Origin of the sequence: Pseudomonas bharatica (genome assembly GCF_048586865.1) — a bacterium.
GTDB classification, from domain to species: domain Bacteria; phylum Pseudomonadota; class Gammaproteobacteria; order Pseudomonadales; family Pseudomonadaceae; genus Aquipseudomonas; species Aquipseudomonas bharatica.
Window position 1 is genome coordinate 57,672 of the sequence record NZ_JBMAWR010000016.1, and the last position, 82,490, is coordinate 140,161.

82 protein-coding genes (1 of these 82 only partly in view) are annotated in these 82,490 nt (G+C 64.0%); 54 read left to right on the plus strand and 28 right to left on the minus strand.

Annotated features, from left to right (window positions below; translation table 11 throughout):
- The 32 genes from fliE to ACKLLE_RS18220 all read left to right on the plus strand — a co-directional run.
- Positions 1-12, plus strand: the 3' end of a protein-coding gene (gene fliE, locus ACKLLE_RS18065; RefSeq protein ID WP_009402338.1) for a flagellar hook-basal body complex protein FliE. It extends 318 nt beyond the left edge of the window; only the last 12 of its 330 coding nucleotides appear in the window; its start codon lies beyond the left edge, outside the window; the stop codon is at positions 10-12.
- A 15-nt stretch (positions 13-27) separates the two neighbouring features.
- The gene (gene fliF / locus ACKLLE_RS18070; RefSeq protein ID WP_420058677.1) at positions 28-1,809 is read left to right on the plus strand and encodes a flagellar basal-body MS-ring/collar protein FliF; all 1,782 of its coding nucleotides are present in this window, start codon (positions 28-30) and stop codon (positions 1,807-1,809) included.
- Positions 1,802-2,821 carry a flagellar motor switch protein FliG gene (gene fliG / locus ACKLLE_RS18075; protein WP_009400046.1) on the plus strand — a complete coding sequence of 340 codons (1,020 nt, stop codon included), beginning with the start codon at positions 1,802-1,804 and terminating at the stop codon, positions 2,819-2,821. Before fliF ends, fliG begins: the two co-directional genes overlap by 8 nt.
- Positions 2,822-2,941: 120 nt before the next feature.
- Positions 2,942-3,733, plus strand: a complete 792-nt coding sequence (fliH, locus tag ACKLLE_RS18080; RefSeq protein WP_064302525.1) for a flagellar assembly protein FliH — start codon at positions 2,942-2,944, stop codon at positions 3,731-3,733.
- Positions 3,723-5,081, plus strand: coding sequence for a flagellar protein export ATPase FliI (fliI, locus tag ACKLLE_RS18085; RefSeq protein WP_420058678.1), 1,359 nt, complete (start codon positions 3,723-3,725; stop codon positions 5,079-5,081). The genes fliH and fliI overlap by 11 nt, the downstream gene beginning before the upstream one ends.
- A 6-nt stretch (positions 5,082-5,087) precedes the next feature.
- Positions 5,088-5,540, plus strand: coding sequence for a flagellar export protein FliJ (gene fliJ / locus ACKLLE_RS18090; protein ID WP_009400041.1), 453 nt, complete (start codon positions 5,088-5,090; stop codon positions 5,538-5,540).
- A gap of 94 nt (positions 5,541-5,634) precedes the next feature.
- Positions 5,635-5,940, plus strand: coding sequence for an STAS domain-containing protein (locus tag ACKLLE_RS18095; RefSeq protein WP_009400039.1), 306 nt, complete (start codon positions 5,635-5,637; stop codon positions 5,938-5,940).
- An 8-nt stretch (positions 5,941-5,948) separates the two neighbouring features.
- Positions 5,949-7,652 (plus strand): ATP-binding SpoIIE family protein phosphatase, encoded by a 1,704-nt coding sequence (locus ACKLLE_RS18100; protein WP_420058679.1) that lies wholly within the window; start codon positions 5,949-5,951, stop codon positions 7,650-7,652.
- A gap of 27 nt (positions 7,653-7,679) precedes the next feature.
- Positions 7,680-8,027, plus strand: a complete 348-nt coding sequence (locus tag ACKLLE_RS18105) for an Hpt domain-containing protein (protein WP_420058680.1) — start codon at positions 7,680-7,682, stop codon at positions 8,025-8,027.
- Positions 8,028-8,125: 98 nt separating this feature from the next.
- A complete protein-coding gene (locus tag ACKLLE_RS18110; protein WP_420058681.1) occupies positions 8,126-9,433 on the plus strand; it encodes a flagellar hook-length control protein FliK in 1,308 nt (435 codons plus the stop codon).
- A 185-nt stretch (positions 9,434-9,618) separates the two neighbouring features.
- The gene (gene fliL, locus ACKLLE_RS18115) at positions 9,619-10,119 is read left to right on the plus strand and encodes a flagellar basal body-associated protein FliL (RefSeq protein WP_420058682.1); all 501 of its coding nucleotides are present in this window, start codon (positions 9,619-9,621) and stop codon (positions 10,117-10,119) included.
- A gap of 9 nt (positions 10,120-10,128) precedes the next feature.
- Positions 10,129-11,097, plus strand: a complete 969-nt coding sequence (gene fliM / locus ACKLLE_RS18120) for a flagellar motor switch protein FliM (RefSeq protein WP_009400032.1) — start codon at positions 10,129-10,131, stop codon at positions 11,095-11,097.
- Between the two features lie 45 nt (positions 11,098-11,142).
- Positions 11,143-11,610, plus strand: coding sequence for a flagellar motor switch protein FliN (gene fliN / locus ACKLLE_RS18125; RefSeq protein WP_064302530.1), 468 nt, complete (start codon positions 11,143-11,145; stop codon positions 11,608-11,610).
- Positions 11,611-12,072 carry a flagellar biosynthetic protein FliO gene (gene fliO, locus ACKLLE_RS18130; RefSeq protein ID WP_064302531.1) on the plus strand — a complete coding sequence of 154 codons (462 nt, stop codon included), beginning with the start codon at positions 11,611-11,613 and terminating at the stop codon, positions 12,070-12,072.
- Positions 12,072-12,824 (plus strand): flagellar type III secretion system pore protein FliP, encoded by a 753-nt coding sequence (fliP, locus tag ACKLLE_RS18135; protein ID WP_009400028.1) that lies wholly within the window; start codon positions 12,072-12,074, stop codon positions 12,822-12,824. The genes fliO and fliP overlap by 1 nt, the downstream gene beginning before the upstream one ends.
- Positions 12,825-12,840: 16 nt before the next feature.
- The gene (gene fliQ, locus ACKLLE_RS18140; RefSeq protein WP_009400027.1) at positions 12,841-13,110 is read left to right on the plus strand and encodes a flagellar biosynthesis protein FliQ; all 270 of its coding nucleotides are present in this window, start codon (positions 12,841-12,843) and stop codon (positions 13,108-13,110) included.
- A 7-nt stretch (positions 13,111-13,117) separates the two neighbouring features.
- A complete protein-coding gene (fliR, locus tag ACKLLE_RS18145; RefSeq protein ID WP_064302532.1) occupies positions 13,118-13,894 on the plus strand; it encodes a flagellar biosynthetic protein FliR in 777 nt (258 codons plus the stop codon).
- Positions 13,895-13,896: 2 nt separating this feature from the next.
- A complete protein-coding gene (gene flhB / locus ACKLLE_RS18150) occupies positions 13,897-15,033 on the plus strand; it encodes a flagellar biosynthesis protein FlhB (RefSeq protein ID WP_420058683.1) in 1,137 nt (378 codons plus the stop codon).
- A gap of 220 nt (positions 15,034-15,253) precedes the next feature.
- Positions 15,254-17,383 carry a flagellar biosynthesis protein FlhA gene (flhA, locus tag ACKLLE_RS18155; RefSeq protein ID WP_009400024.1) on the plus strand — a complete coding sequence of 710 codons (2,130 nt, stop codon included), beginning with the start codon at positions 15,254-15,256 and terminating at the stop codon, positions 17,381-17,383.
- Positions 17,384-17,394: 11 nt separating this feature from the next.
- Positions 17,395-18,708: a flagellar biosynthesis GTPase FlhF gene (gene flhF, locus ACKLLE_RS18160; protein ID WP_009399967.1), complete on the plus strand. Its 1,314-nt coding sequence runs from the start codon at positions 17,395-17,397 to the stop codon at positions 18,706-18,708.
- Positions 18,709-18,829: 121 nt separating this feature from the next.
- Entirely contained in the window at positions 18,830-19,663 is an 834-nt protein-coding gene (gene fleN / locus ACKLLE_RS18165) for a flagellar synthesis regulator FleN (RefSeq protein WP_009399964.1), read from the plus strand.
- Positions 19,660-20,400, plus strand: a complete 741-nt coding sequence (gene fliA, locus ACKLLE_RS18170; RefSeq protein WP_420058684.1) for an RNA polymerase sigma factor FliA — start codon at positions 19,660-19,662, stop codon at positions 20,398-20,400. Before fleN ends, fliA begins: the two co-directional genes overlap by 4 nt.
- Before the next feature lie 105 nt (positions 20,401-20,505).
- The gene (locus ACKLLE_RS18175) at positions 20,506-20,880 is read left to right on the plus strand and encodes a chemotaxis response regulator CheY (protein WP_205884592.1); all 375 of its coding nucleotides are present in this window, start codon (positions 20,506-20,508) and stop codon (positions 20,878-20,880) included.
- Positions 20,881-20,898: 18 nt separating this feature from the next.
- Positions 20,899-21,687 carry a protein phosphatase CheZ gene (locus ACKLLE_RS18180; protein WP_064302535.1) on the plus strand — a complete coding sequence of 263 codons (789 nt, stop codon included), beginning with the start codon at positions 20,899-20,901 and terminating at the stop codon, positions 21,685-21,687.
- A 12-nt stretch (positions 21,688-21,699) separates the two neighbouring features.
- The gene (locus ACKLLE_RS18185; RefSeq protein WP_420058685.1) at positions 21,700-23,940 is read left to right on the plus strand and encodes a chemotaxis protein CheA; all 2,241 of its coding nucleotides are present in this window, start codon (positions 21,700-21,702) and stop codon (positions 23,938-23,940) included.
- Between the two features lie 45 nt (positions 23,941-23,985).
- On the plus strand, positions 23,986-25,110 hold the full coding sequence (locus tag ACKLLE_RS18190) for a protein-glutamate methylesterase/protein-glutamine glutaminase (protein ID WP_420058686.1): 1,125 nt from the start codon (positions 23,986-23,988) through the stop codon (positions 25,108-25,110).
- Complete coding sequence (locus ACKLLE_RS18195; protein WP_009399953.1) at positions 25,110-25,850, plus strand: flagellar motor protein; 741 nt, start codon at positions 25,110-25,112, stop codon at positions 25,848-25,850. Before ACKLLE_RS18190 ends, ACKLLE_RS18195 begins: the two co-directional genes overlap by 1 nt.
- 2 nt (positions 25,851-25,852) lie before the next feature.
- The gene (motD, locus tag ACKLLE_RS18200) at positions 25,853-26,743 is read left to right on the plus strand and encodes a flagellar motor protein MotD (RefSeq protein WP_009399951.1); all 891 of its coding nucleotides are present in this window, start codon (positions 25,853-25,855) and stop codon (positions 26,741-26,743) included.
- 42 nt (positions 26,744-26,785) lie between these two features.
- Positions 26,786-27,577, plus strand: a complete 792-nt coding sequence (locus tag ACKLLE_RS18205) for a ParA family protein (protein ID WP_064302538.1) — start codon at positions 26,786-26,788, stop codon at positions 27,575-27,577.
- Positions 27,577-28,485 (plus strand): CheW domain-containing protein, encoded by a 909-nt coding sequence (locus ACKLLE_RS18210; protein ID WP_420058687.1) that lies wholly within the window; start codon positions 27,577-27,579, stop codon positions 28,483-28,485. Before ACKLLE_RS18205 ends, ACKLLE_RS18210 begins: the two co-directional genes overlap by 1 nt.
- A 65-nt stretch (positions 28,486-28,550) precedes the next feature.
- A complete protein-coding gene (locus ACKLLE_RS18215; protein ID WP_009399945.1) occupies positions 28,551-29,030 on the plus strand; it encodes a chemotaxis protein CheW in 480 nt (159 codons plus the stop codon).
- A gap of 1 nt (position 29,031) precedes the next feature.
- Entirely contained in the window at positions 29,032-29,424 is a 393-nt protein-coding gene (locus ACKLLE_RS18220; protein ID WP_064302540.1) for a DUF2802 domain-containing protein, read from the plus strand.
- Positions 29,425-29,529: 105 nt separating this feature from the next.
- Here ACKLLE_RS18220 and ACKLLE_RS18225 read toward each other — a convergent pair whose 3' ends face one another.
- The 3 genes from ACKLLE_RS18225 to fliK all read right to left on the minus strand — a co-directional run bounded on the left by ACKLLE_RS18225 (position 29,530) and on the right by fliK (position 34,375).
- Entirely contained in the window at positions 29,530-32,229 is a 2,700-nt protein-coding gene (locus ACKLLE_RS18225) for a dermonecrotic toxin domain-containing protein (protein WP_420058688.1), read from the minus strand.
- Positions 32,230-32,474: 245 nt separating this feature from the next.
- Positions 32,475-32,810: an EscU/YscU/HrcU family type III secretion system export apparatus switch protein gene (locus ACKLLE_RS18230; RefSeq protein ID WP_064302542.1), complete on the minus strand. Its 336-nt coding sequence runs from the start codon at positions 32,808-32,810 to the stop codon at positions 32,475-32,477.
- Positions 32,807-34,375 (minus strand): flagellar hook-length control protein FliK, encoded by a 1,569-nt coding sequence (gene fliK / locus ACKLLE_RS18235; protein WP_420058689.1) that lies wholly within the window; start codon positions 34,373-34,375, stop codon positions 32,807-32,809. The genes ACKLLE_RS18230 and fliK overlap by 4 nt, the downstream gene beginning before the upstream one ends.
- A 188-nt stretch (positions 34,376-34,563) precedes the next feature.
- Here fliK and ccmA point away from each other — a divergent pair, with 188 nt between their 5' ends.
- The 15 genes from ccmA (at position 34,564) to ACKLLE_RS18310 (ending at position 45,243) form a co-directional block, all read left to right on the plus strand.
- A complete protein-coding gene (ccmA, locus tag ACKLLE_RS18240) occupies positions 34,564-35,196 on the plus strand; it encodes a cytochrome c biogenesis heme-transporting ATPase CcmA (RefSeq protein WP_064302544.1) in 633 nt (210 codons plus the stop codon).
- Positions 35,193-35,861 carry a heme exporter protein CcmB gene (gene ccmB / locus ACKLLE_RS18245; RefSeq protein WP_009399927.1) on the plus strand — a complete coding sequence of 223 codons (669 nt, stop codon included), beginning with the start codon at positions 35,193-35,195 and terminating at the stop codon, positions 35,859-35,861. The genes ccmA and ccmB overlap by 4 nt, the downstream gene beginning before the upstream one ends.
- 43 nt (positions 35,862-35,904) lie before the next feature.
- The gene (locus ACKLLE_RS18250) at positions 35,905-36,675 is read left to right on the plus strand and encodes a heme ABC transporter permease (protein WP_009399926.1); all 771 of its coding nucleotides are present in this window, start codon (positions 35,905-35,907) and stop codon (positions 36,673-36,675) included.
- A complete protein-coding gene (gene ccmD, locus ACKLLE_RS18255) occupies positions 36,672-36,848 on the plus strand; it encodes a heme exporter protein CcmD (RefSeq protein ID WP_009399925.1) in 177 nt (58 codons plus the stop codon). Before ACKLLE_RS18250 ends, ccmD begins: the two co-directional genes overlap by 4 nt.
- Entirely contained in the window at positions 36,845-37,297 is a 453-nt protein-coding gene (gene ccmE / locus ACKLLE_RS18260; protein ID WP_009399924.1) for a cytochrome c maturation protein CcmE, read from the plus strand. The genes ccmD and ccmE overlap by 4 nt, the downstream gene beginning before the upstream one ends.
- An 11-nt stretch (positions 37,298-37,308) precedes the next feature.
- Positions 37,309-39,282: a heme lyase CcmF/NrfE family subunit gene (locus ACKLLE_RS18265; protein WP_205884595.1), complete on the plus strand. Its 1,974-nt coding sequence runs from the start codon at positions 37,309-37,311 to the stop codon at positions 39,280-39,282.
- Positions 39,279-39,815, plus strand: coding sequence for a DsbE family thiol:disulfide interchange protein (locus tag ACKLLE_RS18270; protein WP_420058690.1), 537 nt, complete (start codon positions 39,279-39,281; stop codon positions 39,813-39,815). The genes ACKLLE_RS18265 and ACKLLE_RS18270 overlap by 4 nt, the downstream gene beginning before the upstream one ends.
- Positions 39,812-40,288, plus strand: a complete 477-nt coding sequence (locus ACKLLE_RS18275) for a cytochrome c-type biogenesis protein (protein WP_009399920.1) — start codon at positions 39,812-39,814, stop codon at positions 40,286-40,288. The genes ACKLLE_RS18270 and ACKLLE_RS18275 overlap by 4 nt, the downstream gene beginning before the upstream one ends.
- Positions 40,281-41,492: a c-type cytochrome biogenesis protein CcmI gene (gene ccmI, locus ACKLLE_RS18280; RefSeq protein ID WP_420058691.1), complete on the plus strand. Its 1,212-nt coding sequence runs from the start codon at positions 40,281-40,283 to the stop codon at positions 41,490-41,492. Before ACKLLE_RS18275 ends, ccmI begins: the two co-directional genes overlap by 8 nt.
- 14 nt (positions 41,493-41,506) lie before the next feature.
- A complete protein-coding gene (locus ACKLLE_RS18285; RefSeq protein WP_009399916.1) occupies positions 41,507-41,920 on the plus strand; it encodes a hypothetical protein in 414 nt (137 codons plus the stop codon).
- A gap of 42 nt (positions 41,921-41,962) precedes the next feature.
- Positions 41,963-42,898, plus strand: a complete 936-nt coding sequence (locus ACKLLE_RS18290) for a 2-hydroxyacid dehydrogenase (RefSeq protein ID WP_420058692.1) — start codon at positions 41,963-41,965, stop codon at positions 42,896-42,898.
- A 199-nt stretch (positions 42,899-43,097) separates the two neighbouring features.
- Positions 43,098-43,508, plus strand: coding sequence for a GFA family protein (locus tag ACKLLE_RS18295; protein ID WP_420058693.1), 411 nt, complete (start codon positions 43,098-43,100; stop codon positions 43,506-43,508).
- An 85-nt stretch (positions 43,509-43,593) separates the two neighbouring features.
- Complete coding sequence (locus tag ACKLLE_RS18300; protein ID WP_420058694.1) at positions 43,594-43,932, plus strand: FKBP-type peptidyl-prolyl cis-trans isomerase; 339 nt, start codon at positions 43,594-43,596, stop codon at positions 43,930-43,932.
- Between the two features lie 15 nt (positions 43,933-43,947).
- Positions 43,948-44,364, plus strand: coding sequence for a hypothetical protein (locus tag ACKLLE_RS18305; RefSeq protein ID WP_420058695.1), 417 nt, complete (start codon positions 43,948-43,950; stop codon positions 44,362-44,364).
- 207 nt (positions 44,365-44,571) lie between these two features.
- Complete coding sequence (locus ACKLLE_RS18310) at positions 44,572-45,243, plus strand: histidine phosphatase family protein (protein ID WP_420058696.1); 672 nt, start codon at positions 44,572-44,574, stop codon at positions 45,241-45,243.
- Between the two features lie 56 nt (positions 45,244-45,299).
- Here the strand turns inward: ACKLLE_RS18310 and ACKLLE_RS18315 are convergent, their stop codons facing one another.
- From ACKLLE_RS18315 to ACKLLE_RS18335, 5 genes are all read right to left on the minus strand, one after another.
- Positions 45,300-45,884, minus strand: coding sequence for a hypothetical protein (locus ACKLLE_RS18315; protein WP_064302551.1), 585 nt, complete (start codon positions 45,882-45,884; stop codon positions 45,300-45,302).
- Positions 45,885-45,899: 15 nt separating this feature from the next.
- Positions 45,900-46,514 (minus strand): hypothetical protein, encoded by a 615-nt coding sequence (locus tag ACKLLE_RS18320; RefSeq protein WP_420058697.1) that lies wholly within the window; start codon positions 46,512-46,514, stop codon positions 45,900-45,902.
- A 183-nt stretch (positions 46,515-46,697) separates the two neighbouring features.
- The gene (locus ACKLLE_RS18325) at positions 46,698-47,426 is read right to left on the minus strand and encodes an aspartate/glutamate racemase family protein (RefSeq protein WP_064302553.1); all 729 of its coding nucleotides are present in this window, start codon (positions 47,424-47,426) and stop codon (positions 46,698-46,700) included.
- A 55-nt stretch (positions 47,427-47,481) separates the two neighbouring features.
- Positions 47,482-49,011 (minus strand): NCS1 family nucleobase:cation symporter-1, encoded by a 1,530-nt coding sequence (locus ACKLLE_RS18330; RefSeq protein ID WP_420058698.1) that lies wholly within the window; start codon positions 49,009-49,011, stop codon positions 47,482-47,484.
- Positions 49,012-49,566: 555 nt separating this feature from the next.
- Complete coding sequence (locus tag ACKLLE_RS18335; RefSeq protein WP_009408720.1) at positions 49,567-50,004, minus strand: Lrp/AsnC family transcriptional regulator; 438 nt, start codon at positions 50,002-50,004, stop codon at positions 49,567-49,569.
- Between the two features lie 135 nt (positions 50,005-50,139).
- Between ACKLLE_RS18335 and ACKLLE_RS18340 the strand changes: the two genes are divergently transcribed.
- A complete protein-coding gene (locus tag ACKLLE_RS18340) occupies positions 50,140-51,042 on the plus strand; it encodes a DMT family transporter (RefSeq protein ID WP_064302555.1) in 903 nt (300 codons plus the stop codon).
- 32 nt (positions 51,043-51,074) lie between these two features.
- Positions 51,075-51,992 carry a class I SAM-dependent methyltransferase gene (locus tag ACKLLE_RS18345; protein ID WP_420058699.1) on the plus strand — a complete coding sequence of 306 codons (918 nt, stop codon included), beginning with the start codon at positions 51,075-51,077 and terminating at the stop codon, positions 51,990-51,992.
- 64 nt (positions 51,993-52,056) lie between these two features.
- Here ACKLLE_RS18345 and ACKLLE_RS18350 read toward each other — a convergent pair whose 3' ends face one another.
- The 9 genes from ACKLLE_RS18350 to gcl form a co-directional block, all read right to left on the minus strand.
- Positions 52,057-54,090: a mechanosensitive ion channel family protein gene (locus ACKLLE_RS18350; RefSeq protein ID WP_420058700.1), complete on the minus strand. Its 2,034-nt coding sequence runs from the start codon at positions 54,088-54,090 to the stop codon at positions 52,057-52,059.
- A gap of 204 nt (positions 54,091-54,294) precedes the next feature.
- Entirely contained in the window at positions 54,295-55,296 is a 1,002-nt protein-coding gene (locus ACKLLE_RS18355; RefSeq protein ID WP_009397646.1) for a sulfate ABC transporter substrate-binding protein, read from the minus strand.
- 96 nt (positions 55,297-55,392) lie between these two features.
- A complete protein-coding gene (locus ACKLLE_RS18360) occupies positions 55,393-56,217 on the minus strand; it encodes an ion transporter (protein ID WP_420058701.1) in 825 nt (274 codons plus the stop codon).
- Between the two features lie 173 nt (positions 56,218-56,390).
- Positions 56,391-57,248: an urea transporter gene (locus ACKLLE_RS18365; RefSeq protein WP_420058702.1), complete on the minus strand. Its 858-nt coding sequence runs from the start codon at positions 57,246-57,248 to the stop codon at positions 56,391-56,393.
- 132 nt (positions 57,249-57,380) lie between these two features.
- Positions 57,381-58,796, minus strand: coding sequence for a pyruvate kinase (gene pyk / locus ACKLLE_RS18370; protein WP_064302560.1), 1,416 nt, complete (start codon positions 58,794-58,796; stop codon positions 57,381-57,383).
- Positions 58,786-60,066, minus strand: coding sequence for a glycerate kinase type-2 family protein (locus ACKLLE_RS18375; protein ID WP_064302561.1), 1,281 nt, complete (start codon positions 60,064-60,066; stop codon positions 58,786-58,788). The genes pyk and ACKLLE_RS18375 overlap by 11 nt, the downstream gene beginning before the upstream one ends.
- Positions 60,067-60,229: 163 nt before the next feature.
- Positions 60,230-61,123: a 2-hydroxy-3-oxopropionate reductase gene (locus ACKLLE_RS18380; RefSeq protein WP_009397636.1), complete on the minus strand. Its 894-nt coding sequence runs from the start codon at positions 61,121-61,123 to the stop codon at positions 60,230-60,232.
- Between the two features lie 171 nt (positions 61,124-61,294).
- Positions 61,295-62,077 (minus strand): hydroxypyruvate isomerase, encoded by a 783-nt coding sequence (hyi, locus tag ACKLLE_RS18385; RefSeq protein WP_420058703.1) that lies wholly within the window; start codon positions 62,075-62,077, stop codon positions 61,295-61,297.
- Between the two features lie 57 nt (positions 62,078-62,134).
- A complete protein-coding gene (gcl, locus tag ACKLLE_RS18390) occupies positions 62,135-63,910 on the minus strand; it encodes a glyoxylate carboligase (protein WP_009397628.1) in 1,776 nt (591 codons plus the stop codon).
- A 255-nt stretch (positions 63,911-64,165) separates the two neighbouring features.
- Between gcl and ACKLLE_RS18395 the strand changes: the two genes are divergently transcribed.
- The gene (locus tag ACKLLE_RS18395; protein WP_064302564.1) at positions 64,166-64,606 is read left to right on the plus strand and encodes a GlcG/HbpS family heme-binding protein; all 441 of its coding nucleotides are present in this window, start codon (positions 64,166-64,168) and stop codon (positions 64,604-64,606) included.
- 103 nt (positions 64,607-64,709) lie between these two features.
- On the opposite strand, the gene ACKLLE_RS18400 is transcribed toward ACKLLE_RS18395, so the two are convergent.
- Together ACKLLE_RS18400 and ACKLLE_RS18405 are read right to left on the minus strand one after the other, a co-directional pair.
- A complete protein-coding gene (locus ACKLLE_RS18400) occupies positions 64,710-66,050 on the minus strand; it encodes a Fic family protein (RefSeq protein ID WP_420058704.1) in 1,341 nt (446 codons plus the stop codon).
- A gap of 86 nt (positions 66,051-66,136) precedes the next feature.
- Positions 66,137-66,745, minus strand: coding sequence for a TetR/AcrR family transcriptional regulator (locus ACKLLE_RS18405; RefSeq protein ID WP_064302566.1), 609 nt, complete (start codon positions 66,743-66,745; stop codon positions 66,137-66,139).
- A 179-nt stretch (positions 66,746-66,924) separates the two neighbouring features.
- On the opposite strand from ACKLLE_RS18405, the gene ACKLLE_RS18410 reads away from it, so the two are divergent.
- Complete coding sequence (locus ACKLLE_RS18410) at positions 66,925-67,836, plus strand: DUF808 domain-containing protein (RefSeq protein WP_420058705.1); 912 nt, start codon at positions 66,925-66,927, stop codon at positions 67,834-67,836.
- 139 nt (positions 67,837-67,975) lie between these two features.
- Here the strand turns inward: ACKLLE_RS18410 and ACKLLE_RS18415 are convergent, their stop codons facing one another.
- Positions 67,976-69,934, minus strand: coding sequence for an LTA synthase family protein (locus ACKLLE_RS18415; protein ID WP_420058706.1), 1,959 nt, complete (start codon positions 69,932-69,934; stop codon positions 67,976-67,978).
- A gap of 388 nt (positions 69,935-70,322) precedes the next feature.
- On the opposite strand from ACKLLE_RS18415, the gene ACKLLE_RS18420 reads away from it, so the two are divergent.
- Positions 70,323-72,005, plus strand: coding sequence for a phosphoethanolamine transferase (locus tag ACKLLE_RS18420; protein ID WP_420058707.1), 1,683 nt, complete (start codon positions 70,323-70,325; stop codon positions 72,003-72,005).
- Here ACKLLE_RS18420 and ACKLLE_RS18425 read toward each other — a convergent pair.
- From ACKLLE_RS18425 to puuE, 7 genes are all read right to left on the minus strand, one after another.
- Positions 71,989-72,771, minus strand: a complete 783-nt coding sequence (locus ACKLLE_RS18425; protein WP_064302569.1) for an outer membrane protein OmpK — start codon at positions 72,769-72,771, stop codon at positions 71,989-71,991. The two genes, ACKLLE_RS18420 and ACKLLE_RS18425, sit on opposite strands and share 17 nt — an antisense overlap.
- Before the next feature lie 350 nt (positions 72,772-73,121).
- The gene (locus tag ACKLLE_RS18430; RefSeq protein WP_064302570.1) at positions 73,122-73,910 is read right to left on the minus strand and encodes an outer membrane protein OmpK; all 789 of its coding nucleotides are present in this window, start codon (positions 73,908-73,910) and stop codon (positions 73,122-73,124) included.
- Positions 73,911-74,048: 138 nt separating this feature from the next.
- Positions 74,049-75,404: a nucleobase:cation symporter-2 family protein gene (locus ACKLLE_RS18435; protein ID WP_009396146.1), complete on the minus strand. Its 1,356-nt coding sequence runs from the start codon at positions 75,402-75,404 to the stop codon at positions 74,049-74,051.
- A 128-nt stretch (positions 75,405-75,532) separates the two neighbouring features.
- Positions 75,533-76,894, minus strand: a complete 1,362-nt coding sequence (locus ACKLLE_RS18440; RefSeq protein ID WP_009396148.1) for a urate hydroxylase PuuD — start codon at positions 76,892-76,894, stop codon at positions 75,533-75,535.
- 48 nt (positions 76,895-76,942) lie between these two features.
- Positions 76,943-77,446: an ureidoglycolate lyase gene (locus ACKLLE_RS18445; RefSeq protein WP_009396150.1), complete on the minus strand. Its 504-nt coding sequence runs from the start codon at positions 77,444-77,446 to the stop codon at positions 76,943-76,945.
- A gap of 54 nt (positions 77,447-77,500) precedes the next feature.
- Positions 77,501-78,016, minus strand: coding sequence for a 2-oxo-4-hydroxy-4-carboxy-5-ureidoimidazoline decarboxylase (gene uraD, locus ACKLLE_RS18450; protein ID WP_064302572.1), 516 nt, complete (start codon positions 78,014-78,016; stop codon positions 77,501-77,503).
- A complete protein-coding gene (gene puuE / locus ACKLLE_RS18455; protein ID WP_009396154.1) occupies positions 78,013-78,942 on the minus strand; it encodes an allantoinase PuuE in 930 nt (309 codons plus the stop codon). The genes uraD and puuE overlap by 4 nt, the downstream gene beginning before the upstream one ends.
- A gap of 389 nt (positions 78,943-79,331) precedes the next feature.
- On the opposite strand from puuE, the gene uraH reads away from it, so the two are divergent.
- Positions 79,332-79,685, plus strand: a complete 354-nt coding sequence (gene uraH, locus ACKLLE_RS18460) for a hydroxyisourate hydrolase (protein ID WP_009396156.1) — start codon at positions 79,332-79,334, stop codon at positions 79,683-79,685.
- Between the two features lie 224 nt (positions 79,686-79,909).
- Here uraH and ACKLLE_RS18465 read toward each other — a convergent pair whose 3' ends face one another.
- Complete coding sequence (locus ACKLLE_RS18465; RefSeq protein ID WP_240160561.1) at positions 79,910-81,145, minus strand: NCS2 family permease; 1,236 nt, start codon at positions 81,143-81,145, stop codon at positions 79,910-79,912.
- 467 nt (positions 81,146-81,612) lie between these two features.
- Here ACKLLE_RS18465 and ACKLLE_RS18470 point away from each other — a divergent pair, with 467 nt between their 5' ends.
- A complete protein-coding gene (locus ACKLLE_RS18470) occupies positions 81,613-82,383 on the plus strand; it encodes a GntR family transcriptional regulator (RefSeq protein ID WP_009396159.1) in 771 nt (256 codons plus the stop codon).
- Positions 82,384-82,490: the final 107 nt, after the last annotated feature.

The following is an 82,490-nucleotide window of genomic DNA, read 5'->3' on the forward strand; positions in this document are numbered from 1 at the left end:
ATGCCGGTTTAAGGCGGGATTTGATTCATGGCCGATGCAGTCGTCGATAACGTGCCCGCCAAGGGCAGCCCGCCAGCGCCCAAGCCGCCGCTGTTCGGCATGTCGTTCCTGGAAAACATTTCGCAGATGCCCATGCTGCGGCAGATCGGCCTGCTGGTCGGCCTGGCTGCCAGCGTGGCCATCGGTTTCGCCGTGGTCCTCTGGTCGCAGCAGCCGGACTACCGTCCGCTGTATGGCAGCCTGTCCGGCATGGACACCAAGCAGGTCATGGAAACCCTGGCTGCCGCAGACATCCCCTACAACGTCGAGCCCAATTCCGGTGCATTGCTGGTCAAGGCCGATGACATTTCCCGTGCCCGCCTGAAGCTTGCCGCTGCCGGCGTGGCGCCGAGCGACGGCAACGTCGGCTTTGAGATCCTCGACAAGGAACAGGGCCTCGGCACCAGCCAGTTCATGGAAGCCACCCGCTACCGTCGCGGCCTGGAAGGCGAGCTGGCGCGGACCATCTCGGCCCTGAGCAATGTCAAGGCGGCCCGCGTGCACCTGGCGATCCCGAAAAGCTCGGTGTTCGTCCGTGACGAGCGCAAGCCAAGCGCATCGGTACTGGTCGAGCTGTATCCGGGGCGTTCCCTGGAAGCCGGGCAGGTGATGGCCATCGTCAACCTGGTGGCGACCAGCGTTCCGGAGCTGGACAAGTCCCAGGTCACCGTGGTCGACCAGAAGGGCAACCTGCTCTCCAGCCAGCTGGAAAACACCGAGCTCACCGTGGCCGGCAAGCAGTTCGACTACACCCGGCGGATGGAAGGGCTGATGACCCAGCGGGTGCACAACATCCTGCAGCCTGTCCTGGGTAACGATCGCTACAAGGCCGAGGTCTCCGCCGACGTCGATTTCAGTGCCGTCGAGTCCACCGCTGAACAGTTCAACCCCGACCAGCCTGCCTTGCGCAGCGAGCAGTCGGTCAACGAGCAGCGTTCCAGCAGTTCCGGTCCGCAGGGCGTGCCCGGCGCGTTGAGCAACCAGCCTCCCGGGCCGGCTTCGGCGCCGCAGACCACCGGTGGCGCTGCTGCCGGTGCCGCCGCGGCGATCCAGCCGGGCCAGCCGCTGCTCGATGCCAACGGCCAGCAGGTCATGGACCCGGCCACCGGGCAGCCGATGCTGGCGCCGTATCCTTCGGACAAGCGCATCCAGTCGACCAAGAACTTCGAGCTGGACCGTTCCATCAGCCACACCCGCCAGCAGCAGGGTCGCCTGACCCGCCTGTCGGTCGCGGTGGTGGTCGATGACCAGGTCAAGATCGACCCGGCCAACGGCAATGCCACCACGGTGCCATGGAGCGCCGAGGACCTGGCGCGCTTTACCCGCCTGGTCCAGGACGCGGTAGGCTTCGATGCCAGCCGCGGCGACAGCGTCAGCGTGATCAACGTGCCGTTCGCCGCCGACCGTGGCGAGGCCATCGCCGAGATCCCGTTCTATTCGCAGCCGTGGTTCTGGGACATCGTCAAGCAAGTGCTGGGCGTGCTGTTCATCCTCGTGCTGGTGTTCGGGGTCCTGCGGCCGGTGCTCAACAACATCACCGGCGGCGGCAAGCAGTCCGGCAGCGACAGCGACATGGAACTGGGCGGCATGATCGGGCTGGACGGCGATATGCCGAGCGACCGTGTCAGCCTGGGTGGTCCGCAAAGCATCCTCTTGCCTAGTCCGAGCGAGGGCTATGACGCCCAGCTCAACGCTATCAAGAGTCTGGTGGCAGAAGACCCGGGTCGCGTGGCCCAGGTCGTGAAAGAGTGGATCAACGCCGATGAGTGACAATCGAGCCCTGACTTCCAAGCTGACCCGTGTCGACAAGGCAGCCATCCTGCTGTTGTCGCTGGGCGAGACCGACGCTGCGCAGGTACTTCGGCACATGGGGCCGAAAGAGGTCCAGCGCGTGGGCGTGGCCATGGCGCAGATGGGCAACGTCCATCGCGAGCAGGTCGAGCAGGTGATGAGCGAGTTCGTCGAGATCGTCGGCGACCAGACCAGCCTGGGCGTCGGCTCCGACGGCTATATCCGCAAGATGCTGACCCAGGCCCTTGGCGAGGACAAGGCCAACGGCCTGATCGACCGCATCCTGCTGGGCGGCAATACCAGTGGTCTGGACAGCCTGAAATGGATGGAACCTCGCGCCGTCGCCGACGTCATTCGCTACGAACACCCGCAGATCCAGGCGATCGTCGTGGCCTATCTCGATCCGGACCAGGCCGGGGAAGTCCTCGGCAACTTCGACCATAAGGTGCGCCTGGACATCATCCTGCGCGTCTCGTCGTTGAACACCGTGCAGCCGGCGGCGTTGAAGGAACTGAACCAGATCCTCGAGAAGCAGTTCTCCGGCAACTCGAATGCCGCCCGTACCACCCTGGGTGGTATCAAGCGTGCCGCGGACATCATGAACTTCCTCGACAGTTCGGTCGAAGGGCAGCTCATGGACGCGATCCGCGAGATCGACGGCGATCTTTCCGAGCAGATCGAAGACCTCATGTTCGTCTTCAACAACCTGGCCGATGTCGACGACCGCGGTATCCAGGCCCTGTTGCGCGAAGTCTCCTCCGATGTGCTGGTGGTGTCGCTCAAGGGCGCGGACGAAAAGGTCAAGGACAAGATCTTCAAGAACATGTCCAAGCGTGCCTCCGAGCTGCTGCGCGACGACCTGGAAGCCAAGGGGCCGGTGCGCGTCAGCGACGTCGAGACGGCGCAGAAGGAAATCCTCACCATCGCCCGTCGCATGGCCGAAGCCGGCGAGATCGTGCTGGGCGGCAAAGGTGCCGAAGAGATGATCTGACGCGTCGGCGCCGGGCCTGCGGGGCGGCGCCGATTGCCAGGCAGCCTGGGTTTGGACGTTAAGCCCGGGCCGTGCCTGGGCTTCTGTCATCCGTAACCCGACTTGAGAGCGCATGGAATCATGTCGACCAACGAACATCTGAGTGAACTGATCCGCGCCCGCGACGTCGAGGGTTTCGACCGCTGGGCACTGCCCAGTTTCGACCCGCAGCCGGAGCCGGAACCCGAGCCTGAGCCCGAGGAGGTCGCCGAGGAGGTCGAGGAAGTGCCGCTGGAGGAAGTCCAGCCGCTGACCCTCGAAGAGCTCGAGAGCATTCGCCAGGAGGCCTACAACGAGGGCTTCGCCACGGGCGAGCGCGAAGGTTTCCATAGCACCCAGCTCAAGGTTCGCCAGGAGGCCGAAGTGGCCCTGAATGCACGCCTGGAAAGCCTTGAGCAACTGATGGGCCATTTGCTCGACCCCATCGCCGAGCAGGACGCGCAGATCGAAAAGCATCTCGTGCACCTGGTCAGCCATATTGCCCGCGAGGTCGTCGGCCGCGAGCTGAAGACCGATTCCAGCCAGATCACCCATGTCCTGCGCGAAGCCCTGAAGCTGTTGCCGATGGGCGCCGAGAACATTCGCATTCACCTCAATCCCCAGGATTTCGAGCTGGCCAAGGCCCTGCGCGCGCGGCATGAGGAAAACTGGCGTCTGCTCGAAGACGACTCGCTGCAGCCTGGCGGCTGCTGGATCGAGACCGCCCACAGCCGTATCGACGCGACCATGGAAACCCGCCTCGAGAAAGCGCTCAAGCAACTGTTCGACCAATTGCACGACCAGGGGCTGCATCCGGCTGCGCCGGACCTGCATTTCCAGCTGCAGGACAAGAAAGCGCCGGTCGAGGAAACGGAAGCCAGCGATGCGCCTTGACCGCACCAGCTTCGCCAGGCGCCTGGGTACCTACGCCGACGCCATCAGCCTGCCCCACCAGCCGGTCGTGGAAGGACGCCTGCTGCGCATGGTCGGCCTGACCCTTGAGGCCGAAGGCCTGCGCGCTGCCGTCGGTAGCCGCTGCAAGGTCATCAATGACGACAGCTATCACCCGGTGGAGGTCGAGGCCGAGGTCATGGGCTTTGCCGGAGGCAAGGTGTTCCTAATGCCGGTGGGCAGCGTCGCCGGTATCGCCCCGGGGGCGCGGGTGGTGCCGCTCGACGACAGCGGCCGCCTGCCGATGGGCATGAGCATGCTCGGCCGTGTCCTCGACGGCGCCGGTCGCGCCCTCGACGGCAAGGGCGGGATGAAGGCCGAGGACTGGGTGCCGATGGATGGCCCGACCATCAATCCGCTTAACCGCGACCCCATCAGCCAGCCCCTGGACGTCGGCATTCGCAGCATCAATGGCCTGCTCACCGTCGGCCGCGGCCAGCGCCTGGGCCTGTTTGCCGGCACCGGCGTGGGTAAATCGGTGTTGCTGGGAATGATGACCCGCTTCACCGAGGCCGACATCATCGTGGTCGGCCTGATCGGCGAACGCGGACGCGAGGTGAAGGAGTTCATCGAGCATATCCTCGGCACCGAGGGCCTCAAGCGCTCGGTGGTGGTGGCGTCGCCAGCGGACGACGCACCGATGATGCGCCTGCGCGCAGCCATGTATTGCACGCGCATCGCCGAGTATTTTCGCGACAAGGGCAAGAACGTCCTGCTGCTGATGGACTCCCTGACCCGTTTCGCCCAGGCCCAGCGCGAAATCGCCCTGGCCATTGGCGAGCCGCCGGCGACCAAGGGCTACCCGCCTTCGGTATTCGCCAAACTGCCCAAGCTGGTGGAGCGGGCCGGTAACGGCGAGGCCGGCGGCGGTTCGATCACCGCCTTCTATACCGTGCTTTCCGAAGGCGACGACCAGCAGGATCCGATCGCCGACTCGGCGCGCGGCGTGCTCGACGGCCACATCGTGCTGTCGCGGCGCCTGGCGGAGGAGGGGCATTACCCGGCCATCGATATCGAGGCCTCCATCAGCCGGGTCATGCCGCAGGTGGTCACGCCCGAGCAGATGACCCAGGCCCAGCAGTTCAAGCAGCTGTGGTCACGGCTGTCGCAAAGTCGCGACCTGATCAGCGTCGGTGCCTACGTGGCCGGCGGCGATAAGGAAACCGACCTGGCCATATCCCTGCAACCGCGGCTGGTGCACTTCCTGCGCCAGGGGCTGGACGAGAACGTCAGCCAGGAGCAGAGCCGCGAACAGCTGGAAGCGGTATTCACGCCGCTCACGGCAGGCTGATAGGCCATGGCCCAGCCCAGTCGTGCCGCGCGCCTGGCCCCGGTGGTGGAGATGGCCGAGGATGCCGAGCGCAAGGCCGCGCAGCGTCTCGGGCACTTCCAGCAGCAGGTGGCCCAGGCCCAGGCCAAGCTGGCAGAGCTCGACCAGTTCCGCAGCGACTACCAGCAGCAATGGATGCAGCGCGGCAGCCAGGGGGTATCGGGCAAATGGCTGGTGGGCTTCCAGCGTTTCCTCGGCCAGCTCGACACGGCGGTGGCGCAGCAGCACCAGAGCCTGGTCTGGCACCAGAACAACCTCAATAGCGCCCGCGGCACCTGGCAGGAGGCCTACGCCCGGGTCGAGGGGCTGCGCAAGCTGGTCCAGCGCTACATCGAGGAAGCCCGGCTGCTGGAGGACAAGCGTGAGCAGAAGCTTCTCGACGAACTGTCGCAACGCCTGCCGCGGCACGATCGATTCTGACACCACGCGCTGGTCGGCCTGCCTTGCCGGGCTCCGGGCGGGCTGCTAAACCTTCTAGAGGACCGCACTCGCCACCTCCGAAGGAAGCGCCAACATGGCTGTTGAAACCGAGTTGTCCCAGGACGGGAAAAAGCTGACGATCCGCATCAAGGGTCGTTTCGATTTCGGCAGGCACCAGGAATTTCGCGACTCCTACGAGCGCACGCCGGTGCGCCCCGACAGCTTCGATGTCGACCTCAAGGACGCCACCTACCTGGATAGCTCCGCCCTGGGCATGCTCCTGCTGCTGCGTGATCACGCCGGTGGCGACAATTCGAATATCCGGGTGATCAACACCAACTCCGATGTGCGCAAGATCCTTGCGATCTCCAACTTCGAAAAACTCTTCGATATCACTTGAGCGCCAGCATGAGCGACGGGCATACCCTGACTGTCCTGATCGCCGAGGATGGCGCGACCGACCGGCTGTTGCTGGCTACTATCGTGCGCAAGCAGGGGCACAGGGTGCTGACCGCGGAGAACGGCAAGCTGGCGGTCGCCCTGTTCGCCGAACAGCGCCCGCAATTGGTGTTGCTGGACGCGGTCATGCCGGTGATGGACGGCTTCGAAGCGGCGCGGCAGATCAAGGCGTTGGCCGGCGAGGAGCTTGTGCCGATCATCTTCCTCACCTCCCTGACCGAGGACGATGCCCTGGTGCGCTGCCTGGAGGCCGGCGGCGACGATTTCCTCGCCAAGCCCTACAGCCCGGCGGTGCTGGCAGCCAAGATCAAGGCCATGGATCGCCTGCGCCGCCTGCAGGCCACGGTAGTGGAACAGCGCGACCAGATTGCCCTGCATCACAACCACCTGCTCAACGAACAGCGCGTGGCCAAGGCGGTGTTCGACCAGATCGCCCATGCCGGTTGCCTCGGTGCGCCAAACATCCGCTACCTGCAATCACCCTATGCACTGTTCAACGGCGACTTGCTGCTGGCAGCGTTCACGCCCACCGGTGACATGCACGTGCTGCTCGGCGACTTCACCGGCCATGGCCTGCCGGCCGCGGTGGGTGCCATGCCCCTGGCCGAAGTCTTCCATGGCATGACGGCGAAGGGCTACGGCCTGGCGGAAACCCTGCGCGAGATGAATGCCAAGCTCAAGCGCATCCTGCCGGTGGACATGTTCTGCTGCGCGTTGCTGCTGAACCTCAGCTTCGAGCGGCGCGTGGTGGAAGTCTGGAACGGTGGCATGCCTGACGGCTATCTATTGCCGGCTTCCGGCGACCAGGCCACGCCGCTGGTGTCGCGACACCTGCCGCTGGGGGTGTTGTCGCCTGAACGCTTCGACGAACGTACCGATGTGCTGCCGCTGGCCCTGGGTGACCGCCTGTTTCTGCTCACCGATGGCGTGGTGGAAACCTGCGATGAAAGTGACGAGCCTTTCGGCGTCGAGCGCCTGCTGCGGGTGTTCAGTGAAAATCGCCACCCCGAGCATCTGTTCGACGACGTCCTGCTGGCCCTGGAAGCGTTCCGTGGTCGCGCGCGGGACGATGCCAGCCTGCTGGAAATCACCGTAGTGGCCCCGGAGCGGCTGATGCCGGCGCCGTTGATGTACTCCGACAGCGGCCAGTCGAGCCCGCTGGACTGGTCGCTGTCCTTCGAGTTCCGTGCCCGGACCCTCAAGCGTTTCAACCCGCTGCCCTGGTTGATGCAGGTGCTGCAGGAGGTGCACGGCCTGCGCAAGCAGAGCGGTGCCCTGTACAGCGTGCTCAACGAGCTGTATTCCAACGCCCTGGAGCATGGCGTGCTGGGCCTGGACTCCGCGCTCAAGCGCGACGCCCAGGGCTTCACCACCTACTACCAGGAGCGCGACCGACGCCTGCAGGGCCTGGACAGCGGCCATATCCGTGTAAGCCTGCGCGTGGAACCCTGGAAGGGAGGAGGGCGTCTCATTATTGAAGTCGAGGACAGCGGCGACGGCTTCGACATGGGTAAAGTGAGCGCCTTGCCTGCTGTCGAGCAGCGTCTGAGCGGACGTGGCCTGAATCTGGTCCGCCGGCTGGGCCGGCATGCCGAATGGAGCGATGGCGGGCGCCGGGCGCGCGTGGAGTTCGCCTGGGACGCTCTGGCATAATCGCAGTCTTGATCAAGGAGTGAACAAGTGTCCGATTCTCATGTTGACCGCAAGGTATTGAGCGACCTCCAGGACGTCATGGGGGACGACTACCTCAAGCTGCTGGAAACCTTCCTCTACGACTCCGAGCGGCGTCTGAACGACCTCTTTCGCGCCCGCAATGCCGATGAGTTGCGGTTGGCGGCGCATAGCTTCAAGGGCAGTGCCAGCAACATGGGGGCGCATGAGCTGGCAGAACTTTGCCGCCAGGTGGAAGAGCGGGTGCAGCAGCACTTGCTGTTCGACATCGAGCACCTTATCAACCAGATCCGGCGGGAGTTTGTCGAGGTCCGCGACATCTTCCGTGACGAGTGCAAGCGGGTGCAGGTCAGCTGAGCCTGCGCTCTTCGATGTCGCGTCAGGCACAACCTGGCGCGACTTTTGCGTAACCTTCGCTATTCGTGATGCCAAGCTTCTGTAGCGGAGACCTTTTCATGCCCGTCGCATCAAACCCATTGCTGCAATCCAGCGTTGCCGCCAAGAGCGCACGGTCCCAGAACGCTACCCTGGACAAAGCCACGCAGAGCTTGAACGACAAGGGTTCGGACTTTTCCCGTGTCTATTCGCAGCAGGCCAAGGAGCCGGTTGCCGGCAAGAGCGAGGTGCCCGCGCAAGGCCGTGGAGGCGTCGACAAATCGGCGGCAAACAGCGGCAAGGCGCAAGAGCCCGAAGCCGGCAAGGTTGCCGATGGCGGCAAGGAATTGCCTGACGAACATGAAGTCCAGGCCAGCGCGACCGGGCAGGGCGATAGCGGCGATGCGAGCGATGTCGATGCCAATGCCAATGCCCAGCCACCCCTCGACGCCAACCTGGTTGCCGGCCAGTTGACCGATGCTGCACAGGGTGCGCAATTGCTCCAGGCCCAGGCCGAAGCGGTGGCGCCGGTGATCCAGGCGGCCGGCCAGCAGCCGGCGGCGGCGGTCACCCCTGCGGTCACCGATGATCAGGCCTTCGACCCGGAGGCGGATGCCCTGGCCGATCTGCCGGTACTGCGCCTGGCGCTGGAACAGAACGCCCAGGCCCAGGGCACCACCTCGGCCCACGCCAGCAAGACCCCGGGGCAGGAGGGTGCCCAGGCCCAGCAACCGGCTGTCAATACACTGGCGCAGATGCTCCAGCCGGGTGACGCCGATGCTGGCCAGACCGAAAGCGGCGACAAGGCCTTCGCCGGCCTGATCGACGACGGCCTCAAGGACCTCAAGGGCGCCAGCAGCGATACCCGGGTCGACGATTTCGCCAACCGCCTGGCCAGCCTGACCCAGGCCGTCACACCGAAGACCGCCAATGCCGTGGCACCTGCGCCGCTGCACCAGCCCCTGGCCATGAACCAGGGTGGCTGGACCGAGGGCCTGGTCAACCGGGTCATGTACCTGTCCAGCCAGAACCTCAAGTCTGCCGATATCCAGCTGGAGCCGAGGGAGCTCGGGCGCCTGGACATCAAGGTGAACATGGCCGTCGATCAACCGACCCAGATCACCTTCGCCAGCGGTCACGCCGGGGTGCGCGATGCCCTCGAGGGCCAGGTGCACCGCCTGCGCGAACTGTTCAGCCAGCAAGGCATGGCCCAGCCGGACGTCAACGTCGCCGACCAGCAGCGCCAGCAGCACAGCGCCAGCCAGGACGATTCGCCGAAGATGAGTGGTGTGGCGGCGCGGCGCAATGCCGAGGCGGCCGAAGGTGATGTGGCGGCCGTGGAACCGCAGACCGTCATCGGCTCCAGTACCGTCGACTACGTTGTCTGAGAGCTGTATGGATCCTGTGGGAGCGGGTTCACCCGCGATGACGGTAGTGAGACCACTATTGCAATCGCGGGTGAACCCGCTCCCACAGGATCCGCGTCGATAATTATTATCCGCAAACTGGCATAACACTTGCTCGGCCACACGCCATAGTGGAACAAACCTCCTGTGAGTGACGGATTATTGGCATGGCGAAGAGCGAAGCAGTCAAAGACCCCGCCGTTAAAGGCAAACTCAAACTGATCCTGCTGCTGGTCCTGGCCCTGTTGCTGGCCATCGGCCTGTCGGTTGGCGCTACCTGGTTCTTCCTGCACAAGTCCGAAAGCAAGCCTGCCGCCGAACCTGCTGCGGCTGCGGCCAACGTCAAGCAACCGGCCATCTACGAATCCATGTCGCCGGCCTTCGTGGTCAACTTCAACCAGAACGGCCGCCAGCGCTACATGCAGGTGAGCATCACCATGCAGGCCCGCGACCAGGCCGCCCTCGATGCGCTCAAGGTGCATATGCCGGTGATCCGCAACAACCTGGTCATGCTCTTCTCGGGGCAGTCCTTCGAGTCGCTGGCGACCCCGGTCGGCCAGGAAATGCTGCGCCAGAAGGCCACCGCCAGCGTCCAGGAAGTGGCGCAGAAGGAAGTCGGCAAGCTGGTCATCGACCAGTTGCTGTTCACCAATTTCGTATTGCAGTAGGAGCCGAAGATGGCCGTGCAGGACCTGCTGTCCCAGGATGAGATCGATGCCCTCTTGCATGGCGTCGACGATGGCCTGGTGCAAACCGAATCAAGCGCCGATCCCGGCAGCGTCAAAAGCTATGACCTGACCAGCCAGGATCGCATCGTCCGCGGTCGCATGCCGACCCTGGAAATGATCAACGAGCGTTTCGCCCGCTATACCCGCGTCAGCATGTTCAACCTGCTGCGGCGCTCCGCCGACGTGGCGGTGGGCGGCGTGCAGGTGATGAAGTTCGGCGAATACGTGCACTCGCTGTACGTACCGACCAGCCTCAACCTGGTGAAGATCAAGCCGCTGCGCGGCACCTCGCTGTTCATCCTCGACGCCAAGCTGGTGTTCAAGCTGGTGGACAACTTCTTCGGCGGCGACGGCCGTCACGCCAAGATCGAGGGGCGCGAGTTCACCCCGACCGAGCTTCGTGTCGTGCGCATGGTCCTCGACCAGTGCTTCGTCGACCTCAAGGAAGCCTGGCAGGCGATCATGCCGGTCAACTTCGAGTACATAAACTCCGAGGTCAACCCGGCCATGGCCAACATCGTCGGCCCGAGCGAGGCGGTGGTGGTCTCGACCTTCCATATCGAACTCGACGGCGGCGGCGGCGACCTGCACGTGACCATGCCGTATTCGATGATCGAACCGGTGCGCGAAATGCTCGACGCCGGCTTCCAGTCCGACCTGGACGACCAGGACGAGCGCTGGGTCAAGGCCCTGCGCGAAGACGTGCTGGACGTCAGCGTGCCGCTCAGTGCCACCGTGGCCCGGCGCCAGTTGAAGCTGCGCGACATCCTGCACATGCAGCCAGGCGACGTGATTCCCGTGGAACTGCCCGAGGACCTGGTCGTGCGCGCCAACGGCGTGCCGTCGTTCAAGGCCAGCCTGGGCTCGCACAAGGGCACCCTGGCCCTGCAGATCAAGGCGCCGATCGAGCGACGCTGAGCGCCTGACCCTCATTAACCGATTTGATTGCTTGTCGAGGACAAGATGGCTAACGAAAACGACATTACTTCGATGGAAGAGCAGGCGCTGGCCGACGAGTGGGCCGCTGCCCTTAACGAAAGCGGCGACGGCCAGGCCGATATCGATGCGCTGATGGCCGGCGACAGCGGTGCCTCCAGCGGCGGCCCCAGCCGTCTGCCGATGGAAGAATTCGGCAGCTCGCCACGCCCTAGCGAAGTGGTCAGCCTGGACGGGCCTAACCTGGACGTGATCCTGGATATCCCGGTGAACATCTCCATGGAAGTGGGCAGCACCGAAATCAGCATCCGCAACCTGCTGCAGCTCAACCAGGGTTCGGTGATCGAGCTTGATCGCCTGGCCGGCGAGCCGCTGGACGTGCTGGTCAACGGCACGCTGATCGCCCATGGCGAGGTGGTGGTGGTCAACGAGAAGTTCGGCATCCGCCTGACCGACGTGATCAGCCCGAGCGAACGCATCAAGAAGCTGCGCTGAGTGAAGCGTTTTCTCCTCCTGCTGGCGCTCGCCGCCGGCCTGTGCTGGATGCCCGTGGGCCTGGCGGCGCAGGTTGGCGCCACGCCGGCCGTGGCGACGGTGGCACCGGCAACGTCCGGCAGCGTCGCTGGCCAGTTGACCCAACTGGTTCTTGGCCTGTTGCTGGTGCTGGGGCTGATCTTCTTTCTCGCCTGGCTGCTGCGCCGGGTGCAGAACGCTGCGCCCAACGCCAACCAGCTGATCCAGGTGGTCGGCAGTCGCCAGGTGGGCCCGCGTGACCGGCTGTTGCTGGTGCAGGTCGGCGACGAGCAGATCCTCATCGGCCATACCCCGGGCAGCCTGACCGCCCTGCATGTCATGAACACACCCGTCGAAGCGCCGGCCAGCGCCCGCCCGGCCACGCCGGAATTCGCCCAGCGCCTGATGGAGCTGCTGGGCAAGGATCAGAAGGACAAGCCGTGATGGCCGCATTGCGAACGATATTGACGCTGCTGGTGCTGCTGGCCGCACCTGCGGCGCTGGCCGCCGACCCGCTGTCGATCCCGGCGATCACCCTGTCCAGCGGGGCGGATGGCCAGCAGGAGTACTCGGTCAGCCTGCAGATCCTGCTGATCATGACCGCGCTGAGCTTTATCCCGGCGTTCGTCATCCTGATGACCAGCTTCACCCGGATCATCATCGTCTTCTCGATCCTGCGCCAGGCCCTGGGCCTGCAGCAGACCCCGTCGAACCAGATCCTCATCGGCCTGGCGCTGTTCCTGACCCTGTTCATCATGGGCCCGGTATTCGACCGGGTGAACCGCGACGCCCTCCAGCCCTACCTGTCCGAGACCCTGACCGCGCCGCAGGCGCTGGAAAAGGCCCAGGTGCCGCTGAAGGACTTCATGCTGGCGCAGACCCGGCAGAGCGACCTCGACCTGTTCATGCGCCTGTCCAAGCGCACCGACATCGCCGGCCCCGACCAGGTGCCGCTGACCATCCTGGTCCCGGCGTTCGTGACCTCGGAATTGAAGACCGCGTTCCAGATCGGCTTCATGATCTTCATCCCGTTCCTGATCATCGACCTGGTGGTGGCGAGCGTGCTGATGGCCATGGGCATGATGATGCTGTCGCCGTTGATCATTTCCCTGCCGTTCAAGATCATGCTGTTCGTCCTGGTGGATGGCTGGGCCTTGATCATCGGCACCCTTGCCGGCAGTTTCGGCGGCGTTTGACGCGCAGGAGAGCAGCATGACCCCTGAAGTCGCAGTCGACCTGTTTCGCGATGCCCTGTGGCTGACCACCCTCATGGTGGCGGTGCTGGTGGTGCCGAGCCTGCTGGTGGGGTTGCTGGTGGCGATGTTCCAGGCGGCCACCCAGATCAACGAACAGACCCTGAGCTTCCTCCCGCGCCTGCTGGTGATGCTGGTCACCCTGATCGTCGCCGGGCCCTGGCTGGTGCAGAAGTTCATGGAGTACATCCTGAACCTGTACGGCAGCATTCCACAGCTAATCGGCTGATCGCGCCGTGCTCGAACTGACCGACACGCAGATTTCCACCTGGGTGGCCAGTTTCATCCTGCCGCTGTTCCGCGTGCTGGCCGTGCTGATGACCATGCCGGTATTCGGTACCTCGCTGCTGCCGCAGCGGATCCGCCTGTATTTCGGCGTGGCCATTACCGTGGTGATCGTCCCGGCGCTGCCGCCGATGCCGCCGGTCGAGGCGCTGGACATGAGCGCCCTGCTGCTGGTCGGCGAACAGATCCTCATCGGCGCGCTGTTCGGCCTGTCCCTGCAACTGTTCTTCCAGGCCTTCGTGATTGCCGGGCAGATCGTCGCGATCCAGATGGGTCTGGCCTTTGCCTCCATGGTCGACCCGGCCAACGGCGTCAACACCACGGTGATCAGCCAGTTCCTGACCATGCTGGTGACCTTGCTGTTCCTGTCGATGAACGGCCATCTGGTGGTCTTCGAAGTCCTTGTCGAAAGCTTCACCACCCTGCCGGTGGGCGGCGGGCTGATGGTCAACCATTTCTGGGAGCTGGCCGGACGCATGGGCTGGGTGCTGGGCGCCTCGCTGCTGCTGGTGCTGCCGGTGATCACCTCGTTGCTGGTGATCAACATCGCCTTTGGCGTGATGACCCGGGCGGCGCCACAATTGAACATCTTCGCCATCGGCTTCCCGCTGACCCTGGTGATCGGCATGGGGCTGTTCTGGGTCGGCCTGGCGGACATTCTTTCCCATTACCAGTCGTTGGCGTCCGAGGCGCTGCAATGGCTGCGTGAACTGGCACGGGCGCGCTGAGCATGGCAGAGAGCGAAAGCGGTCAGGACAAGACAGAAGACCCCACGGACAAACGCCGTAATGACGCCCGCGAAAAGGGCGAGATCGCCCGCTCCAAGGAGCTCAACACCGTTGCCGTGATGATTGCCGGGGCGGGTGGCCTGCTGACCTTCGGCGGCTATCTGGCCGAAGCGCTGATGGAGATCATGCGCAGCAACTTCAGCCTGTCGCGCGAGGTGCTGATGGATGAGCGCTACATGGGCATCTTCCTGCTGACCTCGGGCAAGCTGGCGATCCTTGCCACCCAGCCGGTGCTGCTGGTGCTGTTGCTGGCCGCCTTGCTCGGCCCGATTGCCCTGGGTGGGTGGCTGTTCGCCACCGGTACCCTGGCGCCGAAGTTCAGCCGGATGAACCCGCTCGCGGGGATCAAGCGGATGTTCTCGGTGCATTCCCTGGCCGAGTTGCTCAAGGCCATCGCCAAGTTCACCGTGATCCTGGTGGTGGCCCTGGCGGTGCTGTCCGCCGACCGTGACGACCTCCTGGCGATCGCCAACGAGCCGCTGGACCAGGCCATCATCCACAGCGTCCAGGTGGTCGGCTGGAGCGCCATGTGGATGGCCTGCGGGTTGCTGCTGATCGCCGCGGTGGACGTGCCGATCCAGCTCTGGCAGGCCAAGCAGAAGCTGATGATGACCAAGCAGGAAGTGCGCGACGAATACAAGGACACCGAGGGCAAGCCGGAGGTCAAGCAGCGGATCCGCCAGGTGCAGCGCGAGATTTCCCAGCGGCGGATGATGGCGGCGGTGCCCGAGGCCGACGTCATCATCACCAACCCGACCCACTATGCGGTGGCGCTCAAGTACGACCCGGAGAAGGGCTCGGCGCCCTTGCTGCTGGCCAAGGGTACCGATTTCATCGCCCTGAAGATCCGCGAGATCGCCGTGCAGCACAACATCCAGCTACTGGAGTCGCCGGCGCTGGCGCGCTCCATCTACCACTCCACGGAGCTGGAGGAAGAGATTCCCGCCGGGCTGTACCTCGCCGTAGCCCAGGTGCTGGCCTACGTCTACCAGATCCGCCAGTACCAGGCGGGCAAGGGCAAGCCCCCCGAGCCGCTCAAGGATCTGCCGATTCCGCCGGACCTGCGGCGCGATTCCTGATTTCCAGTTGTTCGCGGACCTTGTGGGAGCGGGTTTATCGGAACGCCGAACCGCCGCGATTGCGGTAGTGGGCTCACTGACGCAATCGCGGGTGAACCCGCTCCCACAGGGTTCGCGTTGTACTCCGAGTTTTCCATTTGAAAAAAGTTGGAAAGCTTCTTGCAAAGAGCAGCGCCAAGCGCCCCCGTGGCGTCAAAGTTTTGCTTGAAGAGGAAGACCGGTGGATCGCTCTCAGTTAATCAACAGCGCGCGCAGCAACCTCGGCAGCCTGGGCCGGGGCAATATCGGGGTGCCGGTATTACTGCTGATCATGCTGGCCATGATGATGTTGCCGATCCCGCCGTTCCTGCTGGACGTCTTCTTCACCTTCAACATCGCCCTGTCCATCGTGGTCCTGCTGGTCTGCGTGTACGCGCTGCGGCCGCTGGATTTCGCCGCGTTCCCGACCATCCTGCTGGTGGCGACCCTGCTGCGCCTGGCGCTGAACGTGGCCTCGACGCGGGTAGTGCTGCTCCACGGCCACGATGGCCACGGTGCCGCCGGTAAAGTGATCCAGGCCTTCGGTGACGTGGTCATCGGTGGCAACTACGTGGTCGGTATCGTGGTCTTCGCCATCCTGATGATCATCAACTTCGTGGTGGTGACCAAGGGTGCCGGGCGGATCTCCGAGGTGAGCGCACGCTTCACCCTCGACGCCATGCCCGGCAAGCAGATGGCCATCGACGCCGACCTCAACGCCGGCCTGATCAACCAGGACCAGGCCAAGGCACGCCGTGCCGAAGTGGCCCAGGAAGCCGAGTTCTACGGGTCCATGGACGGTGCCAGCAAGTTCGTGCGGGGCGACGCCATTGCCGGCCTGCTGATCCTGTTCATCAACCTGATCGGCGGCATGGCCATCGGCATGGTCCAGCACGGCATGACCTTCGGCGATGCCGGCCGGGTCTACGCCCTGCTGACCATCGGTGACGGTTTGGTGGCGCAGCTGCCGTCCCTGTTGCTGTCCACCGCCGCCGCGATCATGGTGACCCGTGCTTCCGGCTCGGAAGACATGGGCAAGCAGATCAATCGGCAGATGTTCGACTCGCCGAAGGCCCTGGCGGTCTCGGCGGCACTGATGATCGTCATGGGCCTGGTCCCGGGCATGCCGCACATCGCCTTCATCAGCCTCGGCCTGCTGGCCGGCGGCGGCGCCTACCTGGTGTGGAAGAAGCAGAACCAGGTCAAGGTCAAGGCTGCCCAGGAACTGCAGCGCCAGCAGGAAGCCCTGCCGTCGCCCTCGCGTGCTGCCGAGACCAAGGAGCTGGGCTGGGACGATGTCACTCCGATCGACATGATCGGCCTGGAAGTGGGCTACCGCCTGATCCCGCTGGTGGACCGCAACCAGGGTGGCCAGTTGCTGGCGCGGATCAAGGGCGTGCGCAAGAAGCTGTCCCAGGACCTCGGCTTCCTGATGCCCACGGTGCATATCCGCGACAACCTCGACCTGGCTCCGAGCACCTATCGCCTGACCCTGATGGGGGTGATCCTGGCCGAGGCGGAAATCTTCCCCGAGCGGGAAATGGCCATCAATCCGGGCCAGGTATTCGGTACGCTCAACGGTATTTCCGCGCGGGACCCGGCCTTCGGCCTGGAAGCGGTGTGGATCGATGTCGCCCAGCGTAGTCAGGCGCAGTCCCTGGGCTACACGGTGGTCGATGCCAGTACCGTGGTCGCCACCCACCTCAACCAGATTCTCTACAAGCATTGCCATGAGTTGATCGGCCATGAAGAGGTCCAGCAACTGCTGGCGGTGCTGGCCAAGGGCTCGCCGAAGCTGGCAGAGGAAATCGTCCCCGGGGTGTTGTCCCTGTCCGGTTTGTTGAAAGTGCTCCAGGCCCTGCTGGCGGAGCAGGTTCCCGTCAGGGATATCCGTAGCATTGCCGAGGCGATCGCCAACAATGCCAGCAAGAGTCAAGATACCGCCGCGCTGGTCGCCGCGGTCCGCGTCGGATTGTGTCGCGCTATCGTGCAAAGCATTGTCGGCACTGAGTCCGAGCTGCCTGTGATCACCCTTGAGCCAAGGTTGGAACAGATCTTGCTCAATAGTCTGCAAAGGGCCGGGCAAGGTCAGGAAGACGGTGTTCTTCTTGAACCGAGCATGGCGGAAAAGCTTCAGCGTTCGCTGATCGAGGCTGCCCAGCGTCAGGAGATGCAAGGTCAGCCGGCCATCCTGCTGGTAGCAGGACCGATCCGGCAAATGCTCTCGCGTTTCGGTCGCCTGGCCGTACCGAATTTGCATGTTTTGGCGTATCAGGAAATACCTGACAACAAGCAAGTCACCATCGTTGCCACAGTGGGCCCCAACGGCTGAGGTAGTGGGTTATGCAAGTTAAGCGTTTTTTCGCCGCCGATATGCGTCAGGCCATGAAGCTGGTTCGCGATGAGCTGGGGGCCGATGCCGCCATCATCGGCAACCGACGGATTGCTGGCGGTGTCGAGCTGACGGCGGCGCTGGACTACAAGCTGTCCGCCCTTGCGCCTCGGGTGCCCAACGCCGAGCTTGAAGACGAGCTGCGCAAGACCCAATCGCGCATCGCCACTGCCCAGGCCGAACTGAGCGCCCGCGACGACAGCGACAGCGGCAACCGCCAGCTGTTCGCCGGCCTGCCGCTGACGGCCTCCGAGCCGCTGGTCGAGCCACGTCATGAAGAGCCGGCGCCTGCGCCGGCCGCCCCGGCGCCATCGGCCATCGACCGGCGTATGTTCGATTCCATGCGTTCCGAGCTTTCCGGCCTGCGCGAGCTGCTGGAAGTCCAGCTCGGCTCCCTGGCCTGGAACCAGTTGCAGGGCGCCAAGCCGCACCAGGCCAATCTCTGGCGCCGCCTGCAGCGCATCGGCCTGTCCGGCCCGCTGGCCCGCGACCTGCTCGACCTGACCCAGGAAATCGTCGACCCGCGCCACGGCTGGCGCATGCTCCTGGCCCATCTGGCGCGGATGATCCATGTGCCGGATGTCGAGCCGATCGAGGAGGGCGGGGTGATCGCCATGGTCGGCCCGGCCGGCATGGGCAAGACCACCACCCTGGCCAAGCTGGCCGCGCGCTATGTGCTCAAGTACGGCGCGCAGAACCTGGCCCTGGTGAGCATGGACAGTTTCCGTATCGGTGCCCAGGAGCAGCTCAAGACCCTCGGGCGCATCCTCAACGTCCCGGTGACCCACGTCGATCCCGGCCAGTCCCTGGCCCAGGCGCTGGAGCCGCTGCTGCGCAAGCGCGTGGTGCTGATCGACACCGCCGGCCTGCAGGCCAGCGACCCGGCGCTGCGCATGCAGCTGGAAACCCTTGCCGGGCGTGGCATCCAGGCGAAGAATTACCTGGTCCTGGCCACCACCAGCCAGAAACAGGTGCTGACCGCCGCCTACCACAGCTACAAGCGCTGCGGCCTGGCCGGTTGCATCCTGACCAAGCTCGATGAAACCGCCAGCCTGGGCGAGGTTCTCAGCCTGGCGATCAGTCACGAACTGCCCGTGGCCTATCTTACCGATGGCCCGCGCATTCCTGACGACCTGCACCTGCCGCGGCGGCACCAGTTGGTAAGCCGCGCGGTCAGTGTGCAGATGCAGGACGATCCGAGCGAGGAGGCCATGGCCGATATGTTCGCCGACCTGTACCACAGTGACGGCAAGCGTGTCGGCTGAGGTGGATATGTATCAGTTGCAAAGTACCTACATCACACGGATCGCGTGGCAAGTCATGGCTGTAGCCAGCGCGGCCCCGTCATGTGGCCTCGGTCTAAGCAAGACAAGGTAAAGAACAAATATGGGTAGCATGCATCCCGTACAGGTGATCGCCGTGACCGGCGGCAAAGGTGGCGTTGGCAAGACCAACGTGTCGGTGAATCTGTCACTGGCACTGGCCGAGCTCGGTCGTCGCGTCATGCTGCTGGACGCCGACCTTGGCCTGGCCAATGTCGACGTACTGCTCGGGCTCACCCCCAAGCGCACCCTGGCCGACGTCATCGAAGGCCGTTGCGAGCTGCGCGACGTCCTGCTCCAGGGCCCTGGCGGTGTACGCATCGTTCCGGCGGCCTCGGGCACCCAGAGCATGGTGCACCTGGCCCCGGCCCAGCACGCCGGCCTGATCCAGGCCTTCAGCGAGATCGGCGACAACCTCGACGTGCTGGTGATCGACACCGCTGCGGGGATCGGTGACTCGGTAGTCAGTTTCGTTCGCGCGGCCCAGGAAGTGCTGCTGGTGGTGTGCGACGAGCCGACCTCGATCACCGACGCCTACGCGCTGATCAAGTTGCTCAACCGTGACTACGGCATGAGCCGTTTCCGCGTCCTCGCCAACATGGCGCAGAGCCCCCAGGAAGGGCGCAACCTGTTCGCCAAGTTGACCAAGGTCACGGATCGCTTCCTCGATGTCGCCCTACAATACGTCGGTGCCGTGCCGTACGACGAATGCGTGCGCAAGGCCGTGCAGAAGCAGCGAGCGGTCTACGAAGCCTTCCCGCGTTCCAAGTGCGCGCTGGCGTTCAAGGCGATCGCCCAGAAGGTCGATAGCTGGCCGCTGCCGGCCAACCCGCGCGGCCACCTGGAATTCTTCGTCGAACGTCTGGTGCAGCCGACCAGTGCGGGACCCGTGCTATGAACGCCAGCGGCTACCGGATGTACAGCAAGTCCTCGCGTGACGCCCAGTACGAGCTGATCGAGCGCTATGCGCCGCTGGTCAAGCGCATCGCCTACCACCTGCTGGCGCGGCTGCCGGCCAGCGTGCAGGTGGAAGACCTGATCCAGGCGGGGATGATCGGCCTGCTCGAAGTCGCCAACAAGTACGACTCGAGCAAGGGCGCCAGTTTCGAGACCTACGTCGGCATCCGTATCCGTGGCGCCATGCTCGATGAAGTGCGCAAGGGCGACTGGGCACCGCGCTCGGTGCACCGCAATACCCGCATGGTCAGCGACGCAATTCGGGCAATCGAAGCAAAAACCGGCCGTGACGCTAAAGATCACGAGGTTGCTGCCGAACTCCAATTGAGTCTCGATGATTACTACGGGATTTTGAACGATACCTTGGGCAGCCGCCTGTTCAGCTTCGACGACCTGCTGCAGGACGGCGAGCATGAAGGGCTGCACGAGGACGGCGCCAGTGCCCAGCTCGAGCCTTCGCGCGATCTGGAGGACGAACGCTTCCAGGCAGCCCTGGCCGATGCCATCGCCAACCTGCCGGAACGCGAACGCCTGGTCCTGGCGCTGTACTACGACGAAGAGCTGAACCTCAAGGAAATCGGTGAGGTCCTGGGGGTCAGCGAATCGCGCGTCAGCCAGTTGCATAGCCAGTGCGCGGCCCGCCTGCGCAGCCGGTTGGGGGAATGGCGGGCGCGTTGAACCCGGGTTCGATGCAGTCGTTACAACGTGGTAGCCGGAATGATTGAACGCGCGCTCAGCGCTGGGCGCGTTAAAGACTGCTTGGAGGTCTAATTGAACAAAGAAATGAAAATCCTCATCGTCGACGACTTTTCGACGATGCGGCGGATCATCAAGAACCTGCTGCGTGACCTGGGCTTCACCAACACGCACGAGGCCGACGACGGCACCACCGCGCTGCCCATGCTGGAAACCGGTAACTTCGACTTCCTCGTCACCGACTGGAACATGCCCGGCATGACCGGTATCGACCTGCTGCGCAAAGTGCGCGCGGAAGAGCGCCTGAAGCACCTGCCGGTGCTTATGGTGACCGCCGAAGCCAAGCGCGAGCAGATCATCGAAGCCGCCCAGGCCGGGGTCAACGGCTACGTCGTGAAGCCTTTCACCGCCCAGGTGCTGAAAGAGAAAATCGAAAAGATCTTCGAACGCGTCAACGCTTGATGCGTCAACGGGGGCGCTATGGACCATAAAGAATCATCTCTGGGCGATTTCGAAATCACCCTGAAGAAACATGCCCAGGAGCTGGTCGAGAGCCTCGAACGAGGCCAGTTCGGCGACGCGGTGCAACTGATCCATCAGCTGAACCAGACCCGTGACCGCGGCCTGTACCAGGAAGTCGGCAAGCTCACGCGCGAGCTGCACAGTGCGATCGTCAGTTTCCAGATCGACACGCACATGCCGCAGGCCGAGGAAATTTCCCAGATCACCGACGCCACCGAGCGCCTGGCCTATGTGGTCAAGCTCACCGAGGCGGCGGCGAACCGCACCATGGACCTGGTCGAGCAAGGCGCGCCCGTCGTCAACGAACTGGGGGACGAGGCCCGTGCACTGCATGCCGACTGGCAGCGCTTCATGCGCCGGGAAGTGGCCGCCTCGGAGTTTCGCGAGCTGGTCCAGCGTGTCGACAGGTTCCTGGCGCGCAGCGCCGAGGATAGCCAGAAAGTCAGTGGCTACCTCAACGACATTCTCCTGGCCCAGGACTATCAGGACCTGACCGGCCAGGTGATCAAGCGGGTGACCTCGCTGGTCACCGAAGTCGAGAAGAATCTCCTCAAGCTGGTGTTGATGGCCAGCCAGGTCGACCGCTTTGCCGGTATCGAGCATGACCGCCGTGAGCTGCATGCGGAAAAAGACGAAAGTAAACATCCGACTCGGGGTGAAGGACCGCAGATTCATGCCGATAAACGTGAAGATGTCGTGTCCGGTCAGGACGATGTCGATGATCTGCTGTCCAGCCTGGGTTTTTAGGGAGCACGTTTGATGAGCTTCGGCGCCGATGAAGAAATCCTCCAGGATTTCCTGGTAGAGGCCGGCGAAATTCTTGAGCAACTGTCCGAGCAACTGGTCGAGCTGGAAAGCCGCCCGGACGATGCGGACCTGCTCAATGCGATCTTTCGCGGTTTTCACACTGTAAAAGGGGGCGCCGGCTTCCTCCAGCTCAATGAGCTGGTGGAGTGCTGCCATATCGCCGAGAACGTCTTCGACATCCTGCGCAAGGGAGAGCGCCGGGTCGATGCCGAACTGATGGACGTGGTCCTGGAGGCCCTGGATACGGTCAACAGCATGTTCGGCCAGGTGCGCGAGCGTACCGACATCACCCCGGCCACCCCGGAACTGCTCGGCGCCCTGGCGCGCCTGGCCGAGCCGGTCGGTGCCGAGCCCGCCGCACCGGTGGTTGCCGCCGAGCCGGTGGTCGCTGCCGAACCGGAGCCGGTGGCGGCGTCGGGCGACATTACCGACAGCGAGTTCGAGCAGTTGCTCGACTCGCTGGGTGCCATGCCTGACGACGTACCGGCGACCGAGGCCGGCGGCGATGAAATCACCGACGCCGAATTCGAATCCCTGCTCGACCAGTTGCATGGCAAGGGCCAGTTCGCCGCCGACAACCTGCAGGGCGCCAGCGCGCCTGCGCCGGTTGCCGAAGCCGGGGCCGAACCGAGCGATGAAATCACCGATGCCGAGTTCGAAGCGCTGCTGGACCAATTGCATGGCAAGGGTTCCTTCGCCGTGGATTCGCTGCCCGGTGTGGCGGCTGCCGCGCCTGCCGCTACGGCCGTCGAAGCGGCGCCTGCTGCCGCAGGCAGTGACGAAATCACCGAACACGAATTCGAAGCGCTGCTCGATCAACTGCACGGCAAGGGCAAGTTCGCCGCCGATGCCGTGGGCGCTGCCGCCACCGCTGCACCGGCTGCCGCCGCTGCGCCGGCCGCTGCAGTCGCCAAGCCGGCCGCACGTCCTGCTCCAGCGGCCAAGCCGGCCGCGGCCGCGCCTGCCCGCCAGGCCGCCGCGCCAGCCGCTGCCGCTGGCGACAAGCATCCGCCGGCCAGCGAAGCGGAAACCACCGTGCGCGTCGATACCGCACGCCTGGACGAGATCATGAACATGGTGGGCGAACTGGTGCTGGTGCGTAACCGCCTGGTCCGCCTGGGCCTGAACAGCGGCGACGAGGCCATGTCCAAGGCCGTGTCCAACCTCGATGTGGTCACTGCCGACCTGCAGACCGCGGTCATGAAGACCCGCATGCAGCCGATCAAGAAGGTCTTCGGGCGCTTCCCGCGCCTGGTTCGCGACCTGGCCCGGCAACTGAAGAAAGAGATCAACCTGGAACTGGTGGGCGAGGAAACCGACCTCGACAAGAACCTGGTCGAGGCCCTGGCCGACCCGCTGGTCCACCTGGTGCGCAATGCCGTCGACCACGGCGTGGAAACCCCGGAAGAACGCGAAGCGGCAGGCAAGTCCCGCGGTGGCAAGGTGGTGCTGGCGGCGGAGCAGGAGGGCGATCACATCCTTCTGTCGATTTCCGACGACGGCAAGGGCATGGACCCGGCGGTGCTGCGTGCCAAGGCCGTGGAAAAAGGCCTGATGGACAAGGACGCCGCCGACCGCCTGAGCGAGTCGGACTGCTACAACCTGATCTTCGCCCCGGGCTTCTCGACCAAGACCGAGATTTCCGATGTGTCCGGCCGCGGCGTCGGCATGGACGTGGTGAAGACCAAGATTTCCCAGCTCAACGGCTCGATCAATATCTACTCGGCCAAGGGCCAGGGCTCGAAGATCGTCATCAAGGTGCCATTGACCCTGGCGATCATGCCGACCCTGATGGTGATGCTGGGCAACCAGGCCTTCGCCTTCCCGCTGGTCAACGTCAACGAGATCTTCCACCTCGACCTGTCGCGCACCAACGTGGTGGACGGGCAGGAAGTGGTGATCGTGCGCGACAAGGCGCTGCCGTTGTTCTACCTCAAGCGCTGGCTGGTCAGTTCTGCCGCCCATGAAGAGCAGCATGAAGGCCACGTGGTGATCCTTTCGGTCGGCACCCAGCGCATCGGCTTCGTCGTCGATCAGCTGGTGGGCCAGGAAGAGGTGGTCATCAAGCCGCTGGGCAAGATGCTCCAGGGCACCCCGGGCATGTCGGGCGCCACCATTACCGGTGACGGGCGCATCGCGCTGATCCTCGACGTACCGAGCATGCTCAAGCGTTACGCCGCGCGGCGAATCTGATCCCGACGGCGCGGCCTCGCGGTTGCGCCGTCTAATGGAGTGTTTATGTCAGTCAAGGTCCTGGTGGTGGATGATTCCGGTTTCTTCCGCCGCCGTGTCTCGGAAATTCTCTCGGCGGACCCGACCATCCAGGTGGTCGGTACCGCCACCAACGGCAAGGAAGCGATCGACCAGGCCCTGGCGCTCAAGCCCGATGTCATCACCATGGACTACGAGATGCCGACCATGGACGGCATCACCGCGGTCCGCCACATCATGCAGCGCTGCCCGACGCCGGTGCTGATGTTCTCCTCGCTCACCCACGAAGGCGCCCGGGTCACCCTGGACGCCCTGGATGCCGGCGCGGTGGACTACCTGCCGAAGAACTTCGAGGACATCTCGCGCAACCCGGACAAGGTCAAGCAACTGCTGTGCGAGAAGGTCCATACCATCTCCCGCAGCAACCGGCGCTTCAGCAGCTACTCCAGCCCGTTGCCCGCGGTGAGCAGTAGCTCGTCGAGCCCGGTTGCGTCACTCGGCACGGCCCGCGCGCCATCCTCGCTGCCCGGGCGCACCACCGCTGCGGCACCTGCGCCAGCTGCAAACCACTCGCCTGCGCCCAAGCGCAAGGCCTACAAACTGCTCGCCATCGGTACGTCCACCGGTGGTCCGGTCGCCCTGCAGCGGGTCCTGACCCAGTTGCCGGCCGGCTTCCCGGCGCCCATCGTGCTGATCCAGCACATGCCGGCGGCGTTCACCAAGGCGTTCGCCGAGCGCCTCGACAAGCTGTGCAAGATCAGCGTCAAGGAAGCCGAGGACGGCGACATGCTGCGCCCCGGCCTGGCCCTGCTGGCCCCGGGCGGCAAGCAGATGATGGTCGACGCCCGCGGCATGGTGAAGATCCTGCCGGGTGACGAGCGTCTGAACTACAAGCCCTGCGTGGACATCACTTTCGGTTCGGCGGCCAAGTCCTTCGGCGACAAGGTGCTGGCCGTGGTGCTCACCGGCATGGGGGCCGATGGTCGTGAGGGCGCGCGCCTGCTCAAGCAGGGCGGCAGCCAGGTCTGGGCGCAGGATGAAGCGAGCTGCGTGATCTATGGCATGCCCATGGCGATCGTCAAGGCCAACCTGGCCGACGCGGTCTACGGCCTCGATGACATTGGCCGCCACCTGGTCGAGGCGTGCGTCTGATGGATGTCCTCAGCCTTCTCGGCATCATCCTCGCGTTCGTCGCGATCATCGGCGGCAACCTGATCGAAGGTGGTCACGTCGGTGCGCTGATCAACGGCCCGGCGGCCCTGATCGTGCTCGGTGGCACCCTGGCGGCGGCCCTGCTGCAGTCGCCGCTGAGTTCGTTCAAGCGCGCCCTGCAGATCTTCGGCTGGATCCTGTTCCCGCCGCGGGTCGATCTGGCCGGCGGCATCGACCGGGTGGTCAACTGGAGCCTGACCGCACGCAAGGAAGGCCTGCTGGGCCTGGAGGGCGTGGCCGATGCCGAACCCGATCCGTACGCGCGCAAGGGCCTGCAACTGCTGGTCGACGGCTCCGAGCCGGAGGCCATCCGCAGCATCCTCGAGGTCGATTTCCTGACCCAGGAGGCCCGGGATATCCAGGCCGCCAAGGTCTTTGAAAGCATGGGCGGCTATGCGCCGACCATCGGCATCATCGGTGCGGTGATGGGCCTGATCCACGTGATGGGCAACCTGGCCGATCCGTCGCAACTGGGTAACGGCATTGCCGTGGCGTTCGTCGCCACCATCTACGGCGTGGCCAGTGCCAACCTGATCCTGCTGCCGGTGGCCAACAAGCTCAAGGCACAGGTGATGCGCCAGTCGCGCTACCGGGAAATGCTCCTGGAAGGGCTGCTGTCCATCGCCGAAGGCGAGAACCCGCGCTCGATCGAACTGAAGCTGCAAGGCTTCATGGAGTAGGCATGGCCCGTCGTCGCAAGGTCGAGGAACACGAGAATCACGAACGCTGGCTGGTGTCCTACGCGGACTTCATCACCCTGCTGTTCGCCTTTTTCGTAGTGATGTACTCGATTTCCTCGATCAACGAGGGCAAGTACAAGATCATGTCCCAGGCCCTGATCGGCGTGTTCAGCGAGTCCGAGCGCAGCACCCGGCCGATCCCCATCGGCGAGGAGCGCCCGCTCAGCACCCGCCCGGCGCAGCCGCTGGTGCAGGACAGCGAGCAGACCGACGCCGGCCTGGCCCAGTCCAGCGCCGATCCGCTAAAGACCATTACCGACCAGGTGATGGAAGCCTTCGGCGATCTGATCAAGAGCGACCAGATGACGGTGCGCGGCAACGAGCTGTGGATCGAGATCGAGCTCAATTCCTCGCTGCTGTTCGGCAGCGGCGACGCGATGCCCAGCGATATCGCGTTCAACCTGATCGAGAAGGTGGCGAACATCATCAAGCCCTTCGCCAATCCGGTGCATGTCGAGGGCTTCACCGACGACCAGCCGATCCGCACGGCGCAGTACCCGACCAACTGGGAGCTGTCTTCGGCGCGGGCGGCGAGCATTGTCCGCCTGCTGGCCATGGAAGGGGTGAACCCGGCGCGCCTGGCGTCGGTGGGCTACGGCGAGTTCCAGCCGATCGCCAGCAACACCACCGCCGATGGCCGGGCGAAGAACCGCCGGGTCGTCCTGGTGATTTCGCGCAACCTGGACGTGCGCCGCAGCCTGACCGGAACCGGCACTGCCAACGCGCAGCCGGATGCGGCACTGAGGCGTGCTGGCACACAAACTGCACCGCCAGCGGTATCACCGACGTCGGGTAACAACAGCGTCAAAACCCCGTCGTCGTCGACCTTTTAATCGATCCCGGCTGGCCACGGTCTGACCGGGAGGAAGCAGCGCATGAGAGTCTGGGCAGTAGCCAATCAAAAAGGTGGGGTCGGCAAGACCACCACCTCCATCGCCCTGGCGGGCCTGCTGGCCGACGCCGGCCGGCGTGTGGTCGTCGTCGATCTCGACCCCCATGGGTCGATGACCAGCTATTTCGGCCATAACCCCGACACCCTGGAACACAGCAGCTTCGACCTGTTCCAGCACAAGGGTACGGTGCCCGACGGCCTGCCGGGCCAGCTGCTGCTGCCCACCAGCAATGAAAAGATCTCCCTGCTGCCCTCCAGCACCGCGCTGGCCGTGCTCGAGCGCCAGTCCCCCGGGCAGAACGGCCTGGGCCTGGTGATCGCCAAGAGTCTGGCGCAGCTCTGGCAGGACTTCGACTACGCCATCATCGACAGCCCTCCGCTGCTCGGCGTGCTGATGGTCAACGCCCTGGCCGCCAGCCAGCAGCTGGTGATTCCGGTGCAGACCGAATACCTGGCGGTCAAGGGCCTGGAGCGCATGGTCAGCACCCTGGCCATGGTCAACCGCTCGCGCCGCCAGGCGCTGCCTTACCACATCGTGCCGACCCTGTTCGATCGCCGCACCCAGGCGTCCATGGGTACCCTCAAGGTGCTGCGCGACGCTTACCCGGAAACTATCTGGCAGGGCTACATCCCGGTCGATACCCGCCTGCGCGATGCCAGCCGGGCCGGAGTCACCCCGTCGCAATACGATGCCAAGAGCCGTGGCGTGGTGGCCTACCGGGCGTTGCTCAAGCACCTGCTGACCCAGCAGAAAGCCGTGGCGCAGGTGGCTTGATGAACCGTCCGCAACCCCTGGCGACCAAGCCGCAACTGGCCCTGCAGTCCTATCTCGACGGACTGTTGCAGGAGGCTACCGAAGAAGTTGTCGTGGAGACGGTGATCGCACCGGCCCCTGTGGCACCGGTGGCCCCAGTGGCTCCAGTAATAGCAGCCCCGGTCGTGCCTGCGCCGGTCGAGGCGCCTGCCAGCAGTGAAGTCCTGGATGAGTTCCAGGCCGCGGTACTGGAAGAGCAGGCCCGTGATGCCCGCCGCGAAGCCGTCGCGGTTGCTGCGGTTCCCGACGTTCCTGCCGTTCCTGTGGCGCCCGTGATCCTGGCCGAGCCGCTGGTGCAGAAGGTCCAGGCCCGGGTCGAGACGGCGCAGCCGGTCGAGCCGCTGGTAGACGTGCACCTGCCAGCACCGCCACCGCCGCCGAAAACCATCGATGGCCGTCCGCAGTGGGCCGCCGAGCCATTCGAATGCCTGCTGTTCGACGTCGCCGGGCTGACCCTGGCGGTGCCGCTGGTCTGCCTGGGTTCGATCTACCCCCTGGCCGGCCAGGAACTGACGCCGCTGTTCGGCCAGCCGGAATGGTTCCTCGGGATCCTGCCGAGCCAGGCCGGCAACCTGAAGGTGCTGGATACGGCGCGCTGGGTCATGCCCGAGCGCTACCGCGACGATCTGCGCGACGGCCTGCAATACGTGATTTCGGTCCAGGGCTACGAATGGGGGCTGGCGGTGCACCAGGTCAGCCGCTCGTTGCGCCTGGACCCGAGCGAGATCAAGTGGCGCTCCCAGCGTGGCCTGCGGCCATGGCTGGCGGGCACCGTCATCGAACATATGTGTGCGTTGCTGGATGTCGCCGAGCTGGCCGAGCTGATCGCCAGCGGCGCGGTCCGCAACATGCAGTTGGGAAACAAATGATCGGTCGCGCATCGGCGCGGTCGCACTGAGCACTCCGCCAACGGCGGTTCTTGAGGGTTAGGGGAATGAAAAAGACGTCTGGACAAGGTTCCGAAGATCCGATCCTGCAGTGGGTTACCTTCCGCCTGGACAACGAGTCCTACGGCATCAATGTGATGCAGGTCCAGGAAGTGCTGCGCTACACCGAGATCGCTCCGGTCCCGGGCGCGCCGAGCTACGTGCTGGGCATCATCAACCTGCGCGGCAACGTGGTCACGGTGATCGACACCCGCCAGCGTTTCGGCCTGGTGCCGAGCGATATCACCGACAACACCCGCATCGTCATCATCGAGGCGGACAAGCAGGTGGTGGGCATCCTGGTCGATAGCGTGGCCGAAGTGGTCTACCTGCGCCAGTCCGAGGTCGAGACCGCGCCGAACGTCGGCAACGAGGAATCGGCCAAGTTCATCCAGGGCGTGTGCAACAAGAACGGCGAGCTGCTGATCCTGGTCGAACTGGACAAGATGATGACCGAGGAAGAATGGTCCGAGCTGGAGAACATCTGAGTTGATCCTGGAGGTAGCGGTCGTATTCCTGGCGGTGCTCTGGGCAGCCAGTGCCTGGCTGTTCGTCAACTACAGCAAGCGCCAGCGCGAGATCGTCGCGCAACAGGCCCAGGGTGATGCGCTGCGCGACCAGCGCATCAAGGACCTGAACAAGCGCCTGGACGATTACCAGAACCTGTCGGTGTCGATGGGCGATGCCCTGCACGAGCTGCGCGCGACGGTATCGCCGCTGCCGGAGAAACTGCTGCAACTCGAACAGCGCGACCCCAACAGCCTGTCGTTCGCCCAGGCGGCCCGGCTGGTGGGGATGGGCGCCAGCGTCGATGAACTGACCCAGACCTGCGGCCTGACCCAGGCGGAGGCGGAGTTGATGAGGAAGTTGCACAAGAACTGAGTCTTGTAGCGGCCTCCAGGGCCTGCTCCCACAGGTCAGCGGTGCACGCGATCCCTGTGGGAGCTGGCTTGCCAGCGATTAGGCCCGAAAGCATCACACAAAGCCTCAGGTGCTCACCCAGGTATTGGCACTGCCGATCCGCGCAATGCGGTTCAGCGGAAGGTACTCGCGCACTGCCGCTTCATACGCCGGTAGATCGATGAACGGCGCGGTATTGAAATTGGGCATTACCATGAAGTTGTTGATCTCCCGCAGCGTGTGCAGGGCCGGCAGGTGGCGTGTGGCTACGTCGGTCAGCATGCCGGGCCCGCACAGGCGGTTCAGGGTTGCGCTGTAGGCCTGGAAGGCCTTCGGGTCCAGGGCGCGGCCTGGTCGACTGTTGAAGAAATCCGGATTGGCCAGGTAGCGCTGGCGCAGCTCCTTGCTGATCTCCAGCAATACCGGATTGCCCGGGTGACTGCCGATCATGCTGCCGTTGAATTCCACGTTCATCCCCAACAGCTCGTTGGAAACCGGCGGATGCAGGAGCAGCCCGTCGGCGCTGGTCTTCAGCGGCAGCTCGCGCAACGCCGGGTTGTGCGCAGTCGCCTTGAGCAAGGTGTCATCCACATCCATGTACAGGCCGCCCTCGTGATAGAGCAGGTGGTAGCGCAGTACATCCGAGGCCGCCGAGTAGTTTCGCGCGCGCCCTCCATTGCCATCGACTGCCGCCTGGTATTGGGCGTAGCCCTCGGTGCGGGTGAAGGACTCATAGACGGGCTGGTCTTCCAGCGGTAGCACGGTCAGCGTCGGCGCGCGTTGCTTGAGCAGGCGCAGGTTCTGCTCGAATGCCTCCGGCCAGGTGCGCGACAGGTAGAAGCGGTAGGTGTAGCCCGCCTCGTCCAGGCGCTCGGCATTGTTGGCGATATTGGCCAGCAGTTCTTCGCTGAGGGTCTTGTGGCCGAGCCAGACGCTCATGGCATGTTTCGGGATTTCGCGCAGGCTGGCTTGCGGGAGCGACGCGGGGATGGTGACCGGTAGCGGCAGGTCGACGCCCAATGCGCGCAGGCTGGAGGTGCGCGTCGCATGGTCGACCAGCCGTCCCTCCGGTGCGCGAATCAGCGCGCGGCTGCCTTGGCGGGCGACATAGGCCTGCGGCTCGATTTCATTGAGGTCTCTGGCGCAGAAGAACGCATCGCTTTCCAGGTCGTAGACCACATCGGTGAGGTAGCCGCCGACGCTGGCCCGCAGCAGATCCGGACTGCCGTCATAGCGCGGCGTGCGGATCACCGCACCGGCAGTGGCGATATGGCCGTCGTCGAGCGGGGCGATGTCTTTCGGGATATGGAAATAGCCCAGGGCCGGGTCCTCCGGCAGCCGCGGCGGCTCCAGCGGGCTCAGGCGATAGCCCAGGCGCCCGTTGAAGTGCACCGGGACGACGAATTCCGCTGCATAGCGACGCAGCAGCGCGGTGGCCCGGCGTACGCCGTCGAAGATCAGCGGCTGTGCATTAAGCAGCCCGAAGCTGGCGACCTCGACATTGTCGGCCTGCTCTTGCAGCGAGTGGCCATTGACCACCCCATCCAGCGCCAGGGAGAACTGTGCCAGGCTGCTGCCAGCGAGCAGCAGGCCCAGTTCCGGCACCACGATCACCAGCGGCGCCAGCAGGTTGGTGGTGTTCATCATGTAATCGCGCCAGTTGGCCTTGCGCACATCGCTGCGCGTTGTGATCAGGCTGTCGGCATCGGCCAGGGTGCGCAGGCGCTGGCGTTCGGTCAAGGCGCCGAACAGGTCGTCGTCCAGCACCGGGCTGTAGGTGTCCGGACGGTAATTGACGTAATCGGCCGGAGACCAGCGGCCATCGGTGGTGAATCCCGGACGGTCGGGTGACAGGCGGTGGATGGCGGGCCACGCGCCGAGTCCTTCAAGGGCGGTGCGCAGGCCGCTGAAGTCCAGGCCGTCGGGCTGGTCGGCAAGGGCAAAATGGCGGGCGAGGGCATCGCGGACCTCTGGCGTTTTGCATTGCTGGGCGATCCACGCCTTCATCGCCGCCTCGCTGGTGAAGCTGTGCAGCGGCGAGGCATTGCCCGGGATATACAGCAGGACGTGGGGCGACTGCTGGTCTTGCAGGTAGATCAGGTCGGTAGCGGCGTAACCGTAAATGTTCAGGGGCCGGGCACGGAACCCGGTGCTGCGCGGCAACTGGTTCGCGGCCTGCCAGGCCAGCAGGCGTCCCGGTTCGTCGAGCGAGCCTTCGGCGACCTGGTGGTTGCAGGCCGCGATGAATGCCATCTGGGCCAGGGTGCGGTGGCCGCTGCGGGCCTGCGCCCAGTAGTGGTCCAGTTGGGCGCGGTAGGTGGCATGGAAATCGAGATTCCAGATGAAGTCCTGGAGGGCTTCGATCGAAATGTCGATGCGGGTCTCGGGGCTGTATTGTTGCGCGGGGCTGCGCCGGAACAGGCCGTTGTACACGGAATAGGGGCCGGGATGCAGGGCCTCGACCAGGTTGATGCGCCCCAGCAGATGGCCTGCCCAGGGCTGATGGATCAGCGCGCCCAGCCAGTCGTTGTCCGACTCGCCTTGCCAGTTGCTGAGCATGGCTTCGGTGAGTCCGATCTTCTGCGTGACCACGCCCTGCCAGCCGTGCCCGGGCCACCATTGGTAGCGCAGGCTGACGACGTCGAGCTGCTGTGGATCGATATCCAGGCCGCGGTTGGCGGCCCACTGCCGCAGGGCCTGGTTGGCGGCCTGGTCGGGGCGGGGGAAGTGGTTGAAGTGTTCGCGGGCGAAAAGCTGGCCCTGGGCGTTGATCTGTGGGGGGCGCATGGTTGCCTGCCTTGTGTTGGCGGTGGAGCCGGTCAAGGTAGGCGCTTGGGGTTGGGGGACAGTGTTAGTTATTTATCGCTCTGCCGGGTCTTATCGTCGGATCGCGCAGGGACGGTTGGTGCTGGGTATTGTGTTTTGATCCGTTTGCCAGGGTGACTCAGGGTCGCCCCCGCGAATGGATCAACACACGATATACAGCACCAACAAACCCTAAAGACTAAGGACACCAGTCCGCCGGCCAGCGATCACTCCGCCCCCGGCAACCCTTTCAGCTCCGGCGTGATATCCCGCTCGCCGATCGGCTCATCATGGAACCCGACCGGCATTTTCCCCTTTAGTTGCCAGGCAAAGGCAATGATCTCGGCAATGGTCAGGTACAGCGCCTCGGGAATGCTGTCGCCCAGTTCCATCCGTGCCAGCAGCCGCACCAGCTCGGCATTCTCGTAGATCGGCACTTCATGCTCGCGGGCGAGGGCGAGGATGGCTTCGGCCAGTTCGTCGTCGCCCTTGGCGGTGAGGGTCGGGGCCTGGGCGCCGTCGTAGCTGAGGGCGATGGCCTGGCGCGGTGGTCGTTTGCTCATGCGTTTTCATCCACCCAGCGTTGTTCAACATGGGTTCTCGGGCCCTGCGGCGGTACGCCCTGGTGGCAATGCAGTTCGCCAACGTTTACCCCGCGGGCGACCAGGCGGGCGCGCAGGTCGTCGAGCTCGCGACCGATCAGCTCGGCCGTTTCCGGACGCTGCGCCCAGAGCTGGCTGGACAGGCTGCCGCGGACGATCTGCGCCTGAACCTGCAACGGCCCCAGCGGATGCAGGTCGAAGGCCAGGTCCACGCGCCAGAGCATTTCCAGCGGGTCGCGCCGCTCGCGTTCCGGGTCGGCCTGCTGTTCCGGGGTTTCCTCGCGCTGCACCTTGACCTGCACCGGCATGAACTCCGGCCCGGTGCGCAGGGGGATTTCCAGTTGCCAGGTGGTTTGCAGGTTGCCGTCCGGAGTGTTGCCGGTCTGCTCGAGACTGGCCAGTTGATGGCTCTGCAACCGTGATATGGCCGCCGCCGCCAGGCGCAGCAAGTGCTGCAGATCACCTTCCTGCTCCAGGTTCTGCAACAGGCGGGTCGGCAGGGGGAATCCGGTTGGGTGCGGCCTGGGCGCAACCTGGCCCAGGGCCCCGAGGTAGCTGCGGACCATCCCCGGCAGGGCCTGGGCCAGGCTCGCCTGCAGCGTCGGGGAAAGCGGGGTGCCACCGGGCACATTGGGCAGCAACTGGGCGATCAGGCGCACCACCTGGGCCTTGATGTCTGGCGCCAGCTCGCTGGTTGCACCATTGAACAGGCGCGCTTCGAGGAAGGTGCCACTGTTGCCCAGGGCCTGGGCAACCTGGCGCGCGTCACCGAACTGGCGGATATCCGGCAGGCTCGCCAGCAGCTTGTCGATGCTGGCGCGTATTTCCGCTGGCTGGCCGTCGTCGCTGGCGATGCGCTGCATCGCTCCGAGCAGGTTTTGCAGGGAGGCCTGGCGGTTCTGCTGGACGCTGAGATTCTGGGCGATGGCCATCTGGTCCTGACGGCCGCTGAGTGGCACGAAGCGGATCTGCTGGTCGGCCAGTACCCTGGCACTGAGCAGGCTGCCCAGCGGCAGCGGGCGTGGCGATTCGATGCTCAGGGTCGCGCCGGCCTGCAGGGTGTTGAGCAAGGTCACCAGCGACCGGTACACCGGCGGCAGGTTGCCGGCCTGCGCCTGCAACTGGGTAGTCAGTACCTTGCCCTGCAGCAGGGTGCCCACCGGCAATTGCCGGGTATCGAGGCTGGTCAGGGTGGTGACGTTGTTGGCGGCCGCCTGCTGCACGGCGAGATTCAGCTGGGCGGCAGTGGGCTGTGTGACCGTGACCTGGGTGCCCAGGGGCAGGGGCTGGCTGGCGCTGGTCTGCACCAGGGTCTGCTGGCCGCCGGCGCGCAGCAGGCGCAGGAGCATCTGGAACTCCTCGCCGACCTGGCGCAGGGAGACCACTTCGCCCTTGGCCGTCTCGCCTTTTTCCAGCAGGTCCGGCTGCGCATCCAGCAGCTTGACCATCTCGCCGCTCAGGGCGGCGGCGCGGACCTGCGGATTGCCCGCTGCCTGCGGGCCGAGGCTGTTGATTTCGCCCGTCATTGCTCTCGCGACCTGTTCAAATAGCCCTCTTTACAGTAGGACATGACATGTATAATGCCGCCCGATTTCTCCCGCGAGCGCAGGATCCGGGCGCTCGCGACCAGACCGGTCGGCCAGGTTTTCGTTGTCTCTATAACGGCCAGGGTCGAACCGACTTGAGACAGTCCCCGAACCAATAAGGCGAATCCGTGACTCCTCATCTCCAAGCCGTGGGCCTGGCCTGCGAGCGCGACTGGCGAATGCTCTTCGAACACCTGGAACTGCAGGTGACAGCCGGCGACATGCTGCAGATCAGCGGTCCCAACGGCAGCGGCAAGACCAGCCTGCTGCGCCTGCTGGCCGGGCTGATGCAGCCGACCCAGGGCCAGATCCTGCTCAACGGCCAGCCGCTGGCGGAGCAGGGCGCCGAACTGGCCCGCAGCCTGGTGTGGATCGGCCATGCCGCCGGGATCAAGGACCTGCTCACCCCCGAGGAAAACCTCACCTGGCTTTGCGCCCTGCACCGTCCGGCCTCCCGCGAGGCGATCTGGCGCGCGCTGGAAGCCGTCGGCCTGCGCGGTTTCGAGGACGTGCCCTGCCATACCCTGTCGGCCGGCCAGCAGCGCCGCGTGGCCCTGGCCCGGCTGTACCTGGACAGCCCGCCGCTGTGGATCCTCGACGAACCCTTCACCGCCCTCGACAAGCAGGGGGTTGCCCAGCTCGAAGCGCACCTGGCCCGGCACTGCGAGCAGGGCGGCATGGTCGTGCTGACCACCCACCACACGCTGGAGCGCACGCCCTCCGGTTATCGCGATATCAACCTGGGGCAGTGGGCCGCATGAGTGTATTTGTCCTGTTGTTGCGCCGTGAGGCGCGCCTGCTCTGCCGACGTCCGGCAGAACTGGCCAATCCGCTGGTGTTCTTCGCGATCGTCATCGCATTGTTCCCACTTGCGGTCGGTCCTGAGACACAATTGTTGCAAATCTTGTCTCCAGGGTTAGTCTGGGTGGCCGCGCTTTTGTCGGTCCTGCTCTCGCTGGACGGGCTGTTTCGCAGCGATTTCGAGGACGGCTCCCTGGAACAGTGGGTCCTTTCGCCGCACCCGCTGCCGCTTCTGGTGCTGGCGAAGGTGCTGGCACACTGGATTTTTTCCGGGCTGGCGCTGGTATTGTTGTCGCCGCTGCTGGCGGTGATGCTTGGGTTGCCAGTGGAATGCCTGCCGGTCCTGCTGGCATCGCTCTTGCTCGGTACCCCGGTGCTGAGCCTGCTGGGCGCCGTCGGAGCGGCGCTCACCGTTGGTTTGAAACGTGGTGGTCTGCTTCTGGCGCTGCTGATTCTGCCGTTATATATCCCGGTATTGATCCTGGGCAGTGGCGCCTTACAAGCAGCAGTGCAAGCTATGCCCGCAACCGGATACCTGCTCTGGCTCGGCAGTCTGGCCGCCCTGGCAGTTACCCTTGCACCTTTCGCGATAGCCGCCGGCCTGAAGATCAGCGTCGGCGAATAACGAGGTCTGGGCCACGCCCAGCAAAGACCCTGGATGTACCGTGATGAAAAGCAGCGCAATAAGCTGGACATGGTTTCACAAGCTCGGTTCCCCCAAATGGTTCTATGCCATCAGCGGGCGCATGCTGCCCTGGCTGGCGGTCGCCGCGGTGTTGCTGATCGGCACCGGCGTGGTCTGGGGCCTGGCCTTCGCCCCGCAGGACTACCAGCAGGGCAACAGCTTCCGGATCATCTACATCCATGTGCCGGCGGCCATGCTGGCCCAGTCCTGCTACGTGATGCTGGCGGTGTGCGGCGTGGTCGGCCTGGTGTGGAAGATGAAGATCGCCGATGTCGCCCTGCAGAGCGCCGCGCCCATCGGCGCCTGGATGACCGCGCTGGCGCTGCTCACCGGGGCCATCTGGGGCAAGCCGACCTGGGGCAGTTGGTGGGTCTGGGATGCCCGCCTTACGTCCATGCTCATCCTGCTTTTCCTGTACTTCGGTCTCATTGCCCTCGGCCACGCGATCAGCAATCGTGACAGCGCGGCAAAGGCGTGCGCGGTGCTGGCCATCGTCGGCGTGATCAACATCCCGATCATCAAGTACTCGGTGGAATGGTGGAACACCCTGCACCAGGGCTCGACCTTCACCCTCACCGAGAAACCGGCGATGCCGGCGGAGATGTGGTTGCCGCTGCTGCTTACGGTGCTGGGTTTCTATTGCTTCTTCGGTGCCGTGGTGCTGCTGCGCATGCGCCTCGAAGTGCTCAAGCGCGAAGCCCGCGCCAGCTGGGTCCGGGAAGAAGTGCTGAACAGCCTGGGAGGCGCACGATGAGCTTCGCATCCTTCGGCGAATTTCTCGCCATGGGCCATCACGGCCTGTACGTCTGGTCGGCCTATGGCATCTGCCTGGCGGTGCTGGCCATCAACGTCGCCGCGCCCTTGCTGGCGCGCCGTCGTTACCTGCAAGCAGAGGCGCGCCGCCTGCGCCGGGAGAACGCCAAGTGAATCCGCAACGCAAGAAGCGCCTGTTCATCATCCTCGGCCTGCTCGCCGGCCTGGGTGTCGCCGTGGGCCTGGCCCTCAGTGCATTGCAGGAAAACATCAACCTGTTCTACACCCCGACCCAGATCGCCAACGGCGAGGCACCGCTGGACACGCGCATCCGCGCCGGCGGCATGGTCGAAAAGGGCTCGGTGCAGCGCTCCAGCGACTCGCTGGACGTGCGCTTCGTGGTCACCGACTTCAACAAGTCGGTGCCGATCACCTACCGCGGCATCCTTCCCGACCTGTTCCGCGAAGGCCAGGGCATCGTTGCCCTGGGCAAGCTCAATGGCGAGGGCGTGGTGGTGGCCGATGAGGTGCTGGCCAAGCACGACGAGAAGTACATGCCGCCGGAGGTCACCAAGGCCCTGAAGGAAAGCGGCCAGGCCGCCAACGGAGCGCCCGCCCAATGAATGCCGCGCTGATCATTCCCGAACTCGGCCAGTTGTCGATGATCCTGGCCATCTGCTTCGCCTGCGTGCAGGCCAGTGTTCCGCTGCTCGGCGCCTGGCGCGGCGACAGCCTGTGGATGAGCCTGGCGCGCCCGGCCGCGTGGGGGCAGTTCGCCTTCCTGGCCTTCGCCTTCGCCTGCCTGACCCACGCCTTCATGACCGACAATTTCTCGGTCGCCTATGTCGCCAGCAACTCCAACAGCGCCTTGCCCTGGTACTACAAGTTCAGTGCCGTGTGGGGCGCCCACGAAGGCTCGCTGCTGCTCTGGGCGCTGATCCTCGGCGGCTGGACCTTCGCCGTGTCGATCTTCTCCCGCCAGTTGCCGCAGGTGATGCTGGCCCGGGTCCTGGCGGTGATGGGCATGATCAGCGTCGGCTTCCTGTCGTTCCTGATCGTCACCTCCAACCCGTTCAGCCGCCTGCTGCCGCAGATGCCGGGTGATGGTCGCGACCTCAACCCGCTGCTGCAGGACATCGGCCTGATCGTCCACCCGCCGATGCTGTACATGGGCTATGTCGGCTTCTCGGTGGCCTTCGCCTTCGCTATCGCCGCCTTGCTCGGCGGGCGCCTCGACGCAGCCTGGGCACGCTGGTCGCGGCCCTGGACCATCGTCGCCTGGGCCTTCCTCGGCATCGGCATCACCCTGGGATCCTGGTGGGCCTACTACGAACTCGGCTGGGGCGGCTGGTGGTTCTGGGACCCGGTGGAAAACGCCTCGTTCATGCCCTGGCTGGTGGGCACCGCGCTGATCCACTCGCTGGCGGTCACCGAGAAGCGTGGCGTGTTCAAGAGCTGGACGGTGCTGCTGGCCATCGCCGCCTTCTCCCTCAGCCTGCTCGGCACCTTCCTGGTCCGCTCCGGGGTGCTGACCTCGGTGCATGCCTTCGCCTCCGATCCGGAGCGCGGCATCTTCATCCTGTTCTTCCTGCTGATCGTGGTCGGCGGCTCGCTGACCCTGTTCGCCCTGCGCGCACCGGTGGTCAAGAGCCAGGTCGGCTTCGCCCTGTGGTCCCGCGAGACCCTGCTGCTGGCCAACAACCTGGTGCTGGTGGTGGCTGCGTCGATGATCCTGCTCGGTACCCTTTACCCGCTGATCCTCGATGCCCTGAGCGGCGCCAAGCTGTCGGTCGGCCCGCCGTACTTCGATGCCCTGTTCATCCCGCTGATGGCCCTGCTGATGGTGGTGCTGGCGGTGGGTGTGCTGGTGCGCTGGAAAGACACCCCCGGCCGCTGGCTGGCCGGCATGCTGACCCCGGTGCTGGTAGGCAGCGCGGTGCTGGCGCCGATCTGCGGCCTGCTGGTGGATGATTTCGACTGGCAGGTGCTGACCACCTTCGCCCTGGCGGCGTGGATCGTGCTCGGCGGGGTGCGCGACATCCTCGACAAGACCCGCCACAAGGGCCTGCTCAAGGGCATTCGCGGCCTCAACCGCAGCTACTGGGGCATGCATGTGGCCCACCTGGGCCTTGCGGTGTGCGCCATGGGCGTGGTGCTGTCGAGCAACAACAGCGCCGAGCGCGACCTGCGCATGGCGCCGGGCGACGCGGTGGAACTGGCCGGTTATCACTTCGTCTTCGAAGGCGCGAAACACCACGAAGGCCCGAACTTCACCTCCGACAAAGGCACCGTGCGGGTGCTGAAGGACGGCCGCCAGATCAGCGTGCTGCACCCGGAAAAACGCCTGTACACCGTGCAGCAGTCGATGATGACCGAAGCCGGCATCGACGCCGGCTTCACCCGCGACCTCTATGTCGCCTTGGGCGAGCCCCTGGAAAACGGCGCCTGGGCGGTGCGCGTGCACGTCAAGCCGTTCGTGCGCTGGATCTGGCTGGGCGGTCTGCTGACCGGCCTGGGTGGTGTGCTCGCGGCGCTGGACCGGCGTTATCGAATCAAGGTCAAGACCAAGGTGCGCGACGCCCTTGGCCTGCAAGGAGCGACGGCATGAAGCGCTGGATCATGGTTGTACCGCTGGCGGTGTTTCTGCTGGTGGCGGTGTTTCTCTACCGCGGGCTGTACCTGGACCCGGCGGAACTGCCGTCGGCGATGATCGGCAAGCCGTTCCCGGCCTTCTCCCTGGCCAACGTGCAGGGCGACCGCACCCTGACCGAGGCAGACCTGAAGGGCAAGCCGGCGCTGGTCAACGTCTGGGCCACCTGGTGCATCTCGTGCAAGGTCGAGCACCCGGTGCTGAACAAGCTGGCGCAGCAGGGCGTGAACATCTACGGGGTCAACTACAAGGACGACAACGCTGCCGCGCTGAAATGGCTGGCCGAGTTCCACAATCCGTACCAGATGGATATCCGCGACGAGCAGGGCACCCTCGGCCTGGACCTGGGTGTGTACGGCGCGCCGGAAACCTTCTTCATCGACGCGAAGGGCGTGATCCGCGACAAGTACGTCGGGGTGATCGACGACACCGTCTGGCGCGAGAAGCTGGCGCCGGTCTACCAGGGCCTGGTCGACGAGGCGAAGCAATGAAGCGCTGGCTTGCAGCCGCCGTGCTTGGCCTGAGCCTGACCGGCGTGGCCAGGGCGGCCATCGACACCTACCAGTTCGCCGACGAGGCCGAACGCGAGCGCTACCGCGAGCTGACCAAGGAACTGCGCTGCCCCAAATGCCAGAACCAGGACATCGCCGACTCCAATGCGCCGATCGCCGCCGACCTGCGCCGGGAAATCTTCCGCATGCTCGGCGAAGGCAAGAGCAACCAGCAGATCGTCGATTTCATGGTCGATCGCTACGGTGATTTCGTCCGCTACAAGCCGGCCCTGACGGCGAAAACCTGGCTGCTCTGGTTCGGTCCGGCGGCCTTGCTGCTGGGCGGTATCGGCGTCATGGCAGTGATCGTGCGCAAGCGCCGGGTCCCGGCGGGCACCGTGACGGCCGACCTTTCCCCCGAGGAGCGCGAGCGCCTCGCCAAACTGCTGGACAAAGAACAGACCCATGACTGATTTCTGGCTCGCTTCAGGCCTGCTGTTGCTGGTAGCCCTGAGCTTTTTGCTGATTCCGGTGTTGCGTGGCCGTCGTGCGCAGCAGGAAGAAGACCGTACCGCCCTCAACGTCGCGCTCTATCAGGAACGGGTCGCCGAACTCCAGGCCCAGGGGGCGGAGGGCGTGCTGAACGCCGAGCAACTGGCCCGTGGCCGCGATGAGGCGGCCCGCGAACTGCTGGACGACACCGAGAATGCCGAGCCGTTGCGCAGCGCGCGGCTGGGCAAGGCGCTGCCGATCCTCGCGGCCTTCCTGGTGCCGGCGATGGCCGTGGGGCTGTACCTGCACTTCGGCGCCAGCGACAAGATCGCCCTGACCCAGGAGTTCGCCACGGCGCCGCAGAGCCTCGAGGAAATGACGTCGCGCCTGGAGCGCAGTGTGGCCGCCCAGCCGGACAATGCCGAGGGCCTGTATTTCCTCGGCCGGGCCTACATGGCCCAGGAGCGTCCGGGCGATGCGGCCAAGGCCTTCGAGCGGGCCGTCGGCGTCGCCGGCCGAGCACCCGAGTTGCTCGGGCAATGGGCCCAGGCCCTGTACTTCGCCAATAACAAGCAATGGACCGCACAGTTCCAGGCATTGACCGACGAAGCCCTGAAAGCCGATCCGAACGAGGTCACCAGCCTCGGCTTGCTGGGCATCGCGGCCTTCGAGGGCGAGCGCTACCAGGAAGCGGTGGACTACTGGAACCGCCTGCTGGTCCAGTTGCCGCAAGGTGACAGCTCGCGTACCGCGCTGCTGGGCGGTATCGAACGGGCCAAGGAGAAGATCGCAGCGGGCGAGGGCAAGGGCTCCGCAGCGGTCGCCACGGCCTCGGCTGCCAGCCTGACGGTCAAGGTCGAACTGGCCGACGCGCTCAAGGACAAGGTCAGGCCGGACGACGTGGTCTTCATCTTCGCCCGCGCCGCGTCCGGTCCGAGCCTGCCGCTGGCGGCCAGGCGGATCACCGTGGCGCAGTTGCCGATCGAGGTGGTGCTCAGCGACAGCGACGCGATGATGCCCAACATGAAACTGTCGAACTTCCCTGAAGTCCAACTGATGGCGCGCGTCTCCCGTGCCGGTCAACCCGGCAAGGGCGAGTGGATCGGCCGCAGCTCGCCGCTGCCCAGCGACACGCGGACGCCGCAACACCTGACCATCGACAGCCCGGACAATCCGGACAAGTAAAAGAGAGCGACTTCATGAACAGCACCGTACGCCTGACCCTGATTTCCCTGGCCCTGGGGTTGAGCGCATGTACGGTGCAGCAGCCGCGCGAGCCGGAGCGCGAACCCTTGCCGCCGATCGAGACGGCACCCCGACCGGGCCCGGTGATCAAGCCGGGCCCGGGTACGCCCAAGCCCTCCGTCACCCCGACGCCCAAACCCATGCCGCGCACCTCGGCCAGCTTCGCCCCGCCACCGGGCGGCGCCAGCCACTGGGATCCGAAGCTCGGGGTCTATGTGCTCGAAGGCAAGACCAACACCTTCTACCGCCAACGCACCTACTACCGCTGGAACAACGGCTGGAGCTGGGCCACCAATCCCGAAGGACCCTGGCAGGATACCGACTCCAGTGGCGTGCCAGGCGGCCTGGGGCGCGCGTTCGCCCAGTAATGCCGGCATAATGCTCCGTCGCTGAACGCCTGGGAGCATGTGATGACGAAGACGGTATTGGTGCTGGTCGAAACGGTCGATGACTACCTGCCCTTGCTGGAAGAACACGGTTACCGCCTGATCCACGCGAAAACGCCGGCGCTGCGGGCCGAGGCCATTGCCCGCCAGGGCGGCGAGATCGATGTGGTACTGACCCGTGGGCCCTTGGGTATCACCGCGGAGGAAATCGCCGCGCTGCCGTTGCTGCGCCTGATCTGCGTGATCGGTGCCGGCTATGAAGCGGTGGACCTGGACGCTGCCCGGGCCCGCGGTATCGTCGTGACCAACGGCGCCGGGGCCAATGCCTCGGCGGTGGCGGATCATGCCATGGCCCTGCTGTTCGCCGTGGTCCGGGATATCTGCCGGGCTGACGCCACCACCCGACAAGGGCAGTGGAACCGGGTGATCAGCCCGTCGCTGGCGGGCAAGCGCCTGGGCATTCTCGGCCTCGGTGCGGTGGGCATGGCGATTGCCAGGCGTGGCGCACTGGGTTTCGACATGCAGGTGCGTTACCACAGCCGCTCGCGGCGAGACGTACCCTACCAATACTGCCAGAGCGTGCTGGAGCTGGCCCGCGAGTCGGATTTCCTGATCGTCGCCACCCCGGGCGGCGCCGATACCCGTGGGCTGGTCGGGCGTGACGTGCTGGATGCGCTGGGGCCGCAAGGGTTCCTGGTGAATATCGCGCGGGCCAGTGTGGTCTCGACCGCCGAGATGGTCGCGGCGCTGCGCGAAGGACGGATCGCCGGTGCGGGGCTGGATGTGTTCGATGACGAACCGTCGGTGCCGGATGAGTTGAAGGCGTTGGGCAATGTGGTGCTGACACCCCATGTGGCAGCGCAGACGCCTGAAGCGGCCAGGGATATGGTGGCGTTGGTGCTCAAGAACCTGCAGGCCTTCTTCGCCGGCGAACCGGTCCTGACCCCGGTGAATTCGTAAGAGATTTGCAGGGATCCTGTGGGAGCGGGTTCACCCGCGATTACGATGGTTGGTTCACTAACGTAATCGCGGGTAAACCCGCTCCCACAGGGTACGCGTCATGCTTAGGAATTGTTCTCTGCGTGGACTCCCACAGGTATCTCCAGGGCCTCTGGATCTTGGCTACACTCAGCAACCTCAGCCAGCAAGGAGCTCCCCCATGTCCAGCCAAACCCACCAGGGCCGCTGCCTCTGCGGCGCCATCCAGCTCACCGTCACCCTCGACGACAACAGCGTCGGCGCCTGCCATTGCAGCATGTGCCGCAAATGGAACGGCGGCCCGCTGCTGACCGTGCACAGCAGCAGCGCCCCGCACTTCAGTGGTGCCCAGCCTGCGGTCTACAACTCTTCCGACTGGGCCGAACGCGGCTTCTGCCCCGGCTGCGGCAGCCATCTGTTCTATCGCCTCAAGGGCGGCAATTTCTTCGCCATCCCGGTGGGCCTGCTGGACGGCGATCAGGCCTGGACCTTTGACCTGCAGGTCTATATCGACGAAAAACCGTCCTTCTATTGCTTCTCCAACCAGACGCAGAACATGACCGGCGCCGAGGTAGTCGCGCAGTTCAGCTAGTCGCTCCATAGCGCCGTGCTCTGCCTTTGCTTGCAATTCCCTGATATTCCTGAGAAAAGGCAGCACGACCGACAGCGAGGCAGTTATGAGCGACGAATTGCAGATCACCGACGTCCACCTGGGCGACGGCAAGGAAGTGGTCAAGGGCGCCCTGATCACCACCCATTACACCGGCACCCTGGCCGACGGCACGGTCTTCGACTCCTCGCACCAGCGCGGCAAGCCGTTCCAGTGCGTGATCGGCACCGGGCGGGTGATCAAGGGCTGGGACATCGGCCTGATGGGCATGAAGGTCGGCGGCAAGCGCACGCTGTTCGTCCCGGCGCACCTGGGCTACGGCGAGCGCAAGATGGGTTCGATCCCGCCGGGTTCGGACCTGCATTTCGAAGTTGAAGTGCTCGAAGTACTGACCCGCGACGACTGACCAGGAGATTCATGCATGGAAGCTGTGGTTCAAGAGGAAATTTCCGGTTGTGGCATTGCCGCCTGTGCGGCGCTGGCCGGTATTACCTATGTCGAGTCGAAGGCCCAGGCCAATGCCCTGGGTATTCATGCCGAGGATCCCCGTTTGTGGTCGTCCACCGATTCGGTCCGCCGCCTGGCCGGGACGCTGGGCTTGAAGCTGGCAGCGGACGAGCGGCCTTTCGAGGGCTGGGGCAGCCTGCCCGAGCGTGCCTTGCTTGCGATTAAATGGCGGGTGGAACGTGGCCAGCCGTTCTGGCACTGGGTGGTATTCGTGCGCGAGGGGCAAGACAGCTACGTGCTGGACTCTAAGAAAGCCCTGAAGCACAACCGCCGGCTGGACTTCGGGCGCATCAAGCCGAAGTGGTTCATTGCGCTTGAAAAGGCGTCTTAATTCCGTAACAGGGAACGCGTAGATTCACTCCTAGCTTAAGGACAAGCGCCCCAGGGACAGAACCAATCGGGCCTGCTGCACTCTCAAGGATGCCCGTATCCACGGATGGAGCGACAGACAGGGATGCCCCGCGGCCTCGGCCGCGGGGCAGCACTGGCGGGTTGGTTCACTGTCTTTGTCCTCAAGCTATGTCCTCAAGGGGTGATCATGAAGTTCCCCGCATTCCTGCCTTCGCGCCGTCAGGCGCTGCTCGGCACCGTGCTCGCTGCAGGCGCCGCCCTCCTTGGATTCACCACCTTCGACAGCCTGGCCAGACCGGTCGATGGCACCCAGACCCTGGTGTTCCTGCGCCATGCGGAAAAGCCCGGTGAAGGCCTCGGCCAACTGAACTGCCAGGGACTCAACCGCGCCCTCGACCTGGCGACCTTGCTGCCAGAGAAATTCGGCAAGGCCGACTATGTGTTTGCCGCCGACCCGACCCGCGAGGTCGAGGAAGGCAGCAACGACGACAGCTACAGCTACCTGCGGCCGTTGATGACCATCAGCCCGAGCGCGATCAAGCTCGGGCTGCCGGTGAACATCGACTACGGCGCCAACGACACCAACGCCCTGGCACGCGAGCTGACCAGCAACAAGTACCGTAACTCGACGGTGTATACCGCCTGGTCCCATGGCTACCTCCCCGAACTGATCAATGCCGTGGCCGGCAAGGCCCTGGGCGAGGAGCGGGTGATTACCAGGGATTGGGAAAACGGCGATTTCGACTCGCTGTATGTGCTGACCCTGACCTGGCGTGATGGCAAGGCGACGATGCTGAGCCGGAATGTGAAGCAGGGGCTGGATGGTGGTGAGTCGAGCTGTCCGAAGGCCGGGGTCTAATCCACGCAACAGAGTGGCCGGGCGCCCGCGGCCATGGCCACGGGCGGCTCGCGGGATTACAGCAGCTTGCGTTGTACCGCTTCGTCCAGCGTGCTGCGGGTCAGGGCACGGACGACATCGCCAGTGTCGGCCTGGAACGGCAGGCCGACGACCAGCACCAGTTGCATCCAGGTGCGCACCGACTCGCTCTTGCTGACACGACCGATTTCCTTGCCGTCCTTGTCCTTGAACACGGTTTCCAGGGTGAAGGTGTTCTTCGCCGTGGAGGGAATCAGGAACAGGGTGAAGCCGGTGATGAACGCCGAGACCGGGACGAACTGCTCGTGGTTGGTCAGGGTCGATTCGGCGTACAGGTCCGATTCGCCTTTTTGCGTGCTGACCCGGGCGAAGCGACCGGACTGCTGGTAGGTCTCGCTGATCGCCTGCTCCCACAACTCGGCCGGCTTGCCGCCGGCAGCATTGGCGGGAGAGTCATTGACCTGGTACAGCGACGTGGTTTGCAGGTAGGCGCTAGGCTTGGCTGCCGGGGCACTGGCTGCAGGCGGCCAGGTGCCGACCGGGGCCAGGTCGCCGGTCGAATAGGAGACGCAGCCGCCGAGTAGTACTGCGCTCAGCAGCAGGGCTTGTTTTGAAAGGTGCATGGGACGATTCCTGAATTAACGTTTGGCGAGTTGCGTGGTGGCGTTGTCCAGCAGTTCGCCGACCAGTTGCGTGAGCTGTTTGCTGCCCGTGACGGTCGGTGCCCAGTAGTCTCTGCCGTACAGGCCGACGTTGTGCTCGAACTTGATCTGGTCCTGGGCGCGGGCCAGTTCGACACCATTGCGGTCGAGGATCACCAGGTCACCGGCGAGGTCGAAGCGGTCGACATAGATCGGGCCGTTGACCCAGATCCACAGGGTCAGGGTCAGCAGGGCGCCGGGGAAGTAACCCGGGTGCGGCGCGCGATGCCCCTTGAGCGAGGTCATGTCGAACCTGAGCATCACGTCCTGTTCGTCGAGGCGCGTGGGGTATTGGCTCATTGCCTTGAAGTAGCCGGCCTTGTCGACATAGCGGTCGAGCTCGGCTGTCAGCGATCGGCTGACGGCCTTGCGCGTGGCCTCGTCGAGGCCCGGAGCGGAGACCACCACATCGGCAATCTGCGCCGTGCGTGGGCTGGCGGCATTGACTGGATGAGCAGGAGGAACGATGGGGCCGGTGACGTTGAACGACACGCAGCCGGTCATCGCCAACAGGGCCGCCAGGGTGGTGGCCCGGAGAAGGGTACGTGACACGAGACTTCCTTGTGAGAGTAAAAACCTGGTCAACATGACGGCAGGCGCGCGGCGAACTTTAGGGGAGCGATGGCAAAATAATGCCATTTTTTCAGGGCGCCTCGGTTTTTCCTGATTTCGCGCAAAAAAAACGAGGCGTCGGTATCAGGCCGCGCCTCGAAAAGAGATGTTGCCGGGTTGATCTCAACGACCGAAACGCGCCGGCCAGCCGACGATGCGCTTGCTCCTGGGCGTGGCGTAGGTACGGCTCTTGGATGTGGACAGGCCCAGTTGCACCAGTGACTCGGCCATCTTCACCGCCGCGCTGACCCCATCCACCACCGGCACGCCGGTGCGCTGGCGAATCTTCTCGTCCAGGCCGGCCATGCCGCCGCAGCCGAGGCAGATAACCTCGGCCTTGTCCTCACGCACCGCCCGTTCCGCCTGCCCGACAATGGCCTCCAGGGCACGCTCTGGCTGTTCTTCCAGTTCCAGCACGGCCATGCCGCTGGCCCGCACCGAGGCGCAGCGGTCGTACAGGCCGGAGAGCTTGAGACGGTCCTCGATCAGCGGCACGGTGCGATCCAGGGTGGTCACTACCGAGTAGGCATGGCCAAGGTACATGGCGGTGCTGGCGGCGGCATCGGTGATGTCCACTACCGGCACGTTCAACAATTCCTGCAGGCCTTCGCGGCCGTGTTCGCCGTAGCCGGCCTGGATCACCGCGTCGTAGGGGCCGTCGTAGGCCAGCACGCGGTCCATCACGGCGATGGCCGCCAAGTAGCTTTCGAAATTGCCCTCCACCGATTCCGCGCCGAAATACGGGGTCAGGCCGATGATCTCGGTGCCCGGCGCGGCTACTGCCTGCGCCTGGCGGGCGATGGCTTCGGTGATGGCTTCGCTGGTGTTGACGTTGACTATGAGGATTCGCATATCGGGTCTCGCTAGGCAGTGAACCGGCCCGGCAGTGCCGGGCCGCAAGAGGCAATCAGTGGCTGGCGCTGTCGACGGCGATGGATTCGCCGCTCACGTCCAGGTATTGCTGGTTGCGCGGCGCGCACAGCAGGTAGAGCAGGCCGGCGATACCGGCACCGATCATCCAGGAGAAAGGCGCGATGGTTTCGAAGTTGGGCACCAGGGCCAGGACGATCGCCAGCAGCGCCGCCGGCACGAAGGCGACCAGGGCACGGGGATTGACCCCGCGACGGTAGTGGTAGGCGGCCTTGGGGTCTTCGCTGTACAGCTCGGGCACGTTGATGCGGCCACGGCGCAACAGCCAGTAATCGACCATGATCACCCCGTACAGCGGGCCGAGCAGGGCGCCGAGGCCGGACAGGAAGTACATGATCACCAGCGGACTGTTGTAGAGGTTCCACGGCAGGATCAGCACGGCGAGGGTGGCGCTGATCAGGCCGGCGCGGCGGAAGTTGAGCAGGCGCGGCGCCAGGTTGCTGAGGACGAAGGCCGGGGCGACGAAGTTGGCCATGATGTTCACCGCCACGGTGACGATCAGGAAGGCCAGGCAGCCGAGCACGAGGAAGAACGTATTGGGGATGCTGGCGATGATCTGGGTCGGGCTGTCGATGATCTGGCCGTTGATCTTGAACTGCGCGCCGCACAGCAGCACGGTGATCACCGCGAAGGCCAGGATATTCACCGGCAGGCCCCAGAAGTTGCCCGAACGGATGGTCTTGCGGCACGGCGAGGAACGGGCGAAGTCGCAGAAATTCAGCACCAGCGTGCCGTAGATCGCCAGCCACAGCGCGCCGCCGGCCAGGATGTTGTGCCACATGGCTGCGCCGGTCAGCGGTTCGCGCACCGACCAGGCGATCTCGAAGCCGGCCTGGATGTACATCCACGCCGCCAGGCAGGTCACGGTGAGCAGGATCACCGGGCCGGCGAAGGCCTCGTAGCGTCGCACCATTTCCATGCCGTAGGCCAGGATCACCAGCTGCACCAGCCAGATGGCAACGAAGCACACCCAGCCGAGGCTCGACAGGCCGAGGATCGAGTCCTGGTCGTAGGCCGCAAGGCCAGGGGCGATGGCGCTAAGGAGCACGCGCAGGACCACCGAGGCCAGGTAGGTCTGGATGCCGAACCAGGCGATGGCAATCACCGCGCGGATCAGCGCCGGGATCTGTGCCCCATGGATGCCGAAGGCGATCCGGCTCATCACCGGGAAGGGTACCCCGGTCTTCTGGCCCATGTAGCCGGACAGGTTCATGAAGAAGTACACCAGCGCCGCGCCTATCCCCAGCGACAGGAGGATCTGCCAGCCGCCCAGGCCCATGGCGTAGAGCCCCATGGCGAAGGAGTAGTTGGCGATGTTGTGCACATCGTTGGTCCACAGGGCAAAGATGCTGTAGCGCCCCCAGCGGCGGCCCTCGGCCTTGGTCGGGGCGAGGTCGTGGTTGTGCAGGCGCGGGCTCAGGGTCACGGGGTGTTGCGGGTGCGTCGTCGGTTCGGGGGTAGACGAGGAAAAGTCCAGTTCTGTCTTGTCGTAGAGACTCATGCTCATTCCGGCGTGCTCCTGATACTCGTGGCGTGGGGACGCCTGGTCGTGAACCACGAGAACCAATTGGTTAGGGGCATTCCGCTACCCGGCGACGGCAGGTGGGCGGATCTGGTGTGTGCTCTTGATCGTGCTGAGTTGTATACAAAGCACGAATGCACTAAAGCCAGATCCATGCCACGGGGAGTCGCAGGGAAGAGCCATTATCTTTTTGAAGTTTCTAGGATTTTTTATAAGTTATTGAAAATTTGAATTTATAAATTGACCGATTAAACAGGTTTTATTTTTTTGGTTAGTAGGATTCTGATTAATTGGTCAACTTATTAGAGCGGAGCGATGTAACCCTATGGGGCGCCAGTTGAGGTGATTGCACACAAAAAAGGCACTTTCGGTTACATGCTTGTGTACACTTCTTGTTCATATGGATATTGGATTGGACACAATGGTGAATGCTGGCGCGGACCCTGTGGGAGCGGGTTTACCCGCGGTTGCGCTAGCGCTCCCACCATCGCAATCGCGGGTAAACCCGCTCCCACAGGGTCCGCGTCCAGCTTCCAAATCTCAATCCATCGGCGGCAACCGCCGCTTCACCGGGGTCTTCTTGACGATTGCCGTACTCGTCTCGGCATGGCTGTTGAGCTTGTCCAGCAAGGTGTCCAGTTGTTCCATCGAGCGCACATGCAGGCGCGCGATAAAGCAGTCGTCCCCGGTGACCTTGTCGCACTCGGTGAATTCGGGAATGGCGATGATCTGCCGTTCTACCTCGTGTAACTGCCCCGGCAACGGGCGGATGCGCACGATGGCCTGCAACTGGTAGCCGAAGCTGCGGGCGTCCACTTCCACCGTGTAGCCCTTGAGTACCCCGCGTTCCTCCAGGCGGCGCAGGCGTTCGCTGACGCTGGGCGAGGACAGTCCGGTCAGGCTGGCCAGCGCCTTGAGCGAGCGCCGCGAATCTTCCATCAAGGCATTGAGCAGCAACTGGTCGATGGCATCGGTCATGAAAAAGCTCCTGTCAGGCGAATCAGGTGAATGGCCTAAATAAAAAGGCAGGCGCGGATTCCGGCCTAATTTATCCACTGGATCGGCCTGGAGCACCCTCGGCATACTTTGTCACAAAGTTCTCGGAGGTGTGACATGGACAATTCGATACGTCGCGGTTCCCTTGAAATGATCGGCGCCATGCTGATCTCCGGCACCATCGGCTGGTTCGTCCTGGTATCGGGGCAGCCGGTGCTGGACGTTGTGTTCTGGCGCTGCCTGTTCGGTGCCGTCACCTTGCTGGCAATCTGCGCGGCCATGGGTTTCCTGCGCCCGGGCATCCTGACCCGCATGACCTTCGCCCTGGCCGTGCTCAGCGGCGTGGCCATCGTTGGTAACTGGGTGCTGTTGTTCGCTTCCTACTCGCGGGCGTCCATCGCCATCGGAACGGCGGTGTACAACGTCCAGCCGTTCATGCTGGTGGGGCTGGCGGCGCTGTTCCTCGGCGAGAAGATCACCCTGCCCAAGCTGTTCTGGCTCGGTGTGTCCTTCGCCGGGATGCTGGCTATCGTCAGTGCCCATGGCAGCCAGGGCGAGAGCGGCGACCAGTACCTGCTGGGCATCGTCCTGGCCCTGGGCGCGGCGTTTCTGTATGCGGTGGCGGCGCTGATCATCAAGCGCCTGAGCGGGACGCCGCCGCACCTGATCGCGTTGATCCAGGTCAGCACCGGTGTACTCATGCTGGCGCCGTTCGCCAATATCGGTGGCCTGCCCACGGTTCCGGGTGAGCTGGGCAGCCTGGTCACCCTGGGCATCGTGCACACCGGCGTGATGTACGTGCTGCTCTACGGGGCGATTCAGAAACTGCCGACGGCGCTGACCGGCGCGCTGTCGTTCATCTACCCCATCGCGGCGATCCTGGTGGACTGGGTGGCCTTCGGTCATCGCCTGGAACCCCTGCAATGGCTGGGTGTGTCGGCGATCCTGCTGGCGGCCGCCGGCATGCAGCGCGGCTGGTGGTTCAAATCCGCCGCCCGCGCCAGCAGCGCAAAGGCGTAGAATGCGCCGCTTTAGCCTGCTGAACACCTGCCATGACCGCTGCCATCGACACCCTGCATCAACACCTGCGCACCGCCCTGAACCCGCCGCCGAGTGAAACCCGGCGGCTGTTCCACGGTCGCGGGCGTTGCTGGCCGGGACTGGAGCAGATCACCGTGGATTGGCTGCAGGGTGTGCTGCTGGTGGCGCTGTTCCGCGAGCCGCCCGAGGGGCAGCTCGAGGCGCTGCAAGACATGCTGCGCGTGTTGGCGACGGGCGACATGGCGGTGCTGATCCAGCATCGCTACCTGCCGGACAGCCCGGGCTACTGGCTGCTGGGCGAGCCCTGCACGCACAAGGTCATCGACGAGGACGGGCTGCGCTACCAGCTCGACCTCGGCCTGAAACAGAACAACGGCCTGTTCCTCGATATGCGCTATGGCCGGCGCTGGGTACGCGAGCACGCGGCGGACAAGCGGGTGCTCAACCTGTTCGCCTATACCTGCGGCTTCTCGGTGGCAGCGATTGCCGGTGGGGCGCAGCAGGTGGTCAACCTCGACATGTCGAAGGCCGCGCTGTCCCGCGGGCGTGATAATCACCGGCTGAACGGGCATGACCTGGGCCGCGTCGGGTTTCTTGGGCACGAGTTGTTCAAGTCGTGGGGCAAGGTGCGCAAGTCGGCGCCTTATGACCTGATCATCATCGACCCGCCGAGCTTCCAGAAGGGCAGCTTTGCCCTGACCCAGGACTACGCGAAGATCCTGCGCCGCTTGCCGGAGCTGCTCAGCGAGGGCGGCACGGTACTGGCCTGCGTCAACGATCCGGGGATCGGGCCGGAGTTCCTGATCCAGGGCATGGCGGAGCAGGCGCCGGGCCTGACGTTCATCGAGCGCCTGGAAAACCCGCCGGAGTTTGCGGATGTGGATGTGGCCGGGGGGCTCAAGGCCCTGGTTTTCCGACAGATCGCATAACTTGCGGACTCAGCGCGGACTCTGTGGGAGCGGGTAAACCCGCTCCCACAGAGTCCGCGTTCAGTCAGACGCTGGTATCTCCGACTCTCTGCGGCAGCGGATTGTACTGTGCGAAGCTCACCTCATCGGTTTGATCCACCAGCTTCTTCAACCGCTCGTTGAACGCCCGGTTCACCGCATACTGCCCACCCGACGTGGTCCTGAACTGCGCGGTCAGGGTCATTCCGTTGAGGTTCATGCTGTCTACGCCGAATACCTGCAGCGGCCCCTGCAGGTTGTGGCGCAGGATCGGATCCTCGCTGATCGACTGCCCCGCCTCGCGGATCAGCTTCAACGCCACGTCCACGTCCGAGTCATAGCTGAACTGCACCGAGAAGAAGGCATAGGCGAACTGCCGCGACTGGTTGGTGACCGCCTTGATCTGCCCGAACGGTACCGAGTGCACGAAGCCCTTGCCGTCGCGCAGGCGCAGGGTGCGGATGGTCAGGCTTTCCACGGTGCCGGCATGCCCGGAGTCGAGCACCACCCAGTCGCCGATGGCGATGGTGTCCTCGATCAGGATGAACAAGCCGGTGATGACATCCTGCACCAATTGCTGCGAGCCGAAGCCGATGGCCAGGCCGACTACCCCGGCGCCGGCGAGGAACGGCGCGACGTTGATCCCCAGGTTGGCCATGGTGGTGATGGTGCAGATCACCACCAGCACCACCTTGGTGGCGTTGCGCAGCATCGGCAGGATAGTCCGAGTGCGGGTGCTGGGCTGGCGGGTATTGCGCCGCCCCGGGGTCGGCTTCAACGCTTCCTGGATGGCCGTGTCGATCACTACCCAGAGCAGCCAGGTCACCAGCAGGATCAGGCCGATGCTGCTCAGCGAATCGCTGATCGCCCGGCCGAAGCTGTTGCGCAGGGCAAAGTCCAGCACCGAGAAACCCCAGATGCGTCCGAGCAATTCGATAAAGGCTACTGCCATGGCGACGCGCAGCAGGGCATGGGCCAGGCTGTAGAGCAGCTCCTTGTAGGGACGCAGGCGCTGTTCCGGATTGCGCGGCGGGTTGAGAAAGTGCTGCAGGGTGATGCTGAGGAATACCGTGCCGATCAGCAGCACGGTGGTCAGCAACGCCTTCTGCAGGGCGCGCTGGCTTTCCTCGCCGGCGCCGATCAGGTTGATCCCCGAGACCAGGATCATCATCAGGATCGGCAGGTACCAGATGGCCGAGAAGATCCGCAGGGTTTCCTGCACGGCGCGGTGCTGCAGGCGGTCCTTGAGGCTGCGGTTGCGGATCAGGTGCGCCATCGGACGACGCGAGCGCAACACCACCACGGCGAAGATCAGGGTCGCCAGCAGGCCGGTGACCACCGCGATACTGCTGGTCAGGTTGCCGCCCAGTTGGCGGGAAATCTGCGGGCTGGTCAGGGCGTCGCTCCAGGCGGCGAGGAAGCCGATCAGGAACAGCGGCCGCGGCGCTGCCTCACGGATGATCTGCACCGCTGTGCGCTTGTGGCCGACATCGAACAGGGTAATCAGGCACAGGATCAGGGTGGTGGAGAAGATCCCGCTGCTGGTGGCGTAGGCCAGGCTCATGCCCAGCGCGCGGCCCACCGACGGGTCGAGCTGACGGCTGACGAACAGCGCCGCAGGCAGGCTGACGATGGCCGGCAGGGTGTAGGGCAGCAGGTAGGCCAGCAGCTTTTGCGGCCGCGGATGGCTGCGCAGCAGGCGGGTACGCTGGCTGGCGCGGGCGGCCAGACGGCCGAGGTAGCACAGCAGGGCGAAGGTCGCGGCCCAGCTGGCGCTGAGGATGAGGAAATCCCAGGTCATCGCCATCAGGTCGTCGGCATCGTGGCGGTCGACCAACTGGTTGACCTCCTTTGCCGCCCGGTCGGTGCGCAGGCGCCAGTTGTCGAGCAGGTGGTGATCGATGTCCAGTTCCTGGGAAACATCGTCGAGGCCGCTGGCGAGGGTGCCGAGCAGACCGCCCTGGACGACCGGTTCCGGTTCCTTGGCCGGTTGTTCCTCGGTGACGGCCGCCAGGGGGCCGGCCAGCGCCTGCAGGCTCAGCAGGGTACAGAAGAGAACGGTGAGCAGGGGGCGGATCACGGGATACTCCTTCAGCCGTGGGGTGACGGAAAGGGTAGACAATGATCGGGCGGGGATTGCTGAGCTGGATTCGGGATTTTGAGGCCGCTTCGCGGCCCTTTCGCCGGCAACGCCGGCTCCCACAGGTTCGTGTGCTCCGCTGAACCTTGTGGGAGCCGGCGTTGCCGGCGATGAGGCCCTGGGGTCAGACCCCGAGGCCGGGGCTTACTTGCCGCTATAGATCTGGTCGAAGATCCCGCCATCATTGAAGTGGGTCTTCTGCACGGTGCGCCAGTCGCCGAAGGTCTTCTCCACCGAGAGGAATTGCACTTTCGGGAAGCGGTCGGTGTACTTGGCCAGGACCTTCTCGTCCCGCGGACGTAGGTAGTTGCTGGCGGCGATTTCCTGGGCTTCAGGCGACCACAGGTACTTCAGGTATTCCTCGGCGGTCGCCCGGCTGCCTTTCTTGTCGACCACCTTGTCCACCACGCTCACCGGCGGCTCGGCCTCGGCGGAGACGCTCGGGTAGATCACCTCGAACTGATCGCGGCCGAATTCCCGGGCGATCATTTCCGCTTCGTTCTCGAAGGTCACCAGCACGTCGCCGATCTGGTTGGTCATGAAGGTGGTGGTGGCGGCGCGGCCACCGGTATCGAGCACCGGCGCCTGCTTGAACAGCTTGCCGACGAAGTCCTTGGCCTTGGCTTCGTCGCCGCCGGTCTTGAGCACGTAGCCCCAGGCCGACAGGTAGGTGTAGCGGCCGTTACCCGAGGTCTTCGGGTTCGGCACGATCACCTGCACGCCGTCCTTGAGCAGGTCCGGCCAGTCCTTCAGGGCCTTGGGGTTGCCCTTGCGCACGATGAACACCGTGGCCGAGGTGAAGGGCGCGCTGTTGTTCGGCAGGCGGGTGACCCAGTTGTCCGGGACCAATTGGCCGTTGTCGGCCAGGGCATTGATGTCGGTGGCCATGTTCATGGTAATGACATCCGCCGGCAGGCCGTCGATCACCGAGCGCGCCTGCTTGCTGGAGCCGCCGAAGGACATCTGGATGTTGATCTTCTCTTTGTGCTCGGCTTCCCAGTGCTTCTGGAAGGCAAGGTTGTAGTCCTTGTAGAAGTCGCGCATCACGTCGTAGGAGACGTTCAGCAGCGGTGCGGGAGCGGCCTGGGCGAGGCCGCCCACGACCAGGCTCGCGGCGAGGAGCGAGGCGCCAAAGAGTTTTTTCACTGTGCATTCCTTGTTGGAGTTGGTTGGGATAACAGCATTGTGCCAGCGACTATAGCCAATGGCCCTTAGGCACAAAAAGATTAAAAACGACTTTGCTTATTCCACCTTCCGGAACAGCGCGTTGCCACAGCGCGAGCAGAAGGCGGCGCCGTGTTCATGGCTGTTCTTGCGGCACACCGGGCAATCGTGGCGCAGTTGCTCGCCGCGCATGGCATTGGCCAGTTCGGCAGTAAAGATACCCGTAGGCACGGCGATGATCGAGTAACCGGTGATCATCACCATCGACGAGATCACCTGGCCCAGCGGCGTCTTGGGCACGATATCGCCGAAGCCCACGGTGGTGAGGGTGACGATGGCCCAGTAGATGCCCTTGGGAATGCTGGTGAAACCGTGTTCCGGACCCTCGACCACATACATCAGGGTGCCGAACACCGTGACCAGGGTCGAGACACTGACCAGGAACACGATGATCTTCTGCTTGCTGCCGCGCAGGGCGTCGAGCAGGTAGTGGGCCTGTTTCAGGTAGGGGCTGAGCTTGAGCACGCGGAAAATCCGCAGCATGCGGATGACCCGGACGATCAGCAGGTACTGGGCGTCGCTGTAGTACAGGGCGATGATCCCGGGCACGATCGCCAGCAGGTCGACCAGGCCATAGAAGCTGAAGGCGTAGCGCAGGGGCTTGGGCGAGCAGTACAGGCGCAGCAGGTACTCGACCAGGAAGACGGCGGTGAAGCCCCACTCGATGGCGGCGAGCAGGCCGGCGTAGCCCTGGTGGACTTCGTCGATGCTGTCGAGGATCACGGTAACCAGGCTGGCCAGGATGATCAGCAGCAGGATGGTGTCGAAGCGGCGTCCGGCAACGGTGTCGGTCTGGAAGACGATGACGAAGAGCCGCTGGCGCAGGCTCTGGGGGGTGTTCATAAAGGTGGTGGTTCCAAGAGCGGGGGTGATGCTGGGAAGCCTAGGGTGGGTTCCGGGAACTATGCAAGTCGGCAAAGACGACAGCGGACCCTGTGGGAGCGGGTTTACCCGCGATTACGATGGTGAGTCCACTATCGCAATCGCGGGTGAACCCGCTCCCACAGGGCATTGCGTCAGCCTTGGATATAGCGGTTTTGCACGCCCAGCCGCACCATCCAGCACGCCACGATGAACGGTGCGGTCAGCCCCGGGATCGGCAGCAGGTTGAACAGCGGCTGCACCGCGATCGCCAGGACGATCGCCAGCAAGGGTTTCCACGGCTGCGAGCGCGTGCCGCTGAAGGCCAGGGCCGCCAGCGCTGCATTGAAGCCGTACAGCCCCAGGTACGCGGCCGTGGCTTCCCCGCCGATCAGCGCAACACTGCCGCCGATCGCTGCGCCGACGAAGGCCCAGGCCGCCGCATAGCGGTCCGCTAGCAGCAGCCCCAGGGCGATCAGCAGCCCGGCCAGCGGCTGGTCCAGCAGGAAGATCTGCCCCAGCCCCCGGGCGAGGGCATCCAGCGGGTTGGCCTGCACCGGCCCGCTGGCCTGCGCCGTCGGTTCGGCGATCAGCAACAGCGCCCAGCCGGCCAGCACGAAGGGCAGGGTGTAGGCCGGCAACAGCACCGACCCGCCACGCTTGAGCCATTGATGCACCAGCATGCTGCTCAGCCCGGCAACGGCGATGATCAGCGGCAGGAGGAGCGGCGACCAGGGCAGCAGGTAGCTGAACAGCAGGCCGATCAGCACGCCGTTGTAGCTGTACAGCCCGGCCTGGCGATCGGCGCGGTTGTAGCCGCGCCGCTGGGCAGTGAGCAGGCCGGCGAGGGCGCCCAGCAGTGCGCCGCCGAGCAGGTGGGGCGCGGTGAGAAGAATGGCCAGCAGGCAACACAGGCCGCACAGCGGATTACGCTGCAGCAGCACCTGGCTGAAGCCGTTGAGCAATGCGGTGGCCCAATCCGGGCACGGATTGACTAGGTTTTTCGTGTACATGGCAGTAGGTCTGGATTAAGTGGGTCGCCTCTTTGGGCGGGTCTTGTCCCACGGTTATTGATCGCGAAGCAGGCCGGCGATCACGGATTCACGCGGATGAATCGGTGGCCGCCAACCTGCCTCGCGAAGACGTCAAAGCAGTGTTTCGATACGCAGCGAGTTAGTCGATCCCGGCTGGCCAAAAGGCACGCCGGCCGTGATCAACAGGGTGTCGCCGCGGTTGGCCATGCCCTGGGCCTGGGCGATTTCCAGCGCGGTGGAGCAAACCTCGTCGACCTGGCGCAGGCGGTCGTTGACCACCGAGTGCACACCCCACACCACGCTCAGGCGCCGCGCGGTGCCCAGGTTTGGAGTCAGGTTGAGGATCGGTGCCCGTGGCCGCTCGCGGGAGGCGCGCAGGGTCGAGTTGCCCGACTCGCTGTAGTTGACCAGCACTGCCACCGGCAGGATCCCGCTGATACGGCGGATCGCGCAGCTGATGGCATCGGAGACGGTCGCCTCGGCCTTCGGCCGGCCGACGTCGAGCTGGGTCTGGTAATCCGGGCCTGCTTCGACCTGGCGAATGATCTTGCTCATCATCTGCACCGCTTCCAGCGGGTAGTCGCCGGAGGCGGTTTCCGCCGACAGCATGACCGCATCGGCGCCTTCGGCCACGGCGTTGGCGACGTCGGTCACCTCGGCGCGGGTCGGGGCAGGGGAGAAGCGCATCGACTCCAGCATCTGCGTCGCTACGACAACCGGCCGACCCAGTTGGCGGCAGGTAGCGATGATGTTCTTCTGGATCTGCGGCACGGCCTCGGCCGGCACTTCCACGCCCAGGTCGCCGCGGGCGACCATGATCGCGTCGCTCAGCTCGGCGATCTCGCGCAGTTGGGTGACGGCCGATGGCTTCTCGATCTTGGCCATCAGGAACGCACGGTCACCGATCAACTCGCGGGCTTCGGCGATGTCTTCGGGACGCTGGACGAACGACAGCGCCACCCAGTCAACGCCCAGTTCCAGGCCGAAGGCCAGGTCGCGGCGGTCCTTGGCGGTCAGCGGGCTGAGGTCGAGCACGGCCTGCGGCACGTTCACGCCTTTGCGATCGGACAGCTCGCCACCGTTGAGCACCTCGGTGTCGATGGCGTCGGCATGCTTGGCGGTCACTCGCAGGCGCAGGCGACCGTCATCCACCAGCAGGTCCATGCCCGGTTCCAGTGCGGCGATGATCTCCGGGTGCGGCAGGTTGACCCGCGTGGCGTCGCCCGGGGTCGGGTCGAGGTCCAGGCGCAGGGCCTGGCCACGCTTGAGCATGGCCTTGCCTTCGGCCAGGCGGCCGACGCGCAGCTTCGGCCCTTGCAGGTCCATGAGGATGCCCAGCGGGTAGTTCAGCTGGGCCTCGACTTCGCGGATCCACTGGTAGCGCATGGCGTGGTCGGCATGCTCGCCGTGGCTGAAGTTGAGGCGGAAGATGTTCACCCCGGCTTCCACCAGCTGGCGGACATCGTCGATGCCCTTGGTCGCGGGGCCGAGGGTGGCGAGGATTTTGACTTTCTTGTCAGGCGTCATGGTGGGCAGTCTCAAGAATGAGGATGGCGCGGAAATCGTTGACGTTGGTGCGGGTCGGCTCGGTGACGATCAGCGCGTCGAGCGCGGCGAAGTAGCCGTAGCCATTGTTGTTGTCCAACTCGTCGGTGGCCGACAGGCCCAGGGCGGCGGCGCGGGCGTAGCTGTCCGGGGTCATGATGGCGCCGGCGTTGTCCTCCGAGCCATCGATGCCGTCGGTGTCGCCGGCGATGGCGTAGACGCCCGGCAGGCCCTTGAGGCTTTCGGTCAGGCTGAGGAGGAATTCCGCGTTGCGCCCGCCACGGCCGTTGCCGCGCACGGTCACGGTGGTTTCACCACCGGAAAGGATCACGCAGGGCGCGGCCAGTGGCTGGCCATGCAGGACCACCTGGCGGGCGATGCCGGCATGGACCTTGGCCACTTCCCGCGATTCACCTTCCAGGTCGCCGAGGATCAGCGGGCTGAAGCCGGCCTGGCGGGCTTTCACCGCAGCGGCTTCCAGCGACTGCTGGGGCCGGGCGATCAATTGGAAATGGCTGCGGGCCAGGGCCGGGTCGTCGGCCTTGACGGTCTCCGAAGCGGGGTTGTTGAGCCAGTCGATGACGGCTTTCGGCGCTTCGATGTTGTAGCGCTTGAGGATCGCCAAGGCATCGGCCGAGGTGCTCGGGTCGGCCACGGTCGGGCCGGAAGCGATGACCGTGGCCAGGTCGCCAGGCACGTCGGAAATCGCATAGGTGTACACGGTGGCCGGCCAGCAGGCCTTGGCCAGGCGGCCGCCCTTGATCGCCGAGAGGTGCTTGCGTACGCAGTTCATCTCGCCGATGGTGGCGCCGGACTTGAGCAGGGCCTTGTTGATCTGCTGCTTGTCGGCCAGGGTCAGGCCTTCGGCGGGCAGGGCCAGCAAGGCGGAGCCACCGCCGGAGAGCAGGAAGATCACTCGGTCGTCGGCGCTCAGGTCGCTGACCATGTCCAGCACGCGCCTGGCCACGGCCAGGCCGGCGGCGTCGGGGACGGGGTGGGCGGCTTCCACCACTTCGATTTTCGAGCAGCTGGCGCCGTGGCCGTAGCGGGTCACTACGAGACCGCGGACCTCGCCCTGCCAGGCGCGCTCGACCACTTCGGCCATGGCGGCGGCGGCCTTGCCGGCGCCGATGACGATCACCCGACCACTGCGGTCGGCAGGCAGATGGGCTTCAAGCACCTGACGCGGGTGCGCGGCGTCGATGGCCGTGGCGAACAGGTCGCGGAGAAAGTGTTGCGGATCGACCGACATCTCAGGCCTCCAAATCTTATTGTTCTGCAGAATCAAAAACGCCCCTGGAACGGCCTCCGTGCAGGCTGAACCAGGGGCGGTGTTGCTCTAGTGCAACTGCCAGCCTCAGGGGCTGAAGGAAACGATGCGCGGTCCCTTCGATCCGCGGGCTGGCAGGCGTTGCTTATTTGTCGTCGCGGATCGAGAAGTTGGCCATGTGTTCCAGGCCCTTGATCAGCGCCGAGTGGTCCCAGTTGGCACCACCGATGGCCGCGCAGGTGCTGAACACCTGCTGGGCGTTGGAGGTGTTGGGCAGGTTGATGTTCAGCTCCTTGGCGCCTTGCAGGGCCAGGTTCAGGTCCTTCTGGTGCAGGCTGATGCGGAAGCCCGGATCGAAGGTGCCCTTGATCATGCGCTCGCCGTGCACTTCGAGGATCTTCGACGAGGCGAAGCCGCCCATCAGTGCTTCGCGGACCTTGGCCGGATCGGCGCCATTCTTCGCGGCGAACAGCAGGGCCTCGGCGACGGCCTGGATGTTCAGGGCGACGATGATCTGGTTGGCGACCTTGGCGGTCTGGCCGTCACCGTTGCCGCCGACGCGGGTGATGTTCTTGCCCATGGCCTGGAACAGCGGCAGGGTGCGCTCGAAGGCTTTCGGGCAGCCACCGACCATGATGCTCAGGGTCGCGGCCTTGGCCCCGACTTCGCCGCCGGACACCGGGGCGTCCAGGTAGGCGGCGCCGGTGGCCTTGATCTTCTCGGCGAAGGCCTTGGTGGCGGTGGGGGAGATCGAGCTCATGTCGATCACGATCTTGTTCGGGCCGACGCCTTCGGCGACGCCGTTTTCACCGAACAGGACGCTTTCCACCTGCGGGGTGTCGGGGACCATGACGATGATGAATTCGGCTTCCTGGGCCACTTCCTTCGGATTGGCCAGGGCCACGGCGCCAGCGGCGATCAGGTCGGCCGGAGCGGCGTCGTGGTGGGTGGAAACGAACAGGCTGTGACCCGCCTTCTGCAGGTTCTGCGCCATTGGGCGGCCCATGATGCCGGTGCCGATGAATCCGATTTTAGCCATGAGAATGTGCCTCTTTTATTTATTGGGTCTCGAAAGCGCCGCCGGACCCTGTGGGAGCGGGTTTATCGGAGCGCCGAACCGCCACGATTGCGATGGTGGCTTCACTGCCGTCATCGCGGGTGAACCCGCTCCCACAGGTTCGGTGTCCAGCCGTTCCGGCGAGACGGGATCTCAGATCGCGTTATGAGTCTTCAACCAGCCCAGACCTTCTTCAGTGGTGGTCCTGGGCTTGTACTCCGCGCCCACCCAGCCCTGGTAGCCGATGCGGTCCAGGTGCTCGAACAGGAAGCGGTAGTTGATCTCGCCGGTGCCCGGTTCGTGACGGCCCGGGTTGTCGGCCAGCTGGATGTGGTTGATCTTCGCCAGGTTGCTTTCCACGGTACGCGCCAGGTCACCTTCCATGATCTGCATGTGGTAGATGTCGTACTGCAGGAACAGGTTGTCGCTGCCCACTTCGGCCTGGATCTCCAGCGCTTGCTGGGTGGTGTTCAGGTAGAAGCCCGGGATGTCGCGGGTGTTGATCATTTCCATGACCAGCTTGATCCCGGCAGCCTTGAGCTTGTCGGCGGCGAAACGCAGGTTGTCGACGAAGGTCTTGCGCACGGTGGCGCAGTCCGGGCCCTGTGGACGAATCCCGGCCAGGCAGTTGACCTGGGTATTGCCCAGCACCTGGGCGTAGGCGATGGCCAGGTCGACACCGCTGCGGAATTCCTCGACCCGCGCCGGGTCGCAGGCGATGCCGCGGTCACCCTTGGCCCAGTCGCCGGCCGGCAGGTTGAACAGCACCTGGGTCAGGCCATGGGCGTCGAGCTGCTGCTTGATCTCGGTGGCGGCGTAGTCGTACGGGAAAAGGTACTCGACACCGCTGAAGCCGGCGTCGGCAGCAGCCTTGAAGCGGGCCAGGAAGTCCTGTTCGGTGAACAGCATGGACAGGTTGGCGGCAAAGCGTGGCATGGTGGTCTCCTTGCTGGGTTGGGCCCCGTACCCTGAAGGGCGGGGCCTCGCAGACGATCAGTCGAGCAGCGAAATCGCGGTTGGCGCGTCGTTGCCGACCAGCGCCAGGTCTTCGAACTCGTTGACCGCGTTGATTTCGGTACCCATGGAAATGTTGGTAACGCGCTCGAGAATCACCTCGACCACCACCGGAACGCGGAACTCCTCGGCCATTTTCTGGGCCTTGAGCAGCGCCGGGGCGATCTCGGACGGGGTGAACACGCGCAGGGCCTTGCAACCCAGGCCTTCGACCACGGCCACGTGATCGACGCCGTAGCCGTTGACGTCCGGCGCGTTGATGTTCTCGAACGCCAGTTGTACACAGTAATCCATCTCGAAACCACGCTGCGCCTGGCGGATCAGGCCGAGGTAGGCGTTGTTCACCAGCACGTGGACGTACGGCAGGTTGAACTGCGCGCCCACCGCCAGTTCTTCGATCATGAACTGGAAGTCATAGTCGCCCGACAGCGCGACGACCTTGCGGCTCGGGTCGGCCTTGACCACGCCCAGGGCAGCCGGGATGGTCCAGCCCAGCGGGCCGGCCTGGCCGCAGTTGATCCAGTGGCGCGGCTTGTAGACGTGGAGGAACTGGGCGCCGGCGATCTGCGACAGACCGATGGTGCTGACGTAGGTGGTGTCCTTGCCGAACACCTCGTTCATTTCCTGGTACACGCGCTGTGGCTTGACCGGCACGTTGTCGAAGTTGGTCTTGCGCTGCAGGCTCGACTTGCGGGCCTGGCAGTCTTTCAGCCATTCGCCGCGGCACTTCAGTTTGCCGGCGGCTTTCCACTCGCGGGCCACTTCGAGGAAGGCGTCCAGGGCAGCGCCGGCGTCGGACACGATGCCCAGGTCCGGGGTGAACACGCGGCCGATCTGGGTCGGTTCGATATCGACATGGATGAAGGTACGGCCTTCGGTGTAGACGTCGACGGAACCGGTGTGACGGTTGGCCCAGCGGTTGCCGATGCCGAACACCAGGTCGGACTTGAGCAGGGTGGCGTTGCCGTAGCGGTGCGAGGTCTGCAGGCCGACCATGCCGACCATCAGCTCGTGGTCATCGGGGATGGTGCCCCAGCCCATCAGGGTCGGTACCACCGGCACGCCGGTCAGTTCGGCGAATTCGACCAGCTTGTCGCTGGCGTCGGCGTTGATGATGCCACCACCGGCGACCAGCAGCGGACGTTCGGCTTCATTGAGCAGGGCCAGGGCTTTTTCCGCTTGCTTGCGGGTAGCGGCTGGCCTGGTGACAGGCAGCGGCTCGTAGGCATCGATATCGAACTCGATCTCGGCCATCTGCACGTCGAACGGCAGGTCGATCAGCACCGGGCCCGGACGGCCGGTACGCATTTCGTAGAAGGCTTTCTGGAAGGCGTAAGGCACCTGGCCCGGCTCCAGGACGGTGGTTGCCCACTTGGTCACCGGCTTGACGATGCTGGTGATGTCCACGGCCTGGAAGTCTTCCTTGTGCAGGCGGGCACGCGGGGCCTGGCCGGTGATGCAGAGAATCGGGATGGAGTCGGCGGAAGCGCTGTACAGGCCGGTGACCATGTCGGTGCCGGCAGGGCCCGAGGTGCCGATGCACACGCCGATATTGCCGGCCTTGGTACGGGTGTAACCCTCGGCCATGTGCGAGGCGCCTTCAACGTGGCGAGCGAGGACGTGATCGATACCGCCGACTTTCTTCAGGGCCGAGTACAGCGGGTTGATCGCTGCACCAGGAATGCCAAACGCGGTTTCCACACCTTCGCGGCGCATCACCAGAACGGCTGCATCGATTGCTCTCATTTTGCTCATGGCTTTGTGCCTCATTGATGTTGTAATTGTATACAAGATGCTTTGCGCCAGAGTGTATTCACGGGACGCGGCTCTGGTCAATCCATTTTCGTCCGTGACCTGTGCTTTCGTCGAAACGCCGTAGAAACGGGCCTGGCGCGGCATAAGGTCGCAGCGTGCGAATTATTGTATACAAAAACATTTACCATTGTGTTCTATTTGGTCTATCAATTTTCACTTGCCCACAGGGCTTCATAACAACAAGAGGACCGTTTCATGAACGCATTGAGCTTGAAAGTCGCCGTCGGCCTGGTGAATGGCGCGCTGGCCGCGGGGCGCAAGATCGCCGCCGCGCCGCTGACCGTGGTGGTGCTGGACGCCGGTGGTCACCTGCTGGCCCTGCAACGGGAAGATGGCGCCAGCCTGCTGCGTCCGCAGGTGGCGATGGGCAAGGCCTGGGGAGCTATCGCCCTGGGCAAGGGCTCGCGTTTGCTGGCGCTGGACGCACAGCAGCGCCCGGCATTCTTTGCCGCGTTGAATGGCCTGGGCCAGAGCCCGGTGGTGCCTGCGCCGGGTGGCGTGCTGATCCGCAATGAGGCGGGCGTGGTACTGGGCGCGATCGGGATCAGCGGGGATACGTCGGATATCGACGAACAGTGCGCGATCAGTGCGATCGAGGAGGCGGGGCTGCGGGCGGATGCGGGGGTTGCGGCTTGATCTGATACCTGTGCTGTAACTGATGGCCCCATCGCTGGCAAGCCCCCACAGGGTTAGCGGCGCCGCAGACCCTGTGGGAGCTGGCTTGCCAGCGATGGGGCCCTCACTTTTTTCTGATCTGGTCCGCTGCGTCCCCTCTAGCCACATAGCACCAGGTCTTGCCCTCCCTGACCTTGGCCAGCAGCTTCAGCTTCACCAGCTTCTCAAGATCAGCCCGCGCAGTCCCCTCCGAGACATCGAAGTCATTCTTCACTTCCTTCGCGACGAACAGCCGACCGGGGTTGCGCAGCACTTTTTTCAGCAGGTGAATCTGCCTGAAATTCAGATCCTTGTTGAAACCAGACTCTGCAATCAGGCCCATGACGTCATAGAACTCTTTCCTTTTGTTCTCGATATGAGAAAGGAACCCGGCCATAGCCCGTTCGATGATTCTGAGCTGATAGCAGATGAAGTACGTCAGGTCGAAATCATCGGTCTCAGTGAATAGATACGACTCGCCATATTGCATCGGCGCTTGCTTCAACAGCGCACTGATCGAGATGTACTCGAACGCCCAATAGCCGCTTTTCAGCATGTACCAGTAGAACAGGCACCTTGCCGTCCTGCCGTTGCCATCATTGAAGGGGTGCTCATAGCCGATCATGAAGTGCAGGATGATCGCCTTTACCGCAGGGTGGATGAATATCCTGCCATCGTGGCCGTCATGGCTTTCGTTAGCAAATTCACAGAGTTTTTCCAGGCGTTCCAGCAGTAGCCCTGCGTCCGGAGGTTGGTGAACGATTTCTTCGTCACGGCCTTTGACGTAGATGTCATTGGTTCTTCTAATTTCACCCGGGCAGGCGTGGTCTACCTGAATGTCTCTCGTGGCCTCGGCGTGAAAGCGCCGGACCAATTCGATCGACAGCGGCAGTTCCTTGCTGTGTTTCGCCAGCTTCATCAGCATGAAGTTGTTGAAGATCATCCGCTCGTCGTCATTGACCGGTTCGCGTTCTTTTTCGAGCATTTCCTTGGCCACCCTTCTGATGGTCGCCGCGCCCTCCAGTTGAGCACTGGAAATTGCTTCTTCCATCATCAGCGACTCGACCAGAAACAGATTGCTCTCGTTGTTCGTAGAGGTGTTCGATACGCCAAGACCTAGCTTGGCATTGATGTGCTCTATATCGTGAATGACCGTATGGGCATAGTCAGGAAGACAATATTTGAACGGCTGCCCGTCTTCGGCGTATAGGCCAATGGACTTCAGAATCACGCTTCTTGAAAGCTTGACGGCGCCCCATGCAGCATTCGCATTGATGCCGGCAGGCACCCGGTGACGGAAATCGTGCCAGTGCAGATAACGTCCCTTCTCATCAACGGCAGAAAATCGAGGAATGAGCTCCAAAATCTCCCTGCCGTGCAGCTCGAGAATTTCCTTGTAGGGCTTGGGAACCTTGATGCTGGCCATGCTCAACTCAATTTGTCGAAAATTGAGTTGAGCCTACATCAGGAGGGGGGAGGGGTCAAAAAACGGTTAACATCAGCCAGCCGCCCTCAGGCATCCGGAGCACAACCTTTCAGCACCAGGCGAATAATCGTTTGCGTGGCCGCCTCGTAATCGCTCTCGTCCAGCTTCGCCTTCCCGGTCACCACCGAGATCTGCCAGTCGAAATCGGCGTAGGTCTGGGTCGCGGCCCAGATGCTGAACATCAGGTGGTGCGGGTCGACCGGGGCGATCCGGCCCTTGTCGATCCAGCGCTGGATGCAGGCGATATTGTGCCGGGCCTGGGCGTTCAATTGCTCGACCTGGCGCGGGCTCAGGTGCGGGGCGCCGTGCATGATCTCGCTGGCGAATACCTTGGAGGCGAACGGCAGGTCGCGGGAGATGCGCACCTTGGAGCGGATATAGGCGCTCAATACTTCTTCCGGGTCGCCCTCGGCATTGAACGGCGTCGAGGCCTGCATGATGGGCTCGATGATGCTTTCAAGGACCTCGCGGTAGAGGTTTTCCTTGGACTTGAAGTAGTAGTAGACGTTGGGCTTGGGCAGGCCGGCCTTGGCCGCGATATCGCTGGTCTTGGTGGCGGCGAAACCCTTGTCGGCGAATTCTTCACTGGCCGCGCGCAGGATCAGTTCTTTGTTGCGCTCGCGAATGCTGCTCATGGTTGGCGCTGTTCCTTGGTCTCGTCCCGGGCAGGCCGGGCAGGCGGTGGCGCATGGTAGCACCGGGCTCGCGAGGGGCTCAAGGCAGCGGCCCGGCGCTGCTCGCGATGGCACCAATGGGTATTTGCATGGTCAACCCGCTATCCTTTTGTAACTATCCTTTGCGCGAGACAGGACACATGGCAGGAAGCAGCCTTCTGGTATTGATCGACGATATCGCCACGGTACTCGATGATGTTTCCGTAATGACCAAGGTGGCGGCCAAGAAAACCGCCGGTGTCCTGGGCGATGACCTGGCGCTCAACGCGCAGCAGGTCACCGGGGTACGCGCCGAGCGGGAGATCCCGGTGGTGTGGGCGGTGTGCAAGGGGTCGTTGCTGAACAAGCTGATCCTGGTGCCGGCGGCCCTGCTGATCAGCGCGTTCATCCCTTGGGCGGTGACGCCGTTGCTGATGCTCGGCGGCGCATACCTGTGTTTCGAGGGCTTCGAAAAGCTGGCGCACAGGTTTCTGCATGGCACCGAGGAAAAGCAGGCGAACCATGCCGCGCTGAGCGAAGCCGCCGCCAATCCGGCAGTAGACCTGGTGGCCTTCGAGAAGGACAAGATCAAGGGCGCGATCCGCACCGACTTCATTCTCTCTGCGGAAATCATCGCCATCACCCTCGGCACCGTCGCCGATGCACCGCTGACCCAGCAGATCATCGTGCTCTCGGGCATCGCCCTGGTCATGACCATCGGCGTGTATGGCCTGGTGGCGGGGATCGTCAAGCTGGACGACCTGGGCCTGTGGATGACCGAAACCCGCAAGGGCATCGGCAAGCGCATCGGCCACGGCATCCTGCGCGCTGCGCCGTACCTGATGAAGACCCTGTCGGTGGTGGGCACGGCGGCGATGTTCCTGGTCGGCGGCGGGATCCTCGTGCATGGCGTCGCGCCGCTGCATCATGCGGTCGAGGCGTTCAGCCAGGGCAATGGCGGAGCGCTGACCAGCGCCCTGGTCAATGGTGTGCTCGGCATCGTCGCCGGCGCCGTGGTGCTGGCGCTGGTCAGCGTGGTCGGCAGGTTGTGGAAGGCAGTGCGGGGAGCGTAAGACCGTCGAGTCCTTTCTGGTCGGACGCGGTCAATGTGGGAGCGGGTTCACCCGCGATTACGACGGTGAATTCACTACAGTAATCGCGGGTGAACCCGCTCCCACATTGACCGCGTCGAGGCTCAATCCTTGTAGATTGTTACTGCCCCAGCCCCGCCTGCTCCCGCGGCGCCTCATGGCTCTCCGGCACCCACTCCAGCAGCCGCTGCTTGAACCCGTAGCTGGCGCTTTCGTAATAGGCGATCGCCCGGGTAATCAGCGGATTCTCCACCTCGCCCGGAATCTCCCGGCTTTCCCCCAGTGCCTGCTGGTGCAGGCGCAGGCCGCCGCGTGGGCTGAGAATCGCCAGGTCCTGGCCATCGAACAGCCCCAGGTGCTGGTAGTTGCCGATCAGCACCCGCGGCGGCAACGCGTCTTCCAGCAGCAGGTTGCGTCCGTAGAAGGTCGAGGTGTAGCTCATGTTCAGCAGGCCGAGCAGGGTCGGCGCCAGGTCGATCTGGCTGGCCAGCTTGCCTTCTTCGCGCGGCTCGATCAGCTTCGGCGCGTAGACGAACAGCGGGATCTGGTAGTTCTGCACCGGCAGGTCTTCCTTGCCCGCGCTGCCGGCAGTGTGGTCGGCGACGAAGACGAAGATCGTGTTGTCGAACCAGGGCTTGGTCCGCGCCTCGGCGAGGAACTTGCCGATGGCGTAGTCGGTGTACTTCACCGCGCCGTCGCGGCCGTTGCCTGACGGAATGTCGATGCGCCCGTCAGGGTAGGTGTAGGGCCGGTGGTTGGAGGTGGTCATCAGTTGCAGCAGGAAGGGCACCTGGTTGGCGTGGTCGGCATCGGCCAGCTTGATCGCCTGCTTGTACAGGTCTTCGTCGGACATGCCCCAGGCGTTCTTGAAGCTGATGTCCTGCTCGTCGACGCTGCTTTGGTCGACGATGCGATAGCCGTTGCCGCTGAAGAAGGCGTTCATGTTGTCGAAGTAACCGCGCCCGCCGTAGACGAATACGGCGTCGTAACCCACCTCGCTCAGTTGCTGGCCAAGGCTGGCGAAGCCGCCTTCACGGCCGATGCGCTTGACGATGGAGCGCCCGGGCGTTGGTGGGATCGACAGGGTGATGGCTTCCAGGCCGCGGTCGGTGCGGGTGCCGGTGGCATAGAAGTTGTTGAAGTACAGGCTTTGCTTGCGTAGGGCGTCGAGGTTGGGGCTCAGGTTGCGCGGGTCGCCGTTGCTGCCCAGGTACTTGGCGCTGAGGCTTTCGATGGTGACCAGGATGATGTTCGGCGTACGTGCTGTGCCCGGGTTGCTCACGGTACGGCGGATGTCCAGCGGCTCATTGCCGATGAAGGTCACGCCCGGCTCGTTCAGTTCGTCGCGCATCTGCCGGGCGGTGACCGCTTCGGGCAGGGTGCTGTAGAACTGCTGGTAGTCCAGCTCGTTGTTGCGGAAGGCGGCGAAGAACTGGTACGGGCCGTTGCTCGCCAGCTCGCGCTGGTAGGTATTGCCGCCCTGGCTGCGCAGGCTGTCCTGGTCGGCGAACTGCACGCACAGCAGGGCCGCGACGGCGATGCCGGCAGTTTGCAAGGCGCGCTGGCGCAGGCTCGGGTAGGGCGCCTCGAAGACCCAGCGTAGCGGCTTGATCAAGGCCAGGACCAGGGCCAGGGTCAGCAGGCCAAGGATGCTCAGCAGAAGGGCGATCGGGTAGGACTCGAGGATGTTGTTCAGCACTTCATCCGAGTACACCAGGTAATCCACGGCGATGAAGTTGAAGCGCACCCCGAACTCGTCCCAGAACAGCCATTCGGCCACCGCGGTGAACAGCATGATGTAGAGGCTGATCGCGAGGATGCCCACCAGCAGCCAGCGGGTCACCCGCGCCTGCCACAGCCGGCGCGGGCAGAGCAGGACGAACAGGCTCAGGGGCAGGGCGGCATAGACCAGGAACACCAGGTCGTTGAGCAGGCCCACGGTGAAGACCGAAAAGAACGCATGTCCGGCTTCATCCAGGTGGCTGAACATCAGGGCCGCGCGGGTCAGCAGGAAAACGCCGAGCCAGACGGCGGACAGCAGCAAGAGATAGCGCATGGGCGCTGTTTTGGGGGTGTGCATCGTGAATTCCCTTTATTTGAATAGTCCATTACCTGCAACGGCCTTGTTTGGCAGGTACTGGCGAGTGTAGGCGGGGAAAACTAACAAGGGAAAAGAGAAAGAAATGTAAATGTCATGTATGGAAATGATGAAAAGCCTGGCTAAAGTAACGGGCAGTTGCAACGGGCAAGGAAGTCCGGATTGAAGTAATAACGATTACTATTTTTCTTGCCGCAAGGAAGGGATCTCATGCCTGCCTGGAAGTTGACTTTCGCTATCCATCATCTGGCGTTCTACCTGGCCGCCGTACTGTTCTGGCTGTGTTTCTGCCCTCAACCCGCGCCTGCCGTTTCGCGCTGAGTCGCAGGTTTTTTCAGGGATAGTCGAACAGGTGTCAGGAGACACACTTATGAACGTACAAGCGTCGAGCACGCGGGGCATGCCTGCGCCGTTGCTGGTGTTGCTGGTTGCGCTGTGGATGACACTGGTGATGAACGCGCCCTTCTGGCGCAAGGTCTGGACCGCCACGGGTGGCCTTGAAAATGACAATTCGTTTTTTCTCGGCACGCTTCCTTTATTGGTGCTGGCGTTTAACTTTGTAGTCCTGTGTTTATTGGCATGGGGCCGGTTGGGCAAACTTGTCCTGGTCGTCATGTTGTTGCTGTCGGCCTGCGTCAGTTACTTCATGAGCAACTACGGTGTGATGATCGACTATTCGATGTTGATCAATGCAATGCAGACCGATCGCCGTGAAGTGTTCGATCTGCTCGGCTCGGGGCTGGCGTTCTGGGTGCTGCTGGTGGGCGTGGTGCCGGCAATCGTGGTCAGCCGCATTCCCCTGGCCCGGCCTGGCTATGCGAGGGCGGGCCTGTTCAAGGCGGGCAGCGTGCTGCTGGCATTGGCGCTGATCGCCCTGATCCTGGCGCTGGCCTACCAGTCCTACGCCTCGCTGCTGCGCAACCACCGTGAACTGCGCCTGATGCTGGTGCCATCGAACCTGGTCGGTGCGCTGCACAGTTATGCCAAGCGCCAATTGCGCACGCCCTTGACCCTGGAGCCGGTCGGGCTGGATGCGGCGCTCCAGGTCAATTCCGCCACCGCCGGCCGGCACAAGGTGGTGGTGCTGGTGGTCGGTGAAACCGCGCGGGCGGCGAGTTTTTCGCTCAACGGCTACGAGCGGCAGACCAATCCGGCGCTGGCGGCCCGGGAGGTGGTCAGTTTCAGCGAGGTCAGCGCCTGTGGCACCGCCACGGCGATCTCGGTGCCCTGCATGTTCCAGGACCTGGGCCGCCGCGAGTACCGCAGCATCCACGCCAAAAGTCGCGAAAACCTGCTCGATGTGCTGCAGCGGGCAGGCGTGGCGGTGCTCTGGCGCGACAACAACTCGGGCTGCAAGGGCGCCTGCGACCGGGTGCCCAGCGAGGAGGTGGACAAGCTGCACATCCCCGGGATCTGCACGACCGATGGCTGCTTCGACGAGGCCTTGCTGCATGGCCTGGCGGAGCGGATCGACAGCAGCAGCGACGACACCCTCATCGTCCTGCACATGCTCGGCAGCCATGGCCCGGCCTATTACAAGCGCTATCCCCAGGCCTTTCGCCGCTTCACCCCGACCTGCGACAGCAGCCAGCTGGACAAATGCGACAACGCCGCCATCGTCAATGCCTACGACAATTCGATCCTTTACACCGACCACGTGCTTGGGCAACTGCTCGACCTGCTGAAGGCGCGCGCACAGCGTTTCGACACGGCGATGCTCTATGTGTCCGATCATGGCGAATCGCTGGGAGAGAAGGGCGTCTACCTGCATGGGCTGCCGTATGCCATGGCGCCGAGCGAGCAGATCCGGGTACCGATGGTGGCGTGGCTGTCGGAAGGTTTCGCCAGAAGCGGCGGGGCGAGCATGGAGTGCTTGCGCGGACGGCGTGACAGCGCGCTGTCCCACGATAACCTGTTCCATTCGATGCTGGGCCTGATGGGCGTCAGCACCTCGGTCTATCGCGAGGAACTGGACCTGTTCAGGCCCTGCGGTGCAGGGCCCGGACAGGTTGCCGCCGCAGCGGCGAACGACGCGGTTAGAAGTGCACCTTGACCAGCAGGCTGGCGGTGTTCTGGTTGGTATCGAAGAACTTGCTGTCCTTGATGCCGTACTTGTCCGACCAGTAGTCGTACTCGATACCGACGTACAGTTGCTTCTCGCCGAAGCTCAGGGCCTTGCCCAGGTCGTACTTGATCTGCGGGTTGAAGTGCAGGTTGGCGTGGTAGGTGCCCTGGCTGTTCTCGTCGTTATCCACCACCCAGTCCATGAAGCCGTCGATCAGGATGTCGGACTTGCCCACGGGAATGGTGTAGGCCCAGACCGGCGTGATCTGCCAGACGTTGTCGCCGGCACGGCTGCCTTCGGTGTGGCGGTTGTAGAAGTTCAGCTGGAAGTAGTCGAAGCCCGGCACGTCGAGGTCGAAGCCCGGACCGATCAGGTAGGCCTCGGTGTCGCCTTCGCCGAACTCGTAGGTCATGGCCAGCAATACGTCCTTGACCGGGCCGAAGGACAGGTCCTGGCCGAGGATCTTGCCGAACGACAGGCGCGGGCTGAACTCGCCGTAGTAGCTGTTCGGGCCGTTGTTCGCGTCTTTCTGGCCGTTGTAGAAGATCTTGTCGATGAACAGGAAGTTGTCACCGTACTTCCAGGCATCGGCGTGCTCGAAGGTGAAGGTCTGCTGGATTTCCGGGTTGACGGCGAAATCCTTGCCGTACAGGTAGGTCAGGCTGTTGTTCTGCCACAGCAGCAGGTCGTCGGCCATCGCGGAACTGGCGGCCAGCAGGCCCCCGGCGAGGATCAGGCGGTTGGTAAAGCGCATCGGGTAGCTCCCTTGATCGATTCTGTTAGCAACGCTCTTGAGTCGGCGTCGTCGGGTTGAGCGTGTTGTCTTTCGGGTCAGCTTTTTGCGATCGCCCACGAAAAAAGGGCAAGCGCTGGTCCCACCTTCCCGGAAGGGTGCAGCAATCCTGCTCGACGTCTTTCTGAACAGTTCACAACGGTTACGACTGTTGGCGCTTGCGCTGGCCAACCGCCCGTTTTCATTGACTGGACGGTCAGCAAACGCGGGCGGAATCCCTCCGCCCGGGTCGAGGGGGCGCGCAGATTACTGGCTTGCGCGCTGGCCCTCAAGTGCCCCTCTCCAGAAGCACCTACGCAGATCAGGTTTTTTTAGAAGTGCACTTTGATCAACGCACTGGTCACGCTCTGGTTGGTATCGAGCCGGTCGCTGTTCTCGATGCCGTATTTGTCTTTCCAGTAGCTGTATTCGATACCCACGTAGAGCTGCTTGGCCCCGAGTTTCAGGGCCTTGCCCAGGTCGTATTTGACCTGCGGGTTGAACTGCAGGTTGGCGTGGTAGGTGCCGCGGCGCTTGGTCTCGTCGTTGTCCACCACCCAGTCCATGTAGCCGTCGATGAGGATGTCGGACGAACCCACGGGGATGGTGTAGGAGAACGTCGGGGTGATTTGCCAGACGTTATCGCCGGCACGGCTGCCTTCGGTGTGGCGGTTGTAGAAATTCAGGGTGAAATAGTTGAAGCCGGGAATCGCCAGGTCGAAGCCGGGGCCGATCAGGTAGGCCTCGTTGTCGCCTTCGCCGGACTCGTAGCTCAGGGCCAGCAGCACATCCTTGATCGGGCCCAGCTCGATCTTGCGGTCGAAGATCTTGCCGAAGGAGAAGCGTTCGGTGAACTCGCCGTAGTAGGTGCGGTAGCCTTTGCCGCGGTCGGCCTGGCCGTTGTAGAAGATCTTGTCGACGAACAGGAAGGTGTCGCCGTACTTCCACTTGTTGGCGTGTTCGAAGGTGATGGTCTGCTGGATCGCAGGGTTGACCTTGAAGTCCTTGCCGTACAAATAGCTGAGGCTGTTGGATTGCCACAGCAGAAGATCCCCCGCTACCGCTGGAAGGCTTGCCAGCAAACTGCTGCCCAGGAGAAGGGAAGTGGTGGTGCGTTTCATGTTGTGATTCCCGGCTAATTATTGTTGTTCGTTGCGCTTTCTTCGGCGCGAAGCGCCCCGACCGGCCCGCTCCCACGGGTCGGCGGTATTGCGTGTTGCTCGGGGAGTGCGGGGTGGCCATGCGCCACCCCTACAGCCTCAATGGTGCGCGGCGGCCTGGTTGTGCGAGGCGCGTTCGGCGCCGCCGAGGATGTTGAACAGCAGGTTCAGCACCAGCGCGCTGACCGTCGCCATGGCAATGCCGCTATGGGTGATGGGCTCCATCCATTGCGGCATCTGCGCGAAGAACTCCGGACGGACCACCGGAATCAGGCCCATGCCGACGCTCACGGCCACCAGCAACTGGTTGCGCCGGTCGCTGATATCGGCTTCCTGGAGAATCTTGATCCCGGTAGCGGCCACCATGCCGAACATGGCGATCGAGGCACCGCCCAGAACCGCCGGAGGAATCGAGGCGATCAGGAAGGCCGCTTTCGGCAGCAGACTCAGAAGGATCAGCAAGCCACCGGCCACCACCGTTACGTAACGGCAGCGCACGCCGGTCATCTGCACCAGGCCGATGTTCTGGGCGAACGAGGAGTGGGTGAAGGTGTTGAAGAACCCGGCGACGAACGACGCACCGGCGTCGCACATCAGGCCGCGACGCAGCATGCCCGGGGTCACTTCGCGGTCGGTGACCTTGCCCAGGGCGAGGAACATGCCGGTGGACTCGACGAAGATGATCACCACCACCAGGCACATGGACAGGATCGGCGCCAGGCTGAAGGTCGGCATGCCGAAGTGCAGCGGGGTCACCACTTGCAGCCAGGGCGCCTGGTCCAGGCCGGTGAGATCGACCATGCCGATGGAGCCGGCCAGGATGTAGCCCAGGCCCATGCCGATCAACACCGACACATTGACCCAGAAGCCCCGCATGAAGCGGTTGACCAGCAGGATGGTGGCCAGCACCAGGCCGGCGACGGTCAGGTAGATCGGCGAGCCGAAGGTGGACGCCTCGACGCCGCCACCCGCCCAGTTCACCGCCACCGGGAACAGCGACAGGCCGATGGAGGTGATCACCGTACCGGTGACCAGCGGCGGGAAGAAACGCACCACCTTGGACATGAAGGGCGCGATCAGCATGCCGAAGAACCCGGCGGCGATGGTCGCGCCGAAGATCCCCTGCAAACCGACGCCGGGCATCCCGGCCATGGCCACCATGCTGCCCACGGCGGCGAAGCTGGCACCCATCATCACCGGCATGCGGATGCCGACAGCACCAATGCCGAACGACTGGACGATGGTGGCGACACCGGCGACCAGCAGATCGGCATTGATCAGGAAAGCGACTTCTTCTCGGGAGAGTCCGGCAGCCTGTCCGATGATCAGCGGCACCGCGATGGCGCCTCCGTACATCAGCAATACGTGCTGCAGACCCACGAGGATGAGTTGCAGCAGGGGCAGCGGCTGTCGTGGCGGCGCATCGGGGATGTACGCCTGGCGAGACTCGGACATGCAGCACCTCGAGTTTTGTTGTTATTTTTTTGAGCCGCAGCGCCCGGGCGGCAGGCCTTTCGGCCCGTGGTTCCCGTCCGGGGCGCCGCGTGAAGCTTGCAGCGGTGTTACGCGTGTTGCGGGGTGGATCAGTTGACCTTGGCGCCGTTGGCGATCCAGTCACCGACCAGCTTGCGTTCTTCGGCAGTCATCTGGGTGATGTTGCCCAGCGGCATGATCTGGCTGGCGACGGCCTGGGCCTGGATGCGCGGGGCCATGGCCTGGATCTGTTGCGGGGTGTCGAGCATCACGCCGGCAGGTGCGGCGCTGAACAGCGGGCTGGTCGGTTTGGCCGAGTGGCACACGGTGCAGCGTTCCTGGATGACGTTATGGATCTTGTCGAAACCGGCACCGCCGGCAGCGGCGGTGGCTTGCGCAGGGGCTTCGGCCGGGGCGGCTGGCGCGGCCGGTTCGGCGGGCTTGGCCTGTGCGGCTTGCCAGGCGGCGGCCTTTTCTTCCTCGGCACGCTCGGCGGCGGTCTTGCCACCCAGTGCGGTTTCCGGCAGCGGCTGGTATTCGATCTTCGCCGCAGCTTGCTCCGGCGCCGTGCTCGGTACCCGGGCAGGACCGGTGACATAGGCCAGGCAGATCATCGCCAGTGCGCCGGCAGGCAGGGCCCAGGCGTACTTGTTGCTGTCGTGGCGGGTGTTGAAGTAGTGACGGATCAGCACCGCCGCGACCGCGATACCGGCCAGGATCGCCCAGTTGTACTTGCTGCCGTAGGTGCTCGGGAAGTGGTTGCTGATCATGATGAACAGCACCGGCAGGGTGAAGTAGTTGTTGTGCCGCGAGCGCAGCAGGCCCTTGGCCGGCAGCACCGGATCCGGGGTCTGGTTGGCTTCGATCGCCGCCACCAGCTGGCGCTGGGCCGGCATGATGATGCGGAACACGTTACCGACCATGATGGTGCCGATGATGGCGCCGGTGTGCAGGTACGCACCACGACCGCTGAACACCTGGCTGAAGCCGTAGCAGGCCGCGATGATCAGCACGAACAGGACCAGGCCGAGCAGGGCGGGTTGCTTGCCCAGTGGCGAGTCGCAGAGGAAGTCGTAGATGAACCAGGCGGCGATCAGCGAGCCGACACCGATGGCCACGCCTTCAAAGCCGGTCAGGGTGCTGCCCGGCGCCAGCAGGTAAAGGGTCGGCTGCCAGTAGAACACCAGGCACAGCAGGGCGATGCCGGACATCCAGGTGAAGTAGGCTTCCCATTTGAACCAGTGCAGGTTCTCCGGCATTTTCGGCGGTGCCAGCTTGTACTTCTCCAGGTGGTAGATACCGCCACCATGGATCGCCCAAAGGTCACCCGACAGCCCGTCCCGCGGGTTGGCGCGGTTCAGGTTGTTTTCCAGCCAGACGAAGTAGAACGACGCGCCGATCCAGGCCACGCCAGTGATCATGTGAACCCAGCGCACGCTCAGGTTCAGCCATTCCAACAGATGTGCTTCCACAGTCTTGTACCTCTTGCCGGCCACCGAAATACGGTGTTCGGCCTTCTCTTATTGGTGGGGATTGAGGATCAGTTGCTCATCCTCGGTAAAGAAATGCTCGTCGCAGTTGTTGCCGGAACCACTGCGATCAACCACCAGGAAGTCATCCCGCTTTTCGATCGTCAGCACCGGGTGGTGCCAGACGCCGCGATGGTAATTGACGCCCTGCCTGCCATTGCTGACGAAGGCACGGACGTGACCTGATACAGGTGCATCGCCAAGTGGCGCGACCACGATCAGAAAGGGGTTGCCGAGCAGCGGAATGAAAGCCTGGCTGCCCAGCGGATGGCGTTCCAGCATGCGTACGGTCAGCGGCATGTCCAGCGCGTCGGCGCGGAAGATGCTGATGATCGCCTTGTCTTCCGGCTGGGCGGTTTCCACCGTGGCCAGCTTGTGGAAGCGCATGGTCGAGCCGTTGTTGATCATGAAGTGGTCGCTGCCGTCGGTTTCGATCACGTCACCGAAGGGGGCGAAGGCTTCTTTGGTCAGGGGCTCGATCACTAGAGTACGCATGCTTTTATTCTCTGAATTCTGTGTTGTATGTCGTCAGGCGCCGCGGCGCGGGTCTTACAGTTGCAGCAGGCGGAACAGGGCGATCAGGTTGATCTGCGCCAGGGCTTCCTTGAATTCGGTATCGGCATCGTTATGGATGCGGGTCTCGAAGGAGGCGAGGATCTGGTGCCGGTTGCTGCCTTTCACCGCCATGATGAAGGGGAACTTGAATTTGGCCTTGTAGGCGTCGTTGAGCTCGGTGAAGCGGGCGAACTCTTCGGCGGTGCACTGGTGGATGCCGGCGCCGGCCTGCTCGTTGGTGCTCGACTCGGTCAGCTCGCCCTGGATCGCGGCCTTGCCGGCGAGGTCCGGGTGAGCGTTGATCAGCGCCAGCTGGGCGGCGTGATCGGCGCTGAGAAGGATGTCGCTCATGCGCTGGTGCAGGTTCTCGATCTGGTCCAGCTCCTGGAGCTGGCCGAGGTCATAGGCCTTCTCCGCCACCCAGGGCGAATGCTCGTAGATGTCGGCGAACGCCTTGACGAACGCGGCGCGGTCCAGGGTCGAGGGAGTCAGGGTCTTGAAAGCGGTCATTGCGAAATCTCGGCGTTGAAAGGGTGGGTGGCGTGCCAGTGGCGGGCGATGTCCACGCGACGGGCAAACCAGACCTGGTCGTGGCTCTTGGCGTAGTCGATGAAGCGCTTGAGCGAGGCCAGGCGTGCCGGACGGCCGACCAGGCGGCAGTGCAGGCCGATGGAGAGCATCTTCGGCGCGGTTGCGCCTTCTTCGTAGAGCACGTCGAAGGCGTCCTTCAGGTACTGGAAGAACTGCTCGCCGCAGTTGAAACCCTGGACCTGGGTGAAGCGCATGTCATTGGTGTCCAGGGTGTAGGGGATCACCAGGTGCGGCTTGCCGGTCGGGTTGTTCGGCTCCCAGTAGGGCAGGTCGTCGTCGTAGGTATCGCTGTCGTAGAGGAAACCGCCTTCCTCCATCACCAGGCGCCGGGTGTTCGGGCCGGTGCGGCCGGTGTACCAGCCCAGCGGACGCTCGCCGGTCAGTTCGGTGAGGATGCGGATGGCTTCGAGCATGTGCTCGCGCTCCTGGGCCTCGTCCATGTATTGGTAGTCGATCCAGCGGTAGCCGTGGCTGCAGATCTCGTGGCCGGCCTCGACCATGGCGCGGATCACGTCCGGATGGCGCTGGGCGGCCATGGCCACGGCGAAGATGGTCAGTGGTACGCCGCTGTCCTTGAACAGCTTGAGCAGGCGCCACACGCCGGCGCGGCTACCGTATTCGTAGAGCGACTCCATGCTCATGTTGCGCACGCCCTGCAGCGGCTGGGCGGCGACCATCTCGGAGAGGAAGGCTTCGGATTCCTTGTCGCCGTGGAGGACGTTGCGCTCGCCACCTTCTTCGTAATTGAGCACGAAAGACAACGCGACACGCGCATTCCCCGGCCAGTGCGGATGAGGAGGGGTATTGCCATAACCGATCAGGTCGCGAGGATAATCAGCGCTCACTGCAGTCTTCCTTCTTGTACGTGAAAACGGAGGGTTGTGGCATGCGCAGGTTTGCGGCGGGCCACGACGATGGAGTGATTGTATACAACTTTATTTACGATTTGTAAGCCTGTTTTTTCCCATTTCTTCGTCGCACCCTGCTGTATATGCCTAGCAAGAAATCTGCCTGATTGGTCAGCTAATGACGCTGGCGTCGTTATCGGGCGTGGCCTGGCGAATAATGGAGGGTTGCCGGGGGTGTGTAGCGCTGAATCGTAAAATTGCCAGAAAAATTGTGTACAATTTTTCGATAAAATGTCTTAATGCTTCCACCGCCGCCTGCCACTGTGTTTCCCTCTGGTGCAGGCGGGTATTTTTTGCCCATAGAGTGAACACGAGGCGATCAAGCAATGGGACGTTTGACCACGCATGTACTGGATGCCGCACATGGCTGCCCTGGCAGCTCGATCAAGGTCGAGCTGTACCGCGTCGAAGGCCAGCAACTGGAGCTGGTGACCACCGCGCTGACCAACAGCGACGGCCGTGTCGACGCGCCGCTGCTGCAGGGCGATGACTACCGCAGTGGCGTCTACCAACTGCAGTTCAGCGCTGGCGACTACTACCGCGCCCGTGGCGTGCAACTGCCCGAGCCGGCGTTCCTCGATGTGGTGGTGCTGCGGTTCGGCATCAACGACAAGCAGGATCACTACCACGTGCCGCTGCTGATCTCGCCCTACAGTTACTCGACCTATCGTGGAAGCTAGTTGGTCGCTAGAAGAATCTTCGTAGGTCCTTGGCCCGCTCACACTGGCGGGCTTTTTTTCGTCTGCTGTTTTTGTGGTGTTCTTCCGGGCCTCATCGCTGGCAAGCCAGCTCCTACAGGGCAATACAGACCCTGTGGGAGCTGGCTTGCCAGCGATGAGGCCCGGGAGAGCACCCACAAAAAAGCCCCACCCGAAGGTGAGGCTCTCTGCCCTGCATCCAACCCTTACAGGAAGATGAACTTGGCAATGAAGATCGCGCACAGCACCCACAGGCTGGCGGAGATCTCCTTGTGCTTGCCGGTGAAGGCCTTGAGCACCACATAGGTAATGAAGCCCAGGGCGATGCCGTCGGCCACCGAGAAGGTCAGCGGCATCATGATCACGGTGACGATCGCCGGAATGCTGTCGGTGGCTTCGTCCCATTCGATATGGGCCATGCTGCCCATCATCAGCATCGCCACATAGATCAGCGCACCGGCCGTGGCATAGGCCGGGATCATGCCGGCCAGCGGAGCGAAGAACATCGCCGCGATGAACAGTACGCCCACCACCACGGCGGTCAGCCCAGTACGCCCGCCGGCAGCGACGCCTGCGGCACTTTCCACGTAGCTGGTCACCGGCGGCACGCCCACCACTGCACCGAACACGCTGGAGGCGCTATCGGCCTTGAGGGCGCGGGACAGGTTTTCGATGCGCCCGTCGGCATTCACCAGGTTGGCGCGCTGGGCCACGCCCATCAGGGTGCCGGCGGTGTCGAACATGTGCACGAAGAGGAAGGCCAGGACCACCGCGATCATGCTGACGTTGAACACCCCGGCCACATCCATGGCCATCCAGGTCGGCGCCAGGCTTGGCGGCAGCGAGAACACCCCGCCGTACTCCACCAGGCCCAGGCCCCAGCCGGCCAGGGTCACGGTGATGATGCTGATGAGGATCGCGCCGAACACCCGGTGATAGCTGAGCACCGCGATCATCAGGAAGCACAGCGCCGCCAGTAGCGGGCCGGGCTCGTTGAGGTGGCCGAGCTTGATCAGGGTGGCCGGGCTATCGACGACGATGCCCGCGGTCTTGAGGCCGATCAGTCCGAGAAACAATCCGACGCCGGCGCCCATGGCGTGGCGAAGGCTGACCGGGATGCTGTTGAGCAGCCACTCGCGCACGCGGGACAGGGTGAGGAACATGAACAGCACCCCGGACACGAACACCGCGCCCAGCGCGGCCTCCCAGGTGTAGCCCATGGTCCCGACCACGGTGTAGGTGAAGAAGGCGTTGAGCCCCATGCCCGGCGCCAGGCCCACCGGCCAGTTGGCGTACAGCCCCATCAGCAGGCAGCCGAGGGCGGCGGCGATGCAGGTGGCGACGAACGCCGCACCGTGATCGATGCCGGCATCGGCCATGATGTTGGGGTTGACGAAGATGATGTAGGCCATGGTGATGAAGGTTGTCAGGCCCGCGATCATCTCGGTCTTGACGGTGCTGCCGTGTTGCTTGAGTTTGAAAATCCGTTCCAGCCAGCTCGTTTCGAGCGGTGGAGCAAGATCCAGCGTAGGGGCGTCGGATTTGCGGCTTTCCACAGCGAGTACTCCTCAAGTCTTTCTTGTTTTTCAGAGCTGGTCCTGCACGTTGACTGGGGGCTCTGCGAGGGAAGGTGTCGGCGACTCCGGGCCCCGAGTTGACTTCTGGGTCAGGAAGTTGCCCGGTGGATTATGCTTTTGTATACAAAGAATGCAAATACTGTTTTATTGGATGTGCGCAGTTTGTTTGTCACAAGGGCTATAACGAATGATGGCACCTGCGGAAATGCCAATTGCTGTGTACAATGCGGCAATACCTTATGCCGTCATTTTTCTACCCAGGATTTGCCATCGCCCCACTGGCTGGTATTACAGTCGAGGCCCGATAGGTGAATCTTCGTGCGCGAGTGCCCATGAACGAACAGTTACAACCCCTCAAGAAAGCCCCGCGGGCCGGCAAGACCGGCGGTCGCAGCGGCACCCAGGACGATATTGTCTACGCGCATATCTTCGAAGCCATTCTCGAACAGCGATTGGCCCCGGGTACCAAGTTGAGTGAGGAAGCACTGGGCGAAATCTTCGGCGTCAGCCGCACCATCATCCGCCGTGCCCTGTCGCGCCTGGCCCACGAAAGCGTGGTGCTGCTGCGGCCCAACCGCGGTGCGGTGGTGGCCAGCCCCACCGTCGAGGAAGCGCGCCAGGTGTTCTTCTCCCGGCGCATGGTGGAGCGGGCGATCACCGAGTTGGCGGTGCAGCACGCCACGGCCGAGCAATTGAATGAACTGCGCGAGATGGTGCGCGAGGAGCGCGACAGCTTCTCCCGTGGCGACCGTGGCGCCGGTATCCGTCTCTCCGGCGAATTCCACCTCAAGCTCGCCGAGGCGGCCGGCAATGCGCCGCTGATCAGCTTCCAGCGCAGCCTGGTGTCGCAGACCTCGCTGATCATCGCCCAGTACGAAAGCGGCAACCGCTCGCACTGTTCCTATGACGAGCACATGCAACTGATCGACGCCATCGAGGCCCGCGACGCGGCCAAGGCGGTGGACCTGATGATGCACCACATGGACCACATCGACAGCAAGCTGAACCTGGACGAGGAAAGCGCTTCGGATGATCTGCATGCGGTGTTCTCGCATCTGTTGCAGAGCAAGAAGCGTGGTGGGGCGGTGTCGGCCAAGGGCTGACAAACAAGAAGGGGCTCAAGCAAGAGCCCCTTTTTCGTGGGCACCGCAGGACCCTGTGGGGGGGGGGGGGGGGGGGGGGGGGGGGGGGGGGGGGGGGGGGGGGGGGG

Coding starts and splice junctions, on each gene's coding strand:
- fliQ (WP_009400027.1), top strand. CDS start 12,841: ATGACCCCTGAAGTCGCAGTCGACCTGTTTCGCGATGCCCTGTGGCTG.
- ACKLLE_RS18415 (WP_420058706.1), bottom strand. CDS start 69,934: ATGCACACCCCCAAAACAGCGCCCATGCGCTATCTCTTGCTGCTGTCC.
- ccmD (WP_009399925.1), top strand. CDS start 36,672: ATGAGCTTCGCATCCTTCGGCGAATTTCTCGCCATGGGCCATCACGGC.
- ccmI (WP_420058691.1), top strand. CDS start 40,281: ATGACTGATTTCTGGCTCGCTTCAGGCCTGCTGTTGCTGGTAGCCCTG.
- flhF (WP_009399967.1), top strand. CDS start 17,395: ATGCAAGTTAAGCGTTTTTTCGCCGCCGATATGCGTCAGGCCATGAAG.
- ACKLLE_RS18300 (WP_420058694.1), top strand. CDS start 43,594: ATGAGCGACGAATTGCAGATCACCGACGTCCACCTGGGCGACGGCAAG.
- ACKLLE_RS18375 (WP_064302561.1), bottom strand. CDS start 60,066: ATGTCGGTCGATCCGCAACACTTTCTCCGCGACCTGTTCGCCACGGCC.
- ACKLLE_RS18365 (WP_420058702.1), bottom strand. CDS start 57,248: ATGTACACGAAAAACCTAGTCAATCCGTGCCCGGATTGGGCCACCGCA.
- ACKLLE_RS18360 (WP_420058701.1), bottom strand. CDS start 56,217: ATGAACACCCCCCAGAGCCTGCGCCAGCGGCTCTTCGTCATCGTCTTC.
- ACKLLE_RS18270 (WP_420058690.1), top strand. CDS start 39,279: ATGAAGCGCTGGATCATGGTTGTACCGCTGGCGGTGTTTCTGCTGGTG.
- fliG (WP_009400046.1), top strand. CDS start 1,802: ATGAGTGACAATCGAGCCCTGACTTCCAAGCTGACCCGTGTCGACAAG.
- uraH (WP_009396156.1), top strand. CDS start 79,332: ATGGGACGTTTGACCACGCATGTACTGGATGCCGCACATGGCTGCCCT.
- gcl (WP_009397628.1), bottom strand. CDS start 63,910: ATGAGCAAAATGAGAGCAATCGATGCAGCCGTTCTGGTGATGCGCCGC.
- ACKLLE_RS18110 (WP_420058681.1), top strand. CDS start 8,126: ATGCCCGTCGCATCAAACCCATTGCTGCAATCCAGCGTTGCCGCCAAG.
- uraD (WP_064302572.1), bottom strand. CDS start 78,016: ATGACCGCTTTCAAGACCCTGACTCCCTCGACCCTGGACCGCGCCGCG.
- hyi (WP_420058703.1), bottom strand. CDS start 62,077: ATGCCACGCTTTGCCGCCAACCTGTCCATGCTGTTCACCGAACAGGAC.
- ACKLLE_RS18400 (WP_420058704.1), bottom strand. CDS start 66,050: ATGGCCAGCATCAAGGTTCCCAAGCCCTACAAGGAAATTCTCGAGCTG.
- ACKLLE_RS18275 (WP_009399920.1), top strand. CDS start 39,812: ATGAAGCGCTGGCTTGCAGCCGCCGTGCTTGGCCTGAGCCTGACCGGC.
- flhB (WP_420058683.1), top strand. CDS start 13,897: ATGGCAGAGAGCGAAAGCGGTCAGGACAAGACAGAAGACCCCACGGAC.
- ACKLLE_RS18195 (WP_009399953.1), top strand. CDS start 25,110: ATGGATGTCCTCAGCCTTCTCGGCATCATCCTCGCGTTCGTCGCGATC.
- fliH (WP_064302525.1), top strand. CDS start 2,942: ATGTCGACCAACGAACATCTGAGTGAACTGATCCGCGCCCGCGACGTC.
- ccmB (WP_009399927.1), top strand. CDS start 35,193: ATGAGTGTATTTGTCCTGTTGTTGCGCCGTGAGGCGCGCCTGCTCTGC.
- ACKLLE_RS18100 (WP_420058679.1), top strand. CDS start 5,949: ATGAGCGACGGGCATACCCTGACTGTCCTGATCGCCGAGGATGGCGCG.
- fliK (WP_420058689.1), bottom strand. CDS start 34,375: ATGACGGGCGAAATCAACAGCCTCGGCCCGCAGGCAGCGGGCAATCCG.
- ACKLLE_RS18335 (WP_009408720.1), bottom strand. CDS start 50,004: ATGACCGATGCCATCGACCAGTTGCTGCTCAATGCCTTGATGGAAGAT.
- ACKLLE_RS18295 (WP_420058693.1), top strand. CDS start 43,098: ATGTCCAGCCAAACCCACCAGGGCCGCTGCCTCTGCGGCGCCATCCAG.
- ACKLLE_RS18470 (WP_009396159.1), top strand. CDS start 81,613: ATGAACGAACAGTTACAACCCCTCAAGAAAGCCCCGCGGGCCGGCAAG.
- ACKLLE_RS18420 (WP_420058707.1), top strand. CDS start 70,323: ATGAACGTACAAGCGTCGAGCACGCGGGGCATGCCTGCGCCGTTGCTG.
- ACKLLE_RS18175 (WP_205884592.1), top strand. CDS start 20,506: ATGAAAATCCTCATCGTCGACGACTTTTCGACGATGCGGCGGATCATC.
- ACKLLE_RS18185 (WP_420058685.1), top strand. CDS start 21,700: ATGAGCTTCGGCGCCGATGAAGAAATCCTCCAGGATTTCCTGGTAGAG.
- fliP (WP_009400028.1), top strand. CDS start 12,072: ATGGCCGCATTGCGAACGATATTGACGCTGCTGGTGCTGCTGGCCGCA.
- ACKLLE_RS18250 (WP_009399926.1), top strand. CDS start 35,905: ATGAAAAGCAGCGCAATAAGCTGGACATGGTTTCACAAGCTCGGTTCC.
- fliJ (WP_009400041.1), top strand. CDS start 5,088: ATGGCCCAGCCCAGTCGTGCCGCGCGCCTGGCCCCGGTGGTGGAGATG.
- ACKLLE_RS18315 (WP_064302551.1), bottom strand. CDS start 45,884: ATGCACCTTTCAAAACAAGCCCTGCTGCTGAGCGCAGTACTACTCGGC.
- ACKLLE_RS18225 (WP_420058688.1), bottom strand. CDS start 32,229: ATGCGCCCCCCACAGATCAACGCCCAGGGCCAGCTTTTCGCCCGCGAA.
- fliM (WP_009400032.1), top strand. CDS start 10,129: ATGGCCGTGCAGGACCTGCTGTCCCAGGATGAGATCGATGCCCTCTTG.
- ACKLLE_RS18405 (WP_064302566.1), bottom strand. CDS start 66,745: ATGAGCAGCATTCGCGAGCGCAACAAAGAACTGATCCTGCGCGCGGCC.
- ACKLLE_RS18395 (WP_064302564.1), top strand. CDS start 64,166: ATGAACGCATTGAGCTTGAAAGTCGCCGTCGGCCTGGTGAATGGCGCG.
- ACKLLE_RS18205 (WP_064302538.1), top strand. CDS start 26,786: ATGAGAGTCTGGGCAGTAGCCAATCAAAAAGGTGGGGTCGGCAAGACC.
- ACKLLE_RS18330 (WP_420058698.1), bottom strand. CDS start 49,011: ATGAGCATGAGTCTCTACGACAAGACAGAACTGGACTTTTCCTCGTCT.
- ACKLLE_RS18435 (WP_009396146.1), bottom strand. CDS start 75,404: ATGTCCGAGTCTCGCCAGGCGTACATCCCCGATGCGCCGCCACGACAG.
- fliN (WP_064302530.1), top strand. CDS start 11,143: ATGGCTAACGAAAACGACATTACTTCGATGGAAGAGCAGGCGCTGGCC.
- motD (WP_009399951.1), top strand. CDS start 25,853: ATGGCCCGTCGTCGCAAGGTCGAGGAACACGAGAATCACGAACGCTGG.
- ACKLLE_RS18210 (WP_420058687.1), top strand. CDS start 27,577: ATGAACCGTCCGCAACCCCTGGCGACCAAGCCGCAACTGGCCCTGCAG.
- ACKLLE_RS18230 (WP_064302542.1), bottom strand. CDS start 32,810: ATGAGCAAACGACCACCGCGCCAGGCCATCGCCCTCAGCTACGACGGC.
- ACKLLE_RS18305 (WP_420058695.1), top strand. CDS start 43,948: ATGGAAGCTGTGGTTCAAGAGGAAATTTCCGGTTGTGGCATTGCCGCC.
- ACKLLE_RS18430 (WP_064302570.1), bottom strand. CDS start 73,910: ATGAAACGCACCACCACTTCCCTTCTCCTGGGCAGCAGTTTGCTGGCA.
- ACKLLE_RS18410 (WP_420058705.1), top strand. CDS start 66,925: ATGGCAGGAAGCAGCCTTCTGGTATTGATCGACGATATCGCCACGGTA.
- ACKLLE_RS18180 (WP_064302535.1), top strand. CDS start 20,899: ATGGACCATAAAGAATCATCTCTGGGCGATTTCGAAATCACCCTGAAG.
- ACKLLE_RS18445 (WP_009396150.1), bottom strand. CDS start 77,446: ATGCGTACTCTAGTGATCGAGCCCCTGACCAAAGAAGCCTTCGCCCCC.
- fliL (WP_420058682.1), top strand. CDS start 9,619: ATGGCGAAGAGCGAAGCAGTCAAAGACCCCGCCGTTAAAGGCAAACTC.
- ACKLLE_RS18325 (WP_064302553.1), bottom strand. CDS start 47,426: ATGCGAATCCTCATAGTCAACGTCAACACCAGCGAAGCCATCACCGAA.
- ACKLLE_RS18215 (WP_009399945.1), top strand. CDS start 28,551: ATGAAAAAGACGTCTGGACAAGGTTCCGAAGATCCGATCCTGCAGTGG.
- ACKLLE_RS18465 (WP_240160561.1), bottom strand. CDS start 81,145: ATGATCGCGGGCCTGACAACCTTCATCACCATGGCCTACATCATCTTC.
- fliA (WP_420058684.1), top strand. CDS start 19,660: ATGAACGCCAGCGGCTACCGGATGTACAGCAAGTCCTCGCGTGACGCC.
- ACKLLE_RS18190 (WP_420058686.1), top strand. CDS start 23,986: ATGTCAGTCAAGGTCCTGGTGGTGGATGATTCCGGTTTCTTCCGCCGC.
- ACKLLE_RS18345 (WP_420058699.1), top strand. CDS start 51,075: ATGACCGCTGCCATCGACACCCTGCATCAACACCTGCGCACCGCCCTG.
- fliF (WP_420058677.1), top strand. CDS start 28: ATGGCCGATGCAGTCGTCGATAACGTGCCCGCCAAGGGCAGCCCGCCA.
- ACKLLE_RS18425 (WP_064302569.1), bottom strand. CDS start 72,771: ATGCGCTTTACCAACCGCCTGATCCTCGCCGGGGGCCTGCTGGCCGCC.
- fliI (WP_420058678.1), top strand. CDS start 3,723: ATGCGCCTTGACCGCACCAGCTTCGCCAGGCGCCTGGGTACCTACGCC.
- ACKLLE_RS18340 (WP_064302555.1), top strand. CDS start 50,140: ATGGACAATTCGATACGTCGCGGTTCCCTTGAAATGATCGGCGCCATG.
- ACKLLE_RS18380 (WP_009397636.1), bottom strand. CDS start 61,123: ATGGCTAAAATCGGATTCATCGGCACCGGCATCATGGGCCGCCCAATG.
- pyk (WP_064302560.1), bottom strand. CDS start 58,796: ATGACGCCTGACAAGAAAGTCAAAATCCTCGCCACCCTCGGCCCCGCG.
- ACKLLE_RS18095 (WP_009400039.1), top strand. CDS start 5,635: ATGGCTGTTGAAACCGAGTTGTCCCAGGACGGGAAAAAGCTGACGATC.
- fleN (WP_009399964.1), top strand. CDS start 18,830: ATGGGTAGCATGCATCCCGTACAGGTGATCGCCGTGACCGGCGGCAAA.
- ACKLLE_RS18290 (WP_420058692.1), top strand. CDS start 41,963: ATGACGAAGACGGTATTGGTGCTGGTCGAAACGGTCGATGACTACCTG.
- ACKLLE_RS18310 (WP_420058696.1), top strand. CDS start 44,572: ATGAAGTTCCCCGCATTCCTGCCTTCGCGCCGTCAGGCGCTGCTCGGC.
- ACKLLE_RS18285 (WP_009399916.1), top strand. CDS start 41,507: ATGAACAGCACCGTACGCCTGACCCTGATTTCCCTGGCCCTGGGGTTG.